At 65.6% G+C, this 112,572-nt stretch carries 108 protein-coding genes (1 of these 108 only partly in view); 59 read left to right on the forward strand and 49 right to left on the reverse strand.

The genetic code is table 11. The annotated features are described in order from the left end of the window. Positions 1-198: 198 nt before the first annotated feature. The 3 genes from QX135_RS12640 to kynU are packed head-to-tail and all read right to left on the reverse strand — an operon-like array spanning position 199 to position 3,086. On the reverse strand, positions 199-1,023 hold the full coding sequence (locus tag QX135_RS12640) for an alpha/beta hydrolase (protein ID WP_315796130.1): 825 nt from the start codon (positions 1,021-1,023) through the stop codon (positions 199-201). 33 nt (positions 1,024-1,056) lie between these two features. After that, positions 1,057-1,896: a tryptophan 2,3-dioxygenase gene (gene kynA / locus QX135_RS12645; RefSeq protein WP_316181721.1), complete on the reverse strand. Its 840-nt coding sequence runs from the start codon at positions 1,894-1,896 to the stop codon at positions 1,057-1,059. Continuing rightward, the gene (gene kynU, locus QX135_RS12650) at positions 1,893-3,086 is read right to left on the reverse strand and encodes a kynureninase (RefSeq protein WP_316181722.1); all 1,194 of its coding nucleotides are present in this window, start codon (positions 3,084-3,086) and stop codon (positions 1,893-1,895) included. The genes kynA and kynU overlap by 4 nt, the downstream gene beginning before the upstream one ends. A 246-nt stretch (positions 3,087-3,332) precedes the next feature. Between kynU and QX135_RS12655 the strand changes: the two genes are divergently transcribed. Next, entirely contained in the window at positions 3,333-3,737 is a 405-nt protein-coding gene (locus QX135_RS12655; protein ID WP_316181724.1) for a DUF4864 domain-containing protein, read from the forward strand. Positions 3,738-3,747: 10 nt separating this feature from the next. Here the strand turns inward: QX135_RS12655 and QX135_RS12660 are convergent, their stop codons facing one another. From QX135_RS12660 to QX135_RS12675, 4 genes are all read right to left on the reverse strand, one after another. Next, positions 3,748-4,143, reverse strand: a complete 396-nt coding sequence (locus tag QX135_RS12660; RefSeq protein WP_315736623.1) for a thioesterase family protein — start codon at positions 4,141-4,143, stop codon at positions 3,748-3,750. Positions 4,144-4,348: 205 nt separating this feature from the next. Further along, on the reverse strand, positions 4,349-4,612 hold the full coding sequence (locus QX135_RS12665) for a tautomerase family protein (RefSeq protein WP_315736622.1): 264 nt from the start codon (positions 4,610-4,612) through the stop codon (positions 4,349-4,351). A 67-nt stretch (positions 4,613-4,679) separates the two neighbouring features. Next, the gene (hisS, locus tag QX135_RS12670) at positions 4,680-6,245 is read right to left on the reverse strand and encodes a histidine--tRNA ligase (protein WP_316181727.1); all 1,566 of its coding nucleotides are present in this window, start codon (positions 6,243-6,245) and stop codon (positions 4,680-4,682) included. A 398-nt stretch (positions 6,246-6,643) separates the two neighbouring features. Continuing rightward, positions 6,644-7,723: a branched-chain amino acid aminotransferase gene (locus tag QX135_RS12675; protein WP_316181729.1), complete on the reverse strand. Its 1,080-nt coding sequence runs from the start codon at positions 7,721-7,723 to the stop codon at positions 6,644-6,646. A 347-nt stretch (positions 7,724-8,070) separates the two neighbouring features. Between QX135_RS12675 and QX135_RS12680 the strand changes: the two genes are divergently transcribed. From QX135_RS12680 to QX135_RS12690, 3 genes are all read left to right on the forward strand, one after another. Continuing rightward, positions 8,071-8,622 (forward strand): MarR family winged helix-turn-helix transcriptional regulator, encoded by a 552-nt coding sequence (locus tag QX135_RS12680; protein ID WP_315778001.1) that lies wholly within the window; start codon positions 8,071-8,073, stop codon positions 8,620-8,622. Beyond that, on the forward strand, positions 8,619-9,350 hold the full coding sequence (locus tag QX135_RS12685) for a response regulator transcription factor (protein ID WP_315736618.1): 732 nt from the start codon (positions 8,619-8,621) through the stop codon (positions 9,348-9,350). Before QX135_RS12680 ends, QX135_RS12685 begins: the two co-directional genes overlap by 4 nt. Before the next feature lie 240 nt (positions 9,351-9,590). Continuing rightward, the gene (locus QX135_RS12690) at positions 9,591-10,979 is read left to right on the forward strand and encodes an ATP-binding protein (RefSeq protein WP_316181731.1); all 1,389 of its coding nucleotides are present in this window, start codon (positions 9,591-9,593) and stop codon (positions 10,977-10,979) included. A 13-nt stretch (positions 10,980-10,992) separates the two neighbouring features. On the opposite strand, the gene QX135_RS12695 is transcribed toward QX135_RS12690, so the two are convergent. Then, positions 10,993-11,976 (reverse strand): VOC family protein, encoded by a 984-nt coding sequence (locus tag QX135_RS12695; protein WP_315736616.1) that lies wholly within the window; start codon positions 11,974-11,976, stop codon positions 10,993-10,995. A 140-nt stretch (positions 11,977-12,116) separates the two neighbouring features. On the opposite strand from QX135_RS12695, the gene QX135_RS12700 reads away from it, so the two are divergent. The 5 genes from QX135_RS12700 (at position 12,117) to QX135_RS12720 (ending at position 17,682) form a co-directional block, all read left to right on the forward strand. Next, positions 12,117-12,908, forward strand: coding sequence for a DNA-binding transcriptional regulator (locus QX135_RS12700; protein ID WP_316181733.1), 792 nt, complete (start codon positions 12,117-12,119; stop codon positions 12,906-12,908). Between the two features lie 69 nt (positions 12,909-12,977). Further along, the gene (locus QX135_RS12705) at positions 12,978-14,501 is read left to right on the forward strand and encodes a bifunctional 3-(3-hydroxy-phenyl)propionate/3-hydroxycinnamic acid hydroxylase (protein WP_316181735.1); all 1,524 of its coding nucleotides are present in this window, start codon (positions 12,978-12,980) and stop codon (positions 14,499-14,501) included. 30 nt (positions 14,502-14,531) lie between these two features. Next, positions 14,532-15,383, forward strand: a complete 852-nt coding sequence (locus QX135_RS12710) for a fumarylacetoacetate hydrolase family protein (protein WP_316181737.1) — start codon at positions 14,532-14,534, stop codon at positions 15,381-15,383. 82 nt (positions 15,384-15,465) lie between these two features. Further along, on the forward strand, positions 15,466-16,671 hold the full coding sequence (locus QX135_RS12715; protein ID WP_316181739.1) for an ABC transporter substrate-binding protein: 1,206 nt from the start codon (positions 15,466-15,468) through the stop codon (positions 16,669-16,671). Between the two features lie 18 nt (positions 16,672-16,689). Continuing rightward, a complete protein-coding gene (locus QX135_RS12720; RefSeq protein WP_316181741.1) occupies positions 16,690-17,682 on the forward strand; it encodes an NAD(P)H-quinone oxidoreductase in 993 nt (330 codons plus the stop codon). 51 nt (positions 17,683-17,733) lie between these two features. On the opposite strand, the gene QX135_RS12725 is transcribed toward QX135_RS12720, so the two are convergent. Continuing rightward, on the reverse strand, positions 17,734-18,279 hold the full coding sequence (locus tag QX135_RS12725; protein WP_315736610.1) for a DUF3617 domain-containing protein: 546 nt from the start codon (positions 18,277-18,279) through the stop codon (positions 17,734-17,736). A 68-nt stretch (positions 18,280-18,347) separates the two neighbouring features. Beyond that, entirely contained in the window at positions 18,348-18,653 is a 306-nt protein-coding gene (locus QX135_RS12730) for a hypothetical protein (RefSeq protein WP_315779374.1), read from the reverse strand. A gap of 168 nt (positions 18,654-18,821) precedes the next feature. Between QX135_RS12730 and QX135_RS12735 the strand changes: the two genes are divergently transcribed. From QX135_RS12735 to QX135_RS12750, 4 genes are all read left to right on the forward strand, one after another. Further along, a complete protein-coding gene (locus QX135_RS12735) occupies positions 18,822-19,286 on the forward strand; it encodes a hypothetical protein (RefSeq protein WP_315713599.1) in 465 nt (154 codons plus the stop codon). A gap of 132 nt (positions 19,287-19,418) precedes the next feature. Beyond that, a complete protein-coding gene (locus QX135_RS12740; protein WP_316181747.1) occupies positions 19,419-20,123 on the forward strand; it encodes a ribonuclease T2 in 705 nt (234 codons plus the stop codon). 134 nt (positions 20,124-20,257) lie between these two features. Continuing rightward, positions 20,258-21,118: a 23S rRNA (adenine(2030)-N(6))-methyltransferase RlmJ gene (locus tag QX135_RS12745; RefSeq protein WP_315754756.1), complete on the forward strand. Its 861-nt coding sequence runs from the start codon at positions 20,258-20,260 to the stop codon at positions 21,116-21,118. A 253-nt stretch (positions 21,119-21,371) separates the two neighbouring features. Further along, positions 21,372-21,587, forward strand: coding sequence for a cold-shock protein (locus QX135_RS12750; RefSeq protein WP_006612991.1), 216 nt, complete (start codon positions 21,372-21,374; stop codon positions 21,585-21,587). Positions 21,588-21,864: 277 nt separating this feature from the next. Here the strand turns inward: QX135_RS12750 and QX135_RS12755 are convergent, their stop codons facing one another. Beyond that, entirely contained in the window at positions 21,865-22,500 is a 636-nt protein-coding gene (locus QX135_RS12755; protein ID WP_315779010.1) for a porin family protein, read from the reverse strand. 244 nt (positions 22,501-22,744) lie between these two features. On the opposite strand from QX135_RS12755, the gene uvrC reads away from it, so the two are divergent. The 11 genes from uvrC to QX135_RS12810 all read left to right on the forward strand — a co-directional run bounded on the left by uvrC (position 22,745) and on the right by QX135_RS12810 (position 33,746). Continuing rightward, entirely contained in the window at positions 22,745-24,811 is a 2,067-nt protein-coding gene (gene uvrC / locus QX135_RS12760; protein WP_316181749.1) for an excinuclease ABC subunit UvrC, read from the forward strand. A 189-nt stretch (positions 24,812-25,000) separates the two neighbouring features. Next, positions 25,001-25,336 carry a GIY-YIG nuclease family protein gene (locus QX135_RS12765; RefSeq protein WP_315736604.1) on the forward strand — a complete coding sequence of 112 codons (336 nt, stop codon included), beginning with the start codon at positions 25,001-25,003 and terminating at the stop codon, positions 25,334-25,336. Positions 25,337-25,591: 255 nt separating this feature from the next. Continuing rightward, positions 25,592-26,227, forward strand: coding sequence for a CDP-diacylglycerol--glycerol-3-phosphate 3-phosphatidyltransferase (pgsA, locus tag QX135_RS12770; protein WP_315796101.1), 636 nt, complete (start codon positions 25,592-25,594; stop codon positions 26,225-26,227). 2 nt (positions 26,228-26,229) lie between these two features. Next, positions 26,230-26,481: a molybdopterin converting factor subunit 1 gene (gene moaD / locus QX135_RS12775; protein ID WP_315736602.1), complete on the forward strand. Its 252-nt coding sequence runs from the start codon at positions 26,230-26,232 to the stop codon at positions 26,479-26,481. Positions 26,482-26,518: 37 nt separating this feature from the next. Then, positions 26,519-26,983: a molybdenum cofactor biosynthesis protein MoaE gene (locus tag QX135_RS12780; RefSeq protein ID WP_316181752.1), complete on the forward strand. Its 465-nt coding sequence runs from the start codon at positions 26,519-26,521 to the stop codon at positions 26,981-26,983. Further along, positions 26,983-27,948 (forward strand): 50S ribosomal protein L3 N(5)-glutamine methyltransferase, encoded by a 966-nt coding sequence (gene prmB / locus QX135_RS12785; RefSeq protein ID WP_315736600.1) that lies wholly within the window; start codon positions 26,983-26,985, stop codon positions 27,946-27,948. Before QX135_RS12780 ends, prmB begins: the two co-directional genes overlap by 1 nt. 306 nt (positions 27,949-28,254) lie before the next feature. After that, the gene (locus QX135_RS12790) at positions 28,255-29,598 is read left to right on the forward strand and encodes an aspartate aminotransferase family protein (RefSeq protein ID WP_316161632.1); all 1,344 of its coding nucleotides are present in this window, start codon (positions 28,255-28,257) and stop codon (positions 29,596-29,598) included. Positions 29,599-29,780: 182 nt separating this feature from the next. Beyond that, positions 29,781-30,251, forward strand: a complete 471-nt coding sequence (locus QX135_RS12795; RefSeq protein WP_316186541.1) for an endonuclease domain-containing protein — start codon at positions 29,781-29,783, stop codon at positions 30,249-30,251. 164 nt (positions 30,252-30,415) lie between these two features. Next, entirely contained in the window at positions 30,416-30,976 is a 561-nt protein-coding gene (locus QX135_RS12800; protein WP_316186543.1) for a phage holin family protein, read from the forward strand. Positions 30,977-31,322: 346 nt separating this feature from the next. Next, positions 31,323-32,876 (forward strand): EAL domain-containing protein, encoded by a 1,554-nt coding sequence (locus tag QX135_RS12805; protein WP_316181757.1) that lies wholly within the window; start codon positions 31,323-31,325, stop codon positions 32,874-32,876. Between the two features lie 15 nt (positions 32,877-32,891). Continuing rightward, positions 32,892-33,746 carry a TIGR01459 family HAD-type hydrolase gene (locus tag QX135_RS12810; RefSeq protein WP_315736596.1) on the forward strand — a complete coding sequence of 285 codons (855 nt, stop codon included), beginning with the start codon at positions 32,892-32,894 and terminating at the stop codon, positions 33,744-33,746. A 71-nt stretch (positions 33,747-33,817) separates the two neighbouring features. On the opposite strand, the gene QX135_RS12815 is transcribed toward QX135_RS12810, so the two are convergent. Then, complete coding sequence (locus QX135_RS12815; RefSeq protein WP_315736595.1) at positions 33,818-34,213, reverse strand: response regulator; 396 nt, start codon at positions 34,211-34,213, stop codon at positions 33,818-33,820. A 267-nt stretch (positions 34,214-34,480) separates the two neighbouring features. Between QX135_RS12815 and QX135_RS12820 the strand changes: the two genes are divergently transcribed. The 11 genes from QX135_RS12820 to QX135_RS12870 all read left to right on the forward strand — a co-directional run bounded on the left by QX135_RS12820 (position 34,481) and on the right by QX135_RS12870 (position 47,915). Further along, entirely contained in the window at positions 34,481-35,461 is a 981-nt protein-coding gene (locus QX135_RS12820) for a bifunctional riboflavin kinase/FAD synthetase (protein WP_315796098.1), read from the forward strand. A gap of 328 nt (positions 35,462-35,789) precedes the next feature. After that, complete coding sequence (gene ileS / locus QX135_RS12825) at positions 35,790-38,804, forward strand: isoleucine--tRNA ligase (RefSeq protein WP_316181759.1); 3,015 nt, start codon at positions 35,790-35,792, stop codon at positions 38,802-38,804. A 193-nt stretch (positions 38,805-38,997) separates the two neighbouring features. Further along, positions 38,998-39,495 (forward strand): signal peptidase II, encoded by a 498-nt coding sequence (gene lspA, locus QX135_RS12830; protein WP_316181761.1) that lies wholly within the window; start codon positions 38,998-39,000, stop codon positions 39,493-39,495. 202 nt (positions 39,496-39,697) lie between these two features. Further along, complete coding sequence (locus QX135_RS12835; RefSeq protein WP_315779376.1) at positions 39,698-40,363, forward strand: hypothetical protein; 666 nt, start codon at positions 39,698-39,700, stop codon at positions 40,361-40,363. Between the two features lie 176 nt (positions 40,364-40,539). Beyond that, positions 40,540-41,925 (forward strand): pitrilysin family protein, encoded by a 1,386-nt coding sequence (locus QX135_RS12840; RefSeq protein ID WP_315779026.1) that lies wholly within the window; start codon positions 40,540-40,542, stop codon positions 41,923-41,925. Continuing rightward, entirely contained in the window at positions 41,925-43,304 is a 1,380-nt protein-coding gene (locus tag QX135_RS12845) for a pitrilysin family protein (protein ID WP_315796095.1), read from the forward strand. The genes QX135_RS12840 and QX135_RS12845 overlap by 1 nt, the downstream gene beginning before the upstream one ends. A gap of 1,047 nt (positions 43,305-44,351) precedes the next feature. Further along, positions 44,352-44,771, forward strand: a complete 420-nt coding sequence (gene arfB / locus QX135_RS12850; RefSeq protein ID WP_315777980.1) for an alternative ribosome rescue aminoacyl-tRNA hydrolase ArfB — start codon at positions 44,352-44,354, stop codon at positions 44,769-44,771. A gap of 221 nt (positions 44,772-44,992) precedes the next feature. Further along, complete coding sequence (locus QX135_RS12855; RefSeq protein WP_315796610.1) at positions 44,993-45,310, forward strand: c-type cytochrome; 318 nt, start codon at positions 44,993-44,995, stop codon at positions 45,308-45,310. Between the two features lies 1 nt (position 45,311). Then, on the forward strand, positions 45,312-45,707 hold the full coding sequence (locus QX135_RS12860) for a VOC family protein (RefSeq protein WP_315796092.1): 396 nt from the start codon (positions 45,312-45,314) through the stop codon (positions 45,705-45,707). Positions 45,708-45,756: 49 nt separating this feature from the next. Beyond that, positions 45,757-46,305, forward strand: coding sequence for a gluconate 2-dehydrogenase subunit 3 family protein (locus QX135_RS12865; protein ID WP_316160525.1), 549 nt, complete (start codon positions 45,757-45,759; stop codon positions 46,303-46,305). Positions 46,306-46,346: 41 nt separating this feature from the next. Beyond that, entirely contained in the window at positions 46,347-47,915 is a 1,569-nt protein-coding gene (locus QX135_RS12870; RefSeq protein WP_316234105.1) for a GMC family oxidoreductase, read from the forward strand. A 193-nt stretch (positions 47,916-48,108) separates the two neighbouring features. On the opposite strand, the gene QX135_RS12875 is transcribed toward QX135_RS12870, so the two are convergent. Beyond that, complete coding sequence (locus QX135_RS12875; RefSeq protein ID WP_315754714.1) at positions 48,109-48,420, reverse strand: ribbon-helix-helix domain-containing protein; 312 nt, start codon at positions 48,418-48,420, stop codon at positions 48,109-48,111. Positions 48,421-48,594: 174 nt separating this feature from the next. Here QX135_RS12875 and mutL point away from each other — a divergent pair, with 174 nt between their 5' ends. Then, the gene (gene mutL, locus QX135_RS12880) at positions 48,595-50,439 is read left to right on the forward strand and encodes a DNA mismatch repair endonuclease MutL (RefSeq protein WP_316234106.1); all 1,845 of its coding nucleotides are present in this window, start codon (positions 48,595-48,597) and stop codon (positions 50,437-50,439) included. Positions 50,440-50,651: 212 nt separating this feature from the next. Here the strand turns inward: mutL and rsmD are convergent, their stop codons facing one another. Both rsmD and QX135_RS12890 read right to left on the reverse strand, forming a co-directional pair. Then, the gene (rsmD, locus tag QX135_RS12885; RefSeq protein ID WP_315777975.1) at positions 50,652-51,206 is read right to left on the reverse strand and encodes a 16S rRNA (guanine(966)-N(2))-methyltransferase RsmD; all 555 of its coding nucleotides are present in this window, start codon (positions 51,204-51,206) and stop codon (positions 50,652-50,654) included. 9 nt (positions 51,207-51,215) lie between these two features. Beyond that, positions 51,216-53,327, reverse strand: a complete 2,112-nt coding sequence (locus tag QX135_RS12890) for a pseudouridine synthase (RefSeq protein WP_315779039.1) — start codon at positions 53,325-53,327, stop codon at positions 51,216-51,218. Between the two features lie 133 nt (positions 53,328-53,460). Here QX135_RS12890 and QX135_RS12895 point away from each other — a divergent pair, with 133 nt between their 5' ends. Further along, a complete protein-coding gene (locus QX135_RS12895; protein WP_316234107.1) occupies positions 53,461-53,907 on the forward strand; it encodes a nucleoside deaminase in 447 nt (148 codons plus the stop codon). Positions 53,908-53,919: 12 nt separating this feature from the next. Here QX135_RS12895 and QX135_RS12900 read toward each other — a convergent pair whose 3' ends face one another. The 8 genes from QX135_RS12900 to QX135_RS12935 form a co-directional block, all read right to left on the reverse strand. Next, positions 53,920-55,230, reverse strand: coding sequence for a cytochrome P450 (locus QX135_RS12900; protein WP_316234108.1), 1,311 nt, complete (start codon positions 55,228-55,230; stop codon positions 53,920-53,922). Next, complete coding sequence (locus QX135_RS12905; protein WP_316160533.1) at positions 55,230-55,946, reverse strand: class I SAM-dependent methyltransferase; 717 nt, start codon at positions 55,944-55,946, stop codon at positions 55,230-55,232. Before QX135_RS12905 ends, QX135_RS12900 begins: the two co-directional genes overlap by 1 nt. Continuing rightward, positions 55,943-56,440, reverse strand: coding sequence for a hypothetical protein (locus QX135_RS12910; protein ID WP_315754702.1), 498 nt, complete (start codon positions 56,438-56,440; stop codon positions 55,943-55,945). Before QX135_RS12910 ends, QX135_RS12905 begins: the two co-directional genes overlap by 4 nt. 51 nt (positions 56,441-56,491) lie before the next feature. Then, positions 56,492-59,722: an AAA family ATPase gene (locus tag QX135_RS12915; RefSeq protein ID WP_316160534.1), complete on the reverse strand. Its 3,231-nt coding sequence runs from the start codon at positions 59,720-59,722 to the stop codon at positions 56,492-56,494. 116 nt (positions 59,723-59,838) lie between these two features. Then, entirely contained in the window at positions 59,839-61,122 is a 1,284-nt protein-coding gene (gene purD / locus QX135_RS12920; RefSeq protein WP_316181777.1) for a phosphoribosylamine--glycine ligase, read from the reverse strand. 69 nt (positions 61,123-61,191) lie between these two features. Continuing rightward, complete coding sequence (locus QX135_RS12925) at positions 61,192-61,506, reverse strand: transcriptional regulator (RefSeq protein ID WP_315736575.1); 315 nt, start codon at positions 61,504-61,506, stop codon at positions 61,192-61,194. Positions 61,507-61,510: 4 nt separating this feature from the next. After that, entirely contained in the window at positions 61,511-62,059 is a 549-nt protein-coding gene (locus QX135_RS12930) for a hypothetical protein (RefSeq protein ID WP_315777968.1), read from the reverse strand. Between the two features lie 13 nt (positions 62,060-62,072). Beyond that, positions 62,073-63,059 (reverse strand): alpha/beta hydrolase, encoded by a 987-nt coding sequence (locus QX135_RS12935; protein ID WP_316234109.1) that lies wholly within the window; start codon positions 63,057-63,059, stop codon positions 62,073-62,075. A gap of 125 nt (positions 63,060-63,184) precedes the next feature. Here QX135_RS12935 and xseA point away from each other — a divergent pair, with 125 nt between their 5' ends. Beyond that, complete coding sequence (gene xseA / locus QX135_RS12940; protein WP_315779052.1) at positions 63,185-64,801, forward strand: exodeoxyribonuclease VII large subunit; 1,617 nt, start codon at positions 63,185-63,187, stop codon at positions 64,799-64,801. A 7-nt stretch (positions 64,802-64,808) separates the two neighbouring features. Here the strand turns inward: xseA and QX135_RS12945 are convergent, their stop codons facing one another. Next, a complete protein-coding gene (locus QX135_RS12945) occupies positions 64,809-65,639 on the reverse strand; it encodes a dienelactone hydrolase family protein (protein WP_315736571.1) in 831 nt (276 codons plus the stop codon). 201 nt (positions 65,640-65,840) lie between these two features. On the opposite strand from QX135_RS12945, the gene QX135_RS12950 reads away from it, so the two are divergent. Next, complete coding sequence (locus QX135_RS12950) at positions 65,841-66,068, forward strand: DUF2093 domain-containing protein (protein WP_315736570.1); 228 nt, start codon at positions 65,841-65,843, stop codon at positions 66,066-66,068. On the opposite strand, the gene lpxK is transcribed toward QX135_RS12950, so the two are convergent. Genes lpxK through QX135_RS12980 form a run of 6 tightly spaced genes read right to left on the reverse strand, consistent with a single transcriptional unit; the run spans position 66,038 to position 71,606 of the window. Continuing rightward, on the reverse strand, positions 66,038-67,063 hold the full coding sequence (gene lpxK / locus QX135_RS12955; protein ID WP_315779054.1) for a tetraacyldisaccharide 4'-kinase: 1,026 nt from the start codon (positions 67,061-67,063) through the stop codon (positions 66,038-66,040). The genes QX135_RS12950 and lpxK overlap by 31 nt on opposite strands. Continuing rightward, positions 67,056-68,363, reverse strand: coding sequence for a 3-deoxy-D-manno-octulosonic acid transferase (locus QX135_RS12960; protein ID WP_315777963.1), 1,308 nt, complete (start codon positions 68,361-68,363; stop codon positions 67,056-67,058). Before QX135_RS12960 ends, lpxK begins: the two co-directional genes overlap by 8 nt. Continuing rightward, the gene (locus QX135_RS12965; protein ID WP_315716682.1) at positions 68,356-69,096 is read right to left on the reverse strand and encodes a lysophospholipid acyltransferase family protein; all 741 of its coding nucleotides are present in this window, start codon (positions 69,094-69,096) and stop codon (positions 68,356-68,358) included. The genes QX135_RS12960 and QX135_RS12965 overlap by 8 nt, the downstream gene beginning before the upstream one ends. A gap of 17 nt (positions 69,097-69,113) precedes the next feature. Further along, the gene (locus tag QX135_RS12970) at positions 69,114-69,353 is read right to left on the reverse strand and encodes a DUF4170 domain-containing protein (RefSeq protein WP_009031572.1); all 240 of its coding nucleotides are present in this window, start codon (positions 69,351-69,353) and stop codon (positions 69,114-69,116) included. Between the two features lie 59 nt (positions 69,354-69,412). Continuing rightward, entirely contained in the window at positions 69,413-70,159 is a 747-nt protein-coding gene (locus QX135_RS12975) for a 3'(2'),5'-bisphosphate nucleotidase CysQ (RefSeq protein WP_315777962.1), read from the reverse strand. A 58-nt stretch (positions 70,160-70,217) separates the two neighbouring features. Next, complete coding sequence (locus QX135_RS12980) at positions 70,218-71,606, reverse strand: TldD/PmbA family protein (RefSeq protein WP_409998678.1); 1,389 nt, start codon at positions 71,604-71,606, stop codon at positions 70,218-70,220. 284 nt (positions 71,607-71,890) lie between these two features. On the opposite strand from QX135_RS12980, the gene QX135_RS12985 reads away from it, so the two are divergent. Then, entirely contained in the window at positions 71,891-72,415 is a 525-nt protein-coding gene (locus tag QX135_RS12985) for a DUF6101 family protein (protein WP_315811153.1), read from the forward strand. On the opposite strand, the gene ubiA is transcribed toward QX135_RS12985, so the two are convergent. From ubiA to QX135_RS13000, 3 genes are all read right to left on the reverse strand, one after another. Then, entirely contained in the window at positions 72,416-73,348 is a 933-nt protein-coding gene (gene ubiA, locus QX135_RS12990) for a 4-hydroxybenzoate octaprenyltransferase (protein WP_316234110.1), read from the reverse strand. Further along, the gene (locus QX135_RS12995) at positions 73,345-73,998 is read right to left on the reverse strand and encodes a hypothetical protein (RefSeq protein WP_315778006.1); all 654 of its coding nucleotides are present in this window, start codon (positions 73,996-73,998) and stop codon (positions 73,345-73,347) included. The genes ubiA and QX135_RS12995 overlap by 4 nt, the downstream gene beginning before the upstream one ends. A gap of 284 nt (positions 73,999-74,282) precedes the next feature. Further along, entirely contained in the window at positions 74,283-74,702 is a 420-nt protein-coding gene (locus QX135_RS13000; RefSeq protein WP_315736564.1) for a hypothetical protein, read from the reverse strand. 209 nt (positions 74,703-74,911) lie between these two features. Between QX135_RS13000 and QX135_RS13005 the strand changes: the two genes are divergently transcribed. From QX135_RS13005 to QX135_RS13030, 6 genes are all read left to right on the forward strand, one after another. Continuing rightward, on the forward strand, positions 74,912-75,664 hold the full coding sequence (locus QX135_RS13005; RefSeq protein ID WP_316234111.1) for a 16S rRNA (uracil(1498)-N(3))-methyltransferase: 753 nt from the start codon (positions 74,912-74,914) through the stop codon (positions 75,662-75,664). A gap of 116 nt (positions 75,665-75,780) precedes the next feature. After that, the gene (locus QX135_RS13010; protein ID WP_315777957.1) at positions 75,781-76,941 is read left to right on the forward strand and encodes an ATP phosphoribosyltransferase regulatory subunit; all 1,161 of its coding nucleotides are present in this window, start codon (positions 75,781-75,783) and stop codon (positions 76,939-76,941) included. Further along, positions 76,938-77,915: an ATP phosphoribosyltransferase gene (gene hisG, locus QX135_RS13015; RefSeq protein WP_315779061.1), complete on the forward strand. Its 978-nt coding sequence runs from the start codon at positions 76,938-76,940 to the stop codon at positions 77,913-77,915. The genes QX135_RS13010 and hisG overlap by 4 nt, the downstream gene beginning before the upstream one ends. Positions 77,916-77,985: 70 nt before the next feature. Continuing rightward, the gene (locus QX135_RS13020) at positions 77,986-79,029 is read left to right on the forward strand and encodes a glycosyltransferase family 2 protein (RefSeq protein WP_315736560.1); all 1,044 of its coding nucleotides are present in this window, start codon (positions 77,986-77,988) and stop codon (positions 79,027-79,029) included. Then, positions 79,026-79,868, forward strand: a complete 843-nt coding sequence (locus QX135_RS13025; protein ID WP_315736559.1) for a ChbG/HpnK family deacetylase — start codon at positions 79,026-79,028, stop codon at positions 79,866-79,868. Before QX135_RS13020 ends, QX135_RS13025 begins: the two co-directional genes overlap by 4 nt. 223 nt (positions 79,869-80,091) lie before the next feature. Beyond that, on the forward strand, positions 80,092-80,892 hold the full coding sequence (locus QX135_RS13030; protein ID WP_315777955.1) for a DUF2076 domain-containing protein: 801 nt from the start codon (positions 80,092-80,094) through the stop codon (positions 80,890-80,892). Positions 80,893-80,980: 88 nt separating this feature from the next. Here QX135_RS13030 and QX135_RS13035 read toward each other — a convergent pair whose 3' ends face one another. Next, a complete protein-coding gene (locus QX135_RS13035; RefSeq protein WP_315736557.1) occupies positions 80,981-81,772 on the reverse strand; it encodes a L,D-transpeptidase in 792 nt (263 codons plus the stop codon). A 307-nt stretch (positions 81,773-82,079) separates the two neighbouring features. Between QX135_RS13035 and QX135_RS13040 the strand changes: the two genes are divergently transcribed. After that, positions 82,080-82,859 (forward strand): protein phosphatase CheZ, encoded by a 780-nt coding sequence (locus tag QX135_RS13040; protein ID WP_315716668.1) that lies wholly within the window; start codon positions 82,080-82,082, stop codon positions 82,857-82,859. A 140-nt stretch (positions 82,860-82,999) separates the two neighbouring features. Here the strand turns inward: QX135_RS13040 and QX135_RS13045 are convergent, their stop codons facing one another. Beyond that, positions 83,000-83,506, reverse strand: coding sequence for a hypothetical protein (locus QX135_RS13045; protein ID WP_315736555.1), 507 nt, complete (start codon positions 83,504-83,506; stop codon positions 83,000-83,002). 331 nt (positions 83,507-83,837) lie between these two features. On the opposite strand from QX135_RS13045, the gene groES reads away from it, so the two are divergent. From groES to QX135_RS13060, 3 genes are all read left to right on the forward strand, one after another. After that, positions 83,838-84,134: a co-chaperone GroES gene (gene groES, locus QX135_RS13050; RefSeq protein WP_008961387.1), complete on the forward strand. Its 297-nt coding sequence runs from the start codon at positions 83,838-83,840 to the stop codon at positions 84,132-84,134. Between the two features lie 121 nt (positions 84,135-84,255). After that, complete coding sequence (gene groL / locus QX135_RS13055) at positions 84,256-85,899, forward strand: chaperonin GroEL (RefSeq protein ID WP_315777953.1); 1,644 nt, start codon at positions 84,256-84,258, stop codon at positions 85,897-85,899. Between the two features lie 142 nt (positions 85,900-86,041). After that, positions 86,042-87,232, forward strand: a complete 1,191-nt coding sequence (locus QX135_RS13060; protein ID WP_315736553.1) for a hypothetical protein — start codon at positions 86,042-86,044, stop codon at positions 87,230-87,232. A gap of 329 nt (positions 87,233-87,561) precedes the next feature. On the opposite strand, the gene QX135_RS13065 is transcribed toward QX135_RS13060, so the two are convergent. Then, on the reverse strand, positions 87,562-87,969 hold the full coding sequence (locus QX135_RS13065; RefSeq protein ID WP_315736552.1) for an META domain-containing protein: 408 nt from the start codon (positions 87,967-87,969) through the stop codon (positions 87,562-87,564). A gap of 152 nt (positions 87,970-88,121) precedes the next feature. Next, positions 88,122-89,786: an L-lactate permease gene (locus QX135_RS13070; RefSeq protein WP_315736551.1), complete on the reverse strand. Its 1,665-nt coding sequence runs from the start codon at positions 89,784-89,786 to the stop codon at positions 88,122-88,124. Between the two features lie 321 nt (positions 89,787-90,107). On the opposite strand from QX135_RS13070, the gene QX135_RS13075 reads away from it, so the two are divergent. Further along, positions 90,108-91,868, forward strand: a complete 1,761-nt coding sequence (locus QX135_RS13075; protein WP_316181797.1) for an ABC transporter ATP-binding protein/permease — start codon at positions 90,108-90,110, stop codon at positions 91,866-91,868. A 315-nt stretch (positions 91,869-92,183) separates the two neighbouring features. Here QX135_RS13075 and QX135_RS13080 read toward each other — a convergent pair whose 3' ends face one another. The 4 genes from QX135_RS13080 to QX135_RS13095 form a co-directional block, all read right to left on the reverse strand. After that, positions 92,184-93,179, reverse strand: a complete 996-nt coding sequence (locus QX135_RS13080; protein ID WP_316234112.1) for a TorF family putative porin — start codon at positions 93,177-93,179, stop codon at positions 92,184-92,186. Positions 93,180-93,657: 478 nt separating this feature from the next. Beyond that, entirely contained in the window at positions 93,658-94,101 is a 444-nt protein-coding gene (locus QX135_RS13085) for a hypothetical protein (RefSeq protein WP_315779071.1), read from the reverse strand. Between the two features lie 75 nt (positions 94,102-94,176). Further along, positions 94,177-95,499: a glycolate oxidase subunit GlcF gene (glcF, locus tag QX135_RS13090; RefSeq protein WP_316181798.1), complete on the reverse strand. Its 1,323-nt coding sequence runs from the start codon at positions 95,497-95,499 to the stop codon at positions 94,177-94,179. Continuing rightward, the gene (locus QX135_RS13095) at positions 95,496-96,734 is read right to left on the reverse strand and encodes an FAD-binding protein (protein WP_316181800.1); all 1,239 of its coding nucleotides are present in this window, start codon (positions 96,732-96,734) and stop codon (positions 95,496-95,498) included. Before QX135_RS13095 ends, glcF begins: the two co-directional genes overlap by 4 nt. A gap of 361 nt (positions 96,735-97,095) precedes the next feature. On the opposite strand from QX135_RS13095, the gene QX135_RS13100 reads away from it, so the two are divergent. The 3 genes from QX135_RS13100 (at position 97,096) to QX135_RS13110 (ending at position 98,198) form a co-directional block, all read left to right on the forward strand. Next, positions 97,096-97,353 carry a BrnT family toxin gene (locus QX135_RS13100; RefSeq protein ID WP_316181802.1) on the forward strand — a complete coding sequence of 86 codons (258 nt, stop codon included), beginning with the start codon at positions 97,096-97,098 and terminating at the stop codon, positions 97,351-97,353. 28 nt (positions 97,354-97,381) lie between these two features. Continuing rightward, the gene (locus tag QX135_RS13105; RefSeq protein ID WP_316181806.1) at positions 97,382-97,672 is read left to right on the forward strand and encodes a BrnA antitoxin family protein; all 291 of its coding nucleotides are present in this window, start codon (positions 97,382-97,384) and stop codon (positions 97,670-97,672) included. A 187-nt stretch (positions 97,673-97,859) separates the two neighbouring features. After that, positions 97,860-98,198: a putative quinol monooxygenase gene (locus QX135_RS13110; protein WP_316181808.1), complete on the forward strand. Its 339-nt coding sequence runs from the start codon at positions 97,860-97,862 to the stop codon at positions 98,196-98,198. A 231-nt stretch (positions 98,199-98,429) separates the two neighbouring features. Here QX135_RS13110 and QX135_RS13115 read toward each other — a convergent pair whose 3' ends face one another. From QX135_RS13115 to QX135_RS13125, 3 genes are all read right to left on the reverse strand, one after another. After that, a complete protein-coding gene (locus QX135_RS13115) occupies positions 98,430-103,745 on the reverse strand; it encodes an ATP-binding protein (RefSeq protein WP_316181810.1) in 5,316 nt (1,771 codons plus the stop codon). A 447-nt stretch (positions 103,746-104,192) separates the two neighbouring features. Beyond that, positions 104,193-104,366 (reverse strand): hypothetical protein, encoded by a 174-nt coding sequence (locus QX135_RS13120; protein ID WP_316181811.1) that lies wholly within the window; start codon positions 104,364-104,366, stop codon positions 104,193-104,195. Between the two features lie 813 nt (positions 104,367-105,179). Next, positions 105,180-106,673, reverse strand: a complete 1,494-nt coding sequence (locus tag QX135_RS13125) for an FAD-linked oxidase C-terminal domain-containing protein (protein ID WP_316181813.1) — start codon at positions 106,671-106,673, stop codon at positions 105,180-105,182. Between the two features lie 208 nt (positions 106,674-106,881). Between QX135_RS13125 and cycA the strand changes: the two genes are divergently transcribed. Next, positions 106,882-107,277 carry a cytochrome c-550 CycA gene (cycA, locus tag QX135_RS13130; RefSeq protein WP_315736540.1) on the forward strand — a complete coding sequence of 132 codons (396 nt, stop codon included), beginning with the start codon at positions 106,882-106,884 and terminating at the stop codon, positions 107,275-107,277. A gap of 66 nt (positions 107,278-107,343) precedes the next feature. Here the strand turns inward: cycA and QX135_RS13135 are convergent, their stop codons facing one another. Continuing rightward, positions 107,344-108,300, reverse strand: coding sequence for an alpha/beta hydrolase (locus QX135_RS13135; RefSeq protein WP_316181815.1), 957 nt, complete (start codon positions 108,298-108,300; stop codon positions 107,344-107,346). 251 nt (positions 108,301-108,551) lie between these two features. Between QX135_RS13135 and QX135_RS13140 the strand changes: the two genes are divergently transcribed. Then, a complete protein-coding gene (locus QX135_RS13140) occupies positions 108,552-108,734 on the forward strand; it encodes a hypothetical protein (protein ID WP_231319498.1) in 183 nt (60 codons plus the stop codon). A gap of 28 nt (positions 108,735-108,762) precedes the next feature. On the opposite strand, the gene QX135_RS13145 is transcribed toward QX135_RS13140, so the two are convergent. From QX135_RS13145 to ykgO, 3 genes are all read right to left on the reverse strand, one after another. Further along, the gene (locus tag QX135_RS13145) at positions 108,763-109,017 is read right to left on the reverse strand and encodes a hypothetical protein (protein ID WP_315736538.1); all 255 of its coding nucleotides are present in this window, start codon (positions 109,015-109,017) and stop codon (positions 108,763-108,765) included. Between the two features lie 100 nt (positions 109,018-109,117). Further along, positions 109,118-109,747 carry a tetratricopeptide repeat protein gene (locus QX135_RS13150; RefSeq protein ID WP_315736537.1) on the reverse strand — a complete coding sequence of 210 codons (630 nt, stop codon included), beginning with the start codon at positions 109,745-109,747 and terminating at the stop codon, positions 109,118-109,120. A gap of 96 nt (positions 109,748-109,843) precedes the next feature. Beyond that, complete coding sequence (gene ykgO, locus QX135_RS13155; protein ID WP_006611362.1) at positions 109,844-109,969, reverse strand: type B 50S ribosomal protein L36; 126 nt, start codon at positions 109,967-109,969, stop codon at positions 109,844-109,846. 254 nt (positions 109,970-110,223) lie between these two features. On the opposite strand from ykgO, the gene QX135_RS13160 reads away from it, so the two are divergent. The 3 genes from QX135_RS13160 (at position 110,224) to QX135_RS13170 (ending at position 112,425) form a co-directional block, all read left to right on the forward strand. Further along, complete coding sequence (locus QX135_RS13160; RefSeq protein ID WP_315736536.1) at positions 110,224-111,108, forward strand: amidohydrolase family protein; 885 nt, start codon at positions 110,224-110,226, stop codon at positions 111,106-111,108. 113 nt (positions 111,109-111,221) lie between these two features. Then, positions 111,222-111,968 carry a haloacid dehalogenase type II gene (locus QX135_RS13165; RefSeq protein WP_316181818.1) on the forward strand — a complete coding sequence of 249 codons (747 nt, stop codon included), beginning with the start codon at positions 111,222-111,224 and terminating at the stop codon, positions 111,966-111,968. Further along, positions 111,958-112,425 (forward strand): YbaK/EbsC family protein, encoded by a 468-nt coding sequence (locus QX135_RS13170; protein WP_316181820.1) that lies wholly within the window; start codon positions 111,958-111,960, stop codon positions 112,423-112,425. Before QX135_RS13165 ends, QX135_RS13170 begins: the two co-directional genes overlap by 11 nt. 50 nt (positions 112,426-112,475) lie before the next feature. On the opposite strand, the gene QX135_RS13175 is transcribed toward QX135_RS13170, so the two are convergent. After that, positions 112,476-112,572: the 3' portion of a hypothetical protein gene (locus QX135_RS13175; RefSeq protein ID WP_316234113.1), read on the reverse strand. 488 nt of this gene lie beyond the right edge of the window; 97 of the gene's 585 nt are visible here — the last part of the coding sequence; the start codon falls outside the window, past its right edge — the gene reads right to left on this strand; the stop codon is at positions 112,476-112,478.

Below are 112,572 nucleotides of genomic sequence, written 5' to 3' on the forward strand. Positions count from 1 at the left end.
GGAGACAACACAGCAGTGATCGAATAGTGTCAGGGATCAGCCCGGTCCAAAATGTCAGGGATCAACCCGGTCGGTCACCGGGGACCCCCACCCCCAACCCCTCCCCGCAAGGGGGAGGGGAGATGAGGTCGCAGCGCCGTCACCGCAGAACGCATGCACGGAGCACGGGGCGAGCGCTGCAATCGACGCTACTTGAGACTACCCCACCAGCGCCTGCACCAGCCCACTCTCCGGATCCGCCAGCTCGTCGATCACGTCGAAATGGTGCCGGTCCGGCGCCTCGACATAGGCAGTGGAGGCCCCGAGCCCGGTCCAGATGTTGGCGAGCAGCTGGGCCTGGCGGCGGAATTCGTTGCGCTCCGCGCCGCCGACCCAGGCGGTGACACGCGCAGCATCGACCGGCACCAGCAGCGCCGGGCTCTCGCGCGGCGCGGTGGCGTCATCGATATGAAGCGTGTCGTTCATCGCGGTCCGCTGCAGCGGGCGCAGATCGTGCAGGCCGGAGAGCGAAACAACGTTGCTGATCCGTGCCTGCCGCTCCGGCGGCAGCGGCGCGCCGCGGCAAATCATGCGGCTGACGAGATGGCCGCCGGCGGAATGCCCGGTCAGCGCCACCGGCCCCGCGACCTCGTCCATCGCCCGCGCGATCGCCTGCGCCACGTCGGCCGAAATATCGGCGATGCCGACCTCGGGACAGAGCCGGTAGGACGGCATCGCCACGGCATGGCCGCGCGCGATGGAGCCTTGCGCGAGATGCGACCAGAAGCTCTTGTCGAGCCGCATCCAGTAGCCGCCATGCACGAACACGACGAGGCCCTTCGGCTTGCCCTCGGGCAGGAACAGATCGAGGCGCTGCCGGTCATGCGCGCCATAGGCGATGTCGAGCCTGGCGCGGCCTTGCCCCGCCATTTCGGTACGATACGCTTCCGCCGGCGCGACCCACAGGCCGGGCCAACGCTCGCCACCGGCGATGTTAGGGCCGTTGGCGTAGGCATTGTCCCAGTCCTTGACGGCATAGAGCATGAAAATCTCCTGTCGAATGATCAGTGCGCGGCCTCACAGCCCGGTGCGCAGGTTCCAGAGCTCGGGGAACAGCACGATCTCCAGCATCTTGCGCAAGTAATTGACGCCGCTGGTGCCACCGGTGCCGGTCTTGAAGCCGATGATGCGCTCCACCGTGGTGACGTGGTTGAAGCGCCAGCGGCGGAAATAGTCCTCGAAGTCGACCAGCTTCTCGGCGAGCTCATACAATTCCCAATGCCGCTGCGGATCGCGGTAGACGCTGGTCCAGGCCGCCGCCACCTCCGGGCTTTCGCTGCGCGTGCCGCGCCAGTCAGTGCGCTGCCCGTCGGCGCCGATGAAGAAGCCGCGCCGCGCCAGCAGCCGCAGCGCTTCGTCGTAGAGGCTCGGCTTCGCCAGGATCGCTTCCAGCTCGGCGGTCAGCTCGGGGTGATGCGCATGCGGGCGCAGCATCGCCAGATTGCGGTTGCCGAGCAGGAATTCGATCGAGCGATACTGGAACGACTGGAAGCCCGAGGACTCGCCGAGCTTGTCGCGGAACAGCGTGTATTCGCTCGGGGTCATCGTGCGCAGCACGTCCCACGCACCGTTGAGCTGCTCGAAGATGCGCGACACCCGCGTCAGCATCTTGAATGCCGGCTGCACGTCATCCCTGGCGATCGCCGCCATCGCGGCCTTGATCTCGTGGATCGCAAGCTTCATCCACAATTCGGAGGTCTGGTGCTGGATGATGAACAGCAGTTCGTCATGGGCCGAGGACAGCGGCGCCTGGGCGTTGAGCAGGCGATCCAGCATCAGATAGTCGCCATAGGACATCCGTCCCTTGAAATTCATCCGCGCACCTTCGGTGGCGGGATCGTAGGGACCGTTGCTCACGTCACGAGTTCCTTCTGGCGATATTCGGGTCTGTCCCACAGTTTATTGTCGAGGACCTCCGCGAGGAGGTCGACCGCGCCGCGCACCTCGGCCTCGCCGAGATAGAGCGGCGTGAAGCCGAAGCGCAGGGCATCCGGCGCGCGGAAGTCGCCGATCACGCCGCGCGCGATGAGCGCCCGCATGATCGCATAGCCGTCGGGATGGCGGAACGACACCTGGCTGCCGCGCCGCGACGGATCGCGCGGCGACGCCAGCGTCAGTGAGGGGCAGCGCGTCTCGACCTCGGCGATGAACAATTCCGACAGCGCGATCGAAGCCGCGCGCACGTCCTGCATTGACACGCCATCCCAGGCGTCGAGCGCGGCATCGAGCGCGGCGAGCGCGATGATCGGCGGCGTGCCGATGCGCATGCGTTCGATGCCGCCGCCGGGACGATAATCAAGATCGAAGGCGAACGGCGCCTCGTGCCCCATCCAACCGGACAACGCCGGCGGCGCGATGTCTGCGTAACGCGGCGCGACATAGATGAAGGCCGGCGCACCGGGCCCGCCATTGAGATATTTGTAGGTGCAGCCGACCGCGAAGTCGGCCTCGGCGCTGGCGAGGTCGACCGGCACCGCGCCGGCGGAATGCGCGAGGTCCCACACCGTGAGCGCGCCAGCCGCGTGCGCCTTCTTCGTCAGCGCGGCCATGTCGTGCATGCGGCCGGTGCGGTAATCCACCTCGGTCAGCATCAGCACGGCGACGCTGTCGTCGATCGCCGCCTCCACCTGCTCGGGCTCGACCACCTTCAAGGTGGCGCGGTCGCCGAGCATGCGGACGAGACCCTGCGCCATGTAGAGATCGGACGGGAAATTGCCGCTGTCGGATAAGATGACCCGGCGGCCCGGATTGAGCGACAGAGCCGCGGCGAGCGCCTGATACACCTTGATCGAGAGCGTATCGCCCATCACGACCGTGCCGGGCGCGGCCCCGATCAGCCGCGCGATGCGATCGCCGACGCGGCGCGGCTGCACCATCCATCCCGCACTATTCCAGCCGCGGATCAACTCCTGCCCCCACTCCGCCTCGATCATGCTGTTGACGCGCGCCGGCACCGCTGACGGCAGCGCGCCGAGCGAGTTGCCGTCGAGATAGATGACACCTTCAGGGATCGTGAAGAGCGCTCGAGTCCTGGAAAAATCGGTCATGCTGCCCCTGTGTGGTTCGCCGCCCTGCATGCATGATTCGCGCCGGGGCGGACCAGATCAAGCCGGCCCCGCCGCGGCCGGCACCGCGCGCGCTGCATGGCTCGGCGTCGCGACGTCGTGAAATGCCCGACACATTGCGGCCGAGTGATCGCCGCCAGCGCGCGATATTGCCCCGCCACGGAAGGCTTGTCACCGGCGCTGCATGGCGCATGATGACATCATCTCATTGCCGATGGAGGACACGACATGCGCATTCTGATGCCGCTCGTCCTGTTGATCTCGCTGCTGACCCAGCCCGTCGCGGCCGACGAGACCAGCGCCGCGCAGAGCGTCATTCGCGCCCAGGAGCAGGCCTTGGCGCGCGACGACGGCGCCGCGGCCTATGCCCAGGCGGCGCCGGAGGTCCAGGCGCTGTTTCCGAGCGTCGAGATCTTCATGGCGATGGTCAAGAGCGGCTACCCGCCGGTCTACCGTCATCGCAGCTTCGAGTTCGGCGCCGCGCAGGTCGAGGACGGCAGCATCGCGCAGCGCGTCCACATCGTCGATGCCGAAGGCGAGGCCTGGGAGGCGCTCTACACGCTGCAGACCCAGCCCGACGGCAGCCTCAAGATCACCGGCTGCTCGCTGTTGAAGACGGGCCAATCGGTCTAGCGCGGTGCGGCTACGTCACGCCGAACCGCTTCTTGAACTGCTCGACATTGATGAGGCCGCGGCCGTGACGGCCATCGCCGATCTTCACCTCGCCATGATAGGCCTCGACCGAGAAGCGGATGACGCGGCGCTCGACCTCGATCACCTCGGCGACGGTGCGGATGGTGGCGCCGACCGGCGACGCCGCGAGATGGCGGACATTGACCTCGGTGCCGACCGTGACCCAGCCCGGCGGCAGCACCGGGTTGATGGCATCGCCCGACGTCATCTCCATCTCCAAGATCATCATCGGCGTCGCATAGACCATCGGCATGTGCGGCACGAAATGCCCGACGGTGCGCTCCGGCGGCACGACGAGCAAACGCTCGGCGCGCATGCCCGGCTTGATGAACTCACGTGCGTCCATGGCTGCTCCAAACTCCGCTGTCGTCCCGGACAAGCGCGCGCCGATCCGGGATCCATACGCCGTGGCGGTCGTGATGGGCAAAGGGCCAATGACCAGCGTGCCTCGAACCGCTCCCTGGGGGTATGGGTCCCGGCGTTCGCCGGGACGACGGCGGTGATCGTCGAGACAGATGTCATAGCCTCGCTTTCGCCAGGACGACGGCCAACTACTTCTTCTGCTCGGCCAGGCGCTCGACGAAGGTCTTGCCGCCCTTCATCTTGTGCGTCAGCGGCGCCTCGTTGATCTGGATCACCACCGCTTCCGGATCGACGCCAAGATGCGTCACCAGGGCCTTGGTGATGTCGCGCATCATGTTGGCCTTCTGCTCGTCGGTGCGGCCGGCGGCCATGCTCACGGTGATCTCGGGCATTCGTTGCTCCCTGTTAGTTATCTCAGCCGCGTCATTGCCGGGCTTGCCCCGGCAATCCATCTCTTGAAATCTGCGGCCATCGTTTGAAGGATGGATACGCGGGTCAAGCCCGCGTATGACGAATCCCCTACCCCCAGCTCACGTCATGGCGCGCGAGCACCTCGCGGACGCCGGCAACGAGCTCGTCCTCCTTGCAGGAGAACTGGGCGGGGCGGCTCTCGCGCCATTCCTGGTTGGAGGCGATCGCGGCGGCCGCCTTGGCGCCCTCGATCAGGTCCTTGATCTGCACCTCGCCGCGCGCCTTCTCGTCACTGCCCTGGATAATGACGCAGGGCGCGTTGCGGCGGTCGGCATATTTGAGCTGGTTGCCCATGTTCTTCGGGTTGCCGAGATAAAGCTCGGCGCGGATGCCGTGATTGCGCAAGGTCGACACCATCTTCTGATAGTCGGCGACGCGGTCGCGGTCGAACACGGTGACGACGACGGGGCCGAAGGCGGGGCGCGTATCGAGCTTGCCGAGCAGGGTCAGCGCGGCCTGCAAACGAGAAACGCCGATCGAGAATCCGGTCGCCGGCACCGGTTCGCCGCGGAAGCGCGAGACGAGACCGTCATAACGGCCACCGCCGCCGACCGAGCCGAAGCGCACGGGACGGCCCTTCTCGTCCTTGGTCTCGAGCAGGAGCTCAACTTCGTAAACAGGGCCGGTGTAGTATTCGAGGCCGCGGACGACGGACGGTTCAACCCGAACGCGGCTATAGCCATAGCCGGCCGTGCTGCACAGCTTGGCGATCTCGGTGAGCTCGTTGATCCCTTCGGCATAGGCCGGCGAGGACATGAACAACGTCTGCTGAGCTACGCTCTCCAAAACCTGAGCGTTGAACTGCAAATCCTGTTCCTCGCTTTGGATTTGCGGCTCCGCGACCTTCATCTCAAAGAAGGCCAGCAAGGAGTCGATCTGGCTTTCAGTCAGACCCGCGCCCTTAGTGAAATCGCCCTTACCGACTTCACCGCCATCCCAGCGGCCCTCGCCGAGCAGCTTCTTTATTTCAGACACCGGAAACTTGTCGGCCTTGTCGATCGCTCTGAGTACGGTGAGCCGACGCCCTACGTGCTCCTCGCCACCAACGCCGATCGCCTCCATCACACCGTCGAGCACCTTCCGGTTATTCACCTTCACCACATACGAGCCACGCGGAATCCCGAGCGCCTCCATCGTGTCGGCCGCCATCATGCACATCTCGGCGTCCGCCGCCGGCGATGCGGAGCCGACCGTGTCGGCGTCGAACTGCATGAACTGGCGGAAGCGGCCCGGGCCGGGCTTCTCGTTGCGGAAGACGTAGCCCGAGCGGTAGCTGCGATAGGGCAGCACCAGGCCATCGGTGCCGTAGCGTTCACCGACGTAGCGCGCCAGCGGCGCGGTCAGGTCGTATCGCAGCGAGATCCACTGCTCGTCATCGTCCTGGAACGAGAACACGCCCTCGTTCGGACGGTCCTGGTCGGGCAGGAATTTGCCGAGCGCATCGGTGTATTCGAATGCCGGCGTCTCCACCGGCTCGAAGCCGTAGCGCTCATAGACGGCGCGGATCTTCTCGACCATCTCGCGCGTGGCGGCTATCGCCGCGGGGCCGCGATCCTCGAGCCCGCGCGGCAGCCGCGCCTTCAGCTTCTGGGGTTTCTTCGGTTTGTCGGACATGGGGACCGGAACGTAGGGTGGGCCAAGCGCAGCGGGCCCACCATGGCTGATAAACGCCGAAGTGGTGGGCACGGTCCGCTACGCGGCCCTTTGCCCACCCTACGGGATGGAATGCGTTGCTTGGTTGGTAGCAGCCGGGGCGCGGTGCGGCAACCCGCGGGCCGGTCAGGTGCTGGCGCGTGGCACCGTTTCCAGCATTTCAGTAAGAGCCAAGCTTGCGCCGCGCATTCAGTGCGCCCCTCCCCCGCTTGCGGGGGAGGGTTGGGGTGGGGGCGCCCCAACGGTGGTCTTTACGGGGCTTCCCCCTCCCCAGCCCTCCCCCGCAAGCGGGGGAGGGAGCAAACCGTCATCGCGGCTAGACTGTGCCCAGAACCTGCAAGCGCTAGGGAGGCATGCCCCTACTTCACGTCCCGAATCCACTGATGCGGATCGGGGCTGCGGCCGTACTGGATGTCGACCAGCCGCTTGCGCAGGCCCATGGCGACCGGGCCGGCCTCGCCGCCGTTGATCAGGACGTCGCCGCTCGCCGAGCACACCTTGCCGATCGGCGAGATCACCGCGGCAGTGCCGCAGGCGAACGCTTCCTTCAGCTTGCCGCTCTTGGCATCCGCCCGCCACTGGTCGATCGCATACGCCTCCTCGCGCACCTCGCGGCCGGCATCGCGCGCCAGCTTGATGATGGAATCGCGGGTGATGCCGGGCAGGATGGTGCCGAGCGGCGGCGTCGACAGCGAGCCGTCGTCGAACACGAAGAACACGTTCATGCCGCCGAGCTCCTCGACGTAGCGGCGCTCGATCGCATCGAGGAACACGACCTGGTCGCAGCCATGCTGGATCGCCTCGGCCTGCGCCTTGAGGCTCGCGGCATAATTGCCGCCGCATTTGACGCCGCCGGTGCCGCCGACCGCGGCGCGGGTGTAGCTCTCCGAGACCCAGATCGAGACCGGCGCAGGGCCGCTCTTGAAATAGGAGCCGACCGGCGAGGCGATGACTGCGAAGATGTATTCCGCCGACGGCTTCACGCCGAGGAACACCTCGTTGGCGATCATGAACGGGCGCAGATAGAGGCTGCCCTCGCCGCCCGGGATCCAGGCGCGATCGATGCGGACGAGCTGCTCGACCGCCTCGATGAAGACCGCCTCGGGCAGTTGCGCCATCGCCATGCGCTCGGCCGAGTTCCAGAACCGCTTCGCGTTGGCATCGGGGCGGAACAGGTTCACGCCGCCGTCGTCACGCTTGTAGGCCTTCAGGCCCTCGAAGATCTCCTGCGCGTAATGCAGGACGGCCGCGGCCGGATCGAGCGGGAAGTTGGCGCGGGATTCGACGCGCGCACTGTGCCAGCCCTTGTCCTGGCTGTACTGGACCACGGCCATGTGATCGGTGAACACCCGGCCGAAGCCCGGGTTGGCGAGCTTGGCAGCACGCTCCTGGTCGGAGGTCGGGTTCGTCGTCGGCTTGATGTCGAATGTCAAAGTCATGTCCTTGCTTCCCCCGCTTGATCGCCGTTCGCGAGTTCTGGCGCCGACCCGTCCGATCGGGCCAGTCGGCTTCTTGAATTCCGGACCTGCCGCGACCGGCTTTTCAGCCGGTCACCGGGCAAGCGTGCCACCACAGGACATGCTTTTGCGCCCGGCGGAAGTCCAGTATGGTTTGCCGAAATGCCGCTCGACATCACACGGTTGTTCAATACGTCGCCCAAGGATGCCCGTCGGGGTTGCCTACGGCCCGTTCGGACACGCCTGGAGACCCATCGCCCGCCGATGAAACGATCTAAAATTTCGCAGCGGACGATTGTTTTGTAACATTGAACCGCAGAAACGTCAATATGGCTGACATAAATTTCTCGTCTCCGACGTTGAGCCCCGAGCTGCGGGCGGCTGAGCCCTCCGCGGCTGCCGGCGGCGAGCCGCTGCGCTGGGACATCATCGAGCTCTTGTTCTTCGCCTACCGCGACTTCGTCGGCGATGCCGACCATGAGCTGGAGGCATTCGGCTTCGGCCGCGCGCATCACCGCGTGATGCATTTCGTCACACGCTATCCCGGCCTGAAGGTCGCCGATCTGCTCGATGTTCTGCGCATCACCAAGCAGTCGCTCGGACGCGTGCTCAAGCAGCTGCTCGACGAAGGCTACATCGTGCAGAAGACCGGCAACAACGATCGGCGCCAGCGCCTTCTTTTCGCCACGCCGAAGGGCGAGGCGCTGGTCGCCAAGCTGGCCGGGCTGCAGACGCGGCGCATCGATCGCGCGCTGGAGCAGATCGGACCGGCCGGCGCCGAGAAGGTCCGGCAGTTCCTGCGCGCGATGATCGATCGCGACGATCCGGACAAGGTGCTGGAAGCCATCTTCAAGACGCCTGTCGCCGCTGCCAAGGAGTGACCGTGACGATCGCCGCCATCGCCCCGCATCATCAGCAGACGCCGGCCGACGACGCGCCGCATCTCTTGCTCGTCGACGACGACCGCCGCATCCGCGACCTGCTGTCGCGCTTCCTGCGCGGCGAAGGCTATCGCGTCACCACGGCGGCGAGCGCAAGCGATGCCCGCGCCAAGCTCACCGGGCTGCATTTCGATCTCCTGATCCTCGACGTGATGATGCCCGGCGAAAGCGGCTTCGACCTCGCCCGCTTCATCCGCACGCAATCCTCGGTGCCGATCGTGATGCTGACCGCACGGGCCGAGCCGGAGAGCCGCATCGAGGGACTGCAGCTCGGCGCCGACGACTACGTCGCAAAACCTTTTGAACCGCGAGAGCTCGCGCTGCGCATCGGCAACATCCTCAAGCGCGCCGCGCCGCCGCCGGCCGAGGAGGTCGTCGAGCAGATCGCGTTCGGGCCGTTCGTCTATCATCTGGCGCGCGGCGAGCTGAAGCAGGGCGAGGAGATCGTCCACCTCACCGACCGCGAGCGCGAGATGCTGCGCATCCTCGCCAATGCCCGCGGCGAGACCGTGCCGCGCGGCGCGCTCACCGGCAACGGCACCGTCAACGAGCGCGCCGTCGACGTCCAGATCAACCGCCTGCGCCGCAAGCTCGAGAGCGATCCGGCCAATCCGCTGTTCCTGCAGGCCGTGCGCGGCATCGGCTATCGGCTGATGACGTCGGGTTGAGATGAGCGGTTGATATGCCCGGCCATTCCGACCACGTTGCCTTGAAAGCATCTGAGCTAGCTTCCTCACCGCAAGACCTGAAACGACCTGGCATCTCCGCGTCATTGCGAGCGAAGCGAAGCAATCCAGAGTCCCGCGACGATTCTGGATTGCTTCGTCGCGGAGCCTGCCCTCGGGCTCGCCGCGGGCGAGACCCGGGGACTCCTCGCAACGACGGAAACGGCGCGCGTTAGGATTATCATGAGCACGCTCGACACCGGCCTCACCCTGATCCGCACCGCGTCGCGGCGGGTGTCGCGCGCCAACAGCGTGGTGGGCAACGCGTTCAAGGGCTGGATGCCGACCGGCCTCTATGCCCGCGCGCTGCTGATCATGATCGTGCCGATGGTGATCCTGCAGACGGTGGTCGCGGGCGTGTTCATGGAGCGGCACTGGAACACGGTGACGCGACGCCTCTCCGCCGCAGTTGTGCAGGACGTCGCCGCGCTGATCGACATCTACAAGGGCTATCCGCAGGACAAGGACCGCACCATGCTGCGCCGGATCGCGCAGCAGCGGCTCAACCTCGTGGTCGACTTCCTCCCCGCCGGCGACATGCCGCCGCCGGGCCCGAAGCCGTTCTTCAACCTGCTCGACCAGTCGCTGTCGAGCCAGATCGGCCGCCAGATCAGCCGTCCGTTCTGGATCGACACCGTCGGCCGCTCCAATCTGGTCGAGATCCGCATCGCGCTCGATGACGCCGTGATGCGCGTGTTCGCGCAGCGTGGCGCGGCCTACGCGTCGAACACCGATATCTTCCTGTTCTGGATGGTCGGCACCTCCTCGATCCTGCTGATCGTCTCGGTGCTGTTCCTGCGCAACCAGATCAAGCCGATCCTGCGCCTCGCAGATGCCGCCGAGAGCTTCGGCAAGGGCCGCGAGGTGCCGAACTTCCGGCCGCGCGGCGCGCGCGAGGTGCGGCGCGCGGCACACGCCTTCCTGGAGATGAAGGCGCGCATCGAGCGCACGCTGGAGCAGCGCACCGCGATGCTGGCGGGTGTCAGCCACGACCTGCGCACCATCCTGACGCGCTTCAAGCTGGAGCTGGCGCTGCTCGGCGACAGTCCCGAGATCGACGCCATGCGCAAGGACGTCGACGAGATGTCGCACATGCTGGAGGATTATCTGGCGTTCGCACGCGGCGACAATGGCGAGATCGCGCAGCCGACCGACATCTCCAACGCGCTCGAGGAGCTGCGCGGCGACGCCGAGCGCAACGGCCATTCCGCCACGGTCTCGTTCCACGGCCTGCCTGTGGTCACCGTGAAGCCGCAGGCGCTGAAGCGCTGCCTCGGCAATCTCGTCTCCAACGCCGCCCGCCATGCCGATGCGATCGCCATCACCGGCCATCGCGACCACCGCTACCTCACCATCACCGTCGACGATGACGGCCCGGGCATCCCGGCCGACATGCGCGAGGAGGTGTTCAAGCCGTTCCTGCGCCTCGACGACGCGCGCAACCAGGACGAGGGCGGCACCGGCCTCGGCCTCGCCATCGCCCGCGACATCGCCCGCTCCCATGGCGGCGACATCACCCTCGGCGACAGCCCGATGGGCGGACTGCGCGCGAGCGTGCGCATTCCGGTGTAGCGCGCCGCATAGCTCATTCCTGCGCGACCACGGCGTCGAGCCACGCGCAGTTCAGTGCCGGAACGCGAGGATCCGGCACGCGAACGCCGCGTGCAGCCGCGGACAGCCGCATATCGCGCAGGCGCTTGCGCTGCTCATCCGGCAGGTACAATCGCTCGTGCCCCCACAATGACGGACCGTCAAAGGTCTCATGCGGCTGCCAGGTCGCGGGATCGATCACCCGGCCGCCCCAGCCATATTCGATGAAGAAGCCGGAGGGCGTGTTGACATAGAATGAGGTCATGTGGTCGTTGGTGTGACGGCCCAGCGTGTAGGCCACGCGCCCGTCGTCGAGCTGTGCCAGGTCGTAGCCCTGGCCGACGTCGTCGAGACTACCTAGTTCCACCATGAAGTGATGCAGTGTGCGGCGACCGGAGCCGACCATCGCGAAGCTGTGGTGGCGGCCGTTGACGTGGAAGAAATAGAGCTTGTACGGCGTCAGGCCGAAGTCGGACACCTTGAAGCCGAGCAGGTCGCGATAGAACCGCAGCAGCGGCTCGACGTCCTCGACGTTGAGCACGACGTGTCCCATGCCGAGCGGCCCGGTGCGAAAGCCGGAGATCGGACGTCCCGGCCTGAAGGGATCCGAGGCGACAGCTGCACCCCAGAACACCTCGATCGTGTTGCCGGCGGGATCCTGAAAGCAGATCAGCTCGGTGACATGACGCTCGTCGGCCAGTGCCTGCGAACCGCGGGCCACCTTCACGCCGTTGTCGTCGAGACGGCTCGCGAGGCGCGCGAGCGCAGCGGCGTCGCCGACCTCCCAGCCCATGACGGCGAGCCCGCCATCGCCGCTGCCATCGACGATCAGCCGCTGCTTGCGATCATCCATCCGATAGGCCTGCACGCTGGCCGCGCGATCCACGCGCTGCATCCCGAGGAGCTCGGTCGCCATGCGTCCCCACTGCTCCGCTTGGGACGACTTGATGCCGATGTAACCGAGCGCCGTTATTTCCATCTTGTTTTCTCCCGAAAGGTGCGGGCGGAATTTCGTATCAGCTCCGCGCGGTCCTGCAGTAGACTGCCGCCCCTGCATCCGGCTCGCGTTCTCAAGACGGTATCGGCGGACGGAAACGAAGAACAGGGAGGATTTTCCAAGTGTCCAAGCAACGGACGCGATCTCCGCAAGCCCGTCCTGCGGAGGGTGTCCGCGCCTTCAAGCGGGGGCTCGACGTGCTGCGCGCGGTCAATCGGTCCGGGGGCATTCGCGCCGGCGACGTGGCGCGCCAGCTCGATCTGCCGCGGCCCACGGTCTATCGGTTGCTCGAAACACTCGAGGAACTCGGCTATGTCGCGCGCAGCGCCAGCGACGACCGCTTCCGGGTGACGCGCCACGCATTGAGCCTCGGCGACGGCTATGATCCCGGCATCTTCATCTGCCAGGTCGCCGCGCCCTATCTCGCCGAGCTCAGCCGCAGCCTGATCTGGCCGGTCGATCTGTCGACTTATGAGAACGGCGCGATGGTCATCCAGGAGACTACGCATGCGCGCAGCCCGCTCTCGATCGATCGCAGCATGATCGGCAAGCGCCTGCCGATGCTGCAGACCTCGGCCGGCCGGGCCTATCTGGCCGCTTGCCCGCCCGCAGAGCGGGACATCATCATCAACCACCTGCGACGCATCGAGAATGCGGAGGACGTTTCCTTCCTGGCGCCCGAGCGGCTGCAGCGCATGATGACGGAAACGTCTCAGCGCGGCTATGCGATCCGCAACGAGGGCGAATTCAATCCGAAGACGTCGTCGATCGCGGTGCCGATCGTGCGGGGCGACGTCGTGTTCGGCTGCATTTCGATCATCTGGATCCGCTCCGCCATGACCCTCGAGGAGGCTGTCGCTCAGTACGCGGGCCCATTGCGCGACGCCGCGGCCGCGATCCCCGTCCAGGCCTGAGCGTCCGCTGCGCGGACAGTTTGCGACCGCGCCTTGAAGGTGCGAGGCGGTTGCGGAACAGATGCAGCCATGAGCAACATGGCTGCACATTCCGGAAGCTTCGACGTCGTCATCGTCGGTCGCGGGCCCGTCGGCTCGACGCTCGCCAACCTGCTCGGCCTGTGCGGCATCCGCACCCTGATCCTGGAGCGCGAAGCCAAGGCTTATCATTTGCCGCGCGCGGTGCATTTCGACGACGAATGCATGCGCGTGTTCCAGACTATCGGCCTTGCCGACGCCATCCTGCCCCACCTTACATTGAGTCCCGGCATGCGCTTCGTCGATGCCGAGGGACGGCTGCTGCTCGACTGGCCGCGCACCCGCGAGCCGACCTCGATGGGCTGGAATCTGAGCTACCGATTCCACCAGCCCGATCTCGAAAACGTGCTCAACAAGGGACTCGCGCGCTGGCCTCATGTCGAGCTGCGCACGCGCTGTGACGTCTTCGCGCTCGAGCAGGACCACAACGGTGCGCGCGTTCGCTATGAAGACCTCGGTACCGGCCGGCTCGTCGACATCTCCTGCGCCTATGTCATCGGCTGCGACGGTGCACGTTCGCTGGTGCGCCGCTTCATCGGCTCGGCGCTGGACGATCTCGGCTTTCACGAGCGCTGGCTCGTCTGCGACGTGCTGCTGAGGCAGGAGCGGCCCGATCTCGGCGACTTCAGCGTCCAGCACTGCAACCCGCAGCGTCCCGCAACCTATATTCGCGGCACCGGCAACCGGCGCCGGTGGGAGATCACGGTTCGTCCTGACGAGGACGCGGTCGAGATCACCCAACCGGCTCGCGTGTGGGAGCTGCTCTCACCCTGGCTCCGGCCAGCAGAGGCCGAGATCGAACGCGCCGCCGTCTACACATTCCACTCCGCGGTCGCCAAGCAATGGCGTGCCGGACGGCTCTTGCTCGCAGGTGATTCCGCGCACCAGACCCCGCCTTTCCTCGGTCAGGGCATGTGTGCCGGCATTCGCGACGCGGCCAACCTCGCATGGAAGCTGGCCCATGTGATTGCCCGCAAGGCAAGGCCTGATCTCCTCGACACCTATCAGAGCGAGCGCGCGCCCCACGTGCGCGAATTCATCGAGCTCGCGATCCGGCTGGGCGGACTCATCAACACCAGGGCGGTCGAGGCGGCGCTCGCGACCGGCACGGCACAGGGCGACGGCCAGCTCAAGCTCGACGTGCAGAAGCCAGTGCTCGGCCCGGGCCTCGCCGGCGGCGATCGAAGCATGACGGGAAAGCTGGCGCCGCAATTCCGCACCCGCGATCTCGGCCGCAGCGACGACCGCGTCGGCTATCGCTTCGCGCTGCTGTGCCGGTCTGGACTCGGTGCCGCGGTGATCGAGCAGCATCATGCCGGCTTGGCGGCGGCTGACGTCGCCATCATTTCCGGCGAGGAGGCTAGCGGCCTCGACGGTTGGCTCGATGAGCACGGCTTCGCCGCCGTGCTGATGCGCCCGGACCGCTACATCCTGGGTGCCGTGCAGAGGAGTGAGGATCTCGCCGCGCTGTTGTCCGGCCTCGCCGTCCTCGCGCCGCGGCCGAGCGCCGCCTGATCGTTTCCGTTTTGCTGAGAGGGTTCACGTATGAAGCTGGTTTCCTTTGTGATCGACGGGCGTCCCGGATACGGCGCGGTGAAGGGAGACGGTGTCGTCGACCTCGGCCGGCGGCTGCCGGCGAAGAGCCTGCGCGCGCTGATCGAGGCGGATGCGCTCGGTCAAGTCGCCGCGCTGCTCACCTCCGAACAGCCCGACTATCCGCTCGATGCGATCACCTTCGCGCCCGTCATCCCCGATCCCGGCAAGATCATCTGCGTTGGCCTGAACTATCGCGACCACGTCGCCGAGACCGGGCGGGCCGTCACCGAGAAACCTGCGCTGTTTGCGCGCTTTCCCACCAGCCAAGTCGGCCATCTGCAGCCGGTCATTCGCCCTGGTGTCTCCGAACATTTCGACTACGAGGGCGAGCTTGCGCTCGTGATCGGGAAAGCCGGCCGGCACATCCGGCGCCAGGACGCGCTCGCGCACATCGCCGGCTATTCCTGCTACAATGAAGGCAGCATCCGCGACTGGCAGCGCCATACATCGCAATTCCTGTCGGGCAAGACCTTCGACCGGTCTGGCGCGTTCGGCCCCTGGCTGGTCACGGCTGATGAAATTCCCGACCCGTCGAAACTGACGCTGCAGACCCGCCTCAATGGCGAGACCGTGCAGCGGACCACCACGGATCTCCTCATCACCGATGTCCCCGATCTGATCGTCTATTGCTCGACGATCATGACCTTGCTGCCGGGGGACGTGATCGTCACCGGCACGCCGGGAGGCGTCGGCTTCAAGCGCACCCCGCCTCTGTTCATGAAGCCCGGCGATACGGTCGAGGTCGACATCTCGGGCATCGGCGTGCTGCGCAATCCCGTGGCTGCCGAACCGGCAGCCTGACGTCTCCGCCTCGCGGAGAACCGCGAGGCGCACCAATCAAACACGACAAAAAACCAAATCTTCAAATCCGGGGAGGATCATCATGTCGCGCTGTCTCAGATCCAGCATCGCTGGGCTGCTGCTGCTTGCAGGCTCATCCGCGCAGGCCGAAATCAAGGGGAGTGCCATCCGTATCGGTGTGCTCACCGACATGACCGGCATCTTCGCGACCGCGATGGGGCCCGGCTCCGTGGAAGCGGCCCGGATAGCCGCTGAGGAATTTGGCGGCAAGATCAGCGGCAGGTCGATCGAAATCCTTCAGGCCGACCATCAGAACAAGCCGGATATCGCGGTCGCGATCGCCCGGCGCTGGTTCGAGCAGGACGGTGTGCAGGCGATCGCCGACGGCGGCAGCTCCGGCGCGGCCCTTGGCGTCCAGGAGCTGGTGCGTAGCAACGGCAAGATCTTTCTCATCTCGGGGGCCGGCGCCAACCAGCTGACCGACGAAGCTTGCGCCCCGACCTCGGTGCAATGGACGCACGACGCCTATTCGACCGCGACCGCAGTCGTCTCGGGCATCATGCAGACCAGCAAGGAGCCGTGGTTCTTCATCACCGGCGACTACGCGTTCGGCCATTCGGTCGAGGCGACCGCGCGCGCCCGCATCGCCGAGCTCGGCGGCAAGGTCGCCGGCAGCGTCAAGGCGCAGCTCGGCACGCCGGACTACGGGTCCTTCCTGCTGCAGGCCCAGGCCTCCGGCGCCAAGATCCTGGCGCTCAACGTTGCCGGCGACAATGCCACAGCCATCAAGCAGGCCGAGGAGTTCGGGCTTGCGGCCCAGGGCATGAAGATCGTGCCGATGTCGTTCCAGAACGTGGACATTGAAGCCATCGGCCTCAAGGCGACGCAGGGCGATCTCATCGTCACCAGCTTCTTCGAGGATGCCTCCCCCGCCGCGCGCCGCTTCTCCGACGCGTTCTACGCGCGCCGGAAGGCGATGCCGTCACAGATACAGGCCGGGGTCTATTCGGCCGTGCGGCACTATCTGCAGGCGGTGAAGGATGCCGACAGCGACGACGGCGCAAGCGTGATGGCGAGGATGAAGGCGACGCCGGTCTCGGACGCCTATGCGGACCACGGCCAGATCCGCGACGACCAGCGCATGGTGCACGACCTGTATCTGGTCCAGGTCAAGACTCCCGCCGAATCGAAGGGCCCCTGGGACTTCGTCAAGCTGGTGACGAAGATCGCCCCCGATCAGGCATTTCGCCCGCTCGACCGCAGCAAGTGCAGCCTGGTCGGTAAGTGAGCACATGAGCGACCAAGCATGATTCCGGACGATCAGCGCGCCGTCATCATCACCGCCGCGGGCGGCCCGGAGGTCCTGTCGGAGCGACAGGACTGGCCGGTCCCGCGCCTCGGACCAGACGATGTGCTGATCGAGGTCGCAGCCGCCGGCATCAACCGTCATGACTGCAACCAGCGCACTGCCGGGCCGTCGCGGGAGCCCAATCCCATACCGGGATTGGAAGCCTCGGGGCGCATCGTGGCCTGCGGCGCCAACGTTTCCCCGGAGCGGCTGGGTAAAGCGGTGATCGCACTGACCGACGGCGGCTCATACGCGCAATACGTCGCCACCGATCAGCATCTTGCACTGGACTTGCCGAGCGGCCTCGACTTGATCCAAGGCGCCGCCCTGCCCGAGGCGCTGTTCACGACCTGGTTCAATTTCTTCGAGCTGATGCGCATGGCGCCCGGCGAGACCGCCTTGATTCATGGCGGCAGCAGCGGCGTCGGCACGATCGCGATCCAGCTCCTGCGCGCGCTGGGTCATCCCGTCATTGCCACCGCCGGCACCGCAGAGAAGCGCGCCGCGGCGCTCAGGCTCGGCTGCAGCGCCGTGTTCGACTACGCCGATCCCGATCTCGCAGAGCAGATCCGCGCGGCGACGGGGACGCGCGGTGTCGACTGCATCCTCGACACCTCCGCAGGCGCTCACATCGCGCAGGACCTTGCGGCGCTCGCAACGGGCGGACGGATCGCCCTGCTCTCAGCCGGACATGGGAACGAGTTGGCGGTGCCGCTGCGCGGCCTGATGGCGCGCCGGGCCAGCATCACCGGCGCATTCCTGCGGTCGACGGCACTGGACCTCAAACGACGCATCGCGGCCGACCTGCGGCAACGCGTCGGGCCCCTTCTCGGGACGGCCATTCGGCCGCACATCGACAGCATCTATCGCTTGTCCGAGGCGGCCGATGCGCACACCCGCATGGAGACGAGCCGACATATCGGGAAGATCGTGCTTTGCGTCCGCGAATGAGCGACGATCCATGTCTCTGCGCTCGTGCCGCCAAACGCAACGGCCGCCCGCCTACTGCTTGGCACCCGGAATGAGGTTCTTCAGCTTGTTCATGTCCTTGATGTTCATCTTCATGCCACCGGGCATGACGATGTCGCCGGGCTTCTGGTCGGGCTTGCAGGCGCCGAGCCACTTCGCCTCGATGGTCATCGCGGTCTCCTTGGCGGCGCCGGCGGCACCGCCCTGGATGCGCGAGGTGGTCTTCACCGTGTAGGCTGAGTTGAAGTCACCGGTGATGTCGGCATGCGAGGTCGTGTTCATGCCGCCGAAGCTGCAGACGGCATCACTGACATAGCCGGTTGCGGTCTTCTGGATGTCCTGCTTGGAGCAGACCTGCTGCGCCATCGGCGAGGCCATGTTGTTCATGTCCCTGTCGGTGGTCTCGTCGGTGCAGTGCTGCATGGTCATCTCCGGCAGCTGGCCGCCGGACCTGACCATCTTCAATTCCCACAGGCCCGCCTTGCGCACCGGCAGGTCCACGGCACGGGCCTCGTGACTCGCGGTCACGCTGAGGAGACAGCAGGCCAGAAGGCCGATGGCAGTGCGTGTGCAGGTCATGTGTTCCGTTCCGGCTCGTTGCGCGATGTCGGAGCGAATGCCGCCAAAAGATGGCAATTAGGAGAACGTTAGTACAGCGTCCGCAGCGGCCGTTGCGCCGAGCCATAGGGCACCCAGCGGCAGGCGAACGAGACGTAGCCGCCATAGCGCGCATCGACGGCGCGGAACTTCGCGACCTTGCCGTAGGAGGCGCAATGATCGACCGCGAGCTGGCGCGCATCCGTGCTCTGGGCCAGCTGATAGGAGATGATGCCGCCGGTGTCGTTGCCCTTGAAGGGCGGCACCACGTCGGCCAGAGCCGGCGCGGCGGCCAGCAGCATCCCGACGGCCGCGAGGCCTGCAGTCTTCACGAGTCCGGCCTTCAGCGTCCGCATTGCATTCTCCTTGAGCTGGCCTGCCATCCTAAAGGTCCTGTGCGGTCAAGAAAAGAACACCAGCCTCGCGTTAACAGGACTAATCGTGGAGTGTTGCCGCGTTGCACTTGACCTCCTGTGGCCGCCGCGGCACGGTCCACGCTCCCGGATCAGCCTTGCGGACGGCCCATGCGCGACTTCAGCTCACCTTTCAAGATGTTCGGCGCCGCCTGTGGCGCGCTGCTTGCCGCCATCGTCGCCACCGCCCCGGCTCAGGCCGCCAATCCGCTCGAGATGAACTTCTGGCTGTCCGGCCCGAAATATGAAGGCCGGGTCGCGCCTTGCGAGGCGGCCATTCCGACCATCGTCTCGCGATTCCAGGACAAGGAAAGCACCTTCTGGAATTCCTCGCTGACGATCACCGGCGTCGCCAATGTCCATGAGATCGCCTTCCGCCCCTGGCAGTCCGACAACATTCCGCGCCGCTTCTGCACCGGCAGCGTGATGATCAGCGACGGCAAGGCGCGCACCGTCAACTTCTCGATCATCGAGGATGGCGGCTTCGCCGGTTATGACCAGGGCGTCGAGTTCTGCGTCGTCGGCCTCGATCGCAACTGGGCCTTCAATCCGGCCTGCCGCGCCGCCAAGCCCTGATTCGACTTTGTCGGACCATCGGCCGCTCGCGCGGGCGGCCGGCTGACGAATGGCTGCCTCGGGGCGGCCATTTTTGTTCTTGAAATGTTCCCGCGTGCTGCTAGGCTCCTGGCATTGTCCGGGGAGTACGTCATGTTCGATTGCCTGCGCCGACCTGCCGTCCTGTTGTCCATAACGATCGCCTGCTTTGCCCTCTTGGTGGGTGTGCTCGCGGCTGGCTCCGCCGAGGCGCAGGACCGTCGCCAGAACGCGCCGGGCGCGTTCGACTTCTACGTTCTCTCGCTATCCTGGTCGCCCTCGTACTGTGCCGAAGCCGAGGAGCGAGGCGGCCGCGGCAACCGGTCCCAGCAGTGCGGCGGCCGGCCCTACTCGTTCGTCGTGCACGGGCTGTGGCCGCAATACGAGAACGGCTACCCCGAATATTGCGAGCAGCCGGCGCCGCGCCTGCCGCGCAACATCATGACCTCGATGCTCGACCTGATGCCGGCGCCGGGCCTGATCTACAACGAGTGGGACAAGCACGGCACCTGCGCCGGCCTGTCCGCGAAGGCCTACTTCGAAATCATCCGCAAGGCCCGCGCCGCCATCAAGATCCCGCCGGAATTCCTCGATCTTACGGAGGCCAAGACGGTGGCGCCGGGGGCGGTCGAGGAGGCCTTCATCAAGGCCAACCCCAAGCTCACGACATCGGGCATTGCCGTCACCTGCAACCGCACCAGGCTGAGCGAGGTCCGGATCTGCCTGTCGAAGGATCTGGAGTTTCGCAACTGCGACGAGATCGACCGCCAGGCCTGCCGGCGCGACGAGGTCAACATGCCGCCGGTCCGCGGCGGCTAGCGACGGCCGAATTGGGCGACCGCAGTGCGTCGGCCTGCGGCGCCTCTCGGCGCGGCGCTGATCCGATGCTCCTGGATCCATCCGGCGCATCGACGGGGTACCCTTTTGACGCGGAACGGCGTAACTCGTGCCGCATGAACTACCGACACGCCTTTCACGCCGGCGGCTTTGCCGACGTCATCAAGCACATCGTGCTGACGCGCATCCTGGTCTACCTCCAGGAGAAGCCCGCTGCGTTCCGGGTGATCGACACCCATGCCGGCGCTGGCCTGTACGATCTCACCGGCGACGAGGCCATCCGCAGTGGCGAGTTCCTCACCGGCATCGCTCGCGTGCTGCAGGCGCGCTTCTCCGAGCAGGCCTATGCACTCTTGTCGCCCTATCTCGACATCATCAGATCGTTCAATCCGAAGGCCGAGCTGGTTGCCTATCCCGGCTCGCCGCTGATCGCCCGGGCGCTGCTGCGGCCGCAGGACCGCATGACCCTTTGCGAGCTCGCACCGATCCCTCGCAAACAGCTGATCGATCAGTTGCGCCGCGACACCCAGGCCCGCGTCGTCGATCTCGACGGCTGGGTCGCCCTGCCCGCCTTCGTGCCGCCGAACGAGCGCCGGGGCGTGGTGCTGATCGATCCGGCGTTCGAGGCCAAGGATGAGTTCGAGCGGCTCGCCGATCGCTTTGCTGCGGCCTTCGCAAAGTGGACCACCGGTATCTACGTGCTGTGGTATCCCGCCAAGAGCCGGCGCGCGACGGAAGAGCTGACCGATCGCGTCGCGGCGCTCGCGGCCGCGGCCAAGCCGCCGGGCAAGGTGCTGCGGATCGAGTTCAGTGTTGCGCCGCAGATCGAAGGCGAGGCGCTGACCTCGACCGGGCTGCTGATCGTCAACCCGCCCTGGACATTGCATGACGAGTTGAAGCTCATCCTGCAGGAACTGCAGAAGCCGCTCGGCCAGGGCGGCGCGGCGCGCTTCCGGATCGAATTCCCCAAAGCTTGAAACGGCGACTGGTCGAAAAGCCGTAGTCAATCGGCGCGGAACCGTATTATTGTGTCTGATTGTAAGACTGGCTTTACGTTCCGCTTCCGCGAATGGTTGCGGCGGGGTGATCAAGGCCTAACAAGATCCAGACGATCCGGCGTGGCGAGCGCTGGGCGTTAAGGTGGCCAACGCTTTCCGATCAAAGTGATGTCCGGTCGGACGCTGCGCAGAGCGCGCAGTGGAGGAAGCATTGCGGGGGAGGAGTTTCCCGATGGCCATGACTGGGACGGTCAAGTTCTTCAATGGTGAGCGCGGCTACGGCTTCATCAAGCCGGACGACGGTGGACGCGACGTGTTCGTGCACATCACGGCGGTGGAGCGCGCGGGCCTGAAGGATCTGACCGAGGGACAACGGATCAGCTTCGAGGTCGAGCCGGACAAGAAGGGCAAGGGCCCGAAGGCGGTGAACCTGGTCCTGTCGTCTTAGGGCGAGCCCACCAGGCAACGGTTCACGCACCAGCGTGAGACTGCAGCCGCGGGCGCCTCGACGGCATCTCATTCGTTCGTTTGGAAGCTGCCGGCAGCGCCGCCGGCTCGCGTGCACAGCATTGCCGGCTCGTACGTGCAGGCCGCGCGCGATGCGCGCATGCCTCCAGATTGCACGGAGCGCTACGACAAAAGGGACTCCGACAAAAAAATCCCAGCCGCGCGAGCGGCCGGGAGGTTGTCGTTGGACGTTTCTTCTTCCTATTCCCTGGTTGCCATCAGAAGTGGAAGTTGATGCCTGCGCGCACAATTCCAAACCGATAGTCGTTCTTCGCCCCCGTGATCACGAAATTGCTGCTGTCGAGATCGACGTAGAGATACTCGATCTTGGCGGTCCAGTTCTGCGCCAGGCCGAACTCGGTGCCGGCGCCGAGCGTCCAGCCCACCGTGGTGTGCGATTCCGAAAGACCGAAGGTCTCGGCGCGCAGGCCGCCAAAGGCGAGGCCGCCGGTGCCGTAGAACAGGATGTTGTTGAAGGCGTAGCCGGCGCGGCCGCGCAATGTGCCGAACCACGGGTTCGAGAACTTCCACGGCGCGAAGGTGTCGTTGGCGCCGGTCAGGTTGATGTCGCCCTCGGCGCCGAACACCCATGGGCCGTTCTGCCAATTGTATCCCGCGGTCAGGCCGCCGGTGAGACCGGACGGCTTGGTCGGGTTGTTGCCGACGGTGCCCCATTCGTAGCCCAGCGTGCCGCCGAGATAGGGGCCGGCCCAGCTATAGGCGTTGAGGGGCTGGTTCACGGTATAGGGCGCGCCGCGCCCATAGCCGAGATCGGCCGCCTGCGCCGAGACCGATCCGAGAGCCGCCGCGCCAAAGCCCGCCGCGGCGGCAGCACCGACCAAGAACCTGTTCATCGCTCACTCCACGCAACTCGCCGTCACCACCCGGAGCATGCGCCGCGCGACTGTGCTGCGCGGGCCGACGTGGTTACGGAACTCTCGCTTCTTTCGTGAGCTTTTATCGAGAGTTTTAGGTTAAGCCGTTGTTAAGCCGGGTTACCCGGCCATTAACGTGCTTAACGAAGCGTTACCGCCCTGCCCTGTGCATGGCGCCATCGCAAGCTGGCGAGGCGGCGCGGCAGCGCTTAATTTGTTGGACATGACCACCCACAGCTCCGACCCATCCAAGGCGCCGACGCCCCCGAGCCGGCGTGGCGCCTCTGCCGACCTGCCCCCCGAGGCCATCGACACGCCCGACCTCGATCCCGCCGCCCCAGCTGCGGACGAGGACGATGACGGCCGGCTGCCGGAGCTGGCCGAGGAGAGCCTGGAGGCGGTCGGCGAGGGCCCGCTGGCGATCGGCCATGCCGCGATCGAGAACGCGGTGCGGCTGGCGCCGACCTCGCCCGGCGTCTACCGCATGCTCAACGCAGCCCATGACGTGCTCTATGTCGGCAAGGCCAAGAACGTCAAAAAGCGGCTGTCGTCCTACGCCCGCGCCAACGCGCCGCTGCCGGCGCGCATCCTGCGCATGATCGCCGCCACCGTGACTGTCGAGATCGTCTCCACCACCACGGAGACCGAGGCGCTGCTGCTCGAAGCCAACCTGATCAAGCAGCTCAAGCCGCGCTTCAACGTGCAGCTGCGCGACGACAAGTCGTTCCCCTACATCCTGATCACCGGCGACCATTGGGCGCCGCAGATCCTCAAGCACCGCGGCGCGCAGTCGCGACCCGGGCGTTATTTCGGTCCGTTCGCCTCGGCCGGCGCCGTCAACCGCACCATCACGGCGCTGCAGCGCGCCTTCCTGATCCGCTCCTGCACCGATTCGTTCTTCGAGAGCCGCACCCGCCCCTGCCTGTTGCACCAGATCCGCCGCTGCGCCGGGCCCTGCACCCAGGAGATCGACTTCCCCGGCTACACCGAGCTCGTGCGCGAGGCGACCGACTTCCTGTCCGGACGCAGCCAGGCGGTGAAGGCGCTGCTGGCGACCGAAATGGAGAAGGCGTCTGGCGAGCTCGAATTCGAGACTGCCGCTGTCTATCGCGACCGCCTCGCGGCGCTGTCGGCGATCTCCTCGCAGCAGGGCATCAACCCGCGCACCGTCGAGGAAGCCGACGTGTTCGCCATCCACCAGGAGGGCGGCTATTCCTGCGTCGAGGTGTTCTTCTTCCGCACCGGCCAGAACTGGGGCAACCGCGCCTACTTCCCGCGCGCGGAGAAGAGCTATCTGCCGGAGGAGGTGCTGTCGGCGTTCATCACGCAGTTCTACGACGACAAGCCGCCTCCGAAGCTGATCCTGCTGTCGCACGAGATCGAGGAAGCCGAGTTGCTCGCCGAGGCGCTGTGCGTCAAGGCCGGCCACAAGGTCGAGGTGTCCTGCCCGAAGCGCGGCGAGAAGAAGGACCTCGTCATCCATGCGCTGACCAATGCGCGCGAGGCGCTGGGCCGCAAGCTCGCCGACACCGCAACGCAGAGCCGCCTCTTGGAGGCGATGACGACGACGCTCGGCCTGCCGCAGGTCCCGAAGCGCATCGAGGTCTACGACAACAGCCACATCCAGGGGACCAACGCGGTCGGCGCGATGATCGTCGCCGGCCCCGACGGCTTCATGAAGAACCAGTACCGCAAGTTCAACATCAAGTCGGAAGGTCTCACGCCCGGCGACGACTACGCCATGATGAAGGAGGTGCTGCAGCGCCGCTTCAAGCGGCTGGTGTCGCCGTCGGAGAAGGACGTCGCGCGCGCGGCGAAGGAGGACGACGTGCCGCAATGGCCCGACCTCGTCATCATCGACGGCGGCCGCGGCCAGCTCAATGCCGTCCGCGAGATCTTCACCGAGCTTGGCGTCACCAACGTCGCGCTGATGTCGGTCGCCAAGGGCCCTGATCGCGACGCCGGCCGCGAGACGCTGTTCATCCCGGAGCGGGAGGCGATCAAGCTCGAGCCGCGCGACCCCGTGCTGTATTTCATCCAGCGGCTGCGCGACGAGGCACATCGCTTCGTCATCGGCTCACATCGCAAGCTGCGCAAGAAGGACATCCGCGAGGCCGGCCTGCAGGAGATCCCCGGCATCGGTCCGTCGCGCAAGCGCGCGCTGCTGCACCATTTCGGCACGCTGAAGGAGATCGAGCGCGCCTCGATCGCCGATCTCGGCAAGGTGCCGGGCGTGAGTGCGGAGAGCGCGCGGAAGATCTTCGAATATTTTCACAGCAACGCGGGTTGAGGCTGCGACCTCCCGATCCGGCGCAAGCCCGGTCCTCTCCGCCCGTTCATTTCGGGGGAGCCCGCAGCGAGCCCGGAATGGCGGAGCGGCCGGGCCCGCCGCCTCCCGACGGCGCTGCCAGCACGCAGAAAGTATTTTACCCGGATAGAAATATCCGATATACGCCCGGGTGATAATCAGGAGCCCGTCATGACCCCCGACCAGCGCAAGGTGGCCGTCGCCGCCTATAAGGAGCGCAAGAGCCCTGCCGGCATCTTTGCCGTCACCTGCGCCGCCACCGGCGAGCGCTGGATCGGCTGCGCGCCGGATCTCGACAAGATCCAGAACCGGCTGTGGTTCACCCTGCGCCAGGGCGGCCACCGCCGCGGCGGACTGCAGGCGGCGTGGACCGCCCACGGCCCTGACGCGTTCAGTCTTGAGGTGATCGAGACGTTCGATGAGGAGACGCTGGCCTATGTCCGCGACCGCGTGTTCGCGGAACGCCAGGCGCATTGGTGCGCGGTGCATGGCGCGGAGGCCATCTGAGGCTTCCGCTCAAGCATTCGCCCGGCTGTCACCGCACTGCAATAAGGTCGCGGCCACGCGTCGCGGCCGCCGATCTGGGCACTGGCGCGACCGCGTCCGGTTGCTTAATGAAGCGTTGCGGCTCGCGTTGCCTCGCGCGCGAGAGTTCCTATCTCCGCAAGGCTTTGTTGCGATTTGCGTCATATCTGCGTCATCCTGTCCGGGCGGCTCGGCTCGAAGGTTGACGTTCGCACGGCATCAGTATTGGTACACGGGATGAATATTGCGACCACACGCGTGCCCAGCAAGACGTCGACGTCCCTGCCGAACATCCTGACCTATGCGCGCATCGCCGCGATACCGGTCGTGGTCGGCTGCATCTACGCGCAGTCGGTCTGGATGTATCCTTTGTGGCTCCGCTGGGTCGCCGTCGCGGTGTTTATTGCGGCTGGGATCACCGACTATCTCGACGGTCATTTCGCGCGGATCTGGAACCAGCAATCGGCATTCGGCCGTATGCTCGACCCGATCGCCGACAAGCTTCTGGTCGCCTCCTGCCTGCTGATGCTGGCCGCCGACAGCACCATCCAGAACTGGTCGCTGTGGGCGGCCATTGTGATCCTGTGCCGCGAGATCCTGGTGTCGGGCCTGCGCGAATATCTCGCCGCACTGCGCGTCTCTGTGCCGGTGACCAAGGTCGCCAAATGGAAGACCACGATGCAATTGGTGGCAATCGGCTTCCTGCTCGCGGGCGAGGCGGGCGATGCCGCGGTCGCCCAGATCTCGACGGCCGTTGGCCCGATCGTGAGCGGGATCGGAATTTGGCTGCTCGGCTTGTCGGCGGTCTTCACCATCTACACCGGCTACGACTATTTCCGCGCCGGCATCCACCACCTCATCGAGGCAGACTAGCGATGAAGGTGAAGTATTTCGCCTGGGTGCGCGAGCGCATCGGCAAGGCCGAGGAGACCATCGAGCCGCCGGCGGATGTCCGCACGGTCAGCGAGCTGATCGCCTGGCTCAGCGCGCAGGGCGAGGACTACGCCTATGCGTTCGAAAAGCCCAAGGTGATCCGCACCGCCATCGACCAGACCCATGTGCAGCCGGATGCGGCCATCGCCGGCGCCCGCGAGATCGCGTTCTTCCCGCCGATGACCGGCGGCTGAGGCCGAGCGCCGGACCGGCAGACCAGGACACGGCATCATGACCGCGATCGTCACCGTCCGCGTGCAGCACGAGGATTTCGACACCGCCGCCGAGATCGCGGCGCTCAGCCATGGCCGCACCGACATCGGCGCCGTCGTCACCTTCTCCGGCCTGTGCCGCGGCAACGACCATGACACGCCGATCAGCGCGCTGACGCTCGAGCACTATCCCGGGATGGCGGAAGCGGAGATCATGCGCCATGCCGAACTGGCGATGACGCGCTGGCCGCTGCAGGGTCTGACCGTGATTCACCGATTCGGCCGGATCCGGCCGGGCGAGAACATCGTGCTGGTGGTGACCGCGTCGAGCCACCGCCAGGCGGCGTTCGAGGCCGCGGAGTTCCTGATGGATTATCTCAAGACCAACGCGCCATTCTGGAAACGCGAGGAAACCGAGGACGGCGGCAGCTGGGTCGAGGCCAGGAGCCACGATGACGCCGCCGCAGCGCGCTGGACAAGGTGATGGCGAAGACGGTCAAGACGGCAGCGCCGCGCAAGGCGGCGGCACTGAGGCTGCCGAAGGTCAATGCGGGCGAGCTGGTGAGCCTGCTCGACTACCTGCGCTACGCCGTGAGCTGCTTCCAGAACGCCGATCTGGTGTTCGCGCACGGCACCACCGATCCGGTGTCCGAGGCCGCCTTCCTGATCGGCGAGGCGCTGCATCTGCGCCCCGATCAGTTCGAGACCTTCGTCACGGCCCGGGTCACCGCCGCCGAAGGCAAGACGATCCTCGACCTGATCTCGGCCCGAATCACCACGCGCAAGCCGGCGGCGTATCTGGTCAACAAGGTCTATATGCGCGGCCTGCCGTTCTATGTCGACGAGCGCGTCATCGTGCCGCGCTCGTTCATCGGCGAGCTGCTGGAGACGCATTTCGGTGGCGCCGAGGGCGACGGCACCTCGCTGATCGACGATCCCCTGGCCGTGGACAGCGTGCTCGACCTCTGCACCGGCTCCGGCTGCCTGGCGATCCTGGCCAGCCGCCACTTCCCCAATGCGGTGATCGACGCGGTCGACATCTCCAAGGATGCGCTCGCCGTCGCGGCGAAGAACGTCGCCGCCTACGATCTCTCCGGGCGCGTCTCGCTGCACCGCGGCGACCTGTTCGCCCCCCTCAGCCAGCGCCGCTACGACCTGATCATCACCAATCCGCCCTATGTCGATGCTGAGGGCATGGCCGGCTTGCCGCGGGAATGCCGCGCCGAGCCGGCGCTGGCCTTCGATGGCGGCGCTGATGGCCTCGACATCATCCACCGCATCCTCGGCCAGGCGCGCGACCACCTGACCGCCGAAGGCGGGCTGTTGTGCGAGGTCGGCCGCGACCGTCCGCAGATCGAGGCGGCGTATCCCGACCTGCCGCTGCTCTGGCTCGACACTGAGGACTCCGAGGGCGAGGTGTTCTGGATCACCGCGCGCGATCTCGTCTGAGACGCGGCTGCCTGAGGCACACCCGCGCGGTTGGCGCGAAATGACGCGGCGACTTCCAATATGCGGCACAATCTGCTGCTGCTGTGCAGAATCCGCTCACCAGGGCAGCAGGAACGCCGGACCTTTGACATTTCCGTCTGCGCGCGAAGCTGATAACTTGCAGCCGGCCCGGATCAGCGGCTGACAACGTCGGCGTACGCATTCAGGCCCATCAAGCACGATCCGTTTCGGCAAGCTTTTCTGGCACCGGTTCGCCACCTTTCCGGATCATGCTGCCGCCGTCGCACAACCGTCCGAGAGGTCCCCATGCTGGACAAGAGCCCCCGCCCCGCCGTCACCGTTCCGAATGATCTTGCCGCGCATTGGATGCCGTTCACCGCGAACCGCGCCTTCAAGAAGAACCCGCGCCTGCTCGCCGGTGCCAAGGACATGCACTACATCACCGTCGATGGTCGCAAGATCATCGACGCTGCCGCCGGTATGTGGTGCTGCAATGCCGGCCACGGCCGCAGCCAGATCGCCGAGGCGATCGGCAAGCAGGCCGCGGCGCTCGACTACGCGCCGCCGTTCCAGTTCGGCATTCCCCAGGCCTTCGAGCTGGCGAACCGCATCGCCGACCTCGCGCCCGCCGGCCTCGATCACGTGTTCTTCTGCAACTCCGGCTCGGAGGCGGCCGACACCGCGCTGAAGATGGCGCTGGCCTACCACCAGATCAACGGCCAGGGCAGCCGCACCCGCCTGATCGGCCGCGTCCGCGGCTATCACGGCGTCGGCTTCGGCGGCACCTCGGTCGGCGGCATCGTCAACAACCGCAAGCTGTTCGGCACCTTGCTGACCGGCGTCGACCACATCCCGGCCACCTATGACCGCGAGAAGCAGGCCTTCACCAAGGGCGAGCCGGAATACGGCGCGCACTTCGCCGATGAGCTCGAGAACCTCGTCAACCTGCACGGCGCCAACACCATCGCCGCCGTGATCGTCGAGCCGATGGCCGGCTCGACCGGCGTGATCCCGGCGCCGAAGGGCTATCTCAAGCGGCTGCGCGAGATCACCCAGAAGCACGGCATCCTCTTGATCTTCGACGAGGTCATCACCGGCTTCGGCCGCCTCGGCTACGCCTTCGCCGCCGAGCGCTACGGCGTGACGCCTGACCTTCTCACCTTCGCCAAGGGCGTCACCAACGGCGCGGCCCCGATGGGCGGCGTGCTGGTGCGCGACACCATCCATGACGCCTTCATGAGCGGCCCCGAGCACATGGTCGAGTTCACCCACGGCTACACCTACTCGGCGCATCCGATCGCCTGCGCCGCCGGCCTCGCCACGCTCGACATCTATCGCGACGACAAGCTGTTCGAGCACGCCCGCGCGATCGAGCCGAAGTTCGCCGACGCGGTGATGTCGCTGAAGGGCCTGCCCAACGTGCTCGACATCCGCACCGTCGGTCTCACCGCGGGCATCGATCTCGCCTCGCTGCCGGACGCGGCCGGCAAACGCGGCTACTCGGCGATGGAGACCGCTTTCCACGACAACGACCTGATGCTGCGCATCGCCGGCGACACGCTGGCGCTGACCCCGCCGCTGATCGTCAGCGAGGATCAGGTCGGCGAGATCATCGAGAAGGTCGGCAAGGTCATCAAGGCCGTGGCGTAGGCCGCGCGACGATAAAACGTCAGCAAGCAAAATGGCGGCTCAAAGAGCCGCCATTTTTATCTGCGGGCGCCTCGCCCCAGCGGAGCATTTGCTATGCTTCCATAGTCGCCGAACTATCCGTTCCCTCCCCCCTTGTGGGGGAGGGGTAGGGAGGGGGGTAGCCTAGGATGCCGCAAGCAGTCGTGAGCGACCGCCAGCGCAACAGAGCGAAGCAACTTCGCCAAGCGATGACGCGTGCCGAGACGCTGCTATGGAGGTATATCAAGGCGAACCGAATGGACGGCGTGAATTTTCGCCGTCAGGTACCAATTCAAAACTATATCGCGGACTTTTTCTGCTTCTCGGCAAAGCTCGTGATCGAGCTCGACGGCGAGTCACACGATTTCGCTCAGCGCCAAGCAAAAGATGCCAAGCGCGACGAGTTCCTTGCAACCGAAGGATTTGAAGTCCTTCGGTTTACCAACGCGCAAGTGACGTCGAACCTCGAAGGCGTCGTTGAGGCGATCCGCCAGGCCCTTGCCAATCAAGCCCGCGGCCTACCCCCCTCCCCGGCCCTCCCCCACAAGGGGGGAGGGAGCGGAGAGAGTTGCGCGAGCGGCAAAGACGACACGCGCGACAAAAGCCCCAAGAGGACCAGAGGCAGGCAGCCATGACATTCACGCTGTCCTAGCTTAAGGACGATCTCGACGTTGCGCCGCAGGGAGAGGCAACGGCGCCCGATCTGCACCCGCCTTCCCGCCGGGAACCTTCGCAAATCCTCCACGTTCATGTCGCGAGCCGGCGGTTTGCGCGGCGAACGGATTGTCGGAGGACGCGCATGCTTGCACCGCCAGGAGAGCTGTTGCGCTTGGGACTCGAGCAGAGGCTCAACCGCGTCAAGCGCGCGACCCAGTCCTACATACGTGACCGCGCGCGACAGGCCACCGGCACCGTGACGTCCTACGCCGTCGCGGCCGGGATGTTCGCCACTGCGGGCGTCTTCCTGATCGCCGCCTGCATTGTCGGGCTGGCGGCGCTGTTCCGCTGGGTGGAAATGACCTACGGCCTGTTCACCGCGTTCGCGGTGGTCGGCGGCATCCTGGTCGCGCTGGCGGTGATCTGCGCGATCATCGCCGCGGTGAAGCTCCGCAGCCCGTCGCCGCATTATCCTTCACTCTCCAGCCGGCTGCGCGTGGCGATCGCCGCGCCGGTGGCCCAGGAACCCGATGCGGACGAGATCGATCCCGACACCATCCCCTTGGCGCCGTCATCGACGTCGCCGAATCACGCGAGCGGAGTTGCGGGCGCACTCGGACGGGTCAACGTGCCCGTCGGTGTCGCCGTTGCGGCACTGCTGCTCGGCGTGGCCGCCCTGCGCAGGCGTCACCGCAGCAAGTGAGCCTGCCCGGACAGCGACAGGCGCGGTTCGACGGACATCGAAGCATAACCGGCTCAGTTGAGCTGATCCGCGCCGGGATCGCTGCCGCTCCTGGAGCGCCTACATGCGCCGATCAGCCGAAGGGCGTCGCGAGCATGTCTGAAGATGTCTGGACTCCGCACGGCGCGTACTCCGGCGTTCTACGGACCCGCGACACTACGATGACACTCCGCTTGCCGAGCTGAACTTGCGTAAATGACACGCAGACGAGAATTCATCGGCGTCTCCCGGTATTTGAATCCCGCCCACTATCCTCGCGAATCAACAGAAGTGCTAAGGTTGCGTTCGGTTGGGAGCGCCGCGCAGCATGATCCGTATCTCCACGATTTTCATTGCCGTTTGTATGGTTCTGGTCGCGGCCTCGCTCGGCCTGATCCTGTATTCGGTGGCCGGTATCAGTGGCTCGGAATCGGCGATCGTCGCGCTCACCGCACTGACCTTCCTGATTCTCTACAACGCCGTGTCGATGCGGCTGCGCGACCGCACCGATGTCGGCAGCCAGATCGCCGATCTGTCACGCGGCACCGCCGACCTCGCGCGCCAGGTCGCCGAGTTCGGCCGACGGCTGTCGGCGGTCGAGGGACGCATCGTGTCGTCGAGCTCGGTCAGCGCCGATCGCCTGCAAGGGGTCATCGGCGAGATCAATGAGCTCGGCGGACTGATGAAGCAGCTCGCCGTCACCGTGGCCCAGCACGAGGACCTGATCGCGGCCATCCCGCCGGCAACACCGCCGGGAGCTGGGGCCAGCGCGGTTCGCGACGCCGATCGCCCGCTCCCGGCGACCGCTTCCTCCAGCGGCGCGCTCGAGATGAACGCGCTGCCGTCGAGCGGCGTCGAGCAGAAGGTGGCCGAGACCTCCAAACCGCAGGCCCCGGCGGTCGCTGCCGTGCCAGCAGCCTCCAAGATCACGACGCCAGCTCCGTCGGCGCCGGTTGCCCCCGCCGTGCCGCGCAGCCAGCCGCAGATCCTCGCCGCGGTCAAAGGTGCGATCGAGGACAACCGCCTCGACATCTATCTGCAGCCGCTGGTAACGCTGCCGCAGCGCAAGGTGCGCTTCTACGAGGCCGTAACCAGGCTACGCGACGAGCGCGATCAGGTGGTCGCGGCCGAGGACTTCATCGGCATCGCGGAAGCCGCCGGCCTGGTCGGGCGCATCGACCACATGGTCCTGCTTCGCTGCGTCCAGGTGCTTCGCCGCCTGATGGTTCGCAACAAGGACGTCGGCATCTTCTGCAACATCTCCTCGGCCACCCTGAGCAGCCCTGCAAACTTTTCACAATGCCTCGATTTCCTCGAAGCCAATCGCGCCCTGGCGCCGTCCTTCGTGCTCGAATTCAAGCAGTCGACCTTTCGCAGCCTGGGCCCGACCGAGACCGAGCACCTCGCGGCCCTGGCGCAGCGCGGCTACCGCTTCTCGATCGACCACGTCACCGACCTCCGGTTCGAGCCGCGCGAGCTCGCTGATCGCGGTGTCCGCTTCATCAAGGTTCCGGCCGTGCTGCTGCTCGACCCCAAGCAGAGCTCGGCCTCGGACATTCATCCAACCGATCTCTCCGATCTGCTGGGCCGCTTCGGCATCGACCTGATCGCCGAGCGGATCGAAGGCGAGAACAGCGTCGTCGACCTGCTCGACTACGACGTCCGCTTCGGCCAGGGCTTCCTGTTCGCGCCGCCCCGCCCATTGCGACCGGAGGGCGCATCTGCTACCGGCGATGCCGCCGCCGGCCCATCGGGCGGGCAGGACATCAAGATTCAGGACCCCAATGCCGCCGGCACCACCTCTCTCGACGTGTCACACACCAACGCTCCGACGCGCAGCGGCAATGCCGCCCTCGCCCGCCGTGTCGCCGGCACCATCTGAGATCAGCCGCCTGCCATGACCGTTCTCCGCTTCGAAGAGCGGCTGCGCGATCTTGTCGGCCGCAAGCAGGTTTTGCTGAGCGACATCTGGGGCGTGGTCCATAACGGGCTGGAGTCCTTCCCCGACGCCTGCGACGCGCTGCACCACTTTCGCCGCCAGGGCGGTACGGTGATCCTGATCACCAACGCACCGCGTCCGGCCGATTCGGTCCAGCGCCAGTTGCGCAAGCTCGGCGTCGCCGACGAGGTCTACAGCGCCATCGTCTCCTCCGGCGATTTGACCCGCCACTACGTGGCCGATCATCCCGGCGGCAAGGTGTTCTGGCTCGGCCCCGAGCGCGACAACTCCATCCATCGCGGTCTCGACCTGGCGCTGTCGCCGCTGGAGGAAGCCTCCTACATCATCTGCACCGGCCTCTACGACGACGAGACCGAGACCGCCGAGGACTACCGGCCGATGCTGCTGCGCGCCCGCGAGCGCAGGCTGCCGCTGATCTGCGCCAATCCGGACATCGTGGTCGAGCGCGGCGACCGGCTGATCTATTGCGCCGGCGCCATCGCCGAGCTCTACCGCGAGCTCGGCGGCGAGGTGATCTTCTACGGCAAGCCGCACCGGCCGATCTACGAGCGCGCCATGATGCTGGCCGAGCAGCACGCCGGCCGGCCGGTCGCGCGCGAGGAGGTGCTGGCGATCGGCGATTCCGTCCGCACCGATCTGGCCGGCGCGCACGGCTTCGGCATCGACTGCCTGTTCGTGACCCGCGGCATCCATTCCGAGGAATTCGCCGGCGTCGAGCAGCTCGACCCGGCCTCGGTCAAGGAGCTGTTCGGCCACCCGCCCCGCGCGCTGATGCGCGAATTGAAGTGGTGAACGGATCCTGAAACGAAAAACGCCCGGCCGAGTGCCGGGCGTCTGTCCTGTGGGAGTGGATCAGGCGGGCTTCAGGCCGTCGCCATGTCCGGGAACACCGCCTCGATCTTGGTCTTCAGCGTCGCGGCATTGAACGGCTTGACGATATAGTTGTTCACGCCGGCCTTCTTGGCCGCGATCACGTTCTCGGTCTTGGATTCCGCCGTGATCATGATGAAGGGCGTGGTCGCCAGGTTCGGATCGGCACGGACCTCGCGGAGCAGGTCGTAGCCGGTCATCGGCTCCATGTTCCAGTCGGAGATCACGAGGCCGTATTTCTTGGCGCGCATCTTGTTCAGCGCCATCGAGCCGTCGCTGGCATCGTCGATGTCCTCGAACCCGATCTGCTTGAGAAGATTCCTGATGATACGGATCATGGTGCTGTAATCGTCGACGACGAGCACCGGCATCGTCAAATCAACCGCCATCTTGACTCCCCCAGACGCGAACACAACGCGCAGACTGTTACAAAAACGCTGTTGCGGCACGGGCCGTAACCGACCCCGCCATCCGCTCCGAGCAGTAGCATCAGCCGTTAAACAGCGCGTTAACTGCGCTGCGTCTGCATGTCGCTATTGCTGCGCTGCATGAGCGGAGGAACCCCTTCGGCTTGACTTCGCGGGGCCGGCCGCCCACGGTCGAGGGCAACGCTGCCAGACGGCGGCCCACCGAAATCCGCGAGATATTTCCGTCACATGCCCGATTTCAAGATCATCCGCGATTCCACCCCGCCGTCGGACATCCTCAGGGGCGCGGTGGTGGCGATGGGCAATTTCGACGGCGTCCATCTCGGTCACCGGGCCGTGATCGAGGCGGCGATCGACATGGGCAAGGCCAAGGGGCGGCCGGCGCTGGCGCTGACCTTCGAGCCGCATCCGCGGCGCTTCTTCAGCCCCAATACCCCGCAGTTCCGCCTGACCGACGAGACCGCCAAGCTGCGGCTCCTGGCCGGAACCGGCCTTGCCGGCGCCGTGGTCATGGCCTTCGACAAGGGCCGCGCCCAGACCTCGGCGCAGGATTTCATTCACCATGACCTGATCGGGCGGCTGGGGATCGCCGGAATCGCGGTCGGCTACGACTTTCATTTCGGCAAGGGCCGCGTCGGCTCGCCCAGCCTGCTCGCCAACGAGGCCCCCAAGCTCGGCATCGAGGTCGACATCCAGGCCCATGTCGACATCGACGAGCGGCCGGTGTCCTCGACCGCGATCCGCGAGGCGCTGGCGGAGGGCCAGGTCAGCGAGGCGACCGCGATGCTCGGCGGCCCCTGGTTCGTGAGCTCCGAGGTGATCCACGGCGAGAAGCGCGGCCGCGACCTCGGCTACCCCACCGCCAACATGCGGCTCGACCGTGATTGCGGGCTTCGCCACGGCATCTATGCCGTCCGGGTCGGCCGCGGCCGCGGCGCGAGCCGGGTGCTGATCGACGGCGTCGCCAATTTCGGCCGCCGGCCGACCTTCGACAATGGTGCGCCGCTGCTCGAGACCTTCCTGTTCGACTTCCATGGCAGCCTCTATGGCGAGGTCCTGGACGTCGCCTTCATCGGCTTCATCCGCGAGGAGGCCAAATTCGGCTCCATCGAGGCCCTGATCCGGCAGATGGACGACGACAGCGCCAAGGCCCGCGCTCTGCTGGCGGCCCATCCTGGTCTCTTCCCGCGGCTTGGCGAGATCGGCTGATCCTCCTGCTCCATCGGTGACGTCATTCCGGGGCAGCCCGCCAGGGCTGAACCCGGAATCTCGAGATTCCGGGTTCGATGCTGGCGTATCGCCCCGGAATGACGCTGAACAACGATCCCGCAGCGTTGCTGCCGCAGGATCGCTTTGCGATTTCGCAGGCCCCCTGCTATGAGGGAGCCCCATGTTGATACGGCGCATCATCGGCATTAGCGGCCCGGCTTCCGCCTGAGCTTTGAGCTCGGCGCAAGACCGGGATGTCTCTGCTCGTTCCGCCACCCGCGATCCAAATCGCGTCTCAGCGCCTCATCTCTCAGCCAGCCAGATCACGATGTCCGAAAAGCCGCAAAAGCCCGACGCCCAAAAATCCGACGCCAAGGACTATTCCAAGACCCTGTATCTGCCGCAGACGGACTTCCCGATGCGCGCCGGCCTGCCGCAGCGCGAGCCGGAGATCCTGAAATACTGGGGTGACATCGACCTCTACGGCAAGCTGCGCGAGACCGCCAAGAACAGGCCGAAATTCGTCCTGCATGACGGCCCGCCCTATGCCAACGGCAACATCCACATCGGGCACGCGCTGAACAAGATCCTCAAGGACGTCGTGACCAAGAGCCAGCAGATGCTCGGCCACGATTCCAACTACGTGCCGGGCTGGGACTGCCACGGCCTGCCGATCGAATGGAAGATCGAGGAGGAGAACTACCGCAAGAAGGGCAAGACCAAGCCCGACTTCCGCGACTCCGCCGCCATGGTCGCGTTCCGCAGGGAATGCCGCGCCTATGCCGATCATTGGCTCAACGTGCAGCGCGAGGAGTTCAAGCGTCTCGGCGTCATCGGCGACTGGGATCATCCCTACGCCACCATGACCTATCCGGCCGAGGCCCAGATCGCCCGCGAGCTGATGAAGTTCGCCGCCAACGGCACGCTGTATCGCGGCTCCAAGCCGGTGATGTGGAGCGTGGTCGAGAAGACCGCGCTCGCCGAGGCCGAGGTCGAGTATGAGGACTATCAGTCCGACACGGTGTGGGTGAAGTTTCCGGTGACCTCGCCGGCGCATGGCGCGCTTGCGGGCGCCTCGGTGGTGATCTGGACCACCACGCCCTGGACCCTGCCCGGCAACCGCGCCATCTCATTCTCGCCGAAGATCGCCTACGGCCTCTACAAGGTCACGGATGCGCCCGCCGACAATTGGGCCAAGACCGGCGACATGCTGATCCTCGCCGATGCGCTAGCCGAGGGCGTGTTCAAGCAGGCGCGCGTCACGGCCTATGAGAAGGTGCGCGACATCCCCGGCGATACGCTCGATGCCGTCGAATGTGCGCATCCACTGAAAGGTCTCGCCGGCGGCTACGGCTTCACCGTGCCGCTCCTGCCCGGCGACCACGTCACCGACGACACCGGCACCGGCTTCGTGCACACCGCGCCCGGCCACGGTCGCGAGGACTTCGACGTCTGGATGGCCAATGCGCGCGAGCTCGACGGCCGCGGCATCGCCACCACCATCCCCTACACCGTCGACGAGAACGGCGCGCTGACCGACCACGCGCCGGGCTTCACCGGCAAGCGCGTCATCAACGACAAGGGCGAGAAGGGCGACGCCAACGAGGCCGTCATCAAGGCGCTGACCGACGCCGGCATGCTGCTCGCGCGCGGCCGCCTCAAGCATCAATACCCGCACTCCTGGCGCTCCAAGAAGCCGGTGATCTTCCGCAACACGCCGCAATGGTTCATCGCGATGGACAAGGATATTGCCGACGATGGCAAGGCCAAGTCCGGCGACACCCTGCGTGCCCGCGCGCTGCACGCGATCTCGGTCACGCAATGGGTGCCGGCCGCCGGCCAGAACCGCATCAACGGCATGATCGCCAACCGTCCGGACTGGGTGATCTCGCGCCAGCGCGCCTGGGGCGTGCCGATCGCGGTGTTCGTGCGCGAAAAGAGCGACGGCTCGGCCGAGATCCTGCAGGACGAGACCGTCAACACCCGCATCACCGATGCCTTCGCCAAGGAAGGCGCCGACGCCTGGTACGCCGACGGCGCGCGCGAGCGCTTCCTGGGCTCGCGCGCCAATGAGGACTGGAAGAAGGTCGACGACATCTGCGACGTCTGGTTCGACTCCGGCTCGACCCACGCCTTCGTGCTCGAAGACCCCGTGCACTTCCCCGGCCTCGCCGGCATCAGGCGCAAGGTCGATGGCGGCCGTGACACCGTGATGTACCTCGAAGGCAGCGACCAGCACCGCGGCTGGTTCCACTCGTCACTGCTGGAGAGCTGCGGCACCCGCGGCCGCGCGCCTTACGACGTGGTGCTGACGCACGGCTTCACGCTCGACGAGAACGGCCGCAAGATGTCGAAGTCGCTCGGCAACACCGTCGAGCCGCAGAAGGTGATCAAGGATTCCGGCGCCGACATCCTGCGGCTGTGGGTGTGCGCCACCGACTACGCCGACGACCAGCGCATCGGCCCGGAGATCCTGAAGAACACCATCGAGACCTACCGCAAGCTGCGCAACAGCATGCGCTGGATGCTCGGCACGCTGCATCACTACGAGCGCAGCGACGCGGTCGCGTTCGCCGACATGCCGGAGCTGGAGCGGCTGATGCTGCATCAGCTGTCGCAGCAGGCGGAGACGATCAGCCGCGCCTATGCCGCGTTCGACTACAAGACCGTGATCGCGTCGCTTGCTGCGTTCATGAACACGGAGCTGTCGGCGTTCTATTTCGACATCCGCAAGGACACACTGTATTGCGATCCGCCGTCGTCGGTGGCGCGCAAGGCGGCGCTGACCGCGATCGACCTGATCTGCGATTCCATCCTGAAATGGCTGGCGCCGGTGCTGTCGTTCACCACCGACGAGGCGTGGCGAATGTATCGGCCCGACGCCGAGCCGTCGGTGCATCTGACGCTGTTCCCGGATGCGATGGACGGTTATCGCGACGACGCGCTCGCCGCGAAATGGGAGACCATCCGCAACGTCCGGCGCGTCGTCACCGGCGCGCTGGAGCTCGCGCGCGCCGCCAAGACCATCGGATCGTCGCTCGAGGCCTCGCCGATCATCTATGTGGCCGATCGCTCGCTGCTCGGCACCTTGTTCGATACCGACCTCGCCGAGGTCTGCATCACCTCGAACTACGAGGTCCGCGAAGGCGACGCACCGGCCGATGCGTTCCGGCTCGATGCCGTGCCAGGGGTAGCGGTCGTCGTCGAGAAGGCCGTGGGCAAGAAGTGCGCCCGCTCCTGGAAGATCCTGGAGAGCGTCGGCGACGACAAGGAGTACCCCGACGTCTCCCCGCGCGACGCGCAGGCGCTGCGCGAGTGGAAGGCGCTCGGGGTCGGCGTGTGAGGCTCGCTGGTACGACACCCACAACTGTCGTCCCCGCGAACGCGGGGACCTATAGCCACCGGCGCCTTTGTAGACAAAGACAGATGACCCAGAGCCTTTTTCAACAATCGGCCATCCGCGGTATGGGTCCCGGCTTTCGCCGGGACGACAGCGGTGTTTGCCGCGAGTGGCCCGGCATGATCGCCATCACGCAATGACCTCCCGCCTCCGCCTCGGCCTCATCGCCGGTTTCGCCACCCTGGTCATCGACCAGGCCTCCAAGCTGTGGCTGCTGTACGTGTTCGACCTGCCCAACCGCGGCACGGTCAGGATCACCCCGTTCTTCGACCTCTACCTCGCCTGGAACATCGGCATCAGCTTCGGCTGGCTGCAGAGCGAGAGCGCGCTGGCGCAATATGGACTGATGGCGGTGAAGGCCGTCGCGGTGGTCGCCCTCGCCATCTGGATGGCGAGCGCGGAAAGCAAGCTGGCGACGGCCGCGCTCGGCCTGATCATCGGCGGCGCCATCGGCAACGGCATCGACCGGCTGGCCTATGGCGCGGTGGTCGATTTCGCGTTGTTCCACGTCCAGATCGGCGGCACGGTTTACAACTGGTACATCTTCAACATGGCCGACGTGGCCATCGTTGCCGGGGTGGCGGGCCTGCTGTATGACTCCTTCTTCGGGGCTCCCGCCGCAAAAGCGCCCTGATCCGGGTCGATACCGGCCGGTGCCGATCCAGGGTCAAGAGCCTGATGATCTTCACGTTTTCGAGATCGGCGCGATGCCTGGACGGCCCCCGTCGAATCGAGGATCGCAATCGGTGGGTTCGCGGCCGGTTCGTCGGAGCACGAGCACTGGACAAGCGAGGACAGGGAAAGCCATGCGCAAGACCGAAGTCAGCGGCCGGATCATGACCCACGCGGCCTTTCGCGCTCTGCGCCTGTCGGCGGCTGCGCTTTGCATCGGCGTCATCATGGCCGCGGGCGTCGCCCGTGCCCAGGAGGACGAGGAAGACGACAAGACCTTCGAAGAGAAGATCGTCGACAACCTGATGCGCGGCCTCGGCGGCACCAACATGGAGACGCCGACCATCAATTATCGCGAGCGCTCGCCGCTCGTCGTGCCGCCCAAGCTCGATCTGCCGCCGCCGGCTGCCGCGACCCAGGCCAATGCCCCGAACTGGCCGAAGGACCCCGACGAGCAGCAGCGCCGTGCCGCGGCCGCCGCGCGCAAGAAGGACAACAAGGATCCGGTCAATGCGGCCCGCCCGCTGACCCCGGCCGAGATGAAGATGGGGCGGACGGCCGCCGCCAAGCCGACCGAGCCGATCCAGCCCGGCGTCAGCAACAACCCGATGATGAGCCCGTCTCAGCTCGGCTTCAAAGGCGGCCTGTTCGGCATGTTCAAGGGCAGCGACAGCGAAACCAAGCCGTTCACCAGCGAGCCGCAGCGCGAGAGCCTGACCCAGCCGCCGCCCGGCTATCAGACGCCGTCGTCGAGCTATGCCTATGGCACCGGCAAGCAGGAGCCGATCGCCGGCAAGCAGATGGACATCATGACCGGCAAGGAACGGTGAGGGCGGCTGCTCGCCGGAGCCCCCCGGACTTGCCGCGTTTGCCGGCATTAGTGAAATTTAATGTCTCGCGGCGGCACCATGCCATCGCCGCTTTGTGACGTCGGGCTCCGTCCGGCGCGATGTAGCATGCTGCGCTCAAACCCGATCGCCCCTCCCCGCGGGCCTTCAGAAGGATCATGATGTCCTCGCACCGGTTCATTCCCGTCGCCGCCGCGCTCGTCTCCATCATTGCGTTCACGGCCGGCGCTTCGGCGCAAACGACGTTCGCCTCCGAGCCCCCTGCCAGCTTCACCCTCCCCAACGGCCTGCAGGTCGTCGTGATCCAGGATCACCGCACCCCCGTGGTGACGCAGATGATCTGGTACAAGGTCGGCTCCGCCGACGAGACGCCCGGTAAATCAGGCCTCGCCCATTTCCTCGAGCATCTGATGTTCAAGGGCACCGAGAAGCATCCGGCCGGCGAGTTCTCCAAGACCGTGCTCAAGATCGGCGGCAACGAGAACGCCTTCACCTCGGTCGACTACACCGGCTACTTCCAGCGCGTGCCGCGCGACCAACTGCCCAAGATGATGGAGTTCGAGGCCGACCGCATGACCGGCCTGGTGCTGAAGGACGAGAACGTGCTGCCCGAGCGCGACGTCGTGCTCGAAGAATACAACATGCGCGTCGCCAACTCTCCGGAAGCCCGGCTCAACGAGCAGGTCATGGCGGCGCTCTACGTCAATCATCCCTATGGCCGCCCGGTGATCGGCTGGAAGCCGGAGATCGAAAAGCTCAGCCGCGAGGATGCGCTGGCATTCTATCGCCGCTTCTACGCGCCCAACAATGCGATCCTCATCATCGCCGGCGACACCGACGCCAAGGAAGTGCGTCCGCTGGTCGAGCAGACCTTCGCCAAGATCCCCGCGCAGGGCGACATTCCCGCGCACCGGCTCCGGCCGCAGGAGCCGCAGCCGGTGGCGCCGCGCACGGTCACGCTGGCCGACCCGCATGTCGAGCAGCCCTCGATGCGCCGCTTCTACCTGGTGCCGTCGGCGACGACGGCCGCGCCCGGTGAATCCGCTGCGCTCGACGTGCTGGCCCAGCTGATGGGCAACGGCAGCAACTCCTATCTCTACCGCGCGCTCGTCATCGACAAGTCGCTCGCGATCAGCGCCAGCGCGTCCTATCAGGGCACCTCGCTGGATCCGAGCCAGTTCTCGGTCGCGGCCGCGCCAAGACCCGGCGTGGAGTTCGCCCAGGTCGAGGCGGTGGTCGACAGCGTGATCGCCGAGCTGGCGCAGAACCCGGTTCGCGCCGAGGATCTCGAACGGGTCAAGACGCAGCTGATCGCGGAGGCGATCTACGCCCAGGACAACCAGGCCACGATGGCACGCTGGTATGGCGGCGGCCTCACCACGGGACTGAGCATCGAGGACATCCGGAGCTGGCCCGATCGCATTCGCGCCGTGACCGCCGAGCAGGTGCGCACAGCGGCGCAGAAGTGGCTCGACAAGAAGCGCTCCGTGACCGGCTATCTGATCAAGGACAATGCGGCCAAGCGCGAGGAGAAGCGGTCGTGATGAACACAATGACCTTCGCGCGCCGCTTCGCCTGCACGCTCGCCGTCGCTGCCGCAGCGCTCGCCGTCACGTCGGCTGCACAGGCCGCAACCAAGATCCAGCGCCTGGTCTCGCCCGGCGGCATCGAAGCCTGGTTCGTGCAGGACGCGACCGTGCCACTGATCGCGATGGAATACGCCTTCCAGGGCGGCGCCTCACAGGATCCGATTGGCAAGCCCGGCGTCGGCAATCTCGTCGCCGACCTGCTCGACGAAGGCTCCGGCGATCTCGACTCCAAGACCTTCCACGAGCGGCTCGACCGCCGCGCCATCGAGCTCAGCTTCCAGGTATCGCGCGATCAATTCCGCGGCTCGCTGCGCATGCTGCGCGACAACAAGGACGAGGCGTTCGAGCTGCTGCGCACCGCGCTGACCTCGCCGCATTTCGACAGCGCCGATATCGAGCGCATCCGCTCGCAGGTGATCTCCGGCCTGCGCCGCGAGACCACCAACCCGAGCTCGCTGGCAGGCCGCAAGTTCCTCGAGCTCGCCTTCCCCAACCACCCCTACGGCCGTCCGTCCAACGGCACGCTGGACAGCGTGCCGACGATCACCGTCGAAGATCTCAAGGACTACACCGGCCGCGTTCTCGCCAAGGACACGCTGAAGGTCGCCGTCGTCGGCGACGTCGATCCGGCGACGCTCGGCAAGCTGCTGGACCAGACCTTCGGCGCGCTGCCGGCGAAAGCGACCCTGACGCCAGTGCCTGACGTCATCGCCACCAAGCCGCCGCAGCGCGTCCTCGTCTCGCTCGATGTGCCGCAGACCGTCATCACCTTCGGCGGGCCCGGCATCCGCCGCCACGACCCGAACTTCATGGCGGCCTATGTGGTCAACCACATCCTCGGCGGCGGCGGCCTGTCGTCGCGGCTCTACAAGGAGGTGCGCGAGAAGCGCGGCCTCGCCTACTCGGTCTATGACGCGCTGCTGTGGATGGATCACTCCGCGCTGTTCATCGGCAACACCGCCACCCGCTTCGACCGCGCCAGCGAGACCATCGCCGCAGTCGAGGGCGAGATCCGCCGCATGGCCGAGGAAGGCCCGACCCAGCAGGAGCTCGACGAGGCCAAGTCCTACATCAACGGCTCGCAGATGCTGGCGCTCGACACCTCCTCCAAGCTCGCCCAGGCGATGCTGCAATATCAACTCGACAAGATGCCGATCGACTACATCGAGAAGCGCAGCGAGATCGTCAAGGCCGTGACGCTCGATGACGCCAAGAAGGCGGCGAAGCAGCTCTGGAGCCAGGGCCTGCTGACGGCGGTCGTCGGCCGCACGCCGCAGGCCGCCGCCGAGCCGGTGCAAGCACCGGCCACGGCGCCGATGACCAAGACGAACTGAGCGGGCGGGGCGCTCTCGTCGCGCGACGCTTCGATGTCGCTGACCATCGCTGCCTCCACAAAAATGGTGTCGTCCCGGCCTTGAGCCGGGACCCATACTCCAGGGAGATGTTTGAGGCAGGCAGGTCATTGACACCTCCCGCCTCACGTCGGCTGCGGCGTATGGGTCCCGGGTCGGCGCCGTCAGCCACGCTTCGCGTCGCTGACGGCTTGCCCGGGACGACAGCGGAGGACCGCGCGTCGACTTCCGATAATAATAATTATCTTGCTATTTTTCGGAAATCATGTTCTTCTCCGCCATCCCGCCTCACTGCGGAGGGGCGTTGCGCGCGATCGTCACGACACGCGAGGCGGGGATGCGGTGGCCGCGAGAGGTCGCAGCGTCTTCTTGCGAGGACGCGGACGAACGATCGCTTGCGGACGTGAAGTCGCAGGGTCCTGACACCCCGACGCTGGTGTCACGTTCGCGACGGCGCTAACGCGCCGCGTGGATCATGGTGGCCAACAAGCCCGGCGCACCAGGGAGACTGCGTATAAGCGTGAAGACCACCGCGCGGGGAATGCCGGGATGTCTCGGCTGAACCTGTGGTACCTGCCGCCTGCATTTTTTTCGCAGGCGGGCCATGGGTGCGGCCAGCGCCCGGCATTCCCCGCGCCCTCTGCACTTTCAAGAGGGACGAACTGATCGCAGACCTCGGGCATGAGATGCCGCGAGAACGCAGCGTCATGGCTGAGCTGATCGACACCTGCTGTTTGAGCCGTGAATCCGCCACCCCCACCGCTGTCGTCCCGGACAAGCGGCGACGCGCGCCAGCGCGGCGCTGCGCCGATCCGGGACCCACACTCCGCGGCGTGATGCGGGAGGTGTCAACGACCAGCCTGCCTCAAACTTCTCCCTGGGGTTATGGATCCCGGCGTTCGCCGGGATGACAGTGGAGGGTTTCGCACCGGCCCCTGGCCAACCCGCGACGCAATGGTGTGAACCCGCGCACACCGGCCCTAAACCCGCTATGGTGCGCGCGAAAGCCTCGATTCCACCTGGTGCCCCATGCTGCGGATCTCCCGCGACCTTGCCATCGACGAGAACGACATCGAGATCTCGTTCGTCCGCGCCTCCGGGCCCGGCGGCCAGAACGTCAACAAGCTGTCGACCTCGGCGCAGCTGCGCTTCGACACGACCCGGATCACGCTGCCCGAGGATGCCGCGGCACGGCTGGCGCGGCTGGCCGGCCAGCGCATGACCAAGAACGGCGTCATCGTGATCCAGGCCGAGCGCTTTCGGACTCAGGAGCGCAACAAGGCCGACGCGATCGACCGCCTGCTGGCGCTGTTGAAGGAGGCGATGATCAGGCCGAAGGTGCGGCGCCCGACCAAGCCGACCTTCGGCTCCAAGCAGCGCCGGCTCGAAGGCAAAAAGATCCGCAGCGACGTCAAGGCGGGACGCGGCGGGCGTCGCTTCGACGATTAGTCCGCAACGCTGACACATCCTGCGGGCGGACGCGTCCTGCGCACGCTTTGTTCCTGCTGAAACAGCCCGCTACTACCACGGTGCTTTCACTGCGACCTAGTCTCATCAAAAATGATGAGAGAGGATCGATGTCGGGACAGCGTGCAGCGCAAACTGCTTTTCTTCGCGTTGGACTTGGATGTTGCGGCGCGATGCTGGGCGCGGCCGCCGCGCTCGCGCAGATGGCGCTGCCCTCGCCGAAGCCCGTCGACGGCGCGACTCTCTTCAAGCAGCAATGCGGTGTCTGCCATACGCTGAGCAGCGGCGAACCGATGCGACAGGGACCGCCGCTATCGAAGATCGTCGGCCGCCGCGCCGGATCGATCGACGGCTTCCGCTACTCGGCCGGCTTCGCCAGGGCCGACTTCAGTTGGGACGAAGCCAAGCTCGACGCCTGGCTGACCAACCCGCAAGAGCTGATCCCCGGCGCCGTGATGGCGTATCGCCAGGCCAAGCCCGACGTGCGCGCCGCGATCATCAACTACCTGAAGGACAATTGAGATGGCCAAACCCGTGCATTCCATGATCCGCGTGCTCGACGAGGCCAAGGCGCTCGACTTCTACACGCGCGCCTTTGGCTTGGAGATCGCCGATAGTCTGCGCTTCGACGGCTTCGCGCTGATCTATCTGCGCCATCCGTCATCGCCGTTCGAGGTCGAGCTGACCGTCAACTTCGACCGCAAGGAGCCCTATACGCTCGGCGACGGCTACGGCCATCTCGCTGTCGTGGTCGACGATCTCGATGCCGAGCATGCCCGCTTCGAGCGCGAGAACCTGGCGCCAGGCCCCTTGCGCGATTTCAAGCACAATGGTGCGACGCTCGCGCGCTTCTTCTTCGTCACCGATCCCGACGGCTACAAGATCGAGGTGATCCAGCGCGGCGGCCGCTTCGGCTGAAGCCGCTGAACTACGACCATACATCAACAAAATCACACGGAGGATACCCATGAGAGAAGTCGATCGCCGCAACAAATACGACCGCCGCGTCTTTCTCAAGGGCGCGGCCGCGACCGTGCCGGCCGCGGCCGTCGCCTCCGCGACAGGCCTCGGCGTCACCGACGCCTGGGCCGAGGACGCCAAGGCGCTGACGCCGGCGACCCTGAAGACGCTGGTGAAGGTCGCGCGCGACATCTACCCGCACGACTTCCTCGCCGACCGCTACTACATCACAGCGGTCAAGCCGTGGGACGGCAAGGCCGCCGAGGATGCCGCCGTGAAGGCGATGATCAATGACGGCATCGCCCGGCTCGACCAGGATGCGCGCGACCGCCACAAGGTGCCGTATGCGCAGGTGCCGTGGGAGGTCGATCGCGTCGCGCTGCTGCAAGGGATCGAGCAGACGACCTTCTTCAAGACCATCCGCGGCGACCTCGTCGTTTCGCTCTACAATCAGAAGGAGCTCTGGCCGAAATTCGGCTACGAGGGCTCCTCCGCCGAGCATGGCGGCTACATCAACCGTGGCTTCTCCGACATCGACTGGCTGCCGAAAGCCTGACGCCGGCCAGCACCAAGACAAGAAACACGGAGGAAACCACCATGGCAAGATTCGATCAGAACGATTCGAGCGTCGTCGTCATCATCGGCTCGGGCGCCGGCGGCGGCACGCTCGGCAACGAGCTCGCACAGAAGGGCATCAAGGTCGTCATTCTCGAAGCCGGCAATCGCTACGAGATTCCCGACTTCATCAACGACGAATGGGAAAGCTTCACCCAGCTCGCCTGGACCGACATGCGCACCACGTCCGGCACCTGGCGGGTGGCAAAGGACTTTGCCAATTTGCCGGCCTGGATCGTCAAGGCGGTCGGCGGCTCGACCGTGCACTGGGCCGGCGCCTCGCTGCGCTTCGACGAGCACGAGTTCAAGGCGCGCACCACCTATGGCGGCGTGCCCGGCACGAGCCTCTTGGACTGGCCAGTGACCTTGGCCGAGATGGAGCCGTGGTACGCCAAGGCCGAGTTCAAGATGGGCGTCACCCGCACCAACGACATTCCCGGCCTGCCCGGCAACAACAATTTCAAGGTGCTCGAGGCCGGTGCCCGGAAGCTCGGCTACAAGACCGTGCACACCGGCAACATGGCGATCAACTCGCAGCCGCGCGACGGCCGCGGCGCCTGCCAGCAGATCGGCTTCTGCTTCCAGGGCTGCAAGTCCGGAGCGAAATGGTCGACCTTGTACACCGAGATCCCGAAGGGCGAGGCCACCGGCAATCTCGAGGTGCGGCCGGGCAGCATGGCGATCAAGATCGAGCATGACGCCTCGGGCAAGGTGACCGGCGTGGTCTATGCCGACAGCCAGGGCAAGATGCAGTTGCAGAAGGCCCGTATCGTCGCCGTCGCCGGCAACTCGATCGAGAGCCCGCGGCTGCTGCTCAACAGCGCCTCGAACATGTTCCCGGACGGCCTTGCCAACTCCTCCGGCCAAGTCGGCCGCAACTACATGCGGCACATGACCGGCAGCGTCTATGCGACGTTCGAGAACCCGGTGCACATGTATCGCGGCACCACGATGGCCGGCATCGTCCGCGACGAGGCGGCGTTCAATCCGAAGCGCGGCTTCGTCGGCGGCTACGAGATGGAGACGCTCTCGCTCGGCCTGCCGTTCATGGCGGCGTTCCTCAATCCCGGCGCCTGGGGCCGCAGCTTCACGGCGGCGATGGAGACCTATCCGCGCATGGCCGGCATGTGGCTGGTCGGCGAGGACATGCCGCAGGAGACCAACCGCATCACGCTCGATCCGGCCGCCAAGGACAAGTTCGGCATGCCGGTGGCGTCAGTGCATTTCGACGATCATCCCAACGACGTCGCGATGCGCGCCCACGCCTACAAGCAGGGCTCGGCGATCTACGAGGCGGTCGGCGCCACCGTGACCTATCCGACCACGCCCTACCCCTCGACGCACAATCTCGGCACCAACCGGATGAGCGAGAAGGCCAAGGACGGCGTCGTCAACAAATTCGGCCAGACCCACGACATCAAGAACCTGTTCGTCTCCGACGGCAGCCAGTTCACCACGGGCGCGGCGTGCAATCCCACGCTGACGATCGTCGCGCTGGCGATCCGCCAGGCCGACTACATTGCGGGAGCGATGCAGAAGAAGGAGATCTGAGGGACAAGGTCGTGCGATGGGGCACACTTGGCGCTCCACACTCGGTCAGCGCCTCCCCCGCCTGCGGGGGAGGTCGCATCGCATCAAAGATGCGATGCGGGTGGGGGAACGCTCCGGCGGGACTGCCGCTGTGGCGCCCCCACCCCGCCCTCCCCCGCAGGCGGGGGAGGGAGACGACAGAGCCGGCGTGCGGCTACTCCGCCGCGTCCATGATCGCGGCCGCGGGAAAATCCGGCAGCGCCGCGGTCGCCTTCGCCCGGTAGATCAGACAGGAGCACCTCAACAGCGACGCAAAATTCTTCACCTCGCCGTGATGATCGAGCACCTCGGCGTAGAGCGTGGTCACGAACTTGGCGAGGCTCATGCCCTCCTTGGCGGCGATCTCCTCGAGCGTGTCCCAGAACGCCATTTCGAGCCGGATCGAGGTGCTATGGCCGCCGATCCGCAACGAGCGGGTCTGCGATGCATAGTCGCGCTGAGGCTGGTGTGCGAACAGATGGCACATGGGCTTCCTCCGGCTGATCGTTATTTTTGCGAAACGATATACTGGCCCCGCCCGCCTCACAATCCCGTTGGAGAACGCCGCATTCGTCTGCCGCACTGCGTGAAAAACGCTATTCTCCCGGCAACACAAGTGGCGCCGCGACAGCGGCGTCGCATCAACGTTCCGAGCCGCACCATGCCCGTCCGCCAGCTTCCTGAACAGATCGTCAACCGCATCGCCGCCGGCGAGGTGGTCGAGCGGCCGGCGAGCGTGGTCAAGGAGCTGGTCGAGAATGCGATCGATGCCGGCGCGAGCCGCATCGACATCTTCACCGATGGCGGCGGCCGGCGAAAGATCGCGATCACCGACGACGGTGGCGGCATGACTGCGGCCGATCTTGCGCTCGCGGTCGAGCGCCACGCGACCTCGAAGCTCGACGACGAGGACCTGCTGCAGATCCGTACCCTCGGGTTCCGCGGCGAGGCGCTGCCCTCGATCGGCTCGGTGGCACGGCTGTCGATCACGACGCGGCACAAGAGCGAGCCGCATGCCTGGGCGCTCGCGGTCGACTGCGGCGACAAGTCTCCGATCGTGCCAGCCGCGCTCAACCAGGGCACCCGCGTCGAGGTCGCCGATCTGTTCCACGCCACGCCGGCCCGGCTGAAGTTCCTCAAGACCGACCGCACCGAGGCCGAGGCGATCCGCGAGGTGGTACGGCGGCTGGCGATGGCGCGACCCGACATTGCGTTTACGCTGGCCGGCGAGGAGCGCGCGCCGGTGACCTGGGCGGCCACGCTGCCCGGCGCGCCGGGCCAGCTGACGCGGCTTGGCGACATTCTCGGCGCCGACTTCCGTAGCCATGCGATCGCCGTGCGCAGCGAGCGCGATCATGTGATGATCGAAGGCTTCGCCGCGGCGCCGGCGCTGACGCGGGCCAATGCGCTCGGACAGTATCTGTTCGTCAACGGCCGGCCGGTACGCGACAAGCTGATCCTCGGCGCGGTGCGCGCAGCCTATGCCGACTATCTGCCGCGCGACCGCCATCCCGTGGTGGCGCTGTTCGTGACGCTCGACCCGCGCGAGGTCGACGCCAACGTCCATCCGGCCAAGACCGAGGTGCGCTTCCGCAATGCCGGCCTCGTGCGCGCGCTGATCATTCACGCGCTGAAGGAAGGCCTCGCCCGCGAGGGCCGCCGCACCGCGGCCAATGACGGTGGCGCGACCATCGCCGCGTTCCGCCCGGCGTTCACGCCGCAGCCGCGGCCTGCCAATTGGGATTGGCAACGCTCGCCGTCGGCGCCCGTGATGCCGCACTTCGGCGGCTCGTTCCCATCGGCCGCGCCCTCGCCCGCTGCCACATCATTTGGTCTCGCCGAGTCGACGCAGTCCGCATTCGACGTCGGCACGCCGCGCGCCGATCTCCGGCTGCATGAGCAGCCGGCCGCGCCCGACCTGCTCGACCGCCCGCTCGGCGCCGCGCGTACGCAGATCCACGACACCTACATCGTGGCGCAGACCCGCGACGGCCTTGTCATCGTCGACCAGCACGCCGCGCATGAGCGCATCGTCTATGAGCGGCTAAAGGCCTCGCTCGCCGCGCATGGCGTGCAGCGGCAGATCCTGCTGATCCCCGACATCGTCGAGCTCGATGAAGCCACAGTCGAGGCGCTGCTCGCGCGCTCCGACGAGCTCGCCTCATTCGGGCTCGCGATTGAATCCTTCGGCCCCGGCGCCGTTGCCGTGCGCGAGACCCCGTCGCTGCTCGGCAAGATCAACGCATCCGCGCTGCTGCGCGATCTCGCCGAGCATATGGAGGAATGGGGTGAGGCGCTGCCGCTCGAGCGCCGCCTGATGCACGTCGCCGCCACCATGGCCTGCCACGGCTCCGTCCGCGCCGGCCGCCGCCTCAAGCCGGAGGAAATGAACGCGCTGCTCCGCGAGATGGAGGACACGCCCAACTCCGGCCAATGCAACCACGGCCGCCCGACCTACGTCGAGCTCAAGCTCGCCGACGTCGAGAAGCTGTTCGGGAGGAGATAGCGGCCACGAATTGGAGCACGACGAGAGCGACAAACTGGCTGTCGTCCCGGGCAAGCCACCGGCAACGCGCAGCGTTGTCCGGCGGCGCCGACCCGGGACCCATACGCCGCAGCAGAAGTGGCGTGCGAGTACGCCGTCGCGAGCGTCGCGCGTCCCAACCCGATCCCGTGGTTATCAGCCCCTGCGTTCGCAGGGGCGACAGTGAGCAAGGATCACGCGCTGCGCAAAAATACGAACTCGGTGTCGTCATAGGCGCGGCGTTCGAGCTCGGTGAAGCCTTCGGGCACCTTGAACGCGGCGGCCTTGGACTCCTCGACGACCAGAAGCGCCGATGGCACCAGCCAGCCGCCGTCGCGCAACGCGGCCAGCGCCTTCTCCGCCAGGCCCTTGCCATAGGGCGGGTCGAGGAACACCAGCGAGAACGGCTCGACCGGATGCGCAGGACCGAGATCGGTGGCATCGCGGCGGTAGACCTTGGTGACACCGCCGAGGCCGAGCGCCTCGACATTGTTGCGCAGCAGCGCCCTTGCCTCGGCGCCGTTGTCGACGAACAGCGTGAACGCCGCACCGCGCGAGACAGCCTCGATGCCGAGCGCGCCGGTGCCGGCAAACAGGTCGAGCACGCGCGCGCCGGCGATCGGATCGTCGTAGGCGTGGACGAGGATGTTGAACAGCGCCTCGCGCAGCCGATCCTGCGTCGGCCGAATCTCGCGCGACGCAGGCGAAGCGATGTTGCGGCCTCTCAGCCGTCCACCGACGACACGCATCGCAACGCCCTACTCGTCCTGCGGCGTGATATCGCGCTTGCCGTGATAGCCGCGCTTCGGCCGCCGTGGCGGGCCAGAAAAGCGCGCCTCGGCCTCGTGGCGCTCGCGCGCCTCGTCGCTGCCGGTACGCTGGACCAGCACGCGGCGGCCCTTGCGATCGGCGACCACCTCGCGCTTCGGCTTGGGCTTCGGATCCGGCAACGGCTCGCGATTGCCCTTGCCGGCTGGACCGAGATCGGCGCCCGATTGCGCGATGACCTTCTCGCCGAGCTGCTCGCGCAGAACTCGCGTCTTGACCTCCTGCACCTCGCCCTCGGGCAGCTCCAAAAGCTGGAATGGGCCGTAGGAGACGCGGATCAGGCGGTTCACCTCGAGGCCGAGATGAGCGAGCACGTTGCGCACCTCGCGGTTCTTGCCCTCGCGGATCGCAACCACGAGCCAGACGTTCGCACCCTGGTCGCGTTCGAGCGTGGCTTCGATCGGTCCGTATTTGACGCCGTCGACCTCGACGCCTGCGGCGAGCTGATCGAGCTGCGCCTGCGTGATCTCGCCATGGGCGCGAACGCGATAACGCCGCGTCCAGCCGGTGTCCGGCAATTCGAGCACGCGCGCCAGCCCGCCGTCATTCGTGAGCAGCAGCAGGCCCTCGGTGTTGAAGTCGAGCCGGCCGATCGAGATCAGCCGCGGCAGGCCCTCGGGCAAATTGTCGAATACCGTCGGTCGCCCCTCCGGGTCGCTGTGCGTCGTCATCAGCCCGCGCGGCTTGTGATAGAGGAACAGCCGGGTGCGCTCGCGCTCCGGCAGCGGCGCGCCGTCGACCTGGATGACGTCGTTCTCGGTGACGTCGAGCGCCGGCGAGTTGATGATGCGGCCATTCACCGTCACGCGGCCCTGCGTGACCATCTCCTCGGCGTCGCGCCGCGAGGCCAGCCCTGCGCGCGCCAGCACCTTGGCGATGCGCTCGCCCGCCTTCTTCGGCGCGGCCGGCTCGGCCGCGACGCGGGGGCTGCGCTTGTCCGTCTCCGGCTTGCGCTCGCGATAGGCGCCGCGGCCGCCGAACGCCGGGCGCTTGGCGAAGACCTTGCTGTCGTCCTCGTTGTCGCGGCGCGGCCGCTCGGAGAAGCCTTCGCCGCCGCGGCGCTCGCTGCGCGGATGCTCCTGCCAATCGGTGCGGCCCTCAGGACGGCGACGCGGCTTGTCGAAGCCGCGGTCGTCGCCGCGATCACGCGGACGATCGAATTTCGGCCTGTCGAACTTCGGCTTGTCGAACTTGGGACGATCCTCACGGCTGCGCTCGGTGCGCGGCCGGTCAAAGCTGCGCCCGCCTTCTCGCGACGGACGCGCACTGCGCTCCGGACGATCTCCCTCCGCGCCGCGCTTCTGCCACGGCTTGCTCTCGCCACGGGCCGGACGATCGCCAAATTCCTTGCGCGGACCACGCGGTCCGGCCCCGAACTTGCGTTCGCCACGATCGCCATCAGCACCGCGGGAAAACTTCCTTTCGCCGCCGAACTTGCGCTCCGGCCGATCGCCGCTGCGCGACGGACGGTCGCCAAAGCTGCGCTCCGCCCGCGGCCGGTCGCTGCGATCGCGGGCGCCTTCGCCGCGCGGCGTATAGGGCCGCTTGTCACCGTCACGCTCGCGCGCGGCGTAGGGCTTGCGCTCGCCGAACTTGCGCTCGGACGATCGCCCGGCAGGACGAGCCTCGTCGCGACCAGTGCGCGGCGTATAGGGACGCTTCTCGCCGCCTCGCTCGTCCCGATCGAATTTGGGCCGGTCACCCCGCGGCTTGAAGGCGCGCTTCTCGCCATCGCCGTCCCGCGCCGGGCGAGCGGCATAGGGCCGATCGCCACGCGGCCGCTCATCGCGGTTGAACCGTGGCTTGTCGCCAAAGGATTTGCGCGGCGCATCGCCCTCGTCGCGGCGGCGCGGCGCGCGGCCCTCGTCGAAGGCGCGCTTGCCCCGGCCACCCGCTTCCTTGTCGCCGAAACCGCGCTTGGCGAACTTCTTCTCCGGCCCGCGTGCGGCGCCCGAGCGTCCCTTGCCGCCCTCGGACCGCCCCCGCGGGGCGCCGCCGCGGCGGCCGCGGGAATCGTTGTCTTTGTCGGTGGTGCGGGGCATGAAGGTCTCACTTCGAGGTGCAGGACGAGGCGTGAACCGCGCGCTTCTGAAGCAGCGCATGTCACGCAGGAAATCGGGGTCCGGTTGTGCTGAAGGGCGATCCAGTAGCAGACTTGGGCCGGCGTGACGAGCCATGAACGGCCCTTCTTTCATGGATTTGGCGCTGAAAGCGGCCGAATCGGCCGCACTTTCCGGCGAGGTGCCGATCGGCTGCGTCGTGGTGCGGAACAACGCGGTCATCGCCACCGCCGCCAACCGCACTTTGACCGACCGCGACCCGACCGCGCATGCCGAGATCCTGGCACTGAGGCAGGCGGCCCAGGTCGTCGGCAGCGAGCGGCTGGTCGAGTGCGACCTCTACGTCACGCTCGAGCCGTGCACGATGTGCGCCGGCGCGATCTCCTTCGCGCGCATCCGACGGCTGTATTACGGGGCCGCCGATCCGAAGGGCGGCGCGGTCGAGTCGGGCGTGCGCTTCTTCACTGCGCCGACCTGCCATCACGCGCCGGAGGTCTATTCGGCCGTGGGCGAGCAACAGGCGGCACTGATGCTCAAGGAGTTCTTCAAGGCGCGGCGATGAGGCTCGGTCAGCCTATGCAGCCGCCTCGTTGCGCAGCGCGCGAAAGCTCATGCGAACAGGGAGGCTGGAGACGCCGCTCATGAAGGGCGACCGCACCCGGCGCACCCGCCCGGCCAGTTCGATCCGCTCGGTCCGGCGCAGCAGCTCCGCAAATAGGGCCCGCATCTGCATCCTCGCCAGCTGCAGTCCCATGCAGATGTGCGGGCCACGGCCGAAGGCGATGTGCGGGTTCGGACTGCGATCGATCCGGAACGCTCCGGCATCCTCGAACACGGCCTCGTCGCGATTGGCCGAATGGAAGAACAAGGCCAGCGCATCGCCTTCGCGAATGCGTTGCCCCGCGACCTCGGTGTCGCGGACCGCGGTGCGCATGAAGTGCCGCACCGGCGAGGTCCAGCGCAGCATTTCCTCGATCGCCGGATCGAGCAGCTCGGGCTCGGCCCGCAGCCGCGCCATCTGCTCGGGCGCTGCAAGCAGCGCCGCCAGGCCGCCGGCCAATGCGAGCGCCGTCGTATCGTGGCCCGCCGTGACCAGCAGGATGAAGTAGGAGATCAGCTCGTAATGCGGCATCGCTGCGCCATGCGGCGCGGCATGCGCAATCAGGCTGGCGAGATCGTCGCGCGGCTGGGCGCGCCGATCGGCCACGACGGCTTCGAAATAATCGCGCAGCGCCAGCATGGCCGTCCGCATCGTATCGCCCGGCGACTCGGCCAGACGGCGCTTCGGATCCTCGGCGCCCACGAAGGCCTGGGCCAGCCGCGCAAGCCGGGCATCGTCGGCCTCCGGCGTGCCCAGCATGCGGCCGATCACCCGGAAGGTGAAGGGCAGCGCCACGTCAACAGCGAAATCGCATGCGTCCCCGTGCGCGGCAACCCGGTCGACGATCTCGGCTGCCCATTGTGCCAGCCAGGTTTCCATCGCGCGCAAGGCCGGCGGCGCGAACGCCGCCTGGATGATGGCCCGATAGACACCATGATCCGGCGGATCCATCTCGGTCAGGCCGCGCACGAGTTGCGGCTTGCCGGTGACACGCTGCAGCACGGCCTCGGCGGTCTCGCTGGCAAGATAGGTGCGCGGGCCCGCGGCAAACTCCCTGCTTCGGGTCTCGATCGAAACGATGTCGGCGTAGCGCATGACGGCCCAGAACGGGCGCACGCCCTCACGCTCCACCCAATGCAGCGGTGACCGTCTGCGGAGCAGCGCGCAGGCCCGTTCGAGCCGCGCGGGACTGGCGTGACCTTGCGAGGAGATCAGCACGTCGATCGCGCTGTCGATGGCAGCGCTGTGACCGGCTTTCGAAGCAGGCGGCGGAGCTGCCGACATCAGCGCGAGAGCCCCGCCTGCGGCTGAGCGGCGTGAGGCGGCCGGCGTACCAGGAGCGTGAATTCCTTCATGCCATAGTTGCCGGCGATCTCGACTGCCGCTGCAAATTCCTGGTCGCAATAAGCGGCCCAAACGTCCGGCGCCGTGCGATACAGGCGCGCCTTGGCGGGATCGCCGTCCTGCTCCTCGTCAGCGGCAGCTCGCATGAAATTGACCGCAAAGCCGCGCCGGCTGGTCGCGAACATGCGCTGCAACATGGCCTTGATGTAGCCTTCCCAGGCGTCGCGCGAATAGCCGACATTGACGTTCATGATGCCGGAGGCGACCGAATAGTCGGCGATGCGCGGGCTCTCCGAAGCGACGACGAAGCGCCGCAAGGGGGCGGCGAAGCGGCGCCGCGCCCGGCTGATCATGGCGCGGGACAGGTCGATGCCGAGATAGTCAATCTCACAGGACGCAAATCGCGATTCAAGAAACGGCACCAGCGCGCCATAGCCGCAGCCGATGTCGTTGAGGCTGAACGGCGCCGACGCATCGCATAGCTTCATTAGCTGCACGAAGCGCAGGCCCTGCGTCGCTTCGCACGACCAGTCGACGCCGCGCGGCGTCGCGCCATGACGCGCGACGCACGCTGTGTAGTAGGCATCGACGTCGGAGCAGATGGCTTCACCAGAAGGAGCCTCGTGTCCGACGACGCTGCCCGAGGTCCCACTCATTTCTTCTTGCCGCGCTTCTGAACACGCCTGGTGCGCGCAACCTCGGCCAGATTCTGACGCGCCTCCCGTCCGGGAGTGGTCGGTATCGAAACGATCACGTGCGTTTCGAGCGAGAAAACGACCGGACGGCCTTGCGTAACCGTCACCCGAGGATCGTCCGCTGCCGAATGGCAGACGATCGAAACAGGCAAGGGCTTCTCGGATTCGAGGTCGTCCTTGAAAGCACGGATGACACGGTCGTGACCATTCACGCCATCATGATCCGACGGATAGGTCCTGAGGTGTTCCAAGAAGCGGTACCAGCGGCGACGCTCAGTCCAATCCTGCGGCACGATTCCCAGCAAGGCGAAAGACTGCTGCAAACCATGCTGCAGGGAAAAAACTCCGAACTCGCGCTGCAGCTCGACCATCTCCGGCAATGCTTCGGCCTCGAAACGCCTATTCAACTGCACCAAAATATCGAGTGTCGTACTGTCTTTAATCATCATCCCCATGTGCCCAGCCCTCCTAATAACGCTTCATGGAAAGCGGGCATACTGCATGGGTCATCTAGTACCTTCAAGGGACGATCGGCACGCTATCAACATGGGTCTGTAGATCTCGGCACCGGAGACGTCCAGCAGGCGCTCGGCGTCGAGCAGCGAGACGAAAGCTGCTGCGTCGTTGCGCAAGTCGGAATCGGTCGCGCTGACCAAACATTGCAGCAGCACGGCATGGAGTTCGCCGATCCGATCAGTCCTGCGCCGGGCGATGACGCTGGCTTCCTCAGCAACATCGAACGCGCCACGCAGGTCTCCTGCGCGATACAGGACGTCAGCCAGATCACTCATCATGCGCGCCTCGAACTCGAGGCCTGCTCTGGCGCGCCTCGAGTACTCGATCGCCTCCCGGAGATCATACGCAGCGTGAGTGAAATCGCCTGCGGCCGCCCGGGCAAGACCAGCCCCCGCCAACGCCTGCACACGAATATACGGCATCCCCGACGCTTCAGAGATCTGAAACAGTTCGGCCGAGTGCAGGGCTGCGGCCTCAGCACGATCTTGGCATCGCGCAAACTCGATTGCAGCGAAGTGCGGGATAAAGCGTATGACGGGAGCCAACTGTTCGGGAGGGGTGTTCAACAGTTCGAAAAGCTGGATTTCAAGTTCGGCGAAACGGCCGAGCTGCACCAGGATTCGCGTCTTGAGGCATTTGATCCAGTATTCGACATCGAACCCCAGGATCTGATTTGGCGTCAGACCCAGGGTCACATTACTGTCAAAACCACCTTGGCTGGCGATCGCCTCTTGGGCCGTGTCGGCCGCCGCCAGCGCTTCTCGTGCCCTGCCTGACATAAGAAGTGCCTGCGCCAGCATGGCGTTGACAGTCGCGTAGCGGCCGACATCCCCCTCCTCCGAGGTCAGCTTGACCGCGTTCTGCACGAGGTTAACGTAGTCGTCGGCCGCGCCCGTCGATGCGAGGACGCGGCCGTAAGCGCCGAGCAGGATCGGCTCATGCATCTTGTCGGAGGAGCGGGCATAGCGCAGCGCCTCCTCAGCGAAAGGCCTCACCTCCTCGGCCGAGATGCCCTCGCGCCATCCGCAGTTGAGGATCTGGCCGCTGGCCAGGGCGCGCAGGCGATCGACGTGCTCGGATGGCGGCACCGTCTGCAGCATGGAGCGGATCTTTTTCCAAAGCCGCAGCGCCTCCGCCGTGTTGGTGCGGCCGATCCAGCGCGCCGCGCGCTGCAGATGCTCGACGGCCTGCATGGTCTGGCCGGCGAATTCGTAATGCGAGGCGATCAGGGCGGCGAACTCGTCCTGCGTGCCCCAATCCAGCGCCTCGATCGCCTTGGCCACGGCCACGTGCACGCCGCTCAGACGCGAGCGCAGCTGCATGGCATAGGCCACCTCCTGGATCAGCGGATGGCGGAAGGCGAGCACGCCCATGTCGAACGGCGGCAGATCATAGAGAAGATCGGCATGTCTCAGTTGTGCGAGCGCGTCGAACAGGTCCGCCTCGCTGAGCCCGACGACCGGCTTGAGCACGGCGAGCGCGACCGAGCGGCCGATCACAGCCGCTGTTTCCAGGACGCTCTTGGCGGTCTCGCTCAGACGGTCGATGCGGGCCGCTACCACGGCATGCACCGTCGGCGGCAGCGGAATCGGGCCGATCCCGCCCTTCAGCCGATAGGCGCCGCGCTCACCCTCGAACCCGCCGCTCTCGGAGACCGCGCTCGCCAATTCCTCGAGGAAGAACGGATTGCCCTGAGCGCGCTCGACGATGTCGCGCGCCAGCACCTCCAGCGAAGGATCGTCACCAAACACCCCGCGTAGCAGCTCGCTTGCCTCCTCGGAGGCCAGCGGAACGATGTGCAGTTCGTGAAATGGGACCTGCTGCATGAAGGAGGCGGCGAAACCCGGCCTGTAGTTCACGACCAGCAGCGTCTTGGTGCCGATCGTGGCCTCCGCGAGCGCCTCGACGAACTCCTCGCTGGCCTCGTCGATCCAATGCAGATCCTCGATCATGATCACCATGGCGCCATCAGCCGGCGCGGCGCGGAACAGCGTCTTGAACACGTTCAGGAGACGGGTCTTGAACACGCCGGGATCGAGCCGGAGCGCCGGACGTGACGGATCGGCGAGGTTCATGAAGTCCAAGAGCAGGACCAGCGCCGTGTCGGGCATGGCAATGGCTTCGAGCCGGTCGACCACGCGCTGGCGCGACACCTCCACCGGCTCCTTCGGCCGGATGCCGAAGAAGTCGCGCAGCAATTCGAGCACCGGCTGGAACGGGGTGGCGCGGCCATGTGCCAGCACGCGCGCCTCGTAGACGCGAATGCCCTGGCGGCGACAGTGCTCGGCGAACTCGAAGCACAGCCGGCTCTTGCCGATGCCGGCCTCACCCACAATGCCGACGACAGCGCCGCGCGCCGCCAGGACGTCGTCGAGCTCGCGTTCGAGCACGGCGAGCTGAGCGTTGCGCCCGATCAGCGGCAACAGGCGCTGGCCGCTACGAAAGACGTCGCTCGCCGGCGCACTGAGGCGGCCGATCAGCTTGTAGATCGACACCGGCGAGGCAATGCCGCGCAGCGTGTGGGTGCCGAGGGGCTCGGCTTCGACGAACTGCCTGGCGCCGGTGTAGGTCTCCTTGCTGATCAGGATGGTCCCGGGCTCGGCCATGTGCTCCAGACGATTGGCCAGATGGACGTTGGCGCCGGCCGCGTCGTAGGTCTGGTACATGCTGTTCTCGACGACCTGGACGATCACCTCGCCGGTGTGCAGTCCGACCCGGACCTGCAAATGCGGGTCGGCGAGGCGCGCGATGGAGTCCTGCATCGCCAGCGCGCCGAGGCAGCCGCGAACCGCATGATCCTCATGCGGCACCGGCGCTCCGAACAGGGCCATGACGCCGTCGCCCTGCGTCTTGTTGACGACGCCATCATAGCGGTGAACCGCCTCCTTCATGAGGTTGAGCACCGGGTCGAGCCGCTGCATCGCGAGCTCGGGATCGCCGAGGCTATCGATCAGCTGAGTGGAATCGCGGATGTCGGCGAACAGGATGGTGAGACGCTTGCGTTCTCCGCCCTTGCTGCTCAGCGTCCTCAGGACGCGCTGCGCCGCCTGGTCGGGCGGAGCCGGCCGGCCGGGCAACGGCGCACCGCATTGGCCGCAGAAGCGATTCGACGGGCTGTTGGTCTGGTTGCAAGCCTCACATCTGAGGCCGAGCGGCTCGCCGCACCGGTCGCACGAGGCTCTCCCTGGCTGATTCTGCCTGCCGCACCGCGCGCATTCCATGGCCCCTCCGTTCCACGGCGGAACTGATTCATCCCATCACGGCATGAGTCTATGGAACTGCCACAATTCTCGCGGGAAAAATAGCCTTGTGGGGCCGAAGGCGGCGATCACGATGCTCAGCCCTGAGCGCTTTCCTGCGCCACCGCCTGCCAGGCAATGTCGCGCCGGCAGAAGCCGTCGGTCCATTTGATGCGGTCGACGGCCTGATAGGCCCGCGCCTGAGCCTCGGTGACGCTCTTTCCCGACGCGCAGACGTTGAGGACGCGCCCGCCGTTGGCGAGAATGGCGCCGTCCTTCGCCACCGTGCCGGCGTGGAAGATCTCCACGCCCTCGATCCGCGCGGCGTCGTCGAGCCCCTCGATGACACCGCCCTTGGCGTAGTCGCCGGGATAGCCCCTCGCGGCCATGACCACGGTGACGGCGGCGTCGGGAAACCAGCGCAGGTCGAAATTCTTCAACTGCCCATCGCAGGCGGCCAGCATGGCGGGCACGAGATCCGACATCATCCGCAGCATCAGCACCTGACATTCCGGATCGCCGAAGCGCACGTTGTATTCGAACAGCTTCGGCCCCTGGGCGGTCAGCATCAGGCCGGCATAGAGAATGCCCTTGAACGGTGTGCCACGCGCGTTCATGCCGGCGATGGTCGGCTGAATGATCTGATTCATGATCCTGTCATGAATCTCCTGCGTGACGAACGGCGTAGGCGAATACGCCCCCATGCCGCCGGTGTTCGGTCCCTGGTCGTGATCGAACACCCGCTTGTGGTCCTGGGCGGAGGCCAGCGGAATCGCAGTCTCACCGTCGCACAGTGCGAAGAACGACACCTCCCGTCCTTCGAGAAACTCCTCGATGACGACCTCGGCGCCAGCGACGCCGAAGCCGCCCTCGAACATCATCTTGATGGCGTCCTCGGCCTCGGCAACCGTCTTGGCCACGACGACACCCTTGCCGGCCGCGAGCCCGTCTGCCTTGACGACGATCGGCGCCCCGTGCTCGCGGACATAAGCGAGCGCCTCGGGGGCATTGTCGAAGCGGCAGTAGGCGCCGGTCGGGATGTCGTATTCGGCGCAGAGATCCTTAGTGTAGCCCTTGGAGCCCTCGAGCTTGGCGGCAAGCCTGGATGGGCCGAACGCCTTGATGCCCGCAGCCTCGAGATCGTCGACGATGCCGGCGGCGAGCGGCGTCTCGGGGCCGACCACCACCAAATCCACCTTGTTCGCCCGGCAGAAGGCGATCACCGACGCATGATCGGCGACGTCGAGCGCGACACATTCGGCCTCCTTGGCGATCCCGGCATTGCCGGGGGCGCACCACAGCTTGGTGAGCAGCGGCGAGCCGGCAATCTTCCAGGCGAGCGCGTGCTCGCGGCCGCCGGAACCAAGGAGCAGAATGTTCATCGTCGATGCCGTCGCAGGGGTGGGCCAATTTGGACGCCCCAATTGCCCGGCCGTCGCTACAGAGTCAAATCATGGCTCGGACGGCTTGACGGCGGCGCCGGCGATGATCTCCTGCAGGCTGGCGACGTGGCGGGCGAACGCCGCCCGGCCGGCCGCGGTCGCCGTCACCGTGGTCTGCGGCTTCTTGCCGACGAAGGCCTTGTCCACGGCGACGTAGCCGGCGCGCGCCAGCGTGTCGATATGGGCGCCGAGATTACCGTCGGTGGCGCCGGTCAGCTTCTTCAGCCGGACGAATTCCAGCCCGGCCCCGGCAGGCAGGGCATTCAGCGCCGCCATGATCTTCAGCCGCAGCGGTTGGTGGATGATCTCGTCGAGCTCCGCCAAACCGTCAGCCCCGCCGCATCCACAAGCCGCCGAGAACCAGGCCGCCGCCATTGACGAACGCCATCCACAAAGGGAAAGCCGCGCCGATGAAGAGGTAGCCGACCAGGGTCAACGCGGTGACGCACAGGCCGAACACCGTGAAGGCCGCGCCGAACCATAATCCGGCAAGACCGTAGAACAGCATGAAATAGACCGGCCAGAACGCGCCCATTTCACGCGGTCCGAAATGGCCGATCGCTTCGACGAAGAAGCCGAACGCAAAGAACATGACGAAGGCGAGCAGGGCCCGGAGATCGAAGCTGCGGACGCCGGAACGCGCCTTCTCCGTCGCGCCCAACACCACCGATCCGGCCAGACCGAGGACATAGACCGACAGCCAGGCCTTGTCGGCGTAGTAAGGCGCCAGATAGGTCACGAGATTGCCGGCAAAGACGAGGACGCCCCAGAGGATCATCATCAGGCTCGACAGCCGATAGATCTGCGACTGCCGCACGCGCTTCGTGACATCCTCGATGTCGCTGAGCGCCCGCGCGGCTTCCAGGCTGTCGATCATGCGGCTTGACCCCCTAGCGCGTCGCCACGTCCTCGGCGATCGCGCTTACCGCCTGCGGCGCCGACACGATCTCCATGTGATTGACGCCCGCGATCAGCTTCACGTCAACACCGGGCGCGACGGCCTGCACCGCGCCGGCATATTTGTCGGCGCGCATCAGCTCGTCATCGGCGCCAGCGATGAGGGTCACCGGATGCTTCGCCGCAGCGAGATCGACCTTGTAGCCACGGGTCGCGAAATTGCGGAACAGCCGGTAGCTGTAGGTCGAGGCCACGAACTTCTCCGAGTTCGGCCTGACAGCAAAGGCCAGCGCGGGCAGCGCCTCGCAGCATCTCAGGCCGACGCGATCGAGCACGCCGAGCGCGAGGATGCGCGGAATGTCGGGACTGGCCCAACCGCCCGAGCTCTCCCGGTTGGTGGGCGCGTCATATCCGAGATAGGGCGACAGCAGCACGGTGCGCGCGAACAGGTCCTGGGTCGGCGCGCTGGCCGCGCGCAGCGCGAAGCCGCCGCCGGCCGAATGGCCGAGCAGCACGATCGGCTGGGACGGCGCGGTCCTCCTGACCTCTGCGACGAGATCGGCCAAATCGTCCTCGAGCTGGCCGAGATAGCCGATGTCGCCGCGGGTGCCTGAGCCGCCATGGCCGCGAATGTCGGGCGCGAACGTGTCGATGCCCCGGGCGGCGAGCCCATCCGCCAGCGCATGCACGGCGACGCTCGAGCCGGAGGAGCCGTGCACGAGGATGGCAACCTTGCCGATCGGCGTCGCCCGCGCCGGATAGTGGCGGTAGGCGAGCTCCGTGCCGTCCCGGGCGCTGAAGCGCTGTAGGGCCGGCATGGTGCTCCGATCGACACGCCCGACGGTCTCCGAGATCGATTTCAGCTCGGGCGGGCGCACCAACGGCGTCGCGATCATCCCGCCCAGAAGAAGGGCAAGGGCCCCGGCGAGGCCGAAGCCCCAACCGATGAGCCGACGCACGATCTTGATGCTTGCCCGCATACCCCTCTCCATTTCTCATAGAGTACTCTGTAATACAGAGTCATCGAAAAGGCAACGGGTTGATTGGCGGTCGACGCGGAAAGCCCCTACCTTGGCAACTGCTCCCCGAACCGAATCAAACAGCGATGCCGCCTGCGGAAGCCTTGCCCAACGCGCCCGAATTCACCGTCACCGAGCTGTCCTCGGCGCTGAAGCGCACGGTCGAGGACCAGTTCGGCCATGTCCGGGTGCGCGGCGAGATCACCGGCTTTCGCGGGCCGCATTCCTCGGGACATTGCTATTTCGCGCTCAAGGACGAGAGCGCCAAGATCGAGGCGGTGATCTGGAAGGGCGTGCATGGCCGCATGCGCTTCAAGCCCCAGGAAGGGCTCGAGGTGATCGCCACCGGCAAGCTCACCACCTACCCGAATTCGTCGAAGTACCAGATCGTCATCGAGGCGCTGGAGCCGGCCGGGATCGGCGCACTGATGGCGCTGATGGAGGAGCGCAAGCGGAAGCTCGGCGCCGAAGGACTGTTCGATCCCGCACGCAAGCAACTGCTGCCGTGGCTGCCCGAGGTGATCGGCGTCGTCACCTCGCCGACCGGGGCCGTCATCCGCGACATCCTGCACCGGCTCGAGGACCGCTTTCCTCGCCGCGTGCTGGTCTGGCCCGTGAAGGTGCAGGGCGAAGGCTCGGCCGAGCAGGTTGCCGCCGCGATCCGCGGCTTCAACGATTTGCCGCAGGATGGCCCGATCCCGCGGCCCGACGTGCTGATCGTCGCGCGCGGCGGCGGCTCGCTGGAGGACCTGTGGTCGTTCAACGAGGAGATCGTGGTCCGCGCCGCGGCCGAGAGCATGATCCCGCTGATCTCGGCGGTCGGCCACGAGACCGACGTGACCTTGATCGATTTCGCCGCCGACAAACGTGCGCCGACTCCGACAGCAGCCGCGGAAATGGCGGTGCCGGTGCGCAGCGAGCTGATGCAGGAGGTCGCAAGCCTCGCGCGCCGTGTCAGCGTCTGCTGGCAGCGCGGCCAGGAGAGCCGCCGCAACGAGCTGCGCGCCGCCGCGCGCGCTCTGCCCGGCGCCGGCGATCTGCTCGCCATTCCCAGGCAGCGGCTGGATTCGGCGGCCGCCAGCCTGCCGCGCGCGCTCAAGACCAACACGCATGTGCACTTTCGCCAGTTCGCAGCGGCGAGCGCCAAGCTCACTCTGCGCGTGCTGCACGCGCAGATCGCGCAATCGCGCCATCGCCTCATCGCTTCGTCCGAGCGGCTGTCGCTGTCGTCGCGCGGCCAGCTGCACCGGCGGCGCGAGCGATTCGAGGCGCTCGACGCCCGCTTCAAGGCCTCGCGCCAGGCCTATGCGCAGGCCAAGCGCCAGGCCATCGGTCGCGAGCGCGACCGAACCGAACGTCTTGCCGAGCGGGCCCGGCGCGCGTTGCAGACTCAGCTCCAGCGCCTGACGGCCCGCGTGGGACAGAACGAAAAGCTCCTCACCGCGCTGTCCTATCGCAGCGTGCTGGCGCGTGGATTTGCACTGGTGCGCGACGAGGCCGGCCATCCGTTGCACCATGCCGCGAGCATCGGTCCGGGCGCCGCACTCTCGATCGAATTTGCGGACGGCAAGGTCGCGGCCACGGCGGGCGCGGACCGCCCGCTTCCAGCCGCGGCGCCAGCATCGCCAAAAGCCCCGCGTGAGGGCAAGCCTTCGGCGCCGAAGCGCACGCCCGATCCCGCCGATCAGGGCAGCCTGTTCTGATTGGTCCTCAGCGCGCGAGCCAATCGGCCACGAGCTTCTGCGCATCGGCACGCGCCTCGGGATCCGAGCCGACATGGCCGCGCTCGGGCGCCCCGGCGTCCGACCCTGCGACTTGATGCAGCGGCAGGTTCACACGATCGAAATCGTGATAGGCGCCGGGATAGATGACGATGCGGGTCAGCGCGCTGCGGCCGCGCGCGCCATCGATCATCTGTCGGCACGCGGGCGGCGAATAGACGTCGTCCAGGCCGCCGATCAGCACCAATGTCGGGACGCGCGTGCTCCAGCCGAGGCCGGACGAGGCGCGGCAATCCGGATAGAACGCCACCGCGGAGCGGAAATCCGGCGAGACATGCTCGGGCAATTGCGGGCGCACCGCCCACAACAGCGCGCTCGCGCCGCTGGCCCAGCCGACGAGGCTGACCCGGTCGGGCATCGCCCAGGCTTGCTCCGCCAGCCATTTCTGCGCGATCACGATGTCAGCGACACGCTCGCGCCGGCCGCTGATACGACGCTCCTTGACGCGGCATTGCGGCCCCAATCCGCGCGAGCCGTAGCTGTCCGGCAGCAGGACGGCCTTGCCGTCCTTGACCAGTTCCTCGGCCCAGTCGCGATAGCGCGGCAGCACCGGCTCGGAGCGGCCGGAAAGCCCGCCGCAGCCGTGCAGCGCGACGACGACCGGAAATGGGCCGGCCCCCTTCGGCCGGTAGAGCTGGGCGCGCAGCACATAGCTTCCCGAGGGGATCTCGACCGCGACGGGCGCCGGCAATGGCTCAGCCAAGGCTGAAAACGCCGTGGCGCAGAGCATTGAGACGACGATGGCGACGAGGGAGCGCATCAAACCAGCCGGGCGGGACAAGCGGCGGATATTGAAAGCTAGCTAGCACGGAGTTTCGAGCAGAAGCATCACAAATCAGTGGGTTTGCGCGGGGGGACAGGGGCCCCCATCTATGCTAGGAAATCATCGAAATTCGGCCTGTCGTGTGCGCGCTGCGCCTGCGTAGGGGGACTTCACGTCAAGGAATTGGAGATCGCGGACGTGCTCAACAAGTTTGGTCCCTCGGGCCAGGGCGAGGCGCAGGTGCAGTATCTGGACGGCGATTTCCGCGTGATCTCGCCGGGAAGCTATGTGCGCTGCGCGGTCACCGATGTGCGGATCCCGCTGGACGAGCTGAAATATTGGAGCGTCGATCTGCAGGAAGCCTACGCCCTGCCGAGCGCCGTGCTGCAGCGGCATTATCCGGGCGCATTGAAAGCCAGCGGCTGACCGTTCCGCTTCGCTGACAGCCGCTGCACAACCAGCGCGCGCAACGCGGCGAGATCGCCGAACTGCAGTGTCACCGGGAATGCCACGACATCGGGCGCGGCCTCGTGGCCGCGGAACCGCACGAGATCTTTTTCCGTGGTCACCAGGGCAAATCCATCACGCCTGGCTTCGTTGGCAAGGGCTACGACGTCGGCCGTCGTGAATGGGTGGTGATCCGGAAAGGCACGCTCGCGCCTGACGTCGAGACCAGCGCCGCGAAGGGTGCGGAAGAATCGGGCGGGATCGCCGATCCCGGCAAACGCCAGCAGCGGCCTGCCCTGCAGCGCCGCGACGATCTGCGCATCGGGCTGCAACGCGGCTGAAAACACCGGCTTGCCGGCCGCCAACACATGTGAGGCGACAGCCTCGCTGGCTCGGCCGCTACCGATCACGACCAACGCGTCGGTGCGCGCCAGCTGCGGTGGCAGCGGCGCGCGCAACGGGCCGGCGGGAAACACCTCGGAATTGCCGAGGCCGCGCGCGCCGTCGATCACGATCAACGCGAGATCCTTGGTGATCGACGGGTTCTGGAAGCCATCGTCCATCAGGATGACGGAGGCGCCCTGCGCCTTGACAAGACCGATGCCGTCGGCGCGGTTGCGCGCCACGACGACCGGCACTCGCGCCGCCATCATCAGCGGCTCGTCACCGACATCGGCAGCCTCATGGACAGCGGGATCGACGACGACGGGCCCGTGCAGCCGGCCGCCATAGCCACGGCTCAGCACCACCGGCTGCTCGCCGAGGTCACGCAGCATATCGGTCAGCGCCAGCACGGTCGGCGTCTTGCCCGCCCCGCCGACATGGAAATTGCCGACGCAGATCACCGGCAGGCCGGCATCGATGCCGGCTTGCGCCATACGGCGTGCGGCAACGGCGCCGTAGAGTTTCGAGAGCGGGAACAGCAGACGCGATTGCCAGGACGGCGGCCGATGCCAGAAGGCCGGCTCACGCATCGCCGGCTGCCCCCATTTCGAGCCTGACCTGCAATAGATACGGCTCCAGCGCCGACAGCGTCCGCTCCAGCGCGCCACCGAGCTGATCGACCACGCGCGTTCCTGCCGCAACCAGGCTGTTGCCGGCTGCGGGATCAGCGAGCAGCTGCCGGAGTTGGCGGATCAGCGCCTCCTGATCGTGGGCGAGCCTGGCTCCCCCGGCTTTGTCCAGCGACTCATAGACGTCGGTGAAGTTGAACACGTGGGGTCCGTGCACGATGGCCGCGCCGAGCTTGACGGCCTCGATCGGATTCTGGCCGCCATGCTCGACCAGCGACCCGCCCATGAACACGACCGGCGCCAGCCGGTAGAACAGGCCGAGCTCACCCATCGTGTCGGCGACGTAGATGTCGGTGCCTGCGAGCGGCTGTTCCTCGCGCGAACGCAAGGCGCCCTGCAGGCCGGCGCTTGCGACGAGTTCGGCGACGGCCGGGCCACGATGCGGATGGCGCGGCACGATCACGGTGAGCAGCGACGGATAGGTAGCCGACAAGGCCTTGTGGGCCGCGATCAGGATCTCGTCCTCGCCGGGATGCGTGGAGGCGGCGACGACGACCGGACGGCCGCGCGTCATCGCCGTGAGCCGATCGAGCTTCGCCGGATCGGCGGGCGGCGCCGGCACGTCGAGCTTGAGATTGCCGGTGGTGATGACGGTGCGCGCGCCGAGCGCGGAGAACCGGTCGGCGTCTGCCTGCGACTGCGTCAGGAAGAGATCAAAGCGTCCCAGCAAAGCGGAGATGGTGCCGGACATGCGGCGCCAGCGCGGGAACGAGCGCGGCGACATGCGGCCGTTGATCACCACCATCGGCACCCGCCGCGAGGCGCCGGCGAGGATGAGATTCGGCCAGAGGTCCGACTCGATGAACAGCCCGAGCGAGGGACGCCAATGATCGAGAAAGCGCTCCACGAAGCGCGGCGTGTCATAGGGCACGTATTGGTGGATCACGTCGGGCGGGAAGCGCTTGGCCACGATGGCGGCCGACGTCACGGTGCCGGACGTGATGAGGATGCGGATGTTGAGCTCACGCAGCCGCTCGATCAGCGCCGCCGCCGCCAGCACCTCGCCGACGCTGGCACCGTGAATCCAAACCAGCGGACCCAGCGGGCGCGTGTCGTGGCTCAGGCCGCGCCGCTCGTCGGTCCGCTCGGGATCCTCCTTGCCATGCTTGAGCCGCTGTCTGATCAGTGCCGGCGCAAGCGGCACCGCCGCCGAGGACAACCCGCGGTAGACACGCAGGGCCATCGGCAGCGGCCTAGGCACTTGATGCTCCCGACGCGACCGGCGGAGGACAGGCCTCGGGACGGCCGACGATCTCATAGGCGCGGCGCATGCACTCGTTCAGCGTCGCCTCGAGGTCGAGACGCGCCTCTTCCATCATCGCGGCGTCGGCATCGCGCGGCACGTTGATTTCCTTGATTCCCACCAATGCGCCGCGGCCGAATGGCAAATTGATGGTGGTGCTGTCCCAGTTCTTCAGGCGGATGAAGCGGCTCGTGACCATTGCGAACGGCATGATCGGACGTCCTGATTCGCGCGCGAGCATGATGATGCCGAGACCCGCAATCCGCGCCCGCTTCGGCACATCGGCGGTCGATGCAACATTATAGTTGTCTTCGAGCGCCCGCACCATCTCCTTGAACGCCCCCACCCCGCCTTTCCGGTGGAAGGAGGAGCCATGATCGCCGGAGCCGCGGATGGTTCCGATGCCGAGCCGCTCGGCGGCGATCGCGTTGAACTCGCCGTCGCGATGGCGGGAGATCAGCACCTTGGCGCGATAGCTCGGCTTGTTCTTGATGAAGGGTGTCAGCAGATGCTGGCCGTGCCAGAACGCGAAGATCGCCGGCATCTGCGGCTCGACGATGTCGTAGACCTCGGGCGGCTCATAGGTGAAGCGATTGGTCAGCCACACAAGGCGCAGGTACTCGGCCGCGAGGAACCCGACGGCGCGCTGGAACCAGCCGCTACGCAGCGTATTGCGGATCAGGTGTTTCAAGTCGCGAGCTTTGCGTCTTACTTCGCATCCTGACCGGGATCGAGCAGCCGGTGCAGGTGGACGATGAAATAGCGCATGTGGGCGTTGTCGACCGTCATCTGCGCCTTGGCGCGCCAGGCGGCGTGGGCCGCCGCGTAGTTCGGATAGACGCCAACGATATCGACCTTGTCGAGATCCTTGAATTCGTTCTTGTCGAGATTGATGAGCTCGCCGCCGATCACGAGGTGAAGGAGCTGCTGCGAGGCGCTATCTGTCATCGGTATTGTTTCCTAGTCAACGCCTTGCAGGCGACATGGAGGGTGCGATCCAGGGGCGTTCAGTCCGGCGGTAACCTGCGATACTGCGCGACGATGTCGGCATGTCGGTCGCGGCCCGCTGCCACCAGCATCCCGTGCACCACCTCCGGACGATTATAGAGGATCGCCTCGCCGGACAACGCGGTCATTTTACCCCCCGCTTCCTGCACGATCAAATGAGCCGCCGCAAGATCCCAATCGCGGCTTTGCCCGCCTGCAAAAGCGGCATCGAGCCCGCCATGCGCGACACGGCACAGACGCAGCGCCAATGATCCGATTCGCGGATGGAGTTCAATCCGCGCAGAACTCGGAGCCAACCGCTCAACCAACGGTTTTGGACCGGCCACCCGCGCGAAGTCGAGCACGCGTCCGGTCGAGGCCTGAACCGGCTCGTCGTTCAACGTGGTGCCGCTGCCGCGGGCGGCAAAGAAGAACTCCTCGCTGACCGGGACATGCACCGCGGCGAGTATCGGCGCGCCGTGCTCGACCAGCGCGACGCTCACGCACCAGTCGTTGCGGCCGCCGAGATAGGACCGCGTCCCATCGATCGGATCGACGATCCAGACCCTCGACCGACCGAGTCTCGCCCGATCATCCGCGCTCTCTTCGGACAGCCAGCCGTAATCCGGCGTTGCCGATCGCAGCCTGAGCTCAAGCAGCGCATTGACCGCCATGTCGGCTTCGGAGACGGGCGACGACGCACCCTTGGTCCATTTGCGCAACTCCGTTCCGAACATCGAACGTGCGAGCTCGCCGGCTTCGCGCACCGCCTCCTTCAGGAGCCTGGCGTCTGTCGCGAGGCTGGTCTCGTCCGGTTTCTCGATCTCACCGTCCGCCAAGCGTCAATCCTTCGATGCGCACCGTCGGCGCATTGACGCCATAGCGGAATTCCAGATCGCTGGCAGGCGTCATCGACTTGAAGATCTCGAACAGATGCCCGGCGATCGTCACCTCGCTCACGGCATAGCCGATCTCGCCATTCTCGATCCAGAAGCCGGACGCACCACGGCTGTAGTCACCGGTGACGCCGTTGACGCCCGAGCCGATCAGGTCCGTAACGTAGAAGCCCTGCTTGATGTCCGAGATCAGCTCCTTGGCTGTCACGACGCCGGCTTCGAGATGCAGATTGAACGGACCGGGCGAAGGCGACGACGACACGCCGCGATGGGCGTGGCCGGTCGTCACCATGCCGAGCTCGCGCGCGGTGCCCGAATCCAGCAGCCACGTCGTCAGCACGCCATCGTCGACCAGCGCGGTCTGCTTCACCTTCACGCCCTCGGCGTCGAACGGCTGCGACCGCAGCCCACGCTTGCGCAGCGGATCATCGATGATGCGGATACCCTTGGCGAACAGTTGCGCGCCGAGCTTGTCCTTGAGGAAGCTGGTCTTGCGCGCGATCGAGGCGCCATTGATGGCGCCGACCAGATGTCCGACCAGCGAGCCGGACACGCGGGGATCGAACACGACCGGCACCTGGCACGTGGCAACCTTGCGCGGATTGGCGCGCGCCACCGCGCGTTCGCCAGCGCTGCGCCCGACGGCCGCGGGCGCCAGCAGGTCGGCGCCGTGCGGAGCCGCCGTGTAGTCGTAGTCGCGCTCCATCCCGGTGCCTTCGCCGGAAATGGCGGTCGTCGAGATGCTTTGGCTCGAGCGCAGATAGGCGCCGTGAAAACCGTCGCTCGTGACCAGCACCATGCCGCCGATGCCGGTCGAGGCCGACGCACCACCGGACTTCGTCACGCCCTTCACGCCGAGCGCGGCAGCCTCCGCCTCCTGGGCACGGCGCTCCAGCTCTGCGGTCGAGGGAATCTGCGGATCGAGCAGGTCGAGCTCGGGAATGTCGCGCGCCAGCAGCGCCGGATCGGCGAGGCCGACATATTGGTCGTCAGGCGCCACCCGCGCCATCGCCACGGCCCGCTCGGCCAGCCGCGCCACGCCGTCCCCGCTGACGTCGTTGGTCGACACCACCGCCTGGCGCTTGCCGACGAGAACGCGCAGGCCGACATCGTCGCCTTCCGAGCGCTCGGATTCCTCGACGCGCCCGTCACGGACCTCGACGCCTTGCGAGATGCCGCGCACCGCGATGGCGTCGGCGGCATCGGCGCCGGCCTTCCTCGCGGCTTCCACCAGCCGCTCGGCGAGCGTTCGCAGGGCGGACTGGTCGAGCAGATCTGATTGGGCTGATGTCGACGATGAGGCTGGGGAAGAGGTCACGAACACGATCCGATCGATGTCAGGTGGGCGGCGAAGACGGCTCAATCCAAAGGAAATGTGGCCTGTTCACGCCGACTTCAAGCAGGACGGCAGACGGCACATCGGATTGTCGGCAAATCGGCAAGGTCTCGTCAATCATGCGGGGCAAGCGCTTGTCAATCATGACGGTAGGAGGATCACGCGTGAGATCTGATTAACCAGGCTTGTTAAGCCGATACGGGCGATCCGCGTGGCAAGGTCACACGCATCGACCGGGAGCATAATCCCGGCGGGGAGACCAAGCCGTGAGGCGTCAAACAGCAACAGGCGGAAGCCATTCCGCTGGGTCGGGCCGCGCCCTGCGGCTCGACCCTCTTTCCCTGCCCGTCTCGTACAGCGCGCACGATACCCGTGCCGATGGCGGAATCCGGCAGATCGAATTGCACCGGGAGCGCGTGGTCCTGCGTCGTGCCGTCAGCGGCATGCGCATGGCCCTGAACCTCCGCGTCAGCGATTTCCTCGGCATCGGCGTGCGCGAGATCGACGACACACAGGTGATGCTGGTGCTCGTCCACCGCGACCCTTCCCTGACCATCCCGCTCTGCGTCAGCGACGACCAGAACGAGATCGTTGCTGCGTGGGCGATGTGGAGCGAGACCTTCGCGCTGCCCCAGTTGCAGGACACGCGCCGGGAGGCCACGCCGCGCCGCCGCCGCCGCAACGCGATCCGCTCGCGCCGCCCGCGCTTCCTGATGCGACGCCGTGTCGGCTACCAGCTCAATCCAGCCTCGGTCCATCGCGGCGAGCGCGAGATCATCGCGCGCAGCTGATCAGGTTGCGCGCAGCACGGCATCGACCAACAGCCCTGCGAACAGCAGCAGTCCGGCATCGCGGTTCGACTTGAACACCCGCAGGCAAAGCGCCGGATCGGCGATATCCAGACGCCGGATCTGCCAGCCGAGATGGGCGGCGAAACACGCCAGCCCGAGCCACGCCGCGACATGCACGTGGGCGGTCGCGAACGCGGCCCCAATCAGGATGACGGCCAGACTGTAGAAGATGACCAGCGCCAGATGCGTGCGGTCGGCAAACAGGCGCGCGGTCGACTTGATGCCGATCAGCGCGTCATCCTCGGCGTCCTGATGCGCGTAGATCGTGTCGTAGGCGATCACCCACGAGATCGACCCGGCGTAGAGCAGCAGCGCGGTGGCATCGATGCGGCCGAACGCGACCGCAAATCCCATCAGCGCGCCCCACGAGAAGGCGAGACCCAGCACGACCTGCGGCCACCAGGTGACACGCTTCATGAACGGATAGATCGCGACGATCAGCAGCGAGGCGACGCCGGTGGCGATCGCGAACCGGTTGAACTGCAGCAGCACCACCAGGCCGATCAGGGCCTGCGCCACCAGGAAGGCGAGCGCCTGCTTGACGCCGACCTGACCGGCGGGAATCGGTCGCGAACGTGTGCGCTCCACCTTGGCGTCGAGATCGCGGTCGGTGATGTCGTTCCAGGAGCAGCCGGCGCCACGCATGACGAACGCGCCGACGAGATAGAGCCCGATCCACGCCGGCAACATGGATAGGTTCCCGGCGATCCCAGCGGCCAGAGCGGCCGACCACCAGCACGGCATCAGCAGCAGCCAGGATCCGATCGGGCGATCGAAGCGGGCGAGACGCAGGTAGGGCCGGCTCCAGACCGGCGCCAGCGTATCGACCCAATTGCCGGTCGCGTCAGCAACGCGGACGGCCGTGTCGCTCATCGGGTGAGAACGTTGCCGGTCATGGTGTCGAAGGCGGATCCGCCCTTCTTGGTCGTGTTGGCCTCAGGCAACGCGGCCGACGAGCCCAGGACGTCGCTCAGGCTCGGAGCGGAGGGCCTTCCGGCCCCCGACTGCATCTGCGCCGCCACGGCACAGACCTTCTTTTCCAGCGCGTCGGTGTTCTTGTGACCGGCCTTCAGCTGATCGGCGATCTGCTGAGGAATGCCGCAGCTCGCCGAATGCGCCTCGACATATTTGATCATCTTCACTTCGGCCTTGCCGAAATTTGCGATCAGCTTGCAGGCCTCGTCAGGCGAGGCCTTGCGGTCGCTCGCGGCCTTGATCAGCTTGCCGCGACGCTCGGCTTCCTCGCGCAGCGGAATGAACTCCTTCATGCAGCTCTCCGGCGGGCCACCCTGCGGCGCGGCTCCCATCGGGGCCGGCTGGAAGCCACCACCGCCGCCGAACGCCGAGGCGCCTGGACTGGGGAACGGACTTGCCGGGGCTGCGGCCCGGGTCGGCGCCGCGCCGTTGATGGGCGGAAACGGCGAGTTGCTGGTCTGAGCCTGGCCAGGCATCGGCGCGGGAAACGAGCTCTGCGCGAAGAGCTGCCCTGTGGAGAGCACCAGGGCGGCAATGGCGAGCGGCATGAAAGACTGGCGGACGATCAAGGCTGGTTCTCCGGTAAGACCAAGAATCCTCAACACTTCCGGATGAAAGCACGATCCGATCCGGGGCTTTTACGATTCTCGCCCGTCCAGCACAACCGCGGAGTTGATCACAGCCGCGGCGGAGGGACGCAGCCGGGTTCCAACCGGCGCGGAGGCCCAAAACGAGGCCCTTCCCGAACGTCGGGGCCCAAAAATCCGTTCACTCCGCGCCCTCGCCCACCTGGTCAGGCCTGAGTCGCCAGTTCGGCGGCCGGCGGGACGGCTCACGTCGCCGTGCAGACCTTGCGCATCACGGCCAGGGTGTTTTCGTGATTCGCCTTCAGCTGATCGGTGATCTTGGGCGGGATGCCGCAGAGCGAGGCATGAGCGACCGCGTAGTCGATCATCTTGGTCTGGGCGAGCTCGTAGTCGTGCACCAGCTGGCAAGCCTCGCCGGGCGCGAAACGCCGCTCGGTCGCCGCCTTGAGCAGCTTGGCCCGGCGGGCGGTCTCGTCCCGCAGCGGGGTGAACTCCTTCAGGCAGGTTTCGGGCGGGCGAAAGCCGGCCGCTGCGGCACCACCCGGCACCGCGGGAGCCGCTTGCTGGGGCGGAGCAGCGATCGCCTTGTCGTCGGCCCGGGACGGCCCGGCGACCGTCACCACGATGACCGCGGCAAGCGCCCAAGTCGAATGTCTCAAGATCAAGGCCGTTCTCCGCTTCAAGGCTCACGGAATCGTCGGATGTCCGTCCCCAAGGGACGACCGGCGGGATCGAACCGGTAAAATCTGTCGACAGCACGGCCGAAAGGCGCCATCGCCAATACCCGATACAACACCATGTGACGGCTCCGCCGGCTTTGCGGCCGGCGCGTGGTCTGGTTAAGCAACATCCATCATCGGCACCGCTTCGCTCCATGCCCGCATACGACTTCACCGCCCCGCGCCTGTTCGTCGACGCACCCTTGCAGGAGGGAGGCACGGTCGCGCTCGACCGCAATCAGAGCAACTATCTCGGCAACGTCCTGCGTCTCGGCACCGGCGATCTCGTCCTGGTCTTCAACGGCCGCGACGGCGAATGGCGGGCCGTGATCGAGGGCCGCAAGCGGCCGGATGGCCTGACGATCCAGCAGCAGAGCCGGCCCCAGGATCACCTGCCGGACATCGCCTACGTCTTCGCACCGCTCAAGCACGCGAGGCTGGACTACATGGTGCAGAAGGCGGTCGAGATGGGCGCCTCGCGCCTGCAGCCGGTCATCACCCGTCACACCCAGGTGTCGCGCGTGAATGGCGAGCGCATGCGCGCCAACGTGGTCGAGGCGGCCGAGCAATGCGGCATCCTCAGCCTCGCCGAAGTCAAGGACCCGGTGCCGTTGGAGCGCTTCCTCGCGCAGCGGCAACCTGAGCGGCTGCTGGTGTTCTGCGACGAGGCGGCCGAACTGGCCGATCCGCTGCAGGCGCTGCGCGACGGCAAGGACCCGGCCGGCATCGACCTGCTGATCGGACCGGAGGGCGGTTTTGCCGACGATGAACGGATGCTGCTGCTCCGCCAGCCGCACGTGATCAGGCTCGCGCTGGGTCCGCGCATCCTGCGCGCGGATACGGCCGGCGTTGCCGCTCTCGCCGTGATCCAGGCGACGCTCGGGGACTGGACCGGCCCCCGCGGTTAAGGCATCCGGCCAATTGTGGCTCGCCGCGGCCATTCGCAGTCGAAACCGTCAAACGGCCATGCTAAGGGCAGCCGCGGCCTCCAGAGGCGCTCACTCCACTTTGGAACTCGATCGACATGACCGGACCCGCTCCAACCGGACCCGCCGCGTGGGCGGACATGCTGCTGCAATCCTTCGCCCAGGCCGGCTATGAGCGGGCCGAGCCGGCGATCCTGCAGCCGGCCGAGCCATTTCTCGATCTCTCCGGGGAGGACATCCGCAAGAGCCTCTATCTGACCGGTGACGCCGCCGGCGAAGAGCTCTGCTTGCGCCCCGACCTGACCATTCCCGTCGCCCGTGACTACCTCGCCTCGGCCCGCGCCGGGCATCCGGCCGGCTTCAGCTATCTCGGTCCAGTATTTCGTTACCGCGAGGGCCGCCCGAGCGAGTTCCTGCAGGCCGGCATCGAATCGTTCGGCCGTCAGGATCGGCCCGCCGCGGATGCCGAAATGCTGGCGCTGGCGATCGAGGCGACCGCCACCGCCGGCCTTGCCGCGGTGGATATCCGCACCGGCGACGTCGCGTTGTTCACGGCCTTGATCGACGCCCTCGATCTCTATCCGGTATGGCGGCGGCGGCTGATCAAGGACTTCAACCGCAAGCGCACCCTGGCGCAGGACCTCGAGCGGCTGGCGATCGCCTCGGTGGCCCCGCGCAACGAGTATGAGGGGGTGCTCGCCGCCTTGGCCGGCTCCGACCGCAAGGCGGCGCTCGCCCTGGTCACCGACCTGATGTCGATTGCCGGCGCAACCGCGGTCGGCGGCCGCACGGTGGCGGAGATCGCCGACCGCTTCCTCGAGCAGTCCACCCTCAAGAGCGGCGCGCTGCCGCGTGACGCGCTGGACCGTATCAAGCGCTTCCTCGCAATCAGCGGGAGCCCGACCGAGGCTGTCCAGCAGCTTCGCGCGCTCGCCGCTGACGCCAAGCTCGACATTTCAGCGGCGATCGACACGTTCGAGGCTCGCGCCGGCTTCATGGCCCAGCGCGGCATCGACATCACCAAGGTGCGCTTCGCCACGTCGTTCGGCCGCGGCCTCGACTACTACACCGGTTTCGAGTTCGAGCTGCATCATCCGGGCAATGGCGACGAGCCACTGGTCGCCGGCGGCCGTTATGACGGCCTGCTGAGCCAGCTTGGCGCCGCCGAGTCGATTCCGGCCGTCGGCTTCTCGATCTGGATCGAGCGCCTGGCCCAGAGCAGCGCCGTGGGCAAGTCCCCGCGCGGGAGAGCATCATGAGCGGCCCCCTCGTCCTCGCCGTTCCCTCCAAGGGGCGTCTGCAGGAGAATGCCGAGGCCTTCTTCGGCCGCGCCGGACTGAACCTGTCCAAGCCCGGCGGCGCGCGCGACTATCGTGGCACCATCGCAGGTCTCGACAATGTCGAGATCGCCTATCTCTCTGCGAGTGAGATTGCCTCGCAACTGGCGCGCGGCACCGTGCATCTCGGCGTCACCGGCGAGGATCTCGTGCGCGAGAGCATCACCGATGCCGACAAGCGCGTGCTGCTGATCGATACGCTCGGCTTCGGCGGCGCCAACGTCGTCGTCGCCGTGCCGCAGGCCTGGATCGACGTCCGCACCATGGCCGATCTCGATGACGTCACCACCGGTTTTCGCGCCCAGCACAATCGCCGCATGCGCGTCGCCACCAAGTACATCAACCTGACGCGCGGCTTCTTCGCCGCCCATGGCATCGTCGATTACCGCATCGTCGAGAGCGCCGGCGCCACCGAGGGCGCGCCGGCGGTGGGCACCGCCGAGCTGATCGTCGACATCACCAGCACCGGCTCGACGCTCGCCGCCAACGGGCTGAAGGTGCTGGACGACGGCGTGATCCTGCGCAGCCAGGCCAATCTGGTCGCCTCCCGCGACGCCGACTGGTCGGAGGGGCCGCGCGAGAGCGCCCGGATCATTCTCGACCACATCCATGCCCGCGCCCGCGCCAGCAAATACCGCGAGGTCCGCACCCGCTTCAAAGGGTGCGACGCAGCAATGCTGACCGAGGCGCACAACCGCTTCGGCGTCGTGGCTCCGTTCGGCGGCCCGACCTCATCCGGCATGCTCACCCTGCACTGCCCGCCGGCGCAGATCTACGCGCTCGGCAGCTTTCTGCGCGCGCATGGCGCCGAGACCGTCTCGGTCGCCTCGCTCGACTATGTGCTCGACCGCGAAAATCCGCTGTTTGCTCGCCTCGAGGCCTTCCTGCGATCATAAATCGCCGTTCATCGTAGCGACAGGCGAGCGCAGCTACCATATGTTGGTAGCAGAACGAGGACGCTGAGCAATGCTGGGAACTGACGTGTCGGATCTGACCACGACTGCGGCCGACGCCGCGTCGCAGGGATTGTCGATCGTTATCCCCGTCTACAACGAGGGCGCGGGACTGACGGCGCTGCACGAGCGGCTGAATAATCTCGCCCGTACGCTGCGCCAGCGCTTCGGTCTCGCCTGCGAGCTCGTCTATGTCGACGATGGCAGCCGCGACAATACGCTCGCGATTGCGCGCACCTTGCAGGCCGATGCGCTCGACATCCAGGTCGTCTCGCTGTCGCGCAATTTCGGCAAGGAGGCCGCGCTGATGGCCGGCCTCGATCATGCCCGGCGCGGCGCCGTGCTGTTCATGGACGGCGATGGCCAGCATCCGCCGGCCCTGGTCGAGCAGCTCGTCACGCACTGGATCAAGGACGGCTATGACGTCGTCTATACCGCCAAGGCGCATCGCGACAACGAGCCGTTCCTGCGCCGCGTCGCCGTGCACGGCTTCTACGCGCTCATCAACTGGGGCGCGCGGCAGAAGATCCCGGAGGATGCCGGCGACTTCCGGCTGCTCTCGCCGCGCGCGGTGGCGGCGCTGCGGCAGTTGCCGGAGCGCAACCGCTTCTTCAAGGGCCTGGCGAGCTGGATCGGCTTCCGCCAGATCCGCGTCGACTACGAACCTGCCGCGCGTGCCCATGGCGTGACGGCCTTCAACCTGACCAGCCTGCTCGGCCTGTCGATCGAAGGCCTGACCTCGTTCTCGGTCGCCCCGCTGCGGTTCGCCAGCCTGCTCGGAATCCTGCTCGCCTCGGCGGCCTTTCTGTTCGGCCTCTCGATCCTGTGGGAGACTTTAGCTACCGGCAAGTCGGTGCCCGGCTATCCCTCGCTGATGGTCGGCCTGATGACGATCGGCGGCGTGCAACTGATCATGATCGGCATCATGGGCGAGTATATCGGCAAGATCCTGTCCGAGCTGAAAGCGCGTCCGATCTACTTCGTCGCCGAGCACAGCGAGAAGCGTGCAGCGCTCGATGCGCGCAGCGACGGCGCCGAAAGGAACGCCGCCGAATGAGCGCGACGCCGCACCGGCGCATCTGGCTGTGCGCCGATGACTATGGCATCAGCCCCGGGGTTAACAGCGCCATCCGAGACCTGATCGCGCGCGGTCGGCTGAACGCAACCTCGGTGATGACCGTGGGCGCCGCGATCGGGCGCGACGAGGTGACGGAGCTGACCAAGGTCGCGTCCGACAGCCCGCGTTGCGCCATCGGCCTGCACGTCACGCTGACCGCGCCATTCCGGCCCCTGACGATGCATTTCCGTCCCTCGGAAGGCGGCATGTTCCTGCCCTTCCCGAAGCTGCTGCGCGCCGGACTGACCCGCCGGCTCGATCCCGAGATGATCCGTGCCGAGGTCCTGGTTCAGCTTGCAGCGTTCGGCGATTTGTTCGGTCGCGCCCCCGATTTCGTCGACGGCCACCAGCATGCCCAGCTCTATCCGCAGGTGCGCGAGGGCTTTCTCGCCGCCGTCAAGGAAACTGCGCCCACGGCCTGGGTGCGCCAGGGCGGCCGCAATCTGCCCCTGATGCAGCGGCTGGCGGCACCGAAGGCGCTGCTGCTGGACGTGCTCAGCGCGCAATTCCGCCGTCAGGCCAGGCGGGCCGAGATCGCCTTCAATCCCGGCTTCGCGGGCGCCTACGACTTCACCAAGGCCTCCGACTTCGGAGCTTTGATGGATGGCTTCCTCGACGAGTTGCCCGAGCATGGGCTGGTGATGTGCCACCCCGGTTTCGTCGATGACGTCCTCATCGAGCTCGATCCGCTGACGGTGCAGCGCGAGCATGAGCACGCCTATCTTGCCGGCGAGCATTTTCCGGGCCTGTTGGAGCGCCGCAAGGTGACGCTCGGCTGATGGATGTTTCGCGTGCCCCGGCGAACAAAACCCGGCGCGGCGGCGTTCGAAGTGGGAGGGAGGCAGGCATGCCGTCCGCCTTCGGCTTCCGAAACGCCTCGCAAGTGCAAAGACGCTTTGTCGCATACGGAAATTTAATCCGCGCCCCGGCTGGCCGGGCCACAAAGTCCCCCTAAATCTTGGCCGCGCTTGGCCGGAACAAGGCAAGCGGCAGGAGAACGACATGACACCGCAAGAACGCCAACTCATCGACGATCTGTTCGACCGGCTTGCCACGTTGGAGAGTGCACCGCGTGATCCGGAGGCTGCCGCCGCCATCGCCCAGGCGCTGCAGCGGGCTCCCAATGCCGTCTATGCGCTGGTGCAGACGGTGCTGGTGCAGGACGAGGCCCTGAAGCGCGCCAACGCCCGCATCGAGGAGCTGCAGCACGCCCAGGCCCCGCAGGGCCAGTCCGGCGGCTTCCTCGATTCGATGCGCGACAGCATCTTCGGCTCGGGCAGCCGCGGCTCGGTCCCCAACGTGCCGCCGCCGTCGCAGAGCCGCCCGGTCTGGAACAGCGGCCAGGCGATGCCCCCGGGCTACCAGGGCCAGCCCGGCTATCCCGGCCAGCCCAGCTCCTATGACCAGGGCGGCTTCGGCCAGCCGCGCGGCGGCATGTTCGGCGGTGGAGGCGGCTCGTTCCTCGGCACGGCGGCGGCCGCAGCGGCCGGCATGGTCGGCGGCTCGCTGCTGCTCGGCGGCATCCGCTCGATGATGGGCGGCGGATCGCATCAGGCGTTCGGTGACACCACGATCATCGAGGAGCGGGGCGGCGGTGCCAGCCCGTGGAGCGGCGACCAGTCCGGCGGCTCGCTGGCGCGCGACGCCGGTCTCGACGACATCGGCCGCCCGGGCGGCGACGGCGGCCGGGCCGGCCTGTTCGACCAGGCGAGCCATGACGACAGCGGCAATGACAGCGACGCGGCCGACTTCGATGCCGATGACGGCTATGGCGACGACGACGGTGGCAGCGACTACGCGTGAAGCTCCCGGGTCGCAGCCAACTCAAGAATGCAAAGGCTGCCCCCACGGGCGGCCTTTTTCTGTTGCTGATGTCGTGCAGCGGCGGTCGTCAGAGCACGATGACCCGGGCACCGACGTTCACGCGGCCATAGAGGTCGATGACGTCCTCGTTGCGCATCCGGATACATCCTGACGAGACGTTGGTGCCGATCGTCCACGGCTCGTTCGAGCCGTGGATCCGATACAGCGACGAGCCGAGATACATCGCGCGTGCGCCGAGCGGGTTCTGCGGTCCGCCCTCCATGTGCCGCGGCAGGTCGGGCCGGCGCGCGAGCATTTCCGGCGGCGGCGTCCAGTCCGGCCATTCGCGCTTGGCCGAGATCGTCTTCACGCCCGACCAGGTGAAGCCGGGGCGGCCGACGCCGATGCCATAGCGGAGCGCCCTGCCCTCGCCCTGGACCAGATAGAGGAACTTGTTCGGCGTATCGATGACGATCGTGCCCGGCCGTTCTTTGCCGTCATAGTCAACGATCTGTTTCTCGTATTTCGGATCGAGCGGCCGCTGCGTCTGCTCATAGGCCTCCTCATCCGGCAATCCCTGCTGCGGGACCATGCCCGGCGCCAGCCGCTGCGGCTCGTAGTAGGACGGCTGCTGCTGGTACATCGGCTGTCCCGGCGGAGGCGCGCCGCGGCCGCCTTGCGGATCCCCGAACAGGAATTCGATGAAGCCGCCACCCATGCGCGAGCGTTCGACATAGGCGGTGCGCACCGGCGCGGACTGCTGCGGCGGGCCGCTATAGATCACGGTCGGCTGCTGAAATCCCTGGGCCGCGGCGCGGCCCAGACCTGCATGGAAAACGCATGCGCCGGCCAGCAGCGCTGCGGATACTGATTTGAACATCGACGTACTCTGTACTGTTTCGTCTGAAGACTGTTCATCGCGCGAGGCAAATGCGCCGCCGCGTATCGTCAATAAAGAGCAAAACCCGATCGCTTTGGTAAACGCGGGAGGCGCCGGGATTCACCATCGCCGCATACGTCGGCGGTTTTGATCGCTAGCGTTTATTTTGCGTGAAGGCCGGCGGAGCATGGTTAATCGTTGACGCACGATGCACGTCAGCGTTGCTCAGCGGCGGTTCCTGGCGTGAACGCGATGTTAAATAGCCTTTGCGTAGAACTGATCCGAGCAAAAGGTCAGGGATACTATCATGGCGGTTCGCAAGCGTTTCCGTATCGAAGAAGCAATCGTCGGCCATATGCCGGAGCCTGAATTCGTGGGCGGCGAGATCGGCCCCAACCACAAGGAAATCATGGACGAGCTCCGCGCGATCCGCTCCCAGATGGCCAATGCGATCCGCAGCGGCGGCAGCAACACGGCGAACGCCGCCATCGAAGAGTCCGCCGCACGCGAGGTCGCCGAAGCGCGCGCGCTGCTCGAGACCTATCGTGCCCAGATCGAGCAGTGCGAAAAGCTCAAGGTCGAGCTCGACCTGATCCACGACGCGATCAACCGCACCAAGGGCGAGATCGCGACCCTCCATGCCAAGAGCTTCAACGGCGAGGAGATGGCCAAGGTCAACGGCGAGCTCGGCGCGGTCGTCGGCGGCACCGAGCAGGCGACGCAGCAGATCCTCGAAGCCGCGGAGGCGATCGACCAGGCCGCCAGCGCGCTGTCCAAGGTGGACTCGGCCGACCAGCAGAAGATCCTGAGCGAAGAGATCCAGGAGCGGGTGGTCTCGATCTTCGAGGCCTGCAACTTCCAGGACCTGACCGGCCAGCGCATCAACAAGGTCATGACCACGATGAAGTTCATCGAGCACCACATCGTGGTGATGATGGACATCTGGGGCGGCGTCGACGCCATCAAGGCGCATACGCCGCCGATCGTCGACCACCGCGAGGGCGACGCCCGGCTGCTGAACGGCCCGAAGGCGGAAGGTGACGTCGGCCACGCTTCGCAGGACGACATCGACGCGATGTTCAACTGAGCTCATCCTGCCTGACCGGCGGCCACGCCGGCCAGGGACGGCACCGAGCAGCACCAAGCAAAACGCCGGCGCTTTCGCCGGCGTTTTTCGTTTGGCTTTTGGGTGTGGCCGGGGCTTGTCGCGAGGGCTTCGCCCGGATCTCAGGCGCGCGGTCCGCAGCGGACGTAGACCATCGTCTGGTAACGGGTCGCCGCATCCTTGTCGACGAAGCGGGTGATCAGCACACGGCCGTCAAAGGAGACGACCTCGCGGTCCTGCTCGCCGCCGGGCGGTCCGGCCGGGCCGATGTAGTTCTTGCCGCTGGCCGAGCCCTTCAGGCGCAGCTCCTGGGGAGTCGCCTGGTCGGCCAGATGCATCACGACACCGCCGGACGTGCCCGCCCCGATGACGTAGGGCTGTTTGCACTGCGCCAACGCCATCTTCTCGGTGCGCGGACGGTCGTTGGGGTTGTTGTAAGCGGCGAGGCCCCATTTGCCGACGAGATCCTCGGGGCGGATCGTCGCCGGAACCTCGGGCTCGACCGGCGCCTCGGTCTGCATGGGGGGCGACGGCGACAGGCTGAAGCCCGTGCACGCTCCCAGAAGCATCGTGAGCGCCGACGCGATCGCGAGATTGGCAACCGGCCGCGCGCACCGTGAACTCGTCATGGCATCCCCTTAGGAACAAGATCGTGGCTGCCCCGTCCGGCAACCAAACCCAAAACGCTCGTCAGAGCAATGACGTCGGATGACGACGCCGCTCCACTAACATGTCTGGCCCGGGACAACATCCCCTAACAGCCTCAAGAACGGCTTAACTGCCGGCCGTTGCTTGACAGGAACAGCCGCAAGCCATATTTCCCCGAGCGGTCTTTAGCACTCGGAGGGCGCGATTGCTAAGGCTGCGAGCCAGTTGGCGCCAAGTGGGCGTCAAATGTGGCCGCATTCAGATTTCCTCCGACAGCAACAACTTATCCAAGCACCCCAAAAGGGATCCGTCATGGCCAAATCGAAGTTTCGTCCCCTGCACGACCGCGTCGTGGTTAAGCGCATCGACGCCGAAGAGAAGACCAAGGGCGGCATCATCATTCCCGACAGCGCCAAGGAAAAGCCCTCGCAGGGCGAAGTCGTCGCCGTCGGCCCGGGCGGCCGTGATGAGAGCGGCAAGCTGATCCCGATCGACGTCAAGGTCGGCGACCGCGTGCTGTTCGGCAAGTGGTCCGGAACCGAGGTCAAGCTGGACGGCGAGGAGCTCCTGATCATGAAGGAGTCCGACATCATGGGCGTCGTCGCCTGATCCCGACCTGCCGGGGGCGGCGATCAGCCGCCCCGGGCGAAAATGCTCTGCAACCTCGTTCCGGCGACAGACGGGCGATCACGCCCCTCGCCGTCGAGGTCTACTCCAGGAGAATTTTGAAATGGCAGCCAAGGACGTCAAATTCGCCGGCGACGCACGCGACCGCATGCTGCGCGGCGTCGACATTCTCGCCAACGCGGTCAAGGTGACGCTCGGCCCGAAGGGCCGCAACGTCGTCATCGAGAAGAGCTTCGGCGCTCCGCGCATCACCAAGGACGGCGTCACCGTCGCCAAGGAGATCGAGCTGGAGGACAAGTTCGAGAACATGGGCGCGCAGATGCTGCGCGAGGTCGCCTCCAAGACCAACGACACCGCCGGTGACGGCACAACCACCGCGACCGTGCTGGCCCAGGCCATCGTGCGCGAGGGCGCCAAGGCGGTTGCCGCCGGCATGAACCCGATGGATCTCAAGCGCGGCATCGACATCGCGGTCGCCGCCGTGATCAAGGACATCGAGAAGCGCGCCAAGCCTGTCGCCTCGTCCTCCGAGGTCGCCCAGGTCGGCACCATCTCCGCCAATGGCGACGCCGCGATCGGCAAGATGATCGCCCAGGCGATGCAGAAGGTCGGCAACGAGGGCGTCATCACGGTCGAGGAGAACAAGTCGCTCGATACCGAGGTCGACATCGTCGAAGGCATGAAGTTCGACCGCGGCTATCTCTCGCCCTACTTCGTCACCAACGCCGAGAAAATGACGGCCGAGCTCGACGACGTCTACGTGCTCTTGCACGAGAAGAAGCTGTCCGGCCTGCAGGCCATGCTGCCGGTGCTCGAAGCCGTGGTGCAGTCGGGCCGTCCGCTGCTGATCATCGCCGAGGACGTCGAGGGCGAGGCGCTGGCGACGCTGGTCGTCAACCGCCTGCGCGGCGGCCTCAAGGTTGCCGCCGTCAAGGCGCCGGGCTTCGGTGATCGCCGCAAGGCGATGCTCGAGGACATCGCGATCCTGACCGGCGGTCAGCTGATCTCGGAAGACCTCGGCATGAAGCTCGAGAACGTCACGGTGAAGATGCTCGGCCGCGCCAAGAAGGTCGTGATCGACAAGGAGAACACCACGATCGTCAACGGCGCCGGCAAGAAGGCCGACATCGAGGCGCGCGTCGGCCAGATCAAGGCGCAGATCGAGGAGACCACCTCGGACTACGACCGCGAGAAGCTGCAGGAGCGTCTGGCCAAGCTCGCCGGCGGCGTCGCGGTGATCCGCGTCGGCGGCGCGACCGAGATCGAGGTCAAGGAGAAGAAGGATCGCGTCGAGGACGCCCTCAACGCGACCCGCGCTGCGGTGCAGGAAGGCATCGTCCCCGGCGGTGGCGTCGCGCTGCTGCGCGCCAAGAAGGCGGTCGGCCGCATCACCAACGCCAATTCGGATGTCCAGGCCGGCATCAACATCGTGCTGAAGGCGCTCGAGGCTCCGATCCGCCAGATCTCCGAGAACGCCGGCGTCGAGGGCTCGATCGTGGTCGGCAAGATCCTGGACGAGAAGTCCGAGACCTTCGGCTTCGACGCCCAGACCGAGGACTATGTCGACATGGTCGCCAAGGGCATCATCGACCCGGCCAAGGTGGTCCGCACCGCGCTGCAGGACGCCTCGTCGGTCGCCGGCCTCCTGGTCACCACCGAGGCCATGGTCGCCGAGCTGCCGAAGGACGCGGCTCCCGCGATGCCGGCCGGCGGCGGCATGGGTGGAATGGGCGGCATGGGCTTCTGAGCCCCCCTTGCATCACCGAGACGTTCAGGAAGGCCGCCTCCGGGCGGCCTTCTTTTTGGCCGAGTGTCCGCGCCCGGGGGTGCAGCGATCGCAAATCGGCGCTACAGCTTAAGGCCGATTCTGCCCCCACAAGGATTTTCAGATGCGCGCGATTTTGCTTGCGCTGGCCGTGATTGCAGCGGCCGCGCCGGAACTCGGTTGGGCCCAGAGCAAGAGCGGGACCAAGGCCCCCGCCAACGAGACTCGGTATTTCACCGCGATCGACGGCCTGATGGACGGCAATGCCGACGTGATCCTGAAGGAGACGCGCCAGGGCAAGACCGTCACCGCCGCCACGCTCGACGTCTGCTATCCCGTCGCAAAGAATTCGGATCGCAAGGACCGCTTCGTGGTCAGCCTCACCGTCAATGGCCAGACCTTGACCGGTGCGACCCAGAGCAACGGCGCCAAGGAGCCGGTCACGGTGAAGCTGAATCGCAAGCCGACCGGCGACACGTTCGAGTTCCGCGGACAGATCGCGATCGGCAAGACCGTCACCGAGGTGGCGTCGACCGACAATTCCGACGTCAGCGAGAAAGAGTTCCAGGAGAGCCAGTCGAGCGACGACGGCATCAGCGCCCAGCCGAAGGACTTCACCGACGTCTCGCCCGAGGCGGTCTCGGTCCGGCTCAAGCTCGACGCGGTGACCGACTTCCTCAAGAGCCTGAAGGGCGAGAACGTCGAAGTTTCGCTGTCGAGCCTCATCGTGAGCTGCGACGCACTGCGCGCGGGCGAGCAGACCATCAGCATGACCGTCGACCCCGAACGAGCCGGCGCACTGATCGCGAAGGCGCGGACCATGAACGGCGTCGTCACCGCCGGCTGGACCGCCGGCACGGTCGAGATGGACCGCACCATCCGCTTTGCGGCGGCCGACTGGCGCGACGGTGACAAGATCAACAAGGACAAGCTGGCGGGCGCCATCTCCGACGTGCTGGCCAAGACCTACAATGCCAGGCCGACGAGTGCGGCGTGGAATCCGGTCAGCGGCAAGCTGAAGCTGACGTTGAAGCGGCCGAGCCAGCTGATGCCGGCGCTCGAGCTGACCGACGTCATCGAGGTCACCGGCCTCGTCTCGGCGGACAAGCCGGGCGGCGCGGACGCGCTGATGCTGTGGATCAGCAGCCCGACGACGACCACCGTCGATGAGGCATCGAGCGCCAAGCTGATCCTGTCGGACGAATCCTCGGGCGACGAGGAAAGCGATACCCGCGACGACGGCGGTGCCATCGACGAGCTGGCGAAGGCCTTCAAGGCCAAGCGCTGGGATGCGGACAACTCCGTCTGGAAGTAAGGCGACGGCAGGCGCCGCGATCTCAGATGCCACCCTCCCCTGGAGGGGGAGGGTCGATCGCACGCGAAGCGGGCGAGCGGGGTGGGGTGACGCCGCGGGCACCGGTGCACGTGGGGAGATCACCCCACCCCGCCTCCCATTCGCTGCGCTCATGAGAGGCGACCCTCCCCCTCCAGGGGAGGGTGACAGCGGGGCTGACCTCAAAGCTGCGTGCTGCGGAATCGCGAACGTGCATGAAGCAGGACCAGGTGCCGGACCATGACAGCGAGGTCCACATGCCGATATATCGATGTGACCAAGACTAGGACTTTCGATACGGCCGTCTCGGCTCAATTGGTGTTGAGCCGGAAGCGCAGCGTCTTCGGTCCGATGAAGATGATCAGGTCGCCCTGACGCTTCCAGTTCGTCGCCGCGCTCAGCGCCGCGATCAGCTCGTCATCGGCTTGCGCGCGTGCCGCCGGGCAGTTGCGGTCCTCGATCTTGCTGGCGATGAACACGATGGTGTTGCCGGCGACCGAGAACTGCCCCTTGCCGCCCTTGCACCAGAGCTCCAGCACGGTCTCGCCGTTGTCGCCGATGTCGAGATCCGGCACGCGCTTCGAGCCGGGCATTGGTAACGCATCGAGCGTCATCTCCATTCCGAAGGGAAACTCCTCCGCCGACGCGCCGGCAAGCGGCAGGCCCGACATCGACAACGCCATCATCGCCACGGCGCAGCCACGCTTCAACACTTGCATCGTTCCTCTTCAGACCAATCACACGCAGGGCTGCGCCTTCCAGGCGACGACCGTGATCCCCGCCGCGCCACGGCTCCCGCACAAATGTGTTCCAAACATAGCAAACCCCGCGCCGCAGCTGCGGCGCGGGGCTTTTGTCGCTGCCGGTGTTGCTACTTCAGCACCATCGCCGTGAACGGATAGACGTAGGCCTGCAAGGTGACGAACAGGCCGACCAGACAGGCCAGCACGATCGAATGCAGGAAGACGTAGCGCAGGATCGAGCTCTCGTGGCCGTACCAGTTGGTGGCGGTCGAAGCGACCACGATCGACTGCGCATCGATCATCTTGCCCATGACACCACCGGATGAGTTGGCAGCCGCCATCAGGACAGGCGACAGGCCGAGCTGCTCGGAGGTGATCTTCTGCAGGTTTCCGAACAGCACGTTCGAGGCCGTATCCGATCCCGTCAGCGCCACGCCCAACCAGCCGAGCAAGGTGCCGAAGAACGGATAGAGCACGCCGGTCGCGGCGAAGGCGAGGCCGAGCGTTGCGTCGACGCCGGACAGCCGGGTCAGCGTGCCGATCGCCAGCATCGCCGAGATCGTGATCAGCGAGATCGCGCACAGACGGATGGTGCGGCCATATTCCGCGATCAGCTTGCCCGGTCCGACACCCATCAGGAAGCCGGAGATGATCGCGGCGATCAGCATGCCGGTGCCGGTGAAGGTCAGGTAGGTGAACGAGAACACCGCGCCTTCCGGTGTCGGCTTCGCGGCCACCGGCGGCATCTTGTTGATCAGCTTGTCGAGCTCGGGCACCGGATAGTTCCAGGTGAAGATCGAGTTCGCCCAGGCCTTGAAGGCGCCGTTGCCCCAGATCAGCATGATCACGCAGACGATGATCCAGGGCAGCAGCGCGCCCCAGAGCTCGGCTTGCGTCAGCGGCGTGCGGTCCAGCGGCTTCGCCGCCGTCATCGTGGCGGCCGATTCGTCACGCCCGCGCAACGCCGGCGACAGCCACAGCTGCCTCGGCTGCCAGACCTTCAGGAACAGGATCAGCGCGCCCATCGAGATCAGCGAGGCGCCGATGTCGACGATCCACGGATTGATGTAGTTGGAGATCAGGAACTGCGGGACCGCGAACGAGACGGCGGTGACCAGGATCGCCGGCCAGACGTCCTTCATGCCCTTCCAGCCCGCGAACGCCCAGATCACCCAGAACGGCACGATCAGCGAGAACACCGGCAGCTGCCGGCCGACCATTGCGCCCAGGATGTAGGGATCGAGACCGGTGACCGAGGCGAGGCCCTGGATCGGCGTGCCCAAGGCGCCATAGGCGACCGGGGCGGTGTTGGCGATCAGCGACAGGCCGGACGCCGCGAGCGGCGAGAAGCCGAGGCCGATCAGCACGGCACCGGTGATCGCCACCGGTGTGCCGAAGCCCGACGCGCCCTCGAAGAACGCGCCAAAGGAGAAGGCGACCAGCAGCAGCTGCAGCCGCCGGTCTTCCGTGACGCCGCCGATGGCGCGCTTGAGCAACTCGAAGCGGCCGGTCGAGACCGTGACCTGGTAGAGGAAGATGACGTTCAGGACGATCCAGCCGATCGGAAAGAAGCCGGTGATGACGCCCAGAAACGTCGCGCGCAGCGACATGTTGGCCGGCATCGTGAACACGAAGATCGTGATCAGGTTGGTCAGGATCACGGCGATGATCGCCGCGATGTGTGCCTTCACCTTGCCGCTGGCGATCAGCACCAGCAGCGTCACCACTGGGACGGCGGCGGCCAGCGTCGACAGCGCCGGGCTCCCCATCGGGTCGTAGATTTGATTCCACATCGTGACTTCTCCCCCCACGTTCTTGTTGTTGGACCCGGTCCGGCGGGACGGATCAGGTCTCCTCGCCCAGGCCCCCAAGCCTGGCAAAGGCCGGAAAAGGAGATCACAAAACCGGCAACGCCCAACTCTGCTCAAATTCTCGCGAAATCTGGCGGCGGTCGCAGTCCCTCTCCCCTGCCCCATGCTACGGTTTGTCACACGCGACCGACAAGCCGGCGGTCACCCGCCACATTACGACTTTAGTCTATACAGGCAGCAATCACTGCGATTTTCTCGTTTCTCGTCAGCCCGTTAAGACCTTTTCTCAGGAGCAGCCCCTCTGTGAACAATCTGCGCTCGACCGTCGCCACCGTCTGGCGGATCGCCATTCCCTACTTCCGCTCCGAGGACAAGGTCGCCGGGCGCAGCCTGCTCGCCGCCGTGATCGCCATCGAGCTGTCGCTGGTTGCGATCCAGGTTCTGGTGAACCAGTGGCAGAGCCGGTTCTTCAACGCGCTGCAGCAATACGACTGGAACAGCTTCATCTGGGAGCTCGGCGTGTTCGTCGTGCTGGCCACCGTCTTCATCATTCTGGCCGTGTACCAGCTCTATCTCAATCAGTGGCTGCAGATCCGCTGGCGGCGGTGGATGACCGAGGCCTACCTCAAGCGCTGGCTCGGCGAGGCCAACCACTATCGCATGCAGCTCAAGGGAGACGCGGCAGACAACCCTGACCAGCGCGTCGCCGAAGATGTGAAGCAGTTCATCGAGCAAACGCTCACGATCACGATCGGCCTGCTGAGCTCGATCGTGACGCTGGCCTCGTTCGTCGTGGTTCTCTGGGGCCTGTCGGAAGAGGCTCCGTTGACGCTGTTCGGTACAGAGTATCGGATACCCGGCTATCTGGTCTGGGGAGCCCTGTTGTACTCGATCTTCGGCACGGCACTAACGCATTGGATCGGCTGGCCGCTTGTCAATCTGAATTTCGAGCAGCAGCGCTATGAAGCCGATTTCCGCTTCAACTTGGTGCGGGTACGCGAGAGCTCGGAGCAGATCGCGCTGTTGCGCGGCGAAGCCGTCGAGCAGGGCCAGTTGGCGAGCCGGTTCGGTCGCGTGGTCCAGAACTGGTATCAGATCATGAGCCGGACCAAACGGCTGACGGCCTTCACCGCCGGCTATTCGCAGGCGGCCACGATCTTTCCCTACGTGCTGGTCGCGCCGGCCTATTTCGCCAAGAAGGTTCAGCTAGGCGGCGTGATGCAGACACTGTCGGCATTCTCGCAGGTGCAGGGCGCGCTGTCGTTCTTCGTGTCGGCCTATCGTACACTGGCTGACTGGCGCTCGACCGTCGCCCGCCTCGACGGCTTCGACATGTCGATCGAGAGCGCCGCCAAGCTCTCGGGCGAGCCGCAGACGATCGATGTCGTCAACCACGCGGACGACAGCATCGACCTCGCCCAGCTGCTGCTGAAGCTGCCGAACGGGCTGCCGCTGATCGCGGCCGACGGCTTCAGCCTCAAGAGCAGCGAACGCACGCTGCTGACCGGGCCGTCGGGCGCCGGCAAGTCGACGCTGCTCCGCGCCATCGCCGGGGTCTGGCCGTTCGGCAGCGGTGCGATCAGCGTGCCCGCGCATGCCAAGCTGATGATGCTGCCGCAGCGGCCCTACTTCCCGATCGGCCCGCTCAAGGCCGCGATCGTCTATCCGGCAGCGGCCGACGCGTTCAGCATCGACCAGGTCAAGGAGGCGCTCGTCGCTGTGGGCCTGCCGCTGCTCGCCGACCGGCTCGACGAGGACGCACACTGGAACCGGATGCTGTCGCTGGGCGAGCAGCAGCGGCTCGGAATTGCCCGCGCGCTGCTGCATGCGCCCCAATATCTCTTCCTCGATGAGGCCACGGCCTCGCTGGACGAGCCGAGCGAAGCGAGGCTGTATCGGGTCATCGCCGAACGCCTGCCGCAGACCACCGTCGTCTCGATCGGCCACCGCTCGACCCTGCACGATCTCCATGATCGAAGGGTCGAGCTGATTCGGGATGGCGACCGGTTCTCGCTGCGGCCGGCGGGACAGGCAGCCGACGCGACCGCGGGTGGAGGCAACTGAAGCGAACGCTGCGGACCTCATGGATGAAGACGCGCTGCACAGCGGCGCGTCTCCAACAGCAAGGGGTCTGAGAGATCCGCCCCGAACCCAGCCCATTGTCCCGAGGGCGCCGCCAGGGATCTCATCGCGCCCCTGCGCCCCATGATGAGAAGTCCAATTGCCCGGGCGGCGTCCGAGCCATGGCGATCCAGAAGATGGCGATCCAGAAGGACGGCAAGACGCCCGAGCGACCACGGCGAGCTGCCGTCACCAAAGCAGAAGGGCGGCAGATTGCTCTGCCGCCCTCGTCAGGAATTTCGATCCGCCTTGGGACGATTACTTCAGGTTGGTCATCGCCGTCAGGTCGACCGAGAGCTTGGCGGTGCCGGTGGCGCCGCACCACTTCGAGCCCAGGCCACCCGGGTTGATCGCGGTGACGTTGGTGGTGCCGCTGGCGGTGAAGTCGCCAGTGAAGGCGTTGCAATTGCCCTTCGACAGGTTGGTGTCGGAGTAGCGCAGATCCAGCGTGAACACCTTGTAGGTGAAGCCGACGCCAACGTTCCAGGTGTTGTAGTCGGCGTAGTGGATGCCGTTCGGGAAGGCCGCGGTGCCGTAGAAGCTGTCGGTGGTGCCGAACCACTGGCGACCGAACTCACCCGAGACGTACATGCCGACGCCGCTCGATCCAAACAGGGTGCTCGGAGCGGTATACTTGCCGGTGACCGAGGCGTAGTTGCCCCAGGCGCCGGAGTTCAGGAAGCTCGGGGTATAGAATTCGGTGACGCCGAACGACCAGTTGTCGTTCACCGTATAGGTGCCCTTGCCGTAGACCTCGAAGAAGCTGACGTCCTTCTTCATGGTGTTGAAGTTCGTCAAGGTGTTGGCCTGGCACTCGGCGCTCAGCGCGCGGCCGGCGAAGTCCGTCGTGGCGCCGCCGCCGTAATAGCAGGTGCCGCCCGGATACAGGTAGCCCCAGACGCCGATGTCGAAGGCGAAGGCGCCGAAGGTCGGGCGGATACCGCCGTAGATGTCGATCTCGGCCGCAGCCCGGTTCGGGAAGGAGATGCTCTCGCCAGCGACGCCGACGTAGAACTGCAGGTCCTTGTTGACGTTGAAGCGCGGCTCGAAATAGGCGGCGACTGACGGCTTGTGGTTCGACTGGGTGATGCCGCGGAAGACGTAGTCGTTCATGATCGCCGCGCCGAACGCGATATCCCACGGTTCAAACGCGACCGGGGGCGGAGCCTTATAGGCCTTGACCGCCATGTCCGCCGCCGAAGCCGATCCCGAAACCATTGCCAGCGCCGTTGCCAGCAAAGCCCACTTTTTCATGACGATCCCCATCACCCTATTTCGAAAAAAGCCTGCCCCACATTGGCCCCCCAGGGCACAAACAAGACCGGCTGCGTCATCCAGACGCAATTTGTGCCAGGGTCTCGCCGCAGGTGAAGCAAAAAAGCGCGGCATCTGCCGCCTTTTTGGGCGTTTTGACAATTCCACGGCAGGTAGTCAGCGCGTGTTGCATTTGAACAACAAATCTCCGTGTCCTAGAGCAGCCCAGGACGCACATTCGGGTGTGCCGGCACGCTGACTCGTCGTGCCGCAAGCGAAATGGCGCAGCGCACCGGGATCGGATTCGCCCGGCCGTAGATCTGCGGGGGCGACGCTGGCGACGAGCAGATCGACAAAACGGCCAGCCAAAACAGAGCCAACAGACGGAGGCAACAACAAACGAGAAGGCCGCAGCGTTGCCGCCGCGGCCTCCCGATGTGAATTCGTTCGGTGGTGAGAACGATCCGATCCGGAAAGATCAGCTTCCGGAGGCAGTCCCCTCTCCGTCCTCGTGCGCCTCGGGCGCCACGCTCGGCATCGCCCAACTGGTTTCGGCAGCCGATTCGGTTGCGCTCACTTCGGGGGTTTCGACCAGAGGAGCCATCTTGGGAGCCCGCTTCTTGGCGGCCTTCTTCTTCGGCGCAGCGGGAACCTTTGCGGCCGACGTCTTGGCCTTCTTGGCGGGAGCCTTCTTCGCAGCAGCCTTCTTGGCAGGAGCCTTGGCCGCCTTCTTCGCCGCGGCCTTCACGGTCTTCTTCGCCTTCTTGGCCGGCGCCTTTGCAGCCTTCTTGGAAGCCTTTTTCGCGGACTTCTTGGCAGCCTTCTTGGCGGACTTCTTCGTCGCCTTCTTGGCTGTCTTGGCCTGCGCCATCAGCTTCTTCTTCTCTTTCTTGTCCTTCTTCGCCTTCTTGTCCTTCGCCATCAGAAACCCTCCAGTTGCCGCCGATCGATCAACTCATCCGGCGGGACGGGCCGGCAGTCAGCACGCGCCCGTCCGTCAAATCATTCCTGGTCGCGGACCGCCCGTCGCCCAGTCGAGAAGCTCAACGGTGTGCACGACGGGAACGGTGGTGCCGCTGGCAATCTGCATCATGCAGCCGATATTGCCTGCCGCGATCACATTCGGCTTGACGGTCGCGATGTTGGCGACCTTGCGATCGCGCAGCTTCATCGCGATGTCAGGCTGGAGAATGTTGTAGGTCCCCGCCGAACCGCAACACAAATGACTCTCCGGTATATCTTTCACCACGAATCCGCACTTGGAAAGCAATTCTTTCGGAATGCTCGTGATTTTCTGCCCATGTTGCAGCGAGCAGGCGGAGTGATAGGCCACGACGAGGTTGTCGTACCGAGATGCGGAGACCAGATCGAGACCCGCGAGATACTCGCTGATGTCCTTCGCCATGGCCGACACGGCCGCCGCGGGCGCTGCATATTGCGGGTCCTCGCGCAGCATGTGTCCGTAGTCCTTGATGACGGTGCCGCAGCCCGAGGTCGTCACCAGGATGGCGTCGAGACCGCCACGCTTTGCCTCGGCAGCCCACACCCCGACATTGGCGCGGGCGCGCGCCAGCGCGTCGGCGTCCTGCCCCATGTGATGGGTCAGCGCACCGCAGCATTGCTCGTCCCTGACCAGCACGACCTCGACGCCGTGCCGTGTCAGGACGTTGATCGCAGCCTGGTTGATGCGCGGCGCCAGCGCCGCTTGCGCGCAGCCCTGCAGCAGCGCGACGCGGCCGCGACGCTCGCCTTGCGCCGGAAACACGCTGCCGCCCGCGGGCCCCGGCGGCGGCAGCGCCGCGGCCGGCGCCAGGTCGAGCATCGCCCTGACGCGCCGCAGCAGGCTCGGCACAGGTCCCTGCGTCACGGAGGACGCCGGCAGCAGCGCCTTGAACGGCCGGCCGAGCCGCGCCAGGGTCATCGCGAGGCGAAACTCGCGCGGCCGCGGCAGCACATAGGCGAGCACGGCGCGCAGCAGCCGGTCCGTCAGCGGGCGCTGGTAGCTCTGCTCGATTCGCCCCCGCGCCTGGTCGACGAGGTGCATGTAGTGGACGCCGGACGGGCAGGTCGTCATGCAGGACAGGCACGACAGGCAGCGGTCGATATGCTTGACCACGTCGGCGGTCGGGGCCTGGTCCTTCTCGAGCATCTGCTTGATCAGGTAGATCCGGCCGCGCGGGCTGTCGAGCTCGTCGCCGAGCAGCACGTAGGTCGGGCAGGTCGCCGTGCAGAAGCCGCAATGGACGCAGGCGCGCAGGATCTTGTCGGCGACCGCGATGTCGGGATCGGCGAGCTGCGCCAAAGTGAACTCGGTCTTCATGGCGCAACGCTCCGCCTGATACGGCCGCGGTTGAGAATGGTCTTGGGATCGAAGGAGACGCGAACCCGCTCCTCCAGCGCGGCGACACCCGGCGGCTGCGGCTGGAAGACGTCGACCGCCAGACGCATCTCGTCCCACGCGCGGAGCAGGGTGGCGTGGCCGCCAACGGCCTCGGCCTGCTTGCGCACCAGCCCCGCGGACGCATCGGGCTGCGGCGGCAGCGCGGCCCAGATCAGACCGCCGCCCCAGTCATAGATCACCTCGCCGCCGGTCTGGCGCGTCAGCGCCTGCCCGATGACGCCGCCGGATACGGGCGGACAGACGATCCGCCAGACCGGCCAGGCCCCGAGCGGGCCATTGGCCGCGAACGGCAGCACGTCGCGCACGGCGCTCCAGACATCGGCGGAGGCGTCGTCCGCGATGATCTCGGCCGGACCGAAGGTCGCGAGCTGCTTGGCGAGCGACGCCGCCCGATGCGCCGCGGACGCCGTGATGCCCTCCAGCCTGATCACCGTGACCGCCTCGCGCGGCGAGCCGATCGGGCTCAGCCCATCGACCTCCGGCCGCAAGGTCGAAGCCGGCAGATGGGCGGCCCCCGACACGTCGAACGGCGACCCCAGCGCCGCCGTCATGGCGCGGTTGGCCTTGAGGTCGTCGAGCCCGCGCAGCACCAGGCTGCGCTCCGACTCCGGCCGCGGCATCACCTTCAGCGTCGCCTCGGTCATGACAGCGAGCGTGCCCCAGGAGCCCGCCAGCAGCTTGCAGAGATCATAGCCGGTGACGTTCTTGACGACCTTGCCGCCGGTCTTGAAGCTCTCGCCGAAGCCGGAGACGGCATGCGCCCCGAGCAGATGGTCGCGCGCCCCGCCGGCGCGGATGCGCCGCGGACCGGCCAGCCCCGCCGCGATCATCCCGCCCAGCGTGCCGCGGCCGGCCGTGCCGAGCAGCGGTCCCGTGTCCATCGGCTCGAACGCGAATTGCTGGCTCTTCGAATCGATCAGCGACAAGAGGTCGGCGAGCGGCGCCCCGGCCTGCGCGGTGATGATGAGCTCGTTGGGCTCGTAGCCGACGACGGCGCTCAGGGCCGACAGGTCGAGCACGGCGTTGGTGGTCGTGATCTGCCCGATCTGGCGCTTCGAGCCATGGCCGATGACGTCGAGCGGCTGCTCGCTGGCGATCGCGGCGCGAACCACCTCCTCCACGTCGGCTGCGTTGCGTACTTTGAGGGCGTCCACCGCTGCTCGCCTTGCTTGTTGATGATGACAGGCGGCCCAGCGCGACGCGCGGCCACCAGCGTTGGAATCCTTCTAGAGCATGATCTGCGAAAAGGGCAGCCCGGTCCGGCGAAAAGATCGTGCATGGACAAGGAGATGGGAGGGGCGGACGGGCGCAGATGGCGGAACGTTCGGGCGGGTCTCGGCCGAGTGCAGTTCCCTTGTCGTGGAGAGGCCGGTAGGCTTAGCGCCGAAGCGCTCGCATAGCCCCGTAGGAGCGGGTTAGCCGCCGATTTTTTGAGGCCCATGGCGGATGACGCGTTCGGCTATCCGCCCTCATCCCTTGATCGCAACGTCAACATTTTGTATATACAGAATCCGCATGAAAATTGTTTGGGATGAGCCGAAACGCCTAGCGAACATAGCCAAGCACCGCTTGGATTTCGCCGCATTGACCGAGGACTTCTTTGCGAACGCCCTGGTGCTTTCCGCCAAGAGCGGTCGCTACCGAGCGATCGGAGTGGACGCAAACGGCGTGATCTCTGTCGTATTCGCCGTACTTGGCCTCGAAGGAATTTCGGTGATTTCGATGCGCCCGGCCTCCAAGAAGGAAAGAAAGCTGTTCAATGCCACCAGCTAAGACGAAGCGCGCCTACTCGAAGGCTGACATGAAAGCTGTCTCGGACAATCCGGAATGGACCGAGAAGGATTTCGCCAGGGCCAAGCCATTTTCTGAGGTCTTGTCCGAGATTGCGAAAACAATCGCCCGGCGAGGTCCACAAAAGGAGCCGACAAAGATCCCGGTGAGTATCCGCTTGAGCCCCGTCGTCGTGAAGTATTTCAAATCAAAGGGACCGGGCTGGCAGACAAAAATAGATGACGCCCTGGTTGAGATCGTCACCAAGAAGCCCACGAACAAGCGCAAGGCAGCGAAGAAGTCACCCCGCCAGGCAGCGTGAACAGTCCGTACGACGGGTTCGCGAAGCGTCACCCGCCGACTTTGCGAGACCATGGCGGATGACGCCTTCGGCTCATCCGCCTTACGCCCTCTTATGCGCATCCATCCTTCGTCCGCCATCGAAGGATCGAGTGCAGGAACTGGGGTATCGTTGCCCTTGCAGCACTTCAACGAAAGGACTGATCACGATGACCGGATATGCCATCGAGACGAAAACCGTGAACGAGGCCGTCAGCGGCGGCGGCCTGCTGGTGGTGGCGCAATGGGAGGCGAGGGACGGCGAAGCCGACCGCGTCGCCGAGATCCTGTCGCGCTTCCTGCCCGAGGCGCAGCGCGAGCCCGGCGCCGAACTGTTCCTGATCTCCCGCGCCAAGGACAACCCGGCGCAGTTCCTGTTCTACGAGCTGTTCCGCGACGAAGCCGCGTTCAAGGCCCATCAGGAGAGCGACCACTTCAAGACCTATATCGCCGGCCAGGCCCTGCCGCTGCTGGCACGACGCGAGCGGGTGCAGTACGGGCTGATTTAGGCGCGCGTTTCCGGAACTTGGTCTTAGCGGATAGGTTAAAGCTGTCGCGATGCTGTCATGCTCCGCCCCGAGGTCTCGCCTTCGGCGAGGCCGAGGGCGGTTCCGGGGGAGCATCCAAGACTCCGCGGCAGACGCAAATTACAATGACAGTGCTGGACCGTAACACCACTTCTCGGGCGTAGTGCACCTTACCACGCATCCGCCAAGCAGCGACCTCGATTGGCGGCGTACCTAATTTGCACTCGGTTGTCCCCGAATTCCCTTAAAGGCTTCCGTCTGCTCAAGGGCCGCACTCCTTCGATCCCCCAAGTCGATCAGAGCATCCAGCACCTTTAGTAGCTCTTGCGCGTCTTGGAGACGCAAAGGAAAGTTCCAATCGGCCTGTCGCTGGACTACGCCAGCCATCCGCGCTGGCAACATTGTCCCGATCCACCCTTCCTTAGCGTTACCAATTGACGAGAGGGCGGCGTTCGCCTGCAGGCCAAACATCGTTACCGGATACGCTCGACCCGATCGTTCGCACAGATCAAGGAATTTTGACATGACAAAGCTAGACCAACCGATACGTCGGACGATCCGGTCGATGATCGGCATCACTTGACCAATTTGCGACCAATCACCATTGGCAAAGCGGGTTGCTCCCGGGGCTGCCGTCTCGAAGTTCACAAACAGGAGCGCTTTGATTAACTCCGGCATGTCGTAGCCGTAAACTTTGCCTGCGCGCCAGCTCTTCGGATTGAAAGTGCGATCCTGCACAACACGCGAAGCACAATCGTCCAACAAAGGCAAAGCGTTGGCTGGGACCGTAGCGGCATCATAAACATGACGTAACACCAATTTGTCAGTAAAGTTTGTAAGCACGCATAACGCATCTTCATCATCGGCGAGAAACGGATTGATGAAGCTGTTGCGGGCGACTTCAAGGCTCACGTAGGGTACGGCACGGGCCATCAGGTCCGCGAAGGCTCTATTCCACTCTAATAAGTCGGTCCGGCGATCGTCGCTCCGCCTGTCGTCTTCCGCTTGCCACGAAGGCATAATGCTTTCAGTTGTCCAACTGACAAGCTCCTGCAAAAACGACTCAAACAGAACACGGCAGGTCTGCGAGACCATCCATGCTTCAAGCGGCATTTTGCTAAAAAGTCTCGAGGCAGTTTGAGCATCGAAGAACACATCTGGATGCTGCCACTCGTCATCGGACACCCTTCTTCGACCGCGAGGGGCTTCCTTCACCCATGCAGGCGGCAGCTTTGGCATCGCGCTGATACAATTTTCTTCGAGCGCAGTAAGCGCAGCAATGAGGCTGTCGTCCCGCGCTTTTCGATTGGCTCCCCAATCCCACCCGCCATCGTTGAATTCCCCGCGATGGACGATGCAAAGCTTTACCGCAAGCTGCCCCGCAATCCAGCGCAGACCATCATCCTTGTCAGCAAAGAGGGCCTCAAACGCCAAATCACTCACGCTATCGAGCGGGTGAAGCCCTAACCTAAGAAGGCGTGCCGCGCTGTCCACCCGAGGTGCCGTGGAACGGCGATCATGGTACAAGGCGATGACAAGGCGCGTCTTCGGATGCCACGCAATCTTCGCCCCGCCAAAAACATCATCGGGCTCCTTCATGGCCTCGGTCCGCGCCATGATGCCCCATGCCCAATCTTGATCGTCGCTATTCGGAGCGCCAAAACGGATCAAGCAAGCGGCGACGCTCGCGACAACAGCCTGAGGAGAAGACGCACCACCATCGAACGTGTCGAAAGCCCCTACGGTATCGACACTCTTCGCGTGCGCCACGGCGTGCTCAAGCGTCATACCGTCAGCGATAGCGTTCGCCTTGAACGACTTCACCGCCCAGCCAACGATATTGAAACCCTTCAGAGAGGTTGCACTCTCCGCGAGCCGCTGTTCATCGCTTTCGGTGAGGGGCTTCGGGGACTCATAGGAAATTGCAACATGTTTTTCGTCATACTGGGCTTGTTTGTAATTTTCTCCGTCTCCAAGACCAGCCCAACGTTCAGCTTCCTCTCTTGAATGAGCGACGAATGCATCGTCCGCTTTCTGCTCTTCGAGTTCGTAAGGCAAATCATCGGGAAAGCGAGCAAGCGCCGCCTTAAAGTTCTCCCTGAGGGCATCGTCTTTGTTCAATGCGAAAAACATGGCGAGGTTTCTAATCTCTCGCGTCCGATACTTCCGCTGATCGAGAAACTCCTTCGCTTCGGCTTTCTCACCCGTCAATCGCGACAGAAAGCCCATACTGAAGAGATCGAGGTCCTTGTTCGGCTCTTGAACGTACCGGGCTATGTCGTGACCCCAAAGACGCTGACATGTCGCAACGGCGAGTGTCGTCTCTGTCGTTTCCCACGCCTCAAGCGTGAGCATGAGCGCCATGCCCAGCACAGCGTAGCATTCGTTCCCGCTGACAATGTCCTTGATTACATCGCTAGCCGGGCGGCCCGCTTCGAGTTGTTTGAAGGCCCAATAGTTCAACGCCAGGAACGCGCATTCCAAAGGGTTAGGCGCCAACTGCCCCCTACCCCAGTTATAGACGCGCCAGTCACCCCAAAACTGCTGATCTCCCCAAGGGAATGAGACGGACACCGGAACTGGCGTTCCCATTTTCTTCCGATTGATCGAATGAATTTGCCGCCAGCCCTTGGTCGCGTGGTTTGAGATGTTGCGTACGAGCCTTAAAGCGACATCTGGCCTAACAGCGAACAAACTCTTGAATGGCTCATGCAGCGCCGACGCAGGGAAATAGAAATTGTTACGGGCCTGGATGCCGATATCATTGAGGTCGTACCGATCATTGCCGGTAGCGTGAAACAATGAAGGAGAGCGGAGCGCCCCTCTTTGATTTTCGGTCAGTTGGTCTTTGGGAATCGCTCGTAGCTCCTCGAGACGCTTATAATAGTCCTCTCGCTCCTTTTGCTTCCTATTGAACTCGTCTTCCGGCAATTCATCGAGAAGCTCTGCTTCCGCCAAATCGGCCACGAGATCTGCATCGATGGAAACCATGACCGGAGAGAATCCGATAAGGTCGGCGTAAATGGTTCGCCGTCGACTCTCGTCCACGATGGTTCGGTTGAAGAGGTCAGTGGCATATTCAGGATAGCTTCGCGCCGAACGCAGAATGGTGGTGCGCAGGGACTTAGAAAGGTGGGAGCTATCATCGCGGCTGAACCGCCACTCCTTTCCGCTATCATCCTCGCCCTTGTCCCGCAGCTCACCTTTTTCAAACCGCAATAGCCAAGTGTTGGTCAACTCCAGAATATTTTTGGAGCGCGGATTCTTGAAATCGGCTGCCACATTTTGCCAGACGTCGAAAATCTCCATAACTCTCGGGATCAGCCGGACAGGAATGGTATCGGCCTCGCCTGTGATCCAATCGATCAAGCGACTCCATGCCGCAAAATCGGATGGCCAACCGAGCATATCGGCGAGGGTCAAATTATCCAGTCCCTCAACCGGGCTCTTGATCGTACCGAGAACCAAGGGACTTGGAATGGTGTGCTGCGCCTGAAACCAGACCAGCACCTTCTCAAAAAGTGTGAAGCCGTCGGCTTTGAGGAGCGCGGTAAACTCTGCTTTGGCATTTTCAAATGTCGGCGTGAAAGGTGGGGCTGTCAGCCACTCGCGTTGCCACTGCCGACGCAGTCTTTTACCCGCAAGTGAACGATAACCGTCTGTCCAACGGTCTTTGTCCGTCAAAGCTTCTTGTGCCATAAGACCGACCACACGGCCGAGCAACGGAGGCTCGCCTGCCGCGGTCAACGCATCTGTCCAACCGTCACCGAGTTCAATCAGAAGCCTGAAGAACGCCCATTCAAAAAAGATGTCGTGAGTGAAGGCAAGCAACGCTCCCTGACGTTCGTCGCGAATGATTTGATCGGTCTTGAGCGCGGCGACTTGTGCTATCGTCGCATCTCTTAATTCGCGAGTTGGAACGCCCTTCCCGAGATTGCGGACTCCTTTTTCGGCGATATCGATCAGCGCACGTTGCCGTTGTGGGACTTTATCAGCAATCGCGTCGTGCCCCGCACGCACCCACCAGGCCGAGATTAGATCTACTTCTGTTTGAGGCTCTGTGCCTTCTGGGACAGAGCGCGCAAGCACCGCTGCGAAGAATGGGCGTCGCGCAATGTCCTGAACAGCAGGGCTTCCGAACAAAACCCTGCGAAGGTGCGGCTTAGACTGCGCCAGCTTCTCCGACTCTTCGTCCGAGAACGGTTTGACGATAACATCGCCGATCCCGGTGTCCGCATACATGGCAGTAGGAAACCATGCTCGGAACGCTTCTAGGCCCTGATCGCGCGAACTGGCTAGAATTTTCCAGCGACTGAGGTTCGGGTTGCTGTGGATTGCATTTACGAGGTCAGTAATAATCCCCTGTTGATCCGGGCGAATACGATCGATACCGTCGATGAACAGGATCGGAGTACCAACAAATCCGATCTCTGCAAGCAGCAGCGCGGCATCCGTGACAAACAGTCCAAGGCTTGCGGCAAACTGCGTCCATCCAGTGCCGGCGAGGCGATCGTTTTTCAGAAAAATGATTGAGCCGCTCGCTGTAGCTTGCTTTGCGAAGCGCATTAGGACAGCGGACTTCCCGCAACCGGGAAGTCCGCCGATAGTGACGACGCGGTAGAGTTCAAGCTGTTTGGCAACTATCTCTTGTAGATCTGTGCGCTCGACATGGAAGTCATCAACCTTCTCCGACACGACGCTCAGTGCTTCGAGTGAATAGGCGTTGAGACGATGAATGTCATCGGCGAGACGCGGCATCGCTTTCAACCGCACTACGCCGTGGAGCTTTGCTAGGAGCTTGTCCCGCGTCCACTTTGCCCCGTTGGCCGAGCCTTCACGAGCAATTCGACAAAGACGATCGAACAAAAGAAGGCCCTGCCCGTCTTCCTTACTCGCGACTTGATCCTGCAGGCGATTGATTATGTCGGCACGCCGCGCACCGTTTTCTTCGAGGCCGTCGAAGCGGAGGGCTACAAAATGCTTGTAGAAGATGAACTCGTCGTCGGCATTGATCGCACCGATGACCGGCTTTAGGGCGTCTCGAAGATCGCACTCCGCCCTGGCGGCGGTCCCAGTGCTAAAAAACCGAGCCTCGAATTCTGAGCCTGACAAACTGTCTTCAGCCCATGCAATCAACCGATTGAGCGTACGCAGCGTTGCGTCCGTGACGTGCTCGACGATAAATCCGCACTTATCCGTCTCTTTGGTGACAGTGTTCAGAGCCTGTGTTTTGACGGCCGCCTTAACAATGGCGCTGAAGTCTTTGTCCGCGGCGCTTATCGTTACAGCGCGCTTGATCTGGAGGCTAAGAGTCCGGCTAGTGCCAACGTCATCGAATTGAACGACAAGGTCGTCCATGGGATTACCATGGCCTTGCTGTTGAACGGCAACGCTAACTACAATTCCTGATTGAGCAGCCGCACGGTCGCACCCCAAGAGATGTGCGAGATAGTAGGCGACAACTGTATCCTCATAAGTGAAGCCTGCTCCGCCGGTCAGTTCGGTTGATGCTGGCTTACTTTCAGACATGCACGGAATCCCTCTTCGACATTGCTCTAACCTTGCTGGTGCATGACGAAAATTCCTCGCTTGGTGGCGATAACGGACGAGACTTGGACTTTCATAGTCCAAGCATGAGCCATGCACGGAATTACAACGCAGGGTAGTCTAACAGAGTCGAACAGCGTAACGACATGATAATAAAACGGCTTTCAGCGCATCGCACGGCAACGCCGGGAAACGATTTCAAGCTGAAACAGCCCGCCAAAGGCGGGCTGTTTCAGCTTGAAATCAAACATTTAGCTTGCTTGCGGACATAGGATTTTGAACTCTATGACCTTCAGGTTATGAGCCTGACGATCGATTGATCCAGAACTTCAGAACAGTGCACGACGCTTGGCCTAGATCGAGCGCGTAGTGCCGGATAGATGTTGGCAAGGAGCGGCGGTATCGTCGCGCCCTGGTTCAAAGAGGACATCACCGGGCGTCGGGCAAATCACCACAGCGCTTTTGCGCGACCCTATGCCCATATGCGACCGGCCGCAGCAAAATCGCTCGCGCGGAAAAACTCATTTCGCGAGCACTTTCAACGCGAACGGCCAGCCCGCAACAAGCGTCGAAAATTTCCTCTTTCGTTTTTCCGAAAATCATGTTTCACTCCCCCCATCCCGCCTCACCGAGAGGGGCGTACGCGCGGTCGTCACGATATGCGAGGTGGGGATGCGGTGGCCGTGTCGGGTCGCAGCGTGATCTGATCATGCCGACGAACGACGTCGACGCGGACGTGAAATCGTGTGGGCCTGGCCTCCCGGTGCTGAGGCCAAGCGTGTCGTGCCCTTTGCGGGGCTGGCAGGCGACGGGGACAAGAACGCCGATCCCCGAGGCGAGCACGTATAAGCGTTAAGGCCGCCGCGCGGGGAATGCCGGTTGATCGGCTGAACCTGTGGTACCTGCCGCCTGCATTTTTTTCGCAGGCGGGCCATGGGTGAGGCCTTCACCCGGCATTCCCTGCGCCCTCTCGTTTGTTTTGGAGGGCGGACGATCGCACGATCCGGGCGTCATGCGCCGCGGGGATGCGAAGTCATGTCCGATATTGTCTGGGATATGGACCTCACGCCGTCGGCATGGCTGGACGGGCCTCATGGTTCGAGACGGCGCTGCGCGCCTCCTCACCATGAGGGTTCAGCTCCGAGAGCGGCGCGGCACATGGACCGTCAGCAGCGTGGTCATGGAGAGAGCGAGAGTGCTGGATCGATCTACACGGTACGTGTTCTGGGCACGACTTCCGCTCCTCCCCCTGAGGAGCCCGCCGCAGGCGGGCGTCTCGAAGGGCGAGGCCAGTACGGTGGCCTCTTGGTTGGAGACGGCGCTATCGCGCCTCCTCACCATGAGGGTCTCCAGCATTTGCGGGACGTGAGATCGAGCAGACACCAAACGATGCCGCCCTGCCCTCCCGAGCCCGCATCAGAACCTCGGCAGATCCGGAAACGCCAGCTTGCCGCCGTGGACATGCATGCGCCCGAGCTCGGCGCAGCGATGCAGGGTGGGGAAGACCTTGCCGGGATTGAGCAGGCCCAAATGATCGAAGGCGCACTTCACCCGCTGCTGCTGGTTGAGGTCGATCTCGGAAAACATCTCCGGCATCAGGTCGCGCTTCTCGATGCCGACGCCGTGCTCGCCGGTCAGCACGCCGCCCAGCTCGACGCAGCAGCGCAGGATGTCGGCGCCGAACGCCTCGGCCCGCTCCATTTCGCCCGGCTTGTTGGCATCGTACAGGATCAGCGGATGCAGGTTGCCGTCGCCGGCGTGGAACACGTTGGCGCAGCCGAGCTGGTACTTCTCCGACAGCTCGCGGATGCGCGCCAGCGCCTTCGGCAGCGCGCCGCGCGGGATGGTGCCGTCCATGCAGAGATAGTCCGGCGAGATCCGGCCGACGGCGGGGAACGCCGCCTTGCGCCCGGCCCAGAACAGGTTCCGCTCGGCCTCGGAGGTCGAGATCCGACAGGTGGTCGAGCCGCAGGCGTTTGCAATCGCTTCGACGCGGCCGATCAGCTCATCGACCTCGACGCCGGGGCCGTCGAGCTCGATGATCAGGAGCGCCTCGACGTCGAGCGGGTAGCCGGCATGAACGAAGGCTTCGGCGGCGTGGATGGCGGGCTTGTCCATCATCTCCATGCCGCCGGGAATGATGCCGGCGCCGATGATGCGGGCGACGCATTCGCCGGCCGCCTCGACCTCGGCGAACCCGACCATCAGCGCCCGCGCCGTCTCCGGCTTCTGCAGGATGCGCACCGTCACCTCGGTGACCACGCCGAGCAGGCCTTCGGAGCCGGTGATCAGCCCCATCAGGTCATAGCCGGCGTTCTCGGCGCATTTGCCGCCGATGCGCAGCACCTCGCCGGTCATCAGCACGAGCTCGCAGCCGAGCACGTTGTTGGTGGTCATGCCGTATTTCAGGCAGTGCACGCCGCCGGAATTCTCCGCGACGTTGCCGCCGATCGAGCAGGCGATCTGCGACGACGGGTCGGGTGCGTAGTAGAAGCCGGCATGCGCAACCGCCTGGCTGATGGCGAGATTGGTCACGCCGGGTTCGGTGACGACGACGCGGTTGTCGAAGTCGATGTCGCGGATGCGCTTGAACTTGCCGAGCCCGAGCAGCACGCCATCGGCCAGCGGCAAGGCGCCGCCGGACAACGACGTCCCCGAGCCCCGCGGAACCACCTTGATGCCCTGCTCGTGGCAATATTTCAGGACTCGCGAGACCTGCGCGGTGGTCTCCGGCAGCACCACGACCATCGGCGGCTGGCGGTAGGCCATCAACCCATCGGACTCGTAAGGGAGCATCTCGGCGGCGCTGTCGATGACGCCTTCGCCCGGCACGATTGCGCGCAGTGCAGCAACGATCTCGTCGCGGCGCGCCAGCACCGCCCGATCAGCTTCCGGCATCATGATCGCCATCGCGTTCCTCCGGCCCTCGATTTGCCCTGGCATATCAATCACAACGGAAACGGTTTGGATAGGCAGCGGATCAGCATTGGAGTTTGCGGCAGAGCAACAAACTCAGCCATTATGCTGATTTGCCTCAGCGCTTCCCCGCTTGTGCGTCGCTTGAGGCCATGCCACAACCTGCGCGCAAACTCGTCTCGTAACCCACAGAGCCTGATCCATGAAGAAAATGACTTTGAGCGCGCTCGTCATCCTCGCCTCGTCGTCGCTGGCGTCTGCCGCGCTGGCGCAGGATGCGGCCGCCGGCAAGACGTCCTTCAACAAGTGCCTGCCCTGCCACGCGATCGGCGAAGGCGCGAAGAACAAGGTCGGTCCGGAACTCAACGGCCTCGATGGACGCAAGTCGGGCAGCGCGCCGGACTACAATTATTCGGAAGCCAACAAGAACTCGGGCATCACCTGGAACGAGGCGGTCTTCAAGGAATACATCAAGGACCCGAAGGCCAAGATCCCCGGCACCAAGATGACCTTCGCGGGCATCAAGAACGAGACCGAGATCAACAATCTCTGGGCCTATGTCGCGTCGTTCGACAAGGACGGCAAGCAGAAGCAGTAAGCGGCCGGCCGCGGCCCTCCCGCTCGAGACCTGGAGGCCCCGGCAGACGCCGGGGCCTTTCCATCATCAGGGCGCCGCTTCGACGGCCGTGAGCGCGCTGACCATCCGATCGACCTCGCCCACCACGAGCTCCGGCACCGCATTCTGGACCATGTGCCCGAGGTCGGGCACGACGATCAGGCGCGCCTGGGGCAAGACCCGCGCGAGCGGCCGGGAATGGATCTCGGTATAGACCGTCCTGTCGGCATCGCCGGCCAGGATCGTGACCGGCACCTTGATCTCGCCATAGCGCGGCGCCTGCTCGATCACCGCCTGCTTCAGGGTGACGAGGTCGCGCGCATTGGCCAGGAACTCGCGCGGCCGCAGCAACAGCGGCGTCGCGGTCTGGTCGACGAAATCGTCCGGCATCTCCTGCGGCGCGAACACCCCGCGGGCACCAGGCGCCATCAGCGCCAGGCCGAGCGGCAGCGTGATCGTATGCGCCAGCAAGGGCCCGACCACCGGCGTCGTGACGGCCGCATTGTACTGTCCGACCCCGCCCCGCCAGGGATAGGCGACCGGCGCCAGCATGACGAGGCCCGCGACCCGGTCAGGGAAGTCGAGCGCCATGCGCAGGCCGAGCGCACCGCTCCAGGAATGGACCACGAGGATCACCGGGCCGATGCCGAGCCGGGCCAGCGCCTCGTCCAGCATGCGGGCCTGAACCGCGGGCGTCGAATCCTCGGCACGATCGCGCGGGCTCCAGCCGTGACCGGGACGGTCGACCAGGAGCACCCGATGACGCCGGGCGAGCAGGTCGCCGAGCGGCCTGCGCATCGCCTCGAGGTTCGAGCTGGCGCCGTGGACAAGCAGAAGCGGCGGCCGCTCCCCGTCACGCGGCCCGATATCCACAAGATTGATGGTCGCCCCACCGACCTCGACCGCCTCTCCCTGGGCCGGATAGCGTCTTTCCATCAGCACGACGCCGGCCTGGGTCAGCAGCGCCAGCAGCCCCAGGGCCCCTACTACGAGTATTGAAATCATTGATGATTTTCTGCCTGTCACCTGGACAGATACGGGATGGATCGCAGCGGGTTGCGGCTGCTGCCGCCGTCTCCCGTCATTTCGCCCGCGAATCCTGTCATGATGGCGTCGTCGGCCATTTTATAACCATGGTCAGGACATTTCCTCGCAATCAGCCGATGGCCGTGAATTACTTGCGGTCGGGTCATTGCGCAGTCGAAGCACGATGACCGGCCCTGTGTTTAGTTTGGTGTTTTGGGAGGGGGTTACCGATGAGCTTTCGTTCAAGCGAGGCAGCCATCGACGAGATCGTCGCGAGCTGCAACGGCGACCTTCGCGGCGCGCTGAAGGCGCTGCTGCTGGTCAACGAGCATCTCGAGGCCGAGATCGCACAACTCTATGCCGCGGCCGCCCAGTACGGCCTGCCGGACCGCCGCAGCACCGCGTTCCACTGAGCCGCCGGCCCGCTCGCGGGCGAGCCGATCAGTCCTCCTGCGTCATGTCCTTGTTCGGGCACGCGTTGATCGTGGATCTCGCGAGCTTGGCGTCATCCTTCGATTTGAAGGGGCCGGACGCGAACCAGATGTCGCCCATGATCGTGACGACCGGGTTGCTGGTCACGATCTCGCAGCGATTGGTGGCGCGGTTGCCGACCACCCAGAACAGATCCGGATCCTCGGCCCAGGCGGCCGACATCGTCGTCATCACCAGCGCTGCCGTCAGCACCGCCCGCCGCATCGCGTCTCTCCTGCCGAGCTCCATCGTTGAGAGGCAGCTAGGTTCGCGTGGCCGGACCGACAAGGACAGCCGCCCAGACGTGGTTAATCGGCCGTTACGGCTAGATGTCGCGCCCCTCGACCTTCTCGGTGAGGGTTTTCACCAGCTCCGGCACCTTGTCGAGATGCGGATTGACCTCGAGCGCCTTGCGGAACGCGTCCAGCGCCCGCTTCTCCTCGCCCAGATCCTGCATGATCATGCCGAGACCTGCGAGCGCGCCGAAGTGCCGCGGCTCACGCAGCAGGACCTGCTGGATGTCGGCAAGCGAGCGGCCGTAATCGTTCTGGAGGTAATAGATGGTCGCGCGACGGTTCCAGGCCTCGACATAGTCCGGACGAAGCTTAATCACCGAGTCCAGCAGCTTGAGCGCCACCTCGTTCTGCTTCGCGTCCATCGCCGCTTTGGAGCGCGACATCAGCAGGGCGACGGTATCGCTGGGGGTCTGCAGCCAGATCGCCCAAATCCGCGCCTCGACATGCTTGGCGCTGATCTCGTCGGGCGCCGCCTTCAGGGCACCGAACAGGAAATCGAGGCCCTTGGTCTTGTCGGCGCCGATCTTCGGCAGCTTGGCCGGAGCCTCGGGCGGCTTTGGCTTGACGCCGGCCCGCGGCTCCCCCTGCGCAAAGGCAAGATGCGGTACCGAAATGACGACAACGGCGAGAAGAATCGCCCGCAAGGATCGCTTGGCCATACCCCAAGTCTAAACGTAGTCGGCGCGTCCTGCAAAGCAGCACGCGCCTCAAAGACCTGTGAGGAGGCCCCTCTTCTCGAGGGGAGATCTACGGGATCAGCCCTGGCGCGCCTTGAAGCGGCGCTGGACCTTGTTGATCACATAGACACGGCCCTTGCGGCGGACCAGACGGTTGGCGCGATGGCGGCCACGCAGCGACTTCAGCGAGTTACGGACCTTCATGGGACATCCTGATACGTTGAAAGGCCGTGTTGGACAGGCCGGAAGTGGCAAATACAAAGGGATTTCCGCAAGCGACCAGGTCGCCCGGATTGGCCGGTTTCTAACCACCAGCCCGCCGGATGTCAATCATGGCGGGCCCCGGCTTCAACAGAACCGGCCGGCGACGCGCCCCTCGATCCAACTTGGCGATTGCCAAATTTGTTATATCCTATAATCAATTTTCCAAAGCCAAGAACCAACCGCCGGGAACGCCCATGCCCAAGCTCGCTCTGCCCAAGATCGACGATGTCGTCGCCATCGACATCCATACCCATGCCGAGGAGCCCTGCGGCATGCATGCGGATGACGGCTACGACGATTTCCAGGCCCAGATGGCCGACTACTTCAAGTCGCCGCACAAGCATCCGCCGACGGTGCCGGAGACCGCCGCCTATTATCGCTCCAAGAACATCGCCGCGGTGATCTTCCCGGTCGACGCCGAGCGCGAGACCGGCTTTCGGCGCTACAACAATTACGAGATGCTCGAGGTCGCTTCCGACCATCTCGACGTCCTCATCCCCTTCGTCAGCATCGATCCGCACAAGGGCAAGCTCGGCGTGCGCGAGGCGCGCAAGCTGATCGAGGAGTATGGCGTCCGCGGCTTCAAGTTCCACCCGACGATGCAGGGCTTCTACGCCAACGATCGGCTGGCCTATCCGCTGTATGAGGCGATCAACGACGGCGGCGCGATCGCACTGTTTCACACCGGCCAGACCGGCGTCGGCTCGGGCATGCCGGGCGGCATGGGGATGCGGCTGAAATATTCCAACCCGATGTACATGGACGACGTCGCGGCCGACTTCCCCGACCTCAAGATCATCCTCGCCCACCCCTCCTTCCCCTGGCAGGAGGAGGCGCTGTCGGTGGCGACCCACAAGCCGAACGTCTATATCGACCTGTCGGGCTGGTCGCCAAAGTACTTCCCGCCGATCCTGGTGCGCTACATCAACTCGATCCTGCAGGACAAGATGCTGTTCGGCTCGGACTGGCCGGTCATCACGCCGGACCGCTGGCTCGCCGATTTCGCCAAGCTCGACATCCGCGACGAGATCCGGCCGAAGGTGTTGAAGGCCAACGCCCGCAAGCTGCTAGGGATCTGACGTCGTCGGTCCTGTCCTTGCCGCCCCGCGCAAGTCACGGGCATCATGCTATCATCCGCAGGCGCGGTGGCCATCAGCCTTAGCGCCTGTCTGCTTTCGATCAGGTGAGCGCCGTGCCCTTCAAAGCCGTGGTCTTCGATGCCTATGGCACGCTGTACGACATCCAGTCGGTAGCGGCCGTGACCGAGCAGGCCTTTCCCGGCCATGGCGACATCATCACGCAGATCTGGCGCATCAAGCAGCTCGAATACACCTGGCTGCGCTCGCTGATGCAGCGTTACGAGGACTTCACCGCCGTCACCTGCGACTCGCTGATCTACACGCTGCGCGTTCTCGGGCTGCAGGCCGATGCGGCGACGCTGGACCGCATCATCGCCAAATATCTCGATCTCGATCCCTACCCCGATGCGAGGGCTGCGCTCGCCGCGATGAAGGATCATCGGCTCGCGATCCTCTCCAACGGCAGCCCTGCGATGCTCGACAGCCTAGTCAAGGCCAGCGGCTTCGATGCTCCGCTCGATGCGGTCATCAGCGTGGATGCCCGGAAGATCTTCAAGCCGAGTCCCCAGGCGTACGCACTGATCGAGGAGACGCTCGGGTTTGCACCCGACGAGGTGCTGTTCGTATCCTCCAACCCCTGGGACGTCTGCGGCGCCAAGGCGTTCGGATTGAACGTCGCCTGGATCGAGCGCGTCACCCCGGACGCCATGGCGGCTGCCTGCAGCCAGACCGACCTCGTCGCGCCGCTCACCCTGTTCAAGGCGCTGCGCAGCCAGATGGACGAGTTGGGTTTGGCGCCGGACTATCGTATTGCTGCGCTATCCGAACTGCCCGAGATCGTCGCCAAACATGAGCCTTGATTCCGTCCGCGCCTTCTTCACCGAAAAAGCCCCCGACATCGACGTCCTCGTTTCCAGCCAGAGTTCCGCCACCGTGGCGCTCGCGGCGGAAGCCTATGGTGTCGAGCCGGCCCGCATCGCCAAGACGCTGTCGCTGCGCGTCGGCGAGCGCGTCATCCTGATCGTCGCCGCGGGCCACGCAAGGATGGACAACAAGAAGGTCAAGGCGCAGTTCGGCGGCAAGCCGAAGATGCTCGGCGTCGACGAGGTCGCCGACATCACCGGTCACGAGGTCGGCGGCGTCTGTCCGTTCGGGCTGAAATCGCCGCTGCCGGTCTATTGCGACGTCTCGCTGAAAGCCTTCGACATCGTCGTGCCAGCGGCAGGCTCGACCCATAGCGCCGTCAAGATCACGCCGGACCGCATGGCCGAGCTGACATCAGCCGAATGGGTCGACGTTTGCGAGGTCGCGACTTAGTCGTCGCACCGAAATGATACCAGGCGCGGCAGCTTCATCGCGTCGTGCGCTCATTTGGCGACTGACGAAAGCTCGCTCTGTTGCGAGCGAGCGGTGCCCGACTTCAAAAATAGCGCCCCCATGAGCGCCATGAACCATGCAATGAAC

This window comes from Bradyrhizobium sp. SZCCHNR1098, from assembly GCF_032489375.1.
Lineage (GTDB): Bacteria > Pseudomonadota > Alphaproteobacteria > Rhizobiales > Xanthobacteraceae > Bradyrhizobium.

What these genes read in the sequence shown, in the direction of transcription:
- QX135_RS12680 (WP_315778001.1), top strand. Translation starts at nt 8,071, where the DNA reads ATGGCTGACATAAATTTCTCGTCTCCGACGTTGAGCCCCGAGCTGCGG.
- QX135_RS12995 (WP_315778006.1), bottom strand. Translation starts at nt 73,998, where the DNA reads ATGCCGCTCGCCATTGCCGCCCTGGTGCTCTCCACAGGGCAGCTCTTC.
- hisG (WP_315779061.1), top strand. Translation starts at nt 76,938, where the DNA reads ATGAGCGGCCCCCTCGTCCTCGCCGTTCCCTCCAAGGGGCGTCTGCAG.
- groES (WP_008961387.1), top strand. Translation starts at nt 83,838, where the DNA reads ATGGCCAAATCGAAGTTTCGTCCCCTGCACGACCGCGTCGTGGTTAAG.
- lpxK (WP_315779054.1), bottom strand. Translation starts at nt 67,063, where the DNA reads ATGCGTGAGCCGGCCTTCTGGCATCGGCCGCCGTCCTGGCAATCGCGT.
- QX135_RS12970 (WP_009031572.1), bottom strand. Translation starts at nt 69,353, where the DNA reads ATGACAGATAGCGCCTCGCAGCAGCTCCTTCACCTCGTGATCGGCGGC.
- QX135_RS12745 (WP_315754756.1), top strand. Translation starts at nt 20,258, where the DNA reads ATGAACTACCGACACGCCTTTCACGCCGGCGGCTTTGCCGACGTCATC.
- QX135_RS13100 (WP_316181802.1), top strand. Translation starts at nt 97,096, where the DNA reads ATGAAAATTGTTTGGGATGAGCCGAAACGCCTAGCGAACATAGCCAAG.
- QX135_RS12900 (WP_316234108.1), bottom strand. Translation starts at nt 55,230, where the DNA reads ATGTCGGCAGCTCCGCCGCCTGCTTCGAAAGCCGGTCACAGCGCTGCC.
- QX135_RS13080 (WP_316234112.1), bottom strand. Translation starts at nt 93,179, where the DNA reads ATGAAAAAGTGGGCTTTGCTGGCAACGGCGCTGGCAATGGTTTCGGGA.
- QX135_RS13145 (WP_315736538.1), bottom strand. Translation starts at nt 109,017, where the DNA reads ATGCGGCGGGCGGTGCTGACGGCAGCGCTGGTGATGACGACGATGTCG.
- ykgO (WP_006611362.1), bottom strand. Translation starts at nt 109,969, where the DNA reads ATGAAGGTCCGTAACTCGCTGAAGTCGCTGCGTGGCCGCCATCGCGCC.
- QX135_RS13005 (WP_316234111.1), top strand. Translation starts at nt 74,912, where the DNA reads ATGCCCGCATACGACTTCACCGCCCCGCGCCTGTTCGTCGACGCACCC.
- QX135_RS12655 (WP_316181724.1), top strand. Translation starts at nt 3,333, where the DNA reads ATGCGCATTCTGATGCCGCTCGTCCTGTTGATCTCGCTGCTGACCCAG.
- QX135_RS13120 (WP_316181811.1), bottom strand. Translation starts at nt 104,366, where the DNA reads ATGATTTTCGGAAAAACGAAAGAGGAAATTTTCGACGCTTGTTGCGGG.
- QX135_RS12820 (WP_315796098.1), top strand. Translation starts at nt 34,481, where the DNA reads ATGCCCGATTTCAAGATCATCCGCGATTCCACCCCGCCGTCGGACATC.
- QX135_RS13160 (WP_315736536.1), top strand. Translation starts at nt 110,224, where the DNA reads ATGCCCAAGCTCGCTCTGCCCAAGATCGACGATGTCGTCGCCATCGAC.
- QX135_RS12930 (WP_315777968.1), bottom strand. Translation starts at nt 62,059, where the DNA reads ATGATCGACAGCCTGGAAGCCGCGCGGGCGCTCAGCGACATCGAGGAT.
- kynU (WP_316181722.1), bottom strand. Translation starts at nt 3,086, where the DNA reads ATGACCGATTTTTCCAGGACTCGAGCGCTCTTCACGATCCCTGAAGGT.
- QX135_RS13125 (WP_316181813.1), bottom strand. Translation starts at nt 106,673, where the DNA reads ATGGCGATCATGATGCCGGAAGCTGATCGGGCGGTGCTGGCGCGCCGC.
- QX135_RS12905 (WP_316160533.1), bottom strand. Translation starts at nt 55,946, where the DNA reads ATGAGTGGGACCTCGGGCAGCGTCGTCGGACACGAGGCTCCTTCTGGT.
- pgsA (WP_315796101.1), top strand. Translation starts at nt 25,592, where the DNA reads ATGAATATTGCGACCACACGCGTGCCCAGCAAGACGTCGACGTCCCTG.
- QX135_RS13110 (WP_316181808.1), top strand. Translation starts at nt 97,860, where the DNA reads ATGACCGGATATGCCATCGAGACGAAAACCGTGAACGAGGCCGTCAGC.
- QX135_RS13105 (WP_316181806.1), top strand. Translation starts at nt 97,382, where the DNA reads ATGAAAGCTGTCTCGGACAATCCGGAATGGACCGAGAAGGATTTCGCC.
- QX135_RS13135 (WP_316181815.1), bottom strand. Translation starts at nt 108,300, where the DNA reads ATGATTTCAATACTCGTAGTAGGGGCCCTGGGGCTGCTGGCGCTGCTG.
- QX135_RS12865 (WP_316160525.1), top strand. Translation starts at nt 45,757, where the DNA reads ATGAGAGAAGTCGATCGCCGCAACAAATACGACCGCCGCGTCTTTCTC.
- QX135_RS12640 (WP_315796130.1), bottom strand. Translation starts at nt 1,023, where the DNA reads ATGCTCTATGCCGTCAAGGACTGGGACAATGCCTACGCCAACGGCCCT.
- QX135_RS12810 (WP_315736596.1), top strand. Translation starts at nt 32,892, where the DNA reads ATGACCGTTCTCCGCTTCGAAGAGCGGCTGCGCGATCTTGTCGGCCGC.
- QX135_RS12910 (WP_315754702.1), bottom strand. Translation starts at nt 56,440, where the DNA reads ATGGGGATGATGATTAAAGACAGTACGACACTCGATATTTTGGTGCAG.
- QX135_RS12725 (WP_315736610.1), bottom strand. Translation starts at nt 18,279, where the DNA reads ATGACCTGCACACGCACTGCCATCGGCCTTCTGGCCTGCTGTCTCCTC.
- QX135_RS13140 (WP_231319498.1), top strand. Translation starts at nt 108,552, where the DNA reads ATGAGCTTTCGTTCAAGCGAGGCAGCCATCGACGAGATCGTCGCGAGC.
- QX135_RS12805 (WP_316181757.1), top strand. Translation starts at nt 31,323, where the DNA reads ATGATCCGTATCTCCACGATTTTCATTGCCGTTTGTATGGTTCTGGTC.
- QX135_RS12800 (WP_316186543.1), top strand. Translation starts at nt 30,416, where the DNA reads ATGCTTGCACCGCCAGGAGAGCTGTTGCGCTTGGGACTCGAGCAGAGG.
- QX135_RS12705 (WP_316181735.1), top strand. Translation starts at nt 12,978, where the DNA reads ATGAGCAACATGGCTGCACATTCCGGAAGCTTCGACGTCGTCATCGTC.
- QX135_RS13010 (WP_315777957.1), top strand. Translation starts at nt 75,781, where the DNA reads ATGACCGGACCCGCTCCAACCGGACCCGCCGCGTGGGCGGACATGCTG.
- prmB (WP_315736600.1), top strand. Translation starts at nt 26,983, where the DNA reads ATGGCGAAGACGGTCAAGACGGCAGCGCCGCGCAAGGCGGCGGCACTG.
- QX135_RS13170 (WP_316181820.1), top strand. Translation starts at nt 111,958, where the DNA reads ATGAGCCTTGATTCCGTCCGCGCCTTCTTCACCGAAAAAGCCCCCGAC.
- QX135_RS12815 (WP_315736595.1), bottom strand. Translation starts at nt 34,213, where the DNA reads ATGGCGGTTGATTTGACGATGCCGGTGCTCGTCGTCGACGATTACAGC.
- QX135_RS12755 (WP_315779010.1), bottom strand. Translation starts at nt 22,500, where the DNA reads ATGAACAGGTTCTTGGTCGGTGCTGCCGCCGCGGCGGGCTTTGGCGCG.
- QX135_RS13115 (WP_316181810.1), bottom strand. Translation starts at nt 103,745, where the DNA reads ATGTCTGAAAGTAAGCCAGCATCAACCGAACTGACCGGCGGAGCAGGC.
- QX135_RS12695 (WP_315736616.1), bottom strand. Translation starts at nt 11,976, where the DNA reads ATGGAAATAACGGCGCTCGGTTACATCGGCATCAAGTCGTCCCAAGCG.
- purD (WP_316181777.1), bottom strand. Translation starts at nt 61,122, where the DNA reads ATGAACATTCTGCTCCTTGGTTCCGGCGGCCGCGAGCACGCGCTCGCC.
- QX135_RS13060 (WP_315736553.1), top strand. Translation starts at nt 86,042, where the DNA reads ATGCGCGCGATTTTGCTTGCGCTGGCCGTGATTGCAGCGGCCGCGCCG.
- QX135_RS13040 (WP_315716668.1), top strand. Translation starts at nt 82,080, where the DNA reads ATGGCGGTTCGCAAGCGTTTCCGTATCGAAGAAGCAATCGTCGGCCAT.
- QX135_RS12945 (WP_315736571.1), bottom strand. Translation starts at nt 65,639, where the DNA reads ATGCGCTCCCTCGTCGCCATCGTCGTCTCAATGCTCTGCGCCACGGCG.
- QX135_RS12720 (WP_316181741.1), top strand. Translation starts at nt 16,690, where the DNA reads ATGATTCCGGACGATCAGCGCGCCGTCATCATCACCGCCGCGGGCGGC.
- mutL (WP_316234106.1), top strand. Translation starts at nt 48,595, where the DNA reads ATGCCCGTCCGCCAGCTTCCTGAACAGATCGTCAACCGCATCGCCGCC.
- uvrC (WP_316181749.1), top strand. Translation starts at nt 22,745, where the DNA reads ATGACCACCCACAGCTCCGACCCATCCAAGGCGCCGACGCCCCCGAGC.
- arfB (WP_315777980.1), top strand. Translation starts at nt 44,352, where the DNA reads ATGCTGCGGATCTCCCGCGACCTTGCCATCGACGAGAACGACATCGAG.
- QX135_RS12675 (WP_316181729.1), bottom strand. Translation starts at nt 7,723, where the DNA reads ATGACTTTGACATTCGACATCAAGCCGACGACGAACCCGACCTCCGAC.
- QX135_RS12845 (WP_315796095.1), top strand. Translation starts at nt 41,925, where the DNA reads ATGAACACAATGACCTTCGCGCGCCGCTTCGCCTGCACGCTCGCCGTC.
- QX135_RS13030 (WP_315777955.1), top strand. Translation starts at nt 80,092, where the DNA reads ATGACACCGCAAGAACGCCAACTCATCGACGATCTGTTCGACCGGCTT.
- moaD (WP_315736602.1), top strand. Translation starts at nt 26,230, where the DNA reads ATGAAGGTGAAGTATTTCGCCTGGGTGCGCGAGCGCATCGGCAAGGCC.
- QX135_RS13025 (WP_315736559.1), top strand. Translation starts at nt 79,026, where the DNA reads ATGAGCGCGACGCCGCACCGGCGCATCTGGCTGTGCGCCGATGACTAT.
- QX135_RS12735 (WP_315713599.1), top strand. Translation starts at nt 18,822, where the DNA reads ATGCGCGACTTCAGCTCACCTTTCAAGATGTTCGGCGCCGCCTGTGGC.
- QX135_RS12665 (WP_315736622.1), bottom strand. Translation starts at nt 4,612, where the DNA reads ATGGATTGCCGGGGCAAGCCCGGCAATGACGCGGCTGAGATAACTAAC.
- QX135_RS12840 (WP_315779026.1), top strand. Translation starts at nt 40,540, where the DNA reads ATGATGTCCTCGCACCGGTTCATTCCCGTCGCCGCCGCGCTCGTCTCC.
- QX135_RS12935 (WP_316234109.1), bottom strand. Translation starts at nt 63,059, where the DNA reads ATGCGGGCAAGCATCAAGATCGTGCGTCGGCTCATCGGTTGGGGCTTC.
- QX135_RS12890 (WP_315779039.1), bottom strand. Translation starts at nt 53,327, where the DNA reads ATGCCCCGCACCACCGACAAAGACAACGATTCCCGCGGCCGCCGCGGC.
- ileS (WP_316181759.1), top strand. Translation starts at nt 35,790, where the DNA reads ATGTCCGAAAAGCCGCAAAAGCCCGACGCCCAAAAATCCGACGCCAAG.
- xseA (WP_315779052.1), top strand. Translation starts at nt 63,185, where the DNA reads ATGCCGCCTGCGGAAGCCTTGCCCAACGCGCCCGAATTCACCGTCACC.
- ubiA (WP_316234110.1), bottom strand. Translation starts at nt 73,348, where the DNA reads ATGAGCGACACGGCCGTCCGCGTTGCTGACGCGACCGGCAATTGGGTC.
- QX135_RS12855 (WP_315796610.1), top strand. Translation starts at nt 44,993, where the DNA reads ATGGCGCTGCCCTCGCCGAAGCCCGTCGACGGCGCGACTCTCTTCAAG.
- QX135_RS12895 (WP_316234107.1), top strand. Translation starts at nt 53,461, where the DNA reads ATGAACGGCCCTTCTTTCATGGATTTGGCGCTGAAAGCGGCCGAATCG.
- cycA (WP_315736540.1), top strand. Translation starts at nt 106,882, where the DNA reads ATGAAGAAAATGACTTTGAGCGCGCTCGTCATCCTCGCCTCGTCGTCG.
- QX135_RS12715 (WP_316181739.1), top strand. Translation starts at nt 15,466, where the DNA reads ATGTCGCGCTGTCTCAGATCCAGCATCGCTGGGCTGCTGCTGCTTGCA.
- QX135_RS12780 (WP_316181752.1), top strand. Translation starts at nt 26,519, where the DNA reads ATGACCGCGATCGTCACCGTCCGCGTGCAGCACGAGGATTTCGACACC.
- QX135_RS13065 (WP_315736552.1), bottom strand. Translation starts at nt 87,969, where the DNA reads ATGCAAGTGTTGAAGCGTGGCTGCGCCGTGGCGATGATGGCGTTGTCG.
- QX135_RS12870 (WP_316234105.1), top strand. Translation starts at nt 46,347, where the DNA reads ATGGCAAGATTCGATCAGAACGATTCGAGCGTCGTCGTCATCATCGGC.
- QX135_RS12835 (WP_315779376.1), top strand. Translation starts at nt 39,698, where the DNA reads ATGACCCACGCGGCCTTTCGCGCTCTGCGCCTGTCGGCGGCTGCGCTT.
- QX135_RS13035 (WP_315736557.1), bottom strand. Translation starts at nt 81,772, where the DNA reads ATGTTCAAATCAGTATCCGCAGCGCTGCTGGCCGGCGCATGCGTTTTC.
- QX135_RS12765 (WP_315736604.1), top strand. Translation starts at nt 25,001, where the DNA reads ATGACCCCCGACCAGCGCAAGGTGGCCGTCGCCGCCTATAAGGAGCGC.
- hisS (WP_316181727.1), bottom strand. Translation starts at nt 6,245, where the DNA reads ATGTCCGACAAACCGAAGAAACCCCAGAAGCTGAAGGCGCGGCTGCCG.
- QX135_RS12730 (WP_315779374.1), bottom strand. Translation starts at nt 18,653, where the DNA reads ATGCGGACGCTGAAGGCCGGACTCGTGAAGACTGCAGGCCTCGCGGCC.
- QX135_RS12860 (WP_315796092.1), top strand. Translation starts at nt 45,312, where the DNA reads ATGGCCAAACCCGTGCATTCCATGATCCGCGTGCTCGACGAGGCCAAG.
- QX135_RS12690 (WP_316181731.1), top strand. Translation starts at nt 9,591, where the DNA reads ATGAGCACGCTCGACACCGGCCTCACCCTGATCCGCACCGCGTCGCGG.
- QX135_RS12915 (WP_316160534.1), bottom strand. Translation starts at nt 59,722, where the DNA reads ATGGAATGCGCGCGGTGCGGCAGGCAGAATCAGCCAGGGAGAGCCTCG.
- QX135_RS12750 (WP_006612991.1), top strand. Translation starts at nt 21,372, where the DNA reads ATGGCCATGACTGGGACGGTCAAGTTCTTCAATGGTGAGCGCGGCTAC.
- groL (WP_315777953.1), top strand. Translation starts at nt 84,256, where the DNA reads ATGGCAGCCAAGGACGTCAAATTCGCCGGCGACGCACGCGACCGCATG.
- QX135_RS13150 (WP_315736537.1), bottom strand. Translation starts at nt 109,747, where the DNA reads ATGGCCAAGCGATCCTTGCGGGCGATTCTTCTCGCCGTTGTCGTCATT.
- QX135_RS13045 (WP_315736555.1), bottom strand. Translation starts at nt 83,506, where the DNA reads ATGACGAGTTCACGGTGCGCGCGGCCGGTTGCCAATCTCGCGATCGCG.
- lspA (WP_316181761.1), top strand. Translation starts at nt 38,998, where the DNA reads ATGACCTCCCGCCTCCGCCTCGGCCTCATCGCCGGTTTCGCCACCCTG.
- QX135_RS12710 (WP_316181737.1), top strand. Translation starts at nt 14,532, where the DNA reads ATGAAGCTGGTTTCCTTTGTGATCGACGGGCGTCCCGGATACGGCGCG.
- rsmD (WP_315777975.1), bottom strand. Translation starts at nt 51,206, where the DNA reads ATGCGTGTCGTCGGTGGACGGCTGAGAGGCCGCAACATCGCTTCGCCT.
- QX135_RS13070 (WP_315736551.1), bottom strand. Translation starts at nt 89,786, where the DNA reads ATGTGGAATCAAATCTACGACCCGATGGGGAGCCCGGCGCTGTCGACG.
- QX135_RS13085 (WP_315779071.1), bottom strand. Translation starts at nt 94,101, where the DNA reads ATGGCGAAGGACAAGAAGGCGAAGAAGGACAAGAAAGAGAAGAAGAAG.
- QX135_RS12740 (WP_316181747.1), top strand. Translation starts at nt 19,419, where the DNA reads ATGTTCGATTGCCTGCGCCGACCTGCCGTCCTGTTGTCCATAACGATC.
- QX135_RS13020 (WP_315736560.1), top strand. Translation starts at nt 77,986, where the DNA reads ATGCTGGGAACTGACGTGTCGGATCTGACCACGACTGCGGCCGACGCC.
- QX135_RS12790 (WP_316161632.1), top strand. Translation starts at nt 28,255, where the DNA reads ATGCTGGACAAGAGCCCCCGCCCCGCCGTCACCGTTCCGAATGATCTT.
- glcF (WP_316181798.1), bottom strand. Translation starts at nt 95,499, where the DNA reads ATGAAGACCGAGTTCACTTTGGCGCAGCTCGCCGATCCCGACATCGCG.
- QX135_RS12660 (WP_315736623.1), bottom strand. Translation starts at nt 4,143, where the DNA reads ATGGACGCACGTGAGTTCATCAAGCCGGGCATGCGCGCCGAGCGTTTG.
- QX135_RS12875 (WP_315754714.1), bottom strand. Translation starts at nt 48,420, where the DNA reads ATGTGCCATCTGTTCGCACACCAGCCTCAGCGCGACTATGCATCGCAG.